General features: G+C 40.8%; 111 protein-coding genes, 6 tRNA genes and 1 pseudogene (1 of these 118 cut by a window edge). 56 read left to right on the top strand and 62 right to left on the bottom strand.

Translation table 11 applies throughout. The features are described from left to right. Both C9J47_RS15640 and C9J47_RS15635 read left to right on the top strand, forming a co-directional pair. On the top strand, window positions 1-948 hold the final stretch of the coding sequence (locus C9J47_RS15640) for a protein-disulfide reductase DsbD family protein (protein ID WP_107254341.1). 1,188 nt of this gene lie to the left of the window's left edge; only the last 948 of its 2,136 coding nucleotides appear in the window; the start codon falls outside the window, past its left edge; the stop codon is at window positions 946-948. 10 nt (window positions 949-958) lie between these two features. Beyond that, window positions 959-1,528, top strand: coding sequence for a protein disulfide oxidoreductase (locus C9J47_RS15635; protein WP_211321762.1), 570 nt, complete (start codon window positions 959-961; stop codon window positions 1,526-1,528). 130 nt (window positions 1,529-1,658) lie between these two features. Here the strand turns inward: C9J47_RS15635 and C9J47_RS15630 are convergent, their stop codons facing one another. Together C9J47_RS15630 and C9J47_RS15625 are read right to left on the bottom strand one after the other, a co-directional pair. Next, the gene (locus C9J47_RS15630) at window positions 1,659-2,177 is read right to left on the bottom strand and encodes an aminoacyl-tRNA deacylase (RefSeq protein ID WP_107254340.1); all 519 of its coding nucleotides are present in this window, start codon (window positions 2,175-2,177) and stop codon (window positions 1,659-1,661) included. 174 nt (window positions 2,178-2,351) lie between these two features. Beyond that, complete coding sequence (locus C9J47_RS15625) at window positions 2,352-2,825, bottom strand: NlpC/P60 family protein (RefSeq protein WP_107254339.1); 474 nt, start codon at window positions 2,823-2,825, stop codon at window positions 2,352-2,354. Window positions 2,826-2,996: 171 nt separating this feature from the next. On the opposite strand from C9J47_RS15625, the gene C9J47_RS15620 reads away from it, so the two are divergent. Together C9J47_RS15620 and C9J47_RS15615 are read left to right on the top strand one after the other, a co-directional pair. Beyond that, window positions 2,997-3,476, top strand: coding sequence for a GNAT family N-acetyltransferase (locus C9J47_RS15620; RefSeq protein ID WP_107254338.1), 480 nt, complete (start codon window positions 2,997-2,999; stop codon window positions 3,474-3,476). Between the two features lie 473 nt (window positions 3,477-3,949). Beyond that, entirely contained in the window at window positions 3,950-4,699 is a 750-nt protein-coding gene (locus C9J47_RS15615) for a 1-acylglycerol-3-phosphate O-acyltransferase (RefSeq protein WP_107254337.1), read from the top strand. Between the two features lie 83 nt (window positions 4,700-4,782). On the opposite strand, the gene C9J47_RS15610 is transcribed toward C9J47_RS15615, so the two are convergent. From C9J47_RS15610 to C9J47_RS15590, 5 genes are all read right to left on the bottom strand, one after another. After that, window positions 4,783-5,637 carry an alpha/beta hydrolase gene (locus tag C9J47_RS15610; RefSeq protein ID WP_107254336.1) on the bottom strand — a complete coding sequence of 285 codons (855 nt, stop codon included), beginning with the start codon at window positions 5,635-5,637 and terminating at the stop codon, window positions 4,783-4,785. Window positions 5,638-5,710: 73 nt separating this feature from the next. After that, the gene (locus tag C9J47_RS15605; protein WP_107254335.1) at window positions 5,711-6,304 is read right to left on the bottom strand and encodes a TetR/AcrR family transcriptional regulator; all 594 of its coding nucleotides are present in this window, start codon (window positions 6,302-6,304) and stop codon (window positions 5,711-5,713) included. 216 nt (window positions 6,305-6,520) lie between these two features. Beyond that, entirely contained in the window at window positions 6,521-6,871 is a 351-nt protein-coding gene (locus C9J47_RS15600) for a hypothetical protein (protein ID WP_107254334.1), read from the bottom strand. 149 nt (window positions 6,872-7,020) lie between these two features. After that, the gene (locus tag C9J47_RS15595) at window positions 7,021-7,269 is read right to left on the bottom strand and encodes a hypothetical protein (RefSeq protein WP_107254333.1); all 249 of its coding nucleotides are present in this window, start codon (window positions 7,267-7,269) and stop codon (window positions 7,021-7,023) included. A gap of 229 nt (window positions 7,270-7,498) precedes the next feature. After that, window positions 7,499-7,852, bottom strand: a complete 354-nt coding sequence (locus C9J47_RS15590) for a DUF2750 domain-containing protein (RefSeq protein ID WP_107254332.1) — start codon at window positions 7,850-7,852, stop codon at window positions 7,499-7,501. A gap of 364 nt (window positions 7,853-8,216) precedes the next feature. Between C9J47_RS15590 and C9J47_RS15585 the strand changes: the two genes are divergently transcribed. The 4 genes from C9J47_RS15585 (at window position 8,217) to C9J47_RS15570 (ending at window position 10,878) form a co-directional block, all read left to right on the top strand. Beyond that, window positions 8,217-8,819 (top strand): methyltransferase domain-containing protein, encoded by a 603-nt coding sequence (locus tag C9J47_RS15585; protein ID WP_107254331.1) that lies wholly within the window; start codon window positions 8,217-8,219, stop codon window positions 8,817-8,819. A 152-nt stretch (window positions 8,820-8,971) separates the two neighbouring features. Beyond that, on the top strand, window positions 8,972-9,874 hold the full coding sequence (gene rarD, locus C9J47_RS15580) for an EamA family transporter RarD (RefSeq protein WP_107254330.1): 903 nt from the start codon (window positions 8,972-8,974) through the stop codon (window positions 9,872-9,874). A 24-nt stretch (window positions 9,875-9,898) separates the two neighbouring features. Further along, entirely contained in the window at window positions 9,899-10,249 is a 351-nt protein-coding gene (locus tag C9J47_RS15575; protein ID WP_107254329.1) for a nucleotide pyrophosphohydrolase, read from the top strand. Window positions 10,250-10,578: 329 nt separating this feature from the next. Next, window positions 10,579-10,878: a hypothetical protein gene (locus tag C9J47_RS15570; protein WP_107254328.1), complete on the top strand. Its 300-nt coding sequence runs from the start codon at window positions 10,579-10,581 to the stop codon at window positions 10,876-10,878. Between the two features lie 58 nt (window positions 10,879-10,936). Here the strand turns inward: C9J47_RS15570 and C9J47_RS15565 are convergent, their stop codons facing one another. Together C9J47_RS15565 and C9J47_RS15560 are read right to left on the bottom strand one after the other, a co-directional pair. After that, the gene (locus tag C9J47_RS15565; protein ID WP_107254327.1) at window positions 10,937-11,266 is read right to left on the bottom strand and encodes a hypothetical protein; all 330 of its coding nucleotides are present in this window, start codon (window positions 11,264-11,266) and stop codon (window positions 10,937-10,939) included. Between the two features lie 16 nt (window positions 11,267-11,282). Next, a complete protein-coding gene (locus C9J47_RS15560; protein WP_107254326.1) occupies window positions 11,283-11,603 on the bottom strand; it encodes a hypothetical protein in 321 nt (106 codons plus the stop codon). A 322-nt stretch (window positions 11,604-11,925) separates the two neighbouring features. Here C9J47_RS15560 and C9J47_RS15555 point away from each other — a divergent pair, with 322 nt between their 5' ends. The 15 genes from C9J47_RS15555 (at window position 11,926) to C9J47_RS15485 (ending at window position 23,895) form a co-directional block, all read left to right on the top strand. Continuing rightward, on the top strand, window positions 11,926-13,014 hold the full coding sequence (locus C9J47_RS15555) for a permease (RefSeq protein ID WP_107254325.1): 1,089 nt from the start codon (window positions 11,926-11,928) through the stop codon (window positions 13,012-13,014). Between the two features lie 284 nt (window positions 13,015-13,298). Next, the gene (locus C9J47_RS15550) at window positions 13,299-14,087 is read left to right on the top strand and encodes a RecX family transcriptional regulator (RefSeq protein WP_107254324.1); all 789 of its coding nucleotides are present in this window, start codon (window positions 13,299-13,301) and stop codon (window positions 14,085-14,087) included. Between the two features lie 157 nt (window positions 14,088-14,244). Next, window positions 14,245-14,335: transfer RNA gene (locus C9J47_RS15545), tRNA-Ser, on the top strand. Window positions 14,336-14,380: 45 nt separating this feature from the next. After that, window positions 14,381-14,456: transfer RNA gene (locus C9J47_RS15540), tRNA-Thr, on the top strand. A gap of 8 nt (window positions 14,457-14,464) precedes the next feature. After that, window positions 14,465-14,539 (top strand) — tRNA-Gly (locus C9J47_RS15535). A 295-nt stretch (window positions 14,540-14,834) separates the two neighbouring features. Then, complete coding sequence (locus C9J47_RS15530) at window positions 14,835-16,427, top strand: cytochrome ubiquinol oxidase subunit I (RefSeq protein WP_107254323.1); 1,593 nt, start codon at window positions 14,835-14,837, stop codon at window positions 16,425-16,427. Further along, the gene (gene cydB, locus C9J47_RS15525; RefSeq protein ID WP_107254322.1) at window positions 16,427-17,563 is read left to right on the top strand and encodes a cytochrome d ubiquinol oxidase subunit II; all 1,137 of its coding nucleotides are present in this window, start codon (window positions 16,427-16,429) and stop codon (window positions 17,561-17,563) included. The genes C9J47_RS15530 and cydB overlap by 1 nt, the downstream gene beginning before the upstream one ends. Before the next feature lie 13 nt (window positions 17,564-17,576). After that, window positions 17,577-17,687 (top strand): cytochrome bd-I oxidase subunit CydX, encoded by a 111-nt coding sequence (gene cydX, locus C9J47_RS15520; protein WP_107254321.1) that lies wholly within the window; start codon window positions 17,577-17,579, stop codon window positions 17,685-17,687. Beyond that, window positions 17,635-17,973: a cyd operon YbgE family protein gene (locus C9J47_RS15515; RefSeq protein ID WP_107254320.1), complete on the top strand. Its 339-nt coding sequence runs from the start codon at window positions 17,635-17,637 to the stop codon at window positions 17,971-17,973. Before cydX ends, C9J47_RS15515 begins: the two co-directional genes overlap by 53 nt. A 285-nt stretch (window positions 17,974-18,258) precedes the next feature. Beyond that, window positions 18,259-19,215 carry an MBL fold metallo-hydrolase gene (locus tag C9J47_RS15510; protein ID WP_107254319.1) on the top strand — a complete coding sequence of 319 codons (957 nt, stop codon included), beginning with the start codon at window positions 18,259-18,261 and terminating at the stop codon, window positions 19,213-19,215. After that, a complete protein-coding gene (locus C9J47_RS15505; RefSeq protein WP_107254318.1) occupies window positions 19,205-19,513 on the top strand; it encodes a hypothetical protein in 309 nt (102 codons plus the stop codon). Before C9J47_RS15510 ends, C9J47_RS15505 begins: the two co-directional genes overlap by 11 nt. Further along, complete coding sequence (locus tag C9J47_RS15500) at window positions 19,501-20,343, top strand: MbnB/TglH/ChrH family RiPP precursor modification enzyme (RefSeq protein ID WP_107254317.1); 843 nt, start codon at window positions 19,501-19,503, stop codon at window positions 20,341-20,343. The genes C9J47_RS15505 and C9J47_RS15500 overlap by 13 nt, the downstream gene beginning before the upstream one ends. A 6-nt stretch (window positions 20,344-20,349) precedes the next feature. Then, window positions 20,350-21,135 carry an HvfC/BufC family peptide modification chaperone gene (locus C9J47_RS15495; protein WP_107254316.1) on the top strand — a complete coding sequence of 262 codons (786 nt, stop codon included), beginning with the start codon at window positions 20,350-20,352 and terminating at the stop codon, window positions 21,133-21,135. Next, window positions 21,132-21,716, top strand: coding sequence for an HvfX family Cu-binding RiPP maturation protein (locus C9J47_RS15490; protein ID WP_107254315.1), 585 nt, complete (start codon window positions 21,132-21,134; stop codon window positions 21,714-21,716). Before C9J47_RS15495 ends, C9J47_RS15490 begins: the two co-directional genes overlap by 4 nt. Window positions 21,717-21,984: 268 nt before the next feature. Beyond that, the gene (locus C9J47_RS15485) at window positions 21,985-23,895 is read left to right on the top strand and encodes a PhoX family protein (protein ID WP_107254424.1); all 1,911 of its coding nucleotides are present in this window, start codon (window positions 21,985-21,987) and stop codon (window positions 23,893-23,895) included. A 410-nt stretch (window positions 23,896-24,305) separates the two neighbouring features. Here the strand turns inward: C9J47_RS15485 and C9J47_RS15480 are convergent, their stop codons facing one another. Together C9J47_RS15480 and C9J47_RS15475 are read right to left on the bottom strand one after the other, a co-directional pair. After that, window positions 24,306-24,680: a hypothetical protein gene (locus C9J47_RS15480; protein WP_107254314.1), complete on the bottom strand. Its 375-nt coding sequence runs from the start codon at window positions 24,678-24,680 to the stop codon at window positions 24,306-24,308. A 200-nt stretch (window positions 24,681-24,880) separates the two neighbouring features. Continuing rightward, window positions 24,881-26,212: a ferredoxin reductase family protein gene (locus tag C9J47_RS15475; RefSeq protein WP_107254313.1), complete on the bottom strand. Its 1,332-nt coding sequence runs from the start codon at window positions 26,210-26,212 to the stop codon at window positions 24,881-24,883. 590 nt (window positions 26,213-26,802) lie between these two features. Between C9J47_RS15475 and C9J47_RS15470 the strand changes: the two genes are divergently transcribed. Further along, window positions 26,803-27,573, top strand: a complete 771-nt coding sequence (locus tag C9J47_RS15470) for an isochorismatase family protein (protein ID WP_107254423.1) — start codon at window positions 26,803-26,805, stop codon at window positions 27,571-27,573. Window positions 27,574-27,933: 360 nt separating this feature from the next. On the opposite strand, the gene C9J47_RS15465 is transcribed toward C9J47_RS15470, so the two are convergent. Next, window positions 27,934-28,299, bottom strand: coding sequence for a TraR/DksA family transcriptional regulator (locus C9J47_RS15465; protein ID WP_107254312.1), 366 nt, complete (start codon window positions 28,297-28,299; stop codon window positions 27,934-27,936). A 781-nt stretch (window positions 28,300-29,080) separates the two neighbouring features. Here C9J47_RS15465 and C9J47_RS27135 point away from each other — a divergent pair. From C9J47_RS27135 to C9J47_RS15455, 3 genes are all read left to right on the top strand, one after another. After that, window positions 29,081-29,251: a hypothetical protein gene (locus tag C9J47_RS27135; RefSeq protein ID WP_170107520.1), complete on the top strand. Its 171-nt coding sequence runs from the start codon at window positions 29,081-29,083 to the stop codon at window positions 29,249-29,251. Next, window positions 29,248-29,487: a hypothetical protein gene (locus tag C9J47_RS15460; RefSeq protein WP_107254311.1), complete on the top strand. Its 240-nt coding sequence runs from the start codon at window positions 29,248-29,250 to the stop codon at window positions 29,485-29,487. The genes C9J47_RS27135 and C9J47_RS15460 overlap by 4 nt, the downstream gene beginning before the upstream one ends. A 302-nt stretch (window positions 29,488-29,789) precedes the next feature. Further along, a complete protein-coding gene (locus C9J47_RS15455) occupies window positions 29,790-31,781 on the top strand; it encodes an alkyl/aryl-sulfatase (protein WP_107254310.1) in 1,992 nt (663 codons plus the stop codon). 106 nt (window positions 31,782-31,887) lie between these two features. Here the strand turns inward: C9J47_RS15455 and C9J47_RS15450 are convergent, their stop codons facing one another. After that, complete coding sequence (locus tag C9J47_RS15450) at window positions 31,888-32,532, bottom strand: TetR/AcrR family transcriptional regulator (protein WP_107254309.1); 645 nt, start codon at window positions 32,530-32,532, stop codon at window positions 31,888-31,890. A gap of 474 nt (window positions 32,533-33,006) precedes the next feature. Between C9J47_RS15450 and C9J47_RS15445 the strand changes: the two genes are divergently transcribed. The 4 genes from C9J47_RS15445 to C9J47_RS15430 all read left to right on the top strand — a co-directional run bounded on the left by C9J47_RS15445 (window position 33,007) and on the right by C9J47_RS15430 (window position 38,564). After that, complete coding sequence (locus tag C9J47_RS15445; RefSeq protein ID WP_107254308.1) at window positions 33,007-34,395, top strand: NCS2 family permease; 1,389 nt, start codon at window positions 33,007-33,009, stop codon at window positions 34,393-34,395. A 14-nt stretch (window positions 34,396-34,409) separates the two neighbouring features. Then, window positions 34,410-36,185, top strand: coding sequence for an adenine deaminase (gene adeD, locus C9J47_RS15440; RefSeq protein ID WP_107254307.1), 1,776 nt, complete (start codon window positions 34,410-34,412; stop codon window positions 36,183-36,185). 284 nt (window positions 36,186-36,469) lie between these two features. Then, window positions 36,470-37,567: a protein kinase family protein gene (locus C9J47_RS15435; protein WP_107254306.1), complete on the top strand. Its 1,098-nt coding sequence runs from the start codon at window positions 36,470-36,472 to the stop codon at window positions 37,565-37,567. Window positions 37,568-37,676: 109 nt separating this feature from the next. Next, on the top strand, window positions 37,677-38,564 hold the full coding sequence (locus tag C9J47_RS15430) for a homocysteine S-methyltransferase family protein (protein ID WP_107254305.1): 888 nt from the start codon (window positions 37,677-37,679) through the stop codon (window positions 38,562-38,564). Window positions 38,565-38,755: 191 nt separating this feature from the next. Here the strand turns inward: C9J47_RS15430 and C9J47_RS15425 are convergent, their stop codons facing one another. The 11 genes from C9J47_RS15425 to C9J47_RS15375 all read right to left on the bottom strand — a co-directional run bounded on the left by C9J47_RS15425 (window position 38,756) and on the right by C9J47_RS15375 (window position 49,443). After that, window positions 38,756-39,319 (bottom strand): NifB/NifX family molybdenum-iron cluster-binding protein, encoded by a 564-nt coding sequence (locus C9J47_RS15425; RefSeq protein WP_170107519.1) that lies wholly within the window; start codon window positions 39,317-39,319, stop codon window positions 38,756-38,758. A gap of 443 nt (window positions 39,320-39,762) precedes the next feature. Further along, window positions 39,763-40,656, bottom strand: a complete 894-nt coding sequence (locus tag C9J47_RS15420) for a hypothetical protein (RefSeq protein ID WP_107254303.1) — start codon at window positions 40,654-40,656, stop codon at window positions 39,763-39,765. Continuing rightward, window positions 40,653-41,795 (bottom strand): beta-ketoacyl synthase N-terminal-like domain-containing protein, encoded by a 1,143-nt coding sequence (locus C9J47_RS15415; RefSeq protein WP_107254302.1) that lies wholly within the window; start codon window positions 41,793-41,795, stop codon window positions 40,653-40,655. The genes C9J47_RS15420 and C9J47_RS15415 overlap by 4 nt, the downstream gene beginning before the upstream one ends. 5 nt (window positions 41,796-41,800) lie before the next feature. Then, window positions 41,801-42,070: an acyl carrier protein gene (locus C9J47_RS15410; protein WP_107254301.1), complete on the bottom strand. Its 270-nt coding sequence runs from the start codon at window positions 42,068-42,070 to the stop codon at window positions 41,801-41,803. Continuing rightward, the gene (locus C9J47_RS15405; protein ID WP_107254300.1) at window positions 42,067-43,254 is read right to left on the bottom strand and encodes an ABC transporter permease; all 1,188 of its coding nucleotides are present in this window, start codon (window positions 43,252-43,254) and stop codon (window positions 42,067-42,069) included. Before C9J47_RS15405 ends, C9J47_RS15410 begins: the two co-directional genes overlap by 4 nt. Further along, window positions 43,247-44,170 carry an ABC transporter ATP-binding protein gene (locus tag C9J47_RS15400; RefSeq protein WP_107254299.1) on the bottom strand — a complete coding sequence of 308 codons (924 nt, stop codon included), beginning with the start codon at window positions 44,168-44,170 and terminating at the stop codon, window positions 43,247-43,249. The genes C9J47_RS15405 and C9J47_RS15400 overlap by 8 nt, the downstream gene beginning before the upstream one ends. Next, entirely contained in the window at window positions 44,170-45,171 is a 1,002-nt protein-coding gene (gene darH / locus C9J47_RS15395; RefSeq protein ID WP_107254298.1) for a BtrH-related acyltransferase DarH, read from the bottom strand. The genes C9J47_RS15400 and darH overlap by 1 nt, the downstream gene beginning before the upstream one ends. 9 nt (window positions 45,172-45,180) lie before the next feature. Continuing rightward, a complete protein-coding gene (locus C9J47_RS15390; RefSeq protein WP_107254297.1) occupies window positions 45,181-45,597 on the bottom strand; it encodes a DarG family dialkylresorcinol biosynthesis protein in 417 nt (138 codons plus the stop codon). Next, window positions 45,597-46,745, bottom strand: a complete 1,149-nt coding sequence (locus tag C9J47_RS15385; RefSeq protein ID WP_107254296.1) for a beta-ketoacyl-ACP synthase III — start codon at window positions 46,743-46,745, stop codon at window positions 45,597-45,599. The genes C9J47_RS15390 and C9J47_RS15385 overlap by 1 nt, the downstream gene beginning before the upstream one ends. A gap of 1 nt (window position 46,746) precedes the next feature. Beyond that, complete coding sequence (locus C9J47_RS15380; RefSeq protein WP_107254295.1) at window positions 46,747-47,661, bottom strand: hypothetical protein; 915 nt, start codon at window positions 47,659-47,661, stop codon at window positions 46,747-46,749. A gap of 573 nt (window positions 47,662-48,234) precedes the next feature. Next, a complete protein-coding gene (locus C9J47_RS15375; RefSeq protein ID WP_107254294.1) occupies window positions 48,235-49,443 on the bottom strand; it encodes a C45 family autoproteolytic acyltransferase/hydrolase in 1,209 nt (402 codons plus the stop codon). A 134-nt stretch (window positions 49,444-49,577) separates the two neighbouring features. Between C9J47_RS15375 and C9J47_RS15370 the strand changes: the two genes are divergently transcribed. Beyond that, the gene (locus tag C9J47_RS15370; RefSeq protein ID WP_107254293.1) at window positions 49,578-49,988 is read left to right on the top strand and encodes a transcriptional regulator; all 411 of its coding nucleotides are present in this window, start codon (window positions 49,578-49,580) and stop codon (window positions 49,986-49,988) included. Here the strand turns inward: C9J47_RS15370 and C9J47_RS15365 are convergent. Together C9J47_RS15365 and C9J47_RS15360 are read right to left on the bottom strand one after the other, a co-directional pair. Next, window positions 49,985-50,842 carry an SDR family oxidoreductase gene (locus C9J47_RS15365; protein WP_107254422.1) on the bottom strand — a complete coding sequence of 286 codons (858 nt, stop codon included), beginning with the start codon at window positions 50,840-50,842 and terminating at the stop codon, window positions 49,985-49,987. The two genes, C9J47_RS15370 and C9J47_RS15365, sit on opposite strands and share 4 nt — an antisense overlap. 21 nt (window positions 50,843-50,863) lie before the next feature. Next, window positions 50,864-51,457, bottom strand: a complete 594-nt coding sequence (locus tag C9J47_RS15360; RefSeq protein ID WP_107254292.1) for a hypothetical protein — start codon at window positions 51,455-51,457, stop codon at window positions 50,864-50,866. A 146-nt stretch (window positions 51,458-51,603) separates the two neighbouring features. Here C9J47_RS15360 and C9J47_RS15355 point away from each other — a divergent pair, with 146 nt between their 5' ends. Further along, window positions 51,604-52,161 (top strand): TetR/AcrR family transcriptional regulator, encoded by a 558-nt coding sequence (locus C9J47_RS15355; protein WP_107254291.1) that lies wholly within the window; start codon window positions 51,604-51,606, stop codon window positions 52,159-52,161. Window positions 52,162-52,242: 81 nt separating this feature from the next. On the opposite strand, the gene selB is transcribed toward C9J47_RS15355, so the two are convergent. The 3 genes from selB to C9J47_RS15340 form a co-directional block, all read right to left on the bottom strand. Further along, entirely contained in the window at window positions 52,243-54,063 is a 1,821-nt protein-coding gene (gene selB, locus C9J47_RS15350) for a selenocysteine-specific translation elongation factor (RefSeq protein WP_107254290.1), read from the bottom strand. Then, on the bottom strand, window positions 54,060-55,487 hold the full coding sequence (gene selA / locus C9J47_RS15345; RefSeq protein ID WP_107254289.1) for an L-seryl-tRNA(Sec) selenium transferase: 1,428 nt from the start codon (window positions 55,485-55,487) through the stop codon (window positions 54,060-54,062). The genes selB and selA overlap by 4 nt, the downstream gene beginning before the upstream one ends. Before the next feature lie 333 nt (window positions 55,488-55,820). Then, window positions 55,821-55,912, bottom strand: a tRNA-Sec gene (locus C9J47_RS15340). Window positions 55,913-56,258: 346 nt separating this feature from the next. On the opposite strand from C9J47_RS15340, the gene C9J47_RS15335 reads away from it, so the two are divergent. After that, on the top strand, window positions 56,259-56,681 hold the full coding sequence (locus tag C9J47_RS15335; protein ID WP_107254288.1) for a GrdX family protein: 423 nt from the start codon (window positions 56,259-56,261) through the stop codon (window positions 56,679-56,681). A 130-nt stretch (window positions 56,682-56,811) separates the two neighbouring features. Here the strand turns inward: C9J47_RS15335 and grdB are convergent, their stop codons facing one another. The 9 genes from grdB to trxB all read right to left on the bottom strand — a co-directional run bounded on the left by grdB (window position 56,812) and on the right by trxB (window position 66,134). Next, window positions 56,812-58,110 (bottom strand): glycine reductase complex selenoprotein B, encoded by a 1,299-nt coding sequence (gene grdB, locus C9J47_RS15330; protein ID WP_107254287.1) that lies wholly within the window; start codon window positions 58,108-58,110, stop codon window positions 56,812-56,814. Between the two features lie 13 nt (window positions 58,111-58,123). Beyond that, window positions 58,124-59,416: a glycine/sarcosine/betaine reductase component B subunit gene (locus C9J47_RS15325; RefSeq protein WP_036802590.1), complete on the bottom strand. Its 1,293-nt coding sequence runs from the start codon at window positions 59,414-59,416 to the stop codon at window positions 58,124-58,126. 71 nt (window positions 59,417-59,487) lie between these two features. Continuing rightward, the gene (gene selD / locus C9J47_RS15320) at window positions 59,488-60,534 is read right to left on the bottom strand and encodes a selenide, water dikinase SelD (RefSeq protein ID WP_081450072.1); all 1,047 of its coding nucleotides are present in this window, start codon (window positions 60,532-60,534) and stop codon (window positions 59,488-59,490) included. A 136-nt stretch (window positions 60,535-60,670) separates the two neighbouring features. After that, entirely contained in the window at window positions 60,671-61,867 is a 1,197-nt protein-coding gene (grdD, locus tag C9J47_RS15315) for a glycine/sarcosine/betaine reductase complex component C subunit alpha (protein WP_107254286.1), read from the bottom strand. Between the two features lie 12 nt (window positions 61,868-61,879). Next, window positions 61,880-63,415: a glycine/sarcosine/betaine reductase complex component C subunit beta gene (gene grdC, locus C9J47_RS15310; RefSeq protein ID WP_107254285.1), complete on the bottom strand. Its 1,536-nt coding sequence runs from the start codon at window positions 63,413-63,415 to the stop codon at window positions 61,880-61,882. A 105-nt stretch (window positions 63,416-63,520) separates the two neighbouring features. Next, the gene (gene grdA, locus C9J47_RS15305; RefSeq protein ID WP_107254421.1) at window positions 63,521-63,985 is read right to left on the bottom strand and encodes a glycine/sarcosine/betaine reductase complex selenoprotein A; all 465 of its coding nucleotides are present in this window, start codon (window positions 63,983-63,985) and stop codon (window positions 63,521-63,523) included. Window positions 63,986-63,999: 14 nt separating this feature from the next. Further along, on the bottom strand, window positions 64,000-64,485 hold the full coding sequence (gene grdA / locus C9J47_RS15300) for a glycine/sarcosine/betaine reductase complex selenoprotein A (protein ID WP_107254284.1): 486 nt from the start codon (window positions 64,483-64,485) through the stop codon (window positions 64,000-64,002). A gap of 101 nt (window positions 64,486-64,586) precedes the next feature. Beyond that, complete coding sequence (gene trxA / locus C9J47_RS15295; RefSeq protein ID WP_107243330.1) at window positions 64,587-64,913, bottom strand: thioredoxin TrxA; 327 nt, start codon at window positions 64,911-64,913, stop codon at window positions 64,587-64,589. Window positions 64,914-64,922: 9 nt separating this feature from the next. Continuing rightward, window positions 64,923-66,134: a thioredoxin-disulfide reductase gene (gene trxB, locus C9J47_RS15290; protein WP_107254283.1), complete on the bottom strand. Its 1,212-nt coding sequence runs from the start codon at window positions 66,132-66,134 to the stop codon at window positions 64,923-64,925. A 982-nt stretch (window positions 66,135-67,116) separates the two neighbouring features. Here trxB and C9J47_RS15285 point away from each other — a divergent pair. Together C9J47_RS15285 and C9J47_RS15280 are read left to right on the top strand one after the other, a co-directional pair. Continuing rightward, entirely contained in the window at window positions 67,117-68,514 is a 1,398-nt protein-coding gene (locus C9J47_RS15285) for an aminopeptidase (protein WP_006229100.1), read from the top strand. 24 nt (window positions 68,515-68,538) lie between these two features. Further along, window positions 68,539-70,011: an oligopeptide:H+ symporter gene (locus C9J47_RS15280; RefSeq protein ID WP_006229099.1), complete on the top strand. Its 1,473-nt coding sequence runs from the start codon at window positions 68,539-68,541 to the stop codon at window positions 70,009-70,011. A gap of 154 nt (window positions 70,012-70,165) precedes the next feature. On the opposite strand, the gene C9J47_RS15275 is transcribed toward C9J47_RS15280, so the two are convergent. Next, the gene (locus tag C9J47_RS15275) at window positions 70,166-70,522 is read right to left on the bottom strand and encodes a DsrE/DsrF/TusD sulfur relay family protein (protein WP_107254282.1); all 357 of its coding nucleotides are present in this window, start codon (window positions 70,520-70,522) and stop codon (window positions 70,166-70,168) included. A gap of 135 nt (window positions 70,523-70,657) precedes the next feature. On the opposite strand from C9J47_RS15275, the gene C9J47_RS15270 reads away from it, so the two are divergent. Beyond that, window positions 70,658-71,449: a TOBE domain-containing protein gene (locus C9J47_RS15270; RefSeq protein WP_107254281.1), complete on the top strand. Its 792-nt coding sequence runs from the start codon at window positions 70,658-70,660 to the stop codon at window positions 71,447-71,449. Window positions 71,450-71,568: 119 nt separating this feature from the next. Here C9J47_RS15270 and C9J47_RS15265 read toward each other — a convergent pair whose 3' ends face one another. Beyond that, window positions 71,569-71,868 carry a hypothetical protein gene (locus tag C9J47_RS15265; RefSeq protein ID WP_245903489.1) on the bottom strand — a complete coding sequence of 100 codons (300 nt, stop codon included), beginning with the start codon at window positions 71,866-71,868 and terminating at the stop codon, window positions 71,569-71,571. A gap of 349 nt (window positions 71,869-72,217) precedes the next feature. Between C9J47_RS15265 and rbsD the strand changes: the two genes are divergently transcribed. The 6 genes from rbsD (at window position 72,218) to C9J47_RS15235 (ending at window position 78,373) form a co-directional block, all read left to right on the top strand. After that, window positions 72,218-72,637, top strand: coding sequence for a D-ribose pyranase (rbsD, locus tag C9J47_RS15260; protein ID WP_107254280.1), 420 nt, complete (start codon window positions 72,218-72,220; stop codon window positions 72,635-72,637). An 83-nt stretch (window positions 72,638-72,720) separates the two neighbouring features. Further along, a complete protein-coding gene (gene rbsA, locus C9J47_RS15255) occupies window positions 72,721-74,235 on the top strand; it encodes a ribose ABC transporter ATP-binding protein RbsA (protein WP_006229093.1) in 1,515 nt (504 codons plus the stop codon). Next, window positions 74,232-75,221 (top strand): ribose ABC transporter permease, encoded by a 990-nt coding sequence (gene rbsC / locus C9J47_RS15250; protein ID WP_006229092.1) that lies wholly within the window; start codon window positions 74,232-74,234, stop codon window positions 75,219-75,221. The genes rbsA and rbsC overlap by 4 nt, the downstream gene beginning before the upstream one ends. 99 nt (window positions 75,222-75,320) lie before the next feature. After that, the gene (gene rbsB, locus C9J47_RS15245) at window positions 75,321-76,199 is read left to right on the top strand and encodes a ribose ABC transporter substrate-binding protein RbsB (RefSeq protein ID WP_107254279.1); all 879 of its coding nucleotides are present in this window, start codon (window positions 75,321-75,323) and stop codon (window positions 76,197-76,199) included. A 157-nt stretch (window positions 76,200-76,356) separates the two neighbouring features. Further along, a complete protein-coding gene (rbsK, locus tag C9J47_RS15240; protein WP_107254278.1) occupies window positions 76,357-77,277 on the top strand; it encodes a ribokinase in 921 nt (306 codons plus the stop codon). Between the two features lie 94 nt (window positions 77,278-77,371). Continuing rightward, window positions 77,372-78,373 carry a substrate-binding domain-containing protein gene (locus C9J47_RS15235; RefSeq protein ID WP_107254277.1) on the top strand — a complete coding sequence of 334 codons (1,002 nt, stop codon included), beginning with the start codon at window positions 77,372-77,374 and terminating at the stop codon, window positions 78,371-78,373. A gap of 118 nt (window positions 78,374-78,491) precedes the next feature. Here the strand turns inward: C9J47_RS15235 and fabG are convergent, their stop codons facing one another. Beyond that, window positions 78,492-79,226 carry a 3-oxoacyl-ACP reductase FabG gene (fabG, locus tag C9J47_RS15230; RefSeq protein ID WP_006229088.1) on the bottom strand — a complete coding sequence of 245 codons (735 nt, stop codon included), beginning with the start codon at window positions 79,224-79,226 and terminating at the stop codon, window positions 78,492-78,494. Window positions 79,227-79,515: 289 nt separating this feature from the next. Between fabG and C9J47_RS15225 the strand changes: the two genes are divergently transcribed. Next, complete coding sequence (locus C9J47_RS15225) at window positions 79,516-80,451, top strand: LysR family transcriptional regulator (protein WP_107254276.1); 936 nt, start codon at window positions 79,516-79,518, stop codon at window positions 80,449-80,451. A gap of 71 nt (window positions 80,452-80,522) precedes the next feature. Here C9J47_RS15225 and C9J47_RS15220 read toward each other — a convergent pair whose 3' ends face one another. Together C9J47_RS15220 and fghA are read right to left on the bottom strand one after the other, a co-directional pair. Continuing rightward, window positions 80,523-81,755 (bottom strand): NAD(P)/FAD-dependent oxidoreductase, encoded by a 1,233-nt coding sequence (locus tag C9J47_RS15220; RefSeq protein WP_107254419.1) that lies wholly within the window; start codon window positions 81,753-81,755, stop codon window positions 80,523-80,525. Window positions 81,756-82,035: 280 nt separating this feature from the next. Then, the gene (gene fghA / locus C9J47_RS15215; protein ID WP_107254275.1) at window positions 82,036-82,872 is read right to left on the bottom strand and encodes an S-formylglutathione hydrolase; all 837 of its coding nucleotides are present in this window, start codon (window positions 82,870-82,872) and stop codon (window positions 82,036-82,038) included. Between the two features lie 331 nt (window positions 82,873-83,203). Here fghA and C9J47_RS15210 point away from each other — a divergent pair, with 331 nt between their 5' ends. Continuing rightward, window positions 83,204-84,073 carry a LysR family transcriptional regulator gene (locus C9J47_RS15210; RefSeq protein ID WP_006229083.1) on the top strand — a complete coding sequence of 290 codons (870 nt, stop codon included), beginning with the start codon at window positions 83,204-83,206 and terminating at the stop codon, window positions 84,071-84,073. Window positions 84,074-84,174: 101 nt separating this feature from the next. On the opposite strand, the gene gfa is transcribed toward C9J47_RS15210, so the two are convergent. The 3 genes from gfa to C9J47_RS15195 all read right to left on the bottom strand — a co-directional run bounded on the left by gfa (window position 84,175) and on the right by C9J47_RS15195 (window position 85,640). Continuing rightward, a complete protein-coding gene (gfa, locus tag C9J47_RS15205; RefSeq protein ID WP_107254274.1) occupies window positions 84,175-84,780 on the bottom strand; it encodes an S-(hydroxymethyl)glutathione synthase in 606 nt (201 codons plus the stop codon). A gap of 16 nt (window positions 84,781-84,796) precedes the next feature. Beyond that, window positions 84,797-85,189: a cupin domain-containing protein gene (locus C9J47_RS15200; RefSeq protein ID WP_107254273.1), complete on the bottom strand. Its 393-nt coding sequence runs from the start codon at window positions 85,187-85,189 to the stop codon at window positions 84,797-84,799. A 139-nt stretch (window positions 85,190-85,328) separates the two neighbouring features. Continuing rightward, entirely contained in the window at window positions 85,329-85,640 is a 312-nt protein-coding gene (locus tag C9J47_RS15195) for a hypothetical protein (protein WP_107254272.1), read from the bottom strand. Between the two features lie 720 nt (window positions 85,641-86,360). Here C9J47_RS15195 and cfa point away from each other — a divergent pair. The 3 genes from cfa to C9J47_RS15180 all read left to right on the top strand — a co-directional run bounded on the left by cfa (window position 86,361) and on the right by C9J47_RS15180 (window position 88,753). Beyond that, window positions 86,361-87,503 carry a cyclopropane fatty acyl phospholipid synthase gene (gene cfa, locus C9J47_RS15190; protein WP_107254271.1) on the top strand — a complete coding sequence of 381 codons (1,143 nt, stop codon included), beginning with the start codon at window positions 86,361-86,363 and terminating at the stop codon, window positions 87,501-87,503. A gap of 114 nt (window positions 87,504-87,617) precedes the next feature. After that, window positions 87,618-88,121 carry a hypothetical protein gene (locus C9J47_RS15185; RefSeq protein WP_107254270.1) on the top strand — a complete coding sequence of 168 codons (504 nt, stop codon included), beginning with the start codon at window positions 87,618-87,620 and terminating at the stop codon, window positions 88,119-88,121. A 185-nt stretch (window positions 88,122-88,306) separates the two neighbouring features. Beyond that, window positions 88,307-88,753: a hypothetical protein gene (locus C9J47_RS15180; protein ID WP_107254418.1), complete on the top strand. Its 447-nt coding sequence runs from the start codon at window positions 88,307-88,309 to the stop codon at window positions 88,751-88,753. A 92-nt stretch (window positions 88,754-88,845) separates the two neighbouring features. Here the strand turns inward: C9J47_RS15180 and C9J47_RS15175 are convergent, their stop codons facing one another. Then, window positions 88,846-89,286 carry a carboxymuconolactone decarboxylase family protein gene (locus C9J47_RS15175; RefSeq protein WP_107254269.1) on the bottom strand — a complete coding sequence of 147 codons (441 nt, stop codon included), beginning with the start codon at window positions 89,284-89,286 and terminating at the stop codon, window positions 88,846-88,848. A gap of 179 nt (window positions 89,287-89,465) precedes the next feature. Between C9J47_RS15175 and C9J47_RS15170 the strand changes: the two genes are divergently transcribed. Then, complete coding sequence (locus tag C9J47_RS15170; protein ID WP_107254268.1) at window positions 89,466-90,359, top strand: LysR family transcriptional regulator; 894 nt, start codon at window positions 89,466-89,468, stop codon at window positions 90,357-90,359. A gap of 3 nt (window positions 90,360-90,362) precedes the next feature. On the opposite strand, the gene C9J47_RS15165 is transcribed toward C9J47_RS15170, so the two are convergent. The 6 genes from C9J47_RS15165 to C9J47_RS15140 form a co-directional block, all read right to left on the bottom strand. Continuing rightward, window positions 90,363-90,830 carry a TetR/AcrR family transcriptional regulator gene (locus C9J47_RS15165; RefSeq protein ID WP_170107518.1) on the bottom strand — a complete coding sequence of 156 codons (468 nt, stop codon included), beginning with the start codon at window positions 90,828-90,830 and terminating at the stop codon, window positions 90,363-90,365. A gap of 373 nt (window positions 90,831-91,203) precedes the next feature. Continuing rightward, complete coding sequence (locus C9J47_RS15160) at window positions 91,204-91,503, bottom strand: hypothetical protein (RefSeq protein ID WP_107254266.1); 300 nt, start codon at window positions 91,501-91,503, stop codon at window positions 91,204-91,206. Beyond that, window positions 91,500-91,859 (bottom strand): hypothetical protein, encoded by a 360-nt coding sequence (locus tag C9J47_RS15155; protein WP_146150851.1) that lies wholly within the window; start codon window positions 91,857-91,859, stop codon window positions 91,500-91,502. The genes C9J47_RS15160 and C9J47_RS15155 overlap by 4 nt, the downstream gene beginning before the upstream one ends. A 454-nt stretch (window positions 91,860-92,313) precedes the next feature. Next, the gene (locus tag C9J47_RS15150; protein WP_342749869.1) at window positions 92,314-92,835 is read right to left on the bottom strand and encodes a DUF2846 domain-containing protein; all 522 of its coding nucleotides are present in this window, start codon (window positions 92,833-92,835) and stop codon (window positions 92,314-92,316) included. A 385-nt stretch (window positions 92,836-93,220) separates the two neighbouring features. Next, window positions 93,221-93,297 (bottom strand) — tRNA-Asp (locus tag C9J47_RS15145). A gap of 41 nt (window positions 93,298-93,338) precedes the next feature. Continuing rightward, window positions 93,339-93,429, bottom strand: a tRNA-Ser gene (locus tag C9J47_RS15140). 431 nt (window positions 93,430-93,860) lie between these two features. Here C9J47_RS15140 and C9J47_RS15135 point away from each other — a divergent pair. Further along, window positions 93,861-94,583, top strand: coding sequence for a YebC/PmpR family DNA-binding transcriptional regulator (locus tag C9J47_RS15135; RefSeq protein ID WP_107254264.1), 723 nt, complete (start codon window positions 93,861-93,863; stop codon window positions 94,581-94,583). A gap of 89 nt (window positions 94,584-94,672) precedes the next feature. Here the strand turns inward: C9J47_RS15135 and C9J47_RS15130 are convergent, their stop codons facing one another. The 3 genes and pseudogenes from C9J47_RS15130 to C9J47_RS15120 form a co-directional block, all read right to left on the bottom strand. Continuing rightward, complete coding sequence (locus tag C9J47_RS15130) at window positions 94,673-95,332, bottom strand: PAS and helix-turn-helix domain-containing protein (RefSeq protein ID WP_006229051.1); 660 nt, start codon at window positions 95,330-95,332, stop codon at window positions 94,673-94,675. A 167-nt stretch (window positions 95,333-95,499) separates the two neighbouring features. After that, window positions 95,500-95,770 (bottom strand): annotated as a pseudogene (locus tag C9J47_RS15125) (hypothetical protein); the annotation flags it as partial. A 187-nt stretch (window positions 95,771-95,957) separates the two neighbouring features. Further along, window positions 95,958-97,523 (bottom strand): S8 family serine peptidase, encoded by a 1,566-nt coding sequence (locus C9J47_RS15120; RefSeq protein ID WP_107254263.1) that lies wholly within the window; start codon window positions 97,521-97,523, stop codon window positions 95,958-95,960. 595 nt (window positions 97,524-98,118) lie between these two features. Between C9J47_RS15120 and C9J47_RS15115 the strand changes: the two genes are divergently transcribed. Then, a complete protein-coding gene (locus tag C9J47_RS15115) occupies window positions 98,119-98,337 on the top strand; it encodes a hypothetical protein (protein ID WP_107254262.1) in 219 nt (72 codons plus the stop codon). An 89-nt stretch (window positions 98,338-98,426) separates the two neighbouring features. On the opposite strand, the gene C9J47_RS15110 is transcribed toward C9J47_RS15115, so the two are convergent. Then, complete coding sequence (locus C9J47_RS15110) at window positions 98,427-99,332, bottom strand: DUF808 domain-containing protein (RefSeq protein ID WP_107254261.1); 906 nt, start codon at window positions 99,330-99,332, stop codon at window positions 98,427-98,429. Window positions 99,333-99,741: 409 nt separating this feature from the next. Here C9J47_RS15110 and C9J47_RS15105 point away from each other — a divergent pair, with 409 nt between their 5' ends. After that, window positions 99,742-100,863, top strand: a complete 1,122-nt coding sequence (locus tag C9J47_RS15105; RefSeq protein ID WP_107254260.1) for a helix-turn-helix transcriptional regulator — start codon at window positions 99,742-99,744, stop codon at window positions 100,861-100,863. Between the two features lie 314 nt (window positions 100,864-101,177). Here the strand turns inward: C9J47_RS15105 and C9J47_RS15100 are convergent, their stop codons facing one another. Together C9J47_RS15100 and C9J47_RS15095 are read right to left on the bottom strand one after the other, a co-directional pair. Continuing rightward, window positions 101,178-102,596: an aminotransferase-like domain-containing protein gene (locus C9J47_RS15100; RefSeq protein WP_107254259.1), complete on the bottom strand. Its 1,419-nt coding sequence runs from the start codon at window positions 102,594-102,596 to the stop codon at window positions 101,178-101,180. 266 nt (window positions 102,597-102,862) lie between these two features. Further along, complete coding sequence (locus C9J47_RS15095) at window positions 102,863-104,119, bottom strand: D-amino acid dehydrogenase (protein WP_107254258.1); 1,257 nt, start codon at window positions 104,117-104,119, stop codon at window positions 102,863-102,865. Window positions 104,120-104,236: 117 nt separating this feature from the next. Between C9J47_RS15095 and C9J47_RS15090 the strand changes: the two genes are divergently transcribed. The 4 genes from C9J47_RS15090 to C9J47_RS15075 all read left to right on the top strand — a co-directional run bounded on the left by C9J47_RS15090 (window position 104,237) and on the right by C9J47_RS15075 (window position 109,981). Next, a complete protein-coding gene (locus C9J47_RS15090) occupies window positions 104,237-105,181 on the top strand; it encodes a LysR substrate-binding domain-containing protein (protein ID WP_107254257.1) in 945 nt (314 codons plus the stop codon). A gap of 427 nt (window positions 105,182-105,608) precedes the next feature. Next, a complete protein-coding gene (speA, locus tag C9J47_RS15085; RefSeq protein WP_107254256.1) occupies window positions 105,609-107,531 on the top strand; it encodes a biosynthetic arginine decarboxylase in 1,923 nt (640 codons plus the stop codon). A 261-nt stretch (window positions 107,532-107,792) separates the two neighbouring features. After that, a complete protein-coding gene (speB, locus tag C9J47_RS15080) occupies window positions 107,793-108,716 on the top strand; it encodes an agmatinase (RefSeq protein ID WP_107254255.1) in 924 nt (307 codons plus the stop codon). 92 nt (window positions 108,717-108,808) lie between these two features. Then, complete coding sequence (locus tag C9J47_RS15075; protein WP_107254254.1) at window positions 108,809-109,981, top strand: cation:proton antiporter; 1,173 nt, start codon at window positions 108,809-108,811, stop codon at window positions 109,979-109,981. 73 nt (window positions 109,982-110,054) lie between these two features. On the opposite strand, the gene C9J47_RS15070 is transcribed toward C9J47_RS15075, so the two are convergent. The 3 genes from C9J47_RS15070 to C9J47_RS15060 are packed head-to-tail and all read right to left on the bottom strand — an operon-like array spanning window position 110,055 to window position 115,278. Beyond that, a complete protein-coding gene (locus C9J47_RS15070; protein WP_107254253.1) occupies window positions 110,055-113,126 on the bottom strand; it encodes an efflux RND transporter permease subunit in 3,072 nt (1,023 codons plus the stop codon). Beyond that, window positions 113,123-114,208, bottom strand: coding sequence for an efflux RND transporter periplasmic adaptor subunit (locus tag C9J47_RS15065; RefSeq protein WP_107254252.1), 1,086 nt, complete (start codon window positions 114,206-114,208; stop codon window positions 113,123-113,125). The genes C9J47_RS15070 and C9J47_RS15065 overlap by 4 nt, the downstream gene beginning before the upstream one ends. Window positions 114,209-114,210: 2 nt before the next feature. Beyond that, window positions 114,211-115,278, bottom strand: a complete 1,068-nt coding sequence (locus tag C9J47_RS15060; RefSeq protein ID WP_107254251.1) for an efflux RND transporter periplasmic adaptor subunit — start codon at window positions 115,276-115,278, stop codon at window positions 114,211-114,213. Between the last annotated feature and the right edge of the window lie 65 nt (window positions 115,279-115,343).

The following is a 115,343-nucleotide window of genomic DNA, read 5'->3' as shown; positions in this document are numbered from 1 at the left end:
GCTGCAAACATGTTGGGGCTATTTGAAATTCGCTTATCAAGTAATGCGAATACATGGTTAGCAACTCGCGGTGATAACTCACATACCGGACATTTCGTTCAAGGTATGTTTGCAACCTTGCTCGCCACCCCATGTAGTGCGCCTTTCTTGGGCACTGCCGTTGCGTTTGCACTAGGGGCTAATTATATCACCCTATTTGCTATCTTTACCGCTCTGGCAGTTGGCATGGCAGCCCCTTGGTTGCTGATTGCCTTGTTCCCACGGTTGGCTCAAATAATGCCGAAGCCTGGTAAATGGATGGACAAAGTAAAAACCTTGTTTGGTTTAATGATGCTTGCCACCAGCATTTGGTTACTCTCGTTAATGACCAGTTTCTTAAGTACAGGTTTAGTTTGGTTAATCGGTCTTAGTTTAATAGCACTGTTGTTATGGCGCTTAGGTAACGTCAAAGGACGCAAGCCTGTTATCTTCACGCTCGCATTCTTAATCTTTGGTTCTGCTGGCGGTATGATTCTAGGTAGCGTAACCGCAGATCATTGGGCAACGCCACTGCCTGCAGATCATGCTTGGGTACCGTTGCAAACAGATGAAATAGCACGTGCTGTTAGCCAAGGTAAAACAGTTTTTGTCGATGTAACTGCCGACTGGTGTATTACCTGCAAAGCCAACAAGATTGGTGTATTACTTCAAGAGCCAGTTTATTCAACACTTGGCGAAGAGAACATGCTATTAATGCGTGGTGATTGGACGAAGCCATCAGATTATGTAACAGGCTTCTTGCAGTCTTACGGTCGCTTTGGTGTGCCATTTAATATTGTTTATGGCCCAGGCGCACCACTAGGGATCCAATTACCTGTGATTTTAAATTCAGATGATGTATTAAATGCCATTCGTGTCGCGAATGGTTCATCTAATGCTGTGATTTCAGCTCAGGCGAATAATAGCTAAAGGTGAATACATGTCAGAATTGAACGGAAACGCATCACCTAAAATACCTCAGAAAAAAACTGAGAATAAAGACAAGAAAAACAAAGCGAAAGGGATACGCCACTGGCTAAAAGAAGCTGTTATGTTTATTGCGATATTGACTATTTTCAGTACAGGGCTAGACATTTGGCGTAGTGGAGACATGCCATCAAATGAAGTACCAGAACTGATAACTCAAACCATTAACGATGAAACTATCGATTTAAAAGCGATGAGTTACGAGAAGCCAGTATTGCTGTATTTCTGGGCTACGTGGTGCCCGGCATGTAAATTTGTTTCCCCCACCGTAAACTGGATGAGTGATCATTTTAATGTAGTATCCGTCGCCATAACATCGGGTGATAATCGGCGAATAAATGCCTTTATGGATAACAGTGGCTATACCTTTCCTGTTATCAACGATGATAAAGGAAACATAAGCCGATCTTGGGGAGTATCAGCAACGCCAAGTATCGTTATCATTAAAGACGGTGAAATATCATTCATCACAACAGGGGTGTCGACACCACCAGGATTGTGGTTACGGATGTTGTTCGCTTAGGTTTTATTGACGAAGAGCGGTAGATCTTAATATGGAAACACCCGGTAAACGTACAGTTGATCGGGTGTTTTTTATAGCGAATCAGATAACTAGTCATGAATAAGTATTAGGTAACTATATCATCGACTATTCACTCCCAATCCCAGTGACGACCTTCATGCTCTTGAGACGGAATCATCCGATAACCGCTAATATTTTGGTGCTGAACATTTTGCATCGCTTTATGAAACTGCTTACGATCTAAATGAATCAAGTTCTCATGATCTCCCGATTCTAAATAAATCTCATCTTGCTCTAACAACATATCATCAACCAACATACCCACTTGGTATGCTTGACCTAATGTGGGTACAGCACCCGGTTCGCAATCTTGGAAAACATTCGATAGCTCATGTTCACTAACAAGTAAATATTGCTTACCAGTCATACGGTTAATCTTATCGATCATTACTCGACGATTTGATGGAACAACTGCCATCAAATATTCGTTATTCTGATCAATTAGCATAACTGCCTTTGCGACTTGTGTTGTAGGCACGTGCGCTGAAACAGCTGAGCTAAAAGACGTATCAGTATGACGATGATGTGTAAGGCTAAAGTCAATATTACGACTATTGAGATATTGCCCGATAGAGATTGCCATGGCCATGATTACCTCCTCAGAATATATACTGGCGCTATTTACCCTGCTTAATTGATGCCAAGATAATTAGTAATGCTCAGTATTCTGGTCACAGGAAAAGTATGGAGGCTGAGCCGCTTTTTCGCGAATTAATTATCCAATATTTAGACTGGGCATTATCAATGCTACGTTCAGTACAACTTAATTAATACGCCGTATTTGCCAGAACTTGCGGCTCCAGTACGGATTGTCTAATCGAGAGATCATAACCCCTCGCGATGTAGACGCATGTAAGAATTCAGCCCCACCCAAATAGATACCTACATGGCGTGTTGTATATCCAGTCTTAAAAAAGATTAAGTCACCTTCTTTTGCATTCGCGACAGCAACATAGCGACCCAGTTTTACCTGCTCTGAGGTTGTACGAGGTAGCACCTTTTCATACACAGAAGAATAACCGACCTGTACAAACGCAGAACAATCAATTCCACGTTTAGTATTGCCACCTAGCCTATATGGCGTACCTTTCCAAACATCATAAACATTCGTAAAATCAATGTCATTGGCATCAACTTTAGCAGTGTGTTTTGCCATAACAGAATCGAGTTCAGATGTTGATAGATCAGCTTTTGTTGTTTCAGACGAAGAACACCCCACGATCGTGGTCAGCATCATGCCTATAAATATTGTGTAATAGCGACTCTTCACGATTTATCCCAAACCTTTAAATTAAAATTTTATCGTGCATAATTATTATTTTAAGCATCTATTTTTGGATGATATTATGGAATAGATTAGCTATTAGTGCTATCGATAACGCTCTATTCATCAAGATAGTAGGTATGCATGACGACAGTCACTTTACGCCCATATAACCCCTCTGATACAAAAAGACTAGCCCATATATACACACAAGCAGCACTGATTTTAGGTAAAACACAGTACACCGAACAACAAGTACAGATGTGGGCAGATTACCCTGTTCAATATTTTGATGAATTTAAAACCATGCTTTTCAATGGAGATACGTATGTAGCAATATCAGATTGCGGTGAGATCCTCGGGTTCGGTCAGCTTTACCCAACAGACTACGTCACTTTACTGTATGTGTTACCGGAATATTCACGTGCAGGAGTTGGAACAACGATCTATAAACAACTAGAAAATATCGCACAAGATAATCAACAAAAATGTTTAAGCGTCACTGCGAGTAAAGTATCTAAAGGGTTATTCGAGAAGCTGGGGTTTGAAGTCATAGATACTGAAATATCACTGAGAAATGGCATTGAATTTGAGCGCTACAACATGGTTAAAATATTCATATAGGTTCTACTGAAATTCAGCACGAAAAAACCTATCAGCTTTACTTTTGCAGACAGCCTCGGCGATACTCTAGCCATCGCTAAAGTTGCGATGATTAATTAAGCCATTCATCTGGTCATTAAAGTCATTTTTAGGGTGAGTTAACCTTTACCCTAGAGTAGAAACACTAACTCGCTCATATACCACTCAAAAAAAACTGATTTATTATGCGAGCTACCTCATCACTAGCTATCTAATCGAATAGCATTCATAATGTCGTATGTTTTTGAAACGATAGTTTGCTATTGATCAATATCTGAAATAAATAATTAATAGCTGCCGTTTTTCTACACCAATTTTGAATTTAGTTTTGATTTGTTGTATTTTTGTGAAATTGAGTCAATCGCTTTTTAGACCTATTCTGTAAAGTAGAACGTTTGAGTGACATTTATCATTCACGACATATCGAAGCAACTGTTTGATACAAAGGAGTTTTTGTGCTTTCTTTCATCCGCCTATTTACTGCGGCAATCTTTATTATTTTCATGACACTTGTTGCTTTGGTTTATTGCATATTTAGCCCACGCAATCCAAAGCATGTGTATTTCTTTTGCCGTTGGTTTAATCTATTACAGAAAATTGTTGGAGTACGTGTTGAAACACGTGGCTTAAAAAACGCTGAGAATGTAGGCAACAGTGTTTACATTTCTAACCATCAAAGTATATTCGATTTTGTGACTGATCCTGGCATGTTAAGACCACGAACAGTATCAATTGGGAAAAAAAGCCTTTTGTGGGTTCCTTTCTTTGGTCAGCTATATTGGATCACAGGTAATATTCTGCTCGATCGTGAAAACAAATCGAAAGCACGAAATACTATACAACAAGTCGCTGAAGCTATTCGTAACCGCAACCTATCGGTGTGGATGTACCCTGAAGGTACACGTAGCAAAGGTAGAGGCTTACTGCCTTTTAAAACTGGGGCATTTCGCATGGCGATTGAAGCTGGCGTACCAATTGTGCCAATGTGTACCAGTACAACACATAACAAAATAGACTTAAATCGTCGTGACAACGGCATTGCAATTACAGAAATGTTAGCGCCTATTGATGTCACACAGTTTAAAAATGCACGAGAGTTAGCAGATCACTGTCACACACTTATGGCTGAGAAAATTGCAGAATTAGATGTTGAAGTCGAACGATATGCAATGAGTAAAGTAGAAGTACCTGCAAAAACAAATTAATTTAACGCTTCATACAACGTATATAAAAAAGAGCACCTTCGAGGTGCTCTTTTTGTTTCTAGCACTGTCCCGCCCTGAGAAAACTAAGCACTTTGAGTTATTTTATCAAACGCCGCGAGCAAAGGAGGGCTTTTCAAAATACGACCATGCCCTAGCCCTTCTGTCGCAAACAACTCTACATGCTGCATTTCACTGGCTTGTTGTGACTGTTCAAAAGAAGCAAACTTATCCGCTTTGTCATGCACAATAATTGCTGATGATTGGCGGCTTTCCAAACGAACAAAAGGGTTAATAGAATCAAATGGGCATTGATATTCAACAGCAATATCATCAATCAGCTCATTGAATAACTTACTTGAATACCCAGAACGCTCAACCATGGTGACTAAATTTTCCGCGTAATTCAGCACTGGTGCTACAAGTAAAACAGGTTTACCTTCTAAGGCGCTATGTCGGCTTTCTAAAATCATCGCGCCCCCCATACTGTGTGCAACCACACCCGCAATAGGTTCTTCTAACGCATCCAGTACGCCATCAAATGCTTTTATAAAGCCCGGTAAGTGCCCATAGATACCTTCACTTTGACCATGAGCAGGATTATCGAAAGCAATGGCCGTATAGCCAGATGCTGCAATGTGTTCCATTAAAGGAAAGAACTGACTCGCCGAACCAGACCAGCCATGTCCAAGCACCCATATAGGGCCAGAACCTAGCTGATAAGTCATCATTTTACCTTCAGATGTTTCTACCAGTTTCTTAAGTAGGCTCTCAGGTAAAGAGCTTGGTTGACGGCTACGAACTGGCGTCAGCAAAATCTTTCTAGCTGTTTTTTTAGCATGTTTTGGGGCAAGCACATGATGCAAACGCGTTGTCATGTTTACCATATTTTTACGTACATTAAAGCGCTTACTTTGACTAAAATAAATTTTGCTGCTCATTGTCTTCTCCATAATAGAACGAACGTGCTTTTTTATTGTAAATAATGAAACAGAAGATACAAAAATACCAAGCTTACTTAGCTCGCCATTCTGCTAATAAGTCTTCAATTCCTAACCAAAATCTGTCTCGCTCAGGGGTTTCTAACGCTAACGATAGAAACAGATGGCTGCTTAAGTAAATACCGTATAGACGGTATACCGATTGCCACGCATCCAGATCAGCTTTTAACTCACCGCTTTGCTTCCCTTTTTCTATTTGATGGCAAAGATAATCTAACCAACGTCGCGTAATCTTATCTAAGGTTGTTTGAATAATCTCATTGCCTTGCCTACCCTCTTTACGCGCATCGAGGAACATGCAACTACCTTGAAACGATTGATTCCAACTTAGCCAATTTGTTAGCAGTAATCGTAGTTTCTTTTCAATATTCTCTGGTTCAGCCAACCTTGCAGGTTGAATAACATGCAACGAGAAATAATCACCCGCATATTCCAGCACGGCAACCTGCAAATTTTCTTTTGAATTGAAATGTGCGAATAACCCACTTTTTGACATACCAGACGCTTTCGCCAATAGCCCTATCGTCAAACTGTCTAAGCCATCCTTACTTGCTAATTCAAAAGCTGTACTCAGTATATGCTCGCGTGTTACTCGACCTTTACTCATCAATGCTCAATTTTATCGTCACATGTTAACCTTCTGTGAATTTAGCACGAACGTTCTTTTTTGCAACCCTTAATTTATGAGCATGAGTCATTGGCAACCGCTTTTTGATATAAAACAAATGATAACAGCAGAGTTCATTACTATTTTTTTAAGGTCTACATAAAAAAATGCCAGTCATAAACTGGCATTTTTATATGTTCTAATTCGCAGTAACGATTAGCCACGCTTTTGTTGTAGGTAAGTACGACCTACAACTTGGTATGTATCTTTATGCTTAATTTCAAACATAATGTAGAAGAACCATGCAACAAATTTTAGCATTTCATCGCCATCATTCATTACCCATTCAACATACTCTTCTTCTTCACCATCATCATTTTCTTGGGTAAAAACGTGATAAATACGCTTTTCATTATCAATTTCAGCTAACTGGAATTGACCCGTCAATGATACAGCGGCATCAACGACTTCCTGCTCTTCACTGGCTTTAAGCGTTTCAAGTACTTCAGGTAGCGTTTCTTTTTGGCATAGATCTTTTACTAGTGTTTCAAATTCTTCTTGTTGCATGATTCTTCAACTCAATAGTCTAATGCCAATATTGTATCAGTAAGTCTTCTAAAATTTCACCCTGATTATAGGGTGTTTCACCCACAGTTTACCTTCTCCGAAAAGAATAAGGTAAATGCATGCTTATTAAGCTATATGATTCATTATGGCTAACGATCAGTAAAACGAAATAAGCTATCGATTGATATTGGGCAATTCGCTATTTGATGAACCTTATCTTCAGCTTGTTCTAATGAATCGTAACTACATGAAATGCCATAGATATCGGTAAGAGGGTTATCATTACCTAATTTATCTACAAAATTTATGCTCCATCCTGCGCTCAAAAAATCATGTATAACATGTGCTTCAACTAAGGTTTTATCGGCAAACAAACGCTTACATTCTGAAAGAACCATAATCCATTCCTCACTTGCTGATTCACTATAAATATAGCCAATATTCATCAATTAATAAAATCATCAACAGCGTTGTGAAAAATGCATCAGGGTAACTTTGCGTGAACAATATGAGTAAACAGGATATAGCGATGAATGAGGGTATTAGAAAGAAGGGTAGAAAAAGTAGAGTAACGCATTAGAAAATAAGCTCAAAGTCGCACCAATCGGCACGACTTTGAAGTATCAATTAAAGATACAGTTTTGCAACGTTTGTTGCTTCTGTCTCTGTGCCTTCTAGGCTAGAGTTCCAGTTCAGGCCAACAAGCACTTCATCTTCAGATAAAGTGATCATCCAATCTTCAAGGAAAACATCAAGTGGAAGCTCTGTTGGAGTGAATTCAGCCCACTCTTCTTCACACTGTACTTTCGCATCAGCTTCACTAGACCAGAATGGCATAACTTCTGAATCTTCAAACTCTGAAGACTCAACAGATAACCAATCACCATCTTCGTTACAAAGACCCCAAACAATGCGGGTTTCTTGCGTTTCAGCAACAAATAGTTCTTTGTTCGCTTGAATATCTGCAGTTAACTTTGTCATTCTTTTCTCTCTTTAAAAGTGCCTTTTCGGCTTGATGTGACTGTAAGTCATTATTGCAGTCACATAGTGTGATTATTTTATCAAAAAAATCACCATTCGCACGACTAAATCTTCATGAATAAGGTAGATATAAGTTAAACCAGCACCTTTCTAATCATTTTCTGCCGTTTACCTAAGCACGATAAGTCTTATCGAATATTTATCACTCAAATTCCAAGCTTTGAACAAAAGTATCAAACAGTTTTTTTTATACTTATACCCAAGCGACTTCAAGATGCAGGATTCAAAGTGACTTCAGCGAGAATCTTGAGGTTACTTGGATATATCCGTTCTCGTTCACTATTAATAATAAGGACATCTTGGAATGGCCATTTCAGATTGGCGACGCTATATCAGTACACAAGTACTGCTACCACCTCGGCCACACGTCGTCGATGCGCACCTATTTCTAGGTGATAACGGGCGTAACAAGGTTGCTGTTGATATTGCTTGTGGTACAGGACGAGACACACTATACCTGCTTGAAAAGGGGTATCAAGTGTATGCTTTTGATAAAGATATCGGCAGTTTAGAGCATCTTTCTACTCACCCTTTGGCTTGCTCTAACCCCAGTTTAGATTTGCAGTTAAGCCTGTTTGAGGAATACCCTTTCCCAAAAGCCAATATGATCAATGCCAGTGCTTGTCTCTTTTTCTGCAAACCAAATGAGTTTTCAATACTCTGGCATAACATTGATGCTGCATTAGACGTTAATGGTATTTTTTGTGGCCACTTCCTTGGAACAAATAACGCTGATGTTGAGACTCACACTGACCAGCCAATATTAACTCACAGCCATGAAGATATCGAAACACTACTTAAGAAATATTACATTATCTCTTGGAAAGTAAAAAAAGAGTATTCAGCACAACTCACCAACAAAAAACAACGCTGGTTGGTTAATACCTTAATCGCAATGAAGAAATAACACCTTGATTTTTAATTAAAATACCACTCCCCCACGAATACGCATACAAACTCACATAAAAAGCTTTTCGCCTACATCATAAAGTGACAGAATAGCGGAAATTTCAGGATATCCCCTATCCCTTACTACTTCTTTTATCGTTAGGTTTCGTTATGCAATCACATCGCGCAGGAAATGTCTTAGCCGCTTTTTCATTTGTGCTCTGGGGTATTTTGCCTCTTTATTATCATTTCTTACCACAAGCTAACACCAATGAACTTTTAGCATTAAGAATCATATTTTCGGTACCGGTTATGCTTCTTATCATCATGATTTTACGACAACCATTGCCGTCGTATAGTGCAATTATCAACGATAAACGCTCTTTGGTGTTCACCGTTATAGCCAGTGTAATTATGTGTATATCATGGTACGCCTTTACGTGGGCGTTAACTCATGGGCAGGTGCTTGCCGCAAGTCTTGGTTTTTTTATTAATCCGTTATTTGCTATCGCATTTGGTGTGTTCTTTTTAAAAGAGCGTTTATCTAATGCACAAATTGCAGCCGTTGTTTTGGGTATTGCAGGCATCAGCTATCAAGTATGGAGCTACGGTGAACTGCCTTGGATTGCGCTGATCATGGGTAGCTTTTTTGCCTTATATGGATTAAGTAAAAAATTCATTAAATATAACGCACTAACCTCTGTCACAATTGAATCAGTAATTCTTGCCCCTTTTGCTATCGCCTTTATGTTATGGCAATACTTACAAGGTAACAGTGTTGCATTATCATCAGATATACAAACACTACTGCTTTATATTGGCTCTGCACCTGTGACATTAGCGCCACTGATTTTCTTTGCACTTGCTATCAACCGTACCAGTTTAACCATGGTCGGTTTAATGCAATATATTGAACCTAGCCTGCAATTTTTACTCGCAGTCTTCTTGTTCGGTGAAATATTTGATGAAGTGAAACTAATAAGTTTTGGCTTTATCTGGCTCGGGCTATTGTTATGTACAATTGAAGCGCTAACCCGTGGATTTAAAAATAAACATCGATTACGTGCGCAGTAATTATGTCAATTGGAAGGATAAATAATGTCGAATGAAATAAAGCAATTACAGCGCACCCTGACAGAATTTGCACAAGAGCGTGATTGGGAGCAATTTCATACACCCAAAAACCTTGTGATGGCACTCAATGGTGAGATTGGCGAGTTAACTGAAATATTCCAATGGTTAACACCAGAACAAAGTCTGTCATTACCAGAAAACAAACAAGAACACTTAGAAGAAGAGTTAGCCGATGTAATGATGTACTTATTAAGGCTGGCCGATAAATGTGAGGTAGACATTATTGATGCTTGTCATAAAAAGCTAATCAAAAACAAGGCCAAATACCCTGCAGATAAATGCTTTGGTTCTGCTAAAAAGTACAATGAGCTCTAACTGAGAATTAAGCACCATCTGTATTAGTGCAGTTAAAAATAACCTCGTCCCTGTTATTTTAACTGCACCATTACCACTTGTTGAGCTACCAGTTATCTTTCTCGAGTGTGGTGCTCATACCTGCTCTCAGCTACAGAGACACTGCGATCTCTGAGTATTCACTGACTATTACTATATAGCAACAGTGTTTTACTTTTTAGCTATATTGTTCACTTATTGGTAATTGTTAAACTCTCCCATCGTAAATAACCAAAACAAATAACAACGGTATTGGTTAAATAAATAGTCTTTTAAAGACACCCTAAATTTTACACGGTGGTATTGTAAGAATGAAAAAATCAGCAACAATAGTAAGTGCTTTAATACTCACATCTGCAGCTATATTAACCTTTTGGCCACAAACTAATACGGTAGCCAAAAGTTTAAACAATGAAAAAGTGTCTAGCTATACCGATTTTCAGCAACAAATGGCTAATGACGGGTGTAAGGTGCTAATCGAACATAACATGAATGCACAGGGCTACCCTATGTTTGCAGAATATCGATGCGGAGATACTATGTTCAAGAGTTGGAGCTCGACAAGGGAATCAGGAGAACACTCATACTCAATTGATGTATCTCTTGATTGAGTTGTATCTTAAATCGATGGTAATCAGTGACAAGATAAACCTAACTTACCTATAAAAACTAAAATAAACTATATTGAGGTCGTAATTTTGGAGAAATATCATTAATTAATTCAACATTATCATAGTGATTAACCCAAGCCATATTACTCCGAGGGAATTCGACTTTTAGTGCCTTTTTAATCACTTTTTTAACATCAGCAATATCACCTATAGTAACTTGTTCTATATAGCCAAACTGCATTATTTCAAATGTATTATCCGTACTTTTAGCTACCCGAAAGCCACGATCTTTTTTAAACGTCAACACTTCAAATACATCACCCAATTGCATTGTTTTCATAAAACGTTCACATGAAGAGTTAACTTGACCAATATGTAACTTTGACATGTCTACCTCATTACTTTTAATCAAGAAGAGCCGTTTTAGCTAATAACTTACAAAACTGTGCTTTGACTAATACTTCACTGATGAAGATCACCGTAATGGTCTGTTTAGCAACAGTAAAAGCCACTCGGCATGCCATACTTCCATCAACCACCACTTTATATTCCAATACTCGTTGCTGTTGATATTTCGCATGGTTTACAGGTTTAATCTTACCGTTGTATTGATTTAATAAATTGGGTAAACGTTCACGAACGTCGCAAAGAATCTCAGTTTGAGAGCTAGCGTACTGATAAAAAAACTTACGTAAGTGACGATTATCATCAATACAAACATTCATTTATCACCTAATTCAAAAATACCTTAACACTATATTCATCACATACTACGCCCACTGAAATTAATATGAGATACAAACAGACTTAACTAGTGATTCACTTTTACTTAATTAGATCCCCAAGTCACCTCAAGATGCTCGTTTCAACGGGGGGTGTTCACATCAATGCACTTACTATTATTTGCCATCAACACAAATAAAATCAAACAAATCATAATGATATGATTCATTTCTATTTTTATCGAAATATATAATTGACAACGAATCACCCAAGACTTATTATTTCGATACTTCCAGAAACAATGAATCAATTTAAGGCAATATTATGAGTCCTGAAATTATCGGTATGGCAAAAGAAGCCGCTAACATGTTTGCGTTTCTTGCCACGGAATTAGTTATTTTATTCTTGGTTGTTAGTTATCTTGTTGGTATTTTGCAAGAGTTTCTAACGCCTGCAAAAATTCAATCCATTTTAAGCTCTCGTAACGGTAAAGGTTACTTCATTGCTGCATTACTCGGCGCAATTACACCGTTCTGTTCATGCTCCACCATTCCTTTTTTAAAAGGTTTATTACGAGCACGTGCAGGTTTTGGCCCGATGATGGTGTTCTTATTTTCGAGCCCACTTTTAAATCCTATTATTATTGGCTTATTCGTGGTCACGTTTGGGGTTAAAGTTGCAATATTTTACTTCCTAACAGCGATGATCGTGTCGGTAACATCGGGAATTGTGCTTGAAAAACTGGGTTTCGAGCGATATGTAAAGCCTGAAGCATACGAAGCGGCTGATTCAGCCTCTTCATGTGGCACAACGTGCGGTGATTCAAAGCCAAAAGTTGAAAAGGCATCTTGCTGCGGCACTCAAAAAGAAACAGTTACGGAAACACCGGTAATGGCGGCATGTGGTGTGGGTGAACCCGCACTGGCGACAGCAACCTGTGGATCAACCACTGAATCTGCAACGTCATCATCATGTGGTTCAGCAAAAGAGACTAAAGTAGAAAACCGTTGGATCCGAATCTGGAATGCAACATGGAAAGACTTTAAGCAAGTATTACCGTACTTATTACTTGGTATCTTGTTAGGTTCATTCATTTACGGTTTTATTCCAACAGACTTAATCGCGCACTATGCGGGTGAAGGCAATTGGTATGCTATTCCTATTGCTGCTGTTATTGGTATCCCACTGTATATTCGAGCAGAAGCGGTTATTCCACTTAGTTCTGCTTTAGTGGCAAAAGGGATGGCGATGGGATCAGTAATGGCATTGATAATTGGTAGTGCTGGTGCGAGTTTAACTGAAGTTATTTTACTTAAATCTATCTTCAAAAATCAAATGATTGCAGCGTTTTTAACCGTAATCATAACGATGGCAATTGGCGCAGGTTACCTATATACCTACATTTTTGCTTAATCGCGATTTATAACAGAGAACCAAATTAATTATGTCACTACAGTGCACTTAACCGCTGCTTGCACTGTTTAATATTAGAATAAAAATCGGGTCACTCTTTAGTGACCCTTTTTTTGTTATATGCTGCCACCGCTATGTTTCCCATGAAAGCGATTAACATTCACTCTTGCAAAATCACAACCAACCAGACATTGTGACACCCAGTAAAAGTGTTGATGAAACAACACGAACTCAACGTTATCAACGCAGCCGCAAAAAATAACGACTAACGGTTTGGGATAAATATGTCTTCAGAATATAAATCTACGAAAAAAGCAGGACCAAAGCCTGCTCAAAAAGTTGAACAAGTATATGAATATGCGGTTTGGTGGTTAAACCAGCGTGGTTATTCGGTATCAAAACTAAAAGAAAAGCTCACCCGAAAGACAGATAACCCTGAATGGATCGCTAGTGTTATAGAAAAATTATTAGACCAAGGTTATTTATCAGACCAAAGATTTGCAGAGACATTTGTACAGTCGCGCTGTCGAAGTTATGGCCCTAAAGTCTTAACTCAAAAACTGAAATTACAGGGTGTGAGTACAACTGACATAGAGCACGCACTCTGTACTATTGATGACTCAGATACTGACGAATTAATTTCTCGGGTGATGACTAAGTACACGGGTAAAAAAAGTATTCGCGATATTACTATGCGACTCAAAAGCGAAGGAATCGACGATACCCGCATTCAATCTGTATTGAATGCCAACATCGACACAGAGCATGAATCTCAGCTAGCAACACGTATCATTAATAAACACGCAAAAAAAATGGGCCGCAGCGGATTATTGCAAAAACTTCGAAGTGAAGGGATAAGCCAAGACACCATTGACGAACTCTTCAGCGAAGAATCAGAAGATGATGTTGTAGAAGATGACCAACACAAGGCATTAGAGCAGTTAAATAAGAAATACAAAACGCGTTTGACTGATTTTGCAGAGAAAAAGAAGGCTACGGCTTTTCTTGTCCGTAAAGGTTTTAGCTTTTCTGAAGCAAACTATGCCATTGAACACCACCTAGAAGACATTTAAACACGAAGACAAAACATAATTAATGTACGCTTTTCATCCGCATCGCTATAAAAATACCGATTAATATCTATATTAGATTCAATCGCTTATATATTAGCCAGTTAGAAAGATAGCGCTTTACATCGTGTTCGGTATTCATTATTATTCTTCGCACTCAGGAGAGATGGCTGAGTGGTCGAAAGCACCGGTCTTGAAAACCGGCAAGGGTTTATAGCCCTTCTAGGGTTCAAATCCCTATCTCTCCGCCATATTGGTATTTAGGCGCAAGCGTGAATACAAACAGAATAAATTGTGCCGACTTAGCTCAGTAGGTAGAGCAACTGACTTGTAATCAGTAGGTCACCAGTTCGACTCCGGTAGTCGGCACCACTTATTTTGCGTGCATCGTATAATGGCTATTACCTCAGCCTTCCAAGCTGATGATGCGGGTTCGATTCCCGCTGCACGCTCCAAACAACAACGAAGCCGCTCATTGAGCGGCTTTTTTGCGTCTATAAAAAAGCAATTTGTGCTATTTCCCCCCAATAAATGAAATCCGATTCAGCAGGCGGATACTAAACGCTCATCTTAAGCAGCATACCTCACACCGATGTTAAGTATTATTTAAATGGTAATTTCATTTGTTTGAATATTCTTAACGTTCACGCAACGTTAACATCCTCCCGCTCAATTTAACTCTCAGCTCATAGAGTTAAACCCACAATAATAATGCAATATTCCGTCAATCAGCCTGACGGGGAGGAAATCATGCTTACTGAAGTAGCTGAACTATCACGATTACAGTTTGCGACAACCGCACTGTTTCACTTTTTATTCGTACCTTTAACCATAGGGTTAGTATGCCTGCTGGCAGTAATGGAATCACTGTATGTAATAACCAATCAACAAATCTATAAAGACATGACCAAGTTTTGGGGAAAGTTGTTTGGTATTAACTTTGCCATCGGTGTTGCAACCGGTTTAACAATGGAGTTTCAATTTGGCACTAACTGGGCTTATTATTCCCACTACGTAGGTGATATTTTTGGCGCCCCACTCGCCATTGAAGCACTCATGGCTTTCTTTTTAGAATCAACCTTAGTGGGTCTATTCTTCTTTGGCTGGGATCGCTTATCTAAACGCCAACATTTAGCGGTTACTTGGTTAACAGCTTTAGGTTCAAACTTCTCAGGGCTGTGGATTTTAATGGCCAACGGCTGGATGCAAAACCCTGTCGGTGCTGAATTCAACTTTGAAACCATGCGTATGGAAATGGTGGATTTCGCAGAAGTTGTTTTCAACCCTGTCACTCAAGTGAAGTTCTTACATACTATTTCTGCCGGGTATACCACTGGTGCCATCTTTGTTATGGGGATCAGTGCTTACTACCTTCTAAAAGGACGAGATGTTGTTTTCGCTCGTCGATCATTCGCTGTAGCTTCAGCATTTGGATTAACCGCAATTCTTGCCACCCTAATGCTAGGTGATGAATCTGGTTATGAGCTAGGGGATGTACAGCAAACTAAGCTAGCTGCAATTGAAGCAGAGTGGCATACCGAAGAAGCGCCGGCATCATTCACTTTATTTGGTTTTCCGAATCAAGAAACTATGGAAACAGATTTCGCCATTAAAATCCCTTATGTGATGGGGATTATCGCAACCCGCTCGTTAGACGAAGAGGTTAGCGGAATTAATGATCTGATGAAGCAGAGTGAAGTGCGAATTCGTAACGGAATGGTAGCCTATGGGCTGCTTAAGAAATTACGAGATGGTGAAAAAACGCCTGAAAACTTGGCGGCATTTGACGCAGTGAAAAAAGATTTAGGCTACGGGCTACTATTGAAAACGTACACCGACAATGTCGTCGATGCCACAGAAGCACAAATCCAGCAAGCCACCAAAGACACCATTCCCGAAGTAGCACCTATCTTTTGGAGCTTCCGTATCATGGTTGCCTGTGGTGTGATTATGATGTTCCTCTTTATCATGGCGCTTTGGTATAGCTGCCGTCGCACACTCACCCAGAAACGATGGTTGTTACGTTTATCACTTTATTCAATGCCCCTACCATGGATTGCCTGTGAGGCAGGTTGGGTTGTTGCTGAATTTGGTCGTCAGCCTTGGGCTGTTGGTGAAATTCTACCCGTTAACATGGCTGCATCACAGCTTGAACCAAGTCAGATTATATTCTCAATGGGTATGGTTTACGCCTTATATACCCTCTTCTTCATTCTTGAGTCATTCCTAATGTTACGCTTCGCGCGTAAAGGGCCAAGTGCAATAAAAACAGGTCGTTATCATTTTGAAAAAATAGCTAACGCACCACAACAGAAGTACTCAACCAATAAGGAACAGCCATAATGATCGACTATGAAACACTTCGATTGATAGCATGGGCTGTAATCGGGCTTCTGCTGATTGGGTTTGCCATTACAGATGGCCTTGATATGGGGGTTACAGCTCTTTTACCTATCATAGGAAAAACAGAGAATGACCGCCGTATAATGATTAATTCAGTGGCTCCCCACTGGGACGGTAACCAGGTTTGGTTGGTCACTGCGGGTGGCGCACTATTTGCGGTTTGGCCATTAGCATACGCCGTGTCTTTTTCAGGCTTTTACGCAGCAATGCTTTTAGCCCTAGCCGCATTGTGGTTGCGCCCATTAGGGTTTGACTACCGCTCAAAAATAGATAAACCACAATGGCGTAATACGTGTGATATCGCCTTGTGTTTAGGCGGTATATTACCCACTGTAATTTTTGGTGTTGCTTTCGGGAACTTGTTACAAGGGATTCCTTTCGAACTGGATGAATTTCTTATCACATCATACAAGGGTAGTTTCTTTGAGCTACTCAATCCATTTGCACTGTTATGCGGCTTGATTAGCCTCAGTATGATACTGACCCAAGGTACAACATGGTTGCAAATGAAAACGACCGAAACTCTACACCAGCGTGTATGTACCTTCAGTCAAGTTTTAGCACTGGTAACAAGTATCTTATTTATGCTGGCTGGGATATGGGCATACAACTTAAATGGTTATGTCATCAACAGTACTATCGTAACCGATGCTGCTTCTAACCCTCTTAATAAGAGCGTCAGTGTTGTCGCGCATGGTCTGTTCAGAAACTTCCAACAATACCACGTGCTATGGGCTATTCCTGCGATTGCTGCTATAGCTCCGGTATTAACGGCATTATCAGCAAGATCCAAACGAGATGGTACTGCTTTCTTGATGTCTAGCCTTACGGTTACCTGCATTATTCTAACGGCAGGGATCACGCTATTTCCGTTCATCATTCCATCAAGCCTAGAACCATCGCATAGCCTGACGGTTTGGGATTCGACCTCTAGCGAGAAAACACTTGGTATTGTCATCGCCATCTCACTGGTTATGGTGCCTATTATTCTCGGGTATACCTTGTGGTGTTACCGCAAAATGTTCGGTCGATTGGATACTCAATACATCGAAAACAACAAAACAAGTTTGTACTAAGGAGATATTAACGATGTGGTATTTAGTTTGGATACTGGGTGTTTGCGTTGCTTGTTCATTTGGCATCATCAATGCCATTCGATTGGCTCATAAAGAGCAATCTTGGCTCGATACTAATGAGTGAATGGTCGCAATTTAATCGCGTCCTTCAACAACGATGGTGTCGCATGTTATCACTTTGCCTAGCATCCATCTGCATTGGCAATGTTATGTGGAATCCAACTTACTTAGTTTCACATATTGATGGCTTCAGCAACCTAACAGCCATAACACTGCTGTGGGCAAGTTGTGGCGGCGTTGTTCATGGTGTCGGATATCGCCCACGTTCAGTACTAGGACAAGTATTTGTTTTTGTTCCCGTAATATGGTTCTTTTTTGCCAATATGCTCATTCGTTTTAACTGGGGTTAATACGCAATAAGTTAATGTGAACATTAATAATACGTTAATAAAACTCGCCTCTACAGGGCGAGTTTTTTATTTTTAACACCTTATTCACACCAACAAAGCCATGTCCTATCATGCCTCACAGCCAGCATTAAACAAATCTTAACAGTGTATTAATAACAATCAAATATATTTAACTATCGTTATCTTTTAATGTAGCCGCACGTTTTGACCCAAATCAATAAAACTGCATTTATTGTTTCGTGATTCAGTCAAAACCTCACTCTTGTTATAGAAAGGTAATGCGCTATGAAATACCGACTGAAAACATTATTACTTGCGACTGGTCTGTCAGTCGCTTCAAGTATGTCTTACGCCATTCCATTAAAACCTCTTGATACTGATTTCACATTACAGTTACTCGGTTCGGGCGGTCCTATTTCCGATGATGCACGTGCATCGTCTGGCGAAGTTATTTGGTGGAAAGGAAAATCAAAAATATTAATCGATGCAGGTGCTGGCGTATTTCTACGTTTTGGTCAGTCAGGCTCTCGTATGGAGCAACTCGATTTTCTAGGCGTAACCCATTTTCATACCGACCATGTCACTGACCTGCCCGCTTTACTAAAAGGTGGCTACTTCTTTAACCGTACATCAACGTTGGCAATTGCAGGACCAACGGGGCACCAACCCTTCCCAAGTTTAACCGCTTACATGGATGCTTTGTTCAACCATGATAAAGGGGCATATGCCTACCTTAATGGTATTTACGATGGTAGCGACGGACTGTTCCCTGTCTCGCTACAAGATGTTGATTATCAAAAAGTCGCGTCTACCAAAGTATACGAAGATGACGGCCTAACCATTTATGCCAAAGGCATTCCACACGGTAATGTACCAACTGTCGCCTACCGCGTTGAGTCTGACAAAGGGGTTATGGTGATTTCTGCAGATCAAAACGGTCGTGATAAAAGCTTCATCGATTTTGCCAAAGGGGCCGATATTTTAGTGATGCCAATGGCTATCGATGAAGATGCCGATGAAATCTCTAGCTTCATGCACGCCACCCCGTCAGCGGTAGGGAAAATCGCTCAAGCAGTAAATCCAAAAATGTTGGTGTTGAGCCACTGGATGGGTAAAGGGCTTGTCCTAAAAGATGAATCAATCGATATCATCAAAAAATACTACAACGGCCCAGTCTACGCAGGTCGCGATCTTTCAAGCTATCCAATGAGTGCCATTAAGGAGCAAAACAATGAACAATAAAATAGTACTTTCAATCGCAATGACATCAGTATTGGCACTAGGCAGTGGCGTCGTACAGGCGGCGACACAAGATACGCCGCCAGTGGCAAAAGAGGCCAGTAGTAACAATGGCGGAAAATGTGCTAGTGGCAAGTGCGGCACTGAAAAAATCTTTGCCAAAATTGAGCTAAATACCGATCCGCAAGACAAGCTTATACGTGCGCGAGACGGTAAATGTGGTCAATCAGGCCAAGGCATAAACGCACCAGCAACAGTCGCGCAACCAGGAAAATGTGCAGGTGGGCTATGCGGACAATAAGCCCAGCAAGCAAAGGGATTGGCTTACGCAGTGAGCACATTGATGTGCTCTGTCAGCAGCCAGCACTCGAGGATATTAATTTCCTCGAGTTAGCACCAGAAAACTGGATGAACATGGGGGGAACCAAACGGGAAGCATTAGAATGTGTTGCTGATAAATACCCTTTAGTGGCACACGGGCTGAGTTTATCCATTGGTGATGTACAGCCGCTAAATATTGAATTCGTAAAGCAAGTTGGTAAGTTTTTAGACCGCTACAACATCGATATCTATAGCGAGCACCTAAGCTTTTCTCGTGACCAGCAAGGCTATCTTTACGAATTATTACCGATACCAAGGCACAAAGAGAATATTGCGTTTTTATCAGATCGGATCAATGCCGTACAAGATATATTGCAACGCCCATTGGTACTTGAAAATATTTCGTATTATCACGAGTACCAAGGTGATATTCCTGAATCTGAGTTCTTTTCACTCTTGGTAGAAAACACACAATGTGAGTTATTACTCGATATCAATAACGCTTATGTCAACGCCACCAATCATGGCTATGACGCTTTAGCAATGATTAAGAGTTTACCGTCCGATGCTATCCGCTATTTCCATATTGCGGGGCATTTAAAAGAAGATGATAACTTTTTACTCGATACCCATGGTAAAGATGTTTCTCACGATGTGATTCAATATGCCAAAGACGTATTTGATTATCACGGTGCACGACCTTTGTTATTAGAGCGCGATCACTTCGTGCCTTCTCTCGAATGTATGACCGAAGAATTACATCATATTCATGACTGTGTGATGGCATCAACCCCCATCGTACATAGGTAGGCTTATATGCAGCGTCCACCCAAAAATATGCAGGATCTAACTCAAGCCTTTGCTAATGGTGTGCGTCATACCAGCATAGAGCAAGCGCGCAGTATCACGCGATACCATGAATTTGTAAGAGACAATGTACGCAGTGTGATTACACATACGTTTCCGATGTTCAGTCAACAACTGCCAAAGCAAACCATTGAACATTGGGTTAATACATTTCTATTACAAAGCCAGGCTATAGAGCCCGAGTTCCATCATATCGCCACCGAGTTTGTTCGATTTTTACAAACACACAGCAACGCATTGCCAGCAAAGGTTGTCAGTGTTTTGGAATATGAATGGGTACTTTTCAACGCAGAAATCAATCCAGAGATCGTCACATTACCGGTAAAACACCAGCCGGAGACTGTCACTTTTGAATCGTTATCTCGTTGTACTTTGCAGTTAAATCCAACGCTGCAACTGATCGAAGTACCTTTTCATGTTGAAAACAATGCAATCCAGTTTATTGATGAAAACGAACCGTCACAAGCTTATGCCGTTTACCGTAACACTAGGCATCAAGTGTTATCACAACCGCTGGGTATGCGCGACCGGATAGTGCTTGATCCTTTGTGCCAGCGCGGTGCTATCACCTTTGAAGCCTTAGCTGACGCCGTTAGTACATATATGCCAGCTCGCGACGTAAGCGCTTGGGTTCAGCATTTTAATCATACAAACCTTATATGGATCGACAAAGTCTCAAACGTAGATTCAGACTTTGCAACTTCCAACCAATGTTTATCAGGAGATCTCTCATGATCCACACAATTGTCTCTTTTTTCGACAACATCTTCGAAAAATGTAAACGCCTCGACTTTCTAGCTCTACTGGCAGTTCGCCTATTCTTGCTACCCGTTATCTATGAAGGTGCTCACTCAAAAGTGATGGGATTCAGTGGCACAGTAGCATTCTTTGCTTCGCCACAAGCAGAGGGGGGGTTAAACCTACCCTTTCCTGAACTATTTGCATTCCTTGCGACTGCAACAGAAGTGCTAGGGCTTATCTGTATTGCACTGGGGCTGTTTACTCGTTTAATTTCGATCCCAATGATGGTGGTGATGAGTGTCGCGAGTGCCATGGTGCACTGGAGCCACGGCTGGTTATCCATAGCGTCAAATGACATGGAATCTGCAATACGTTTTAAGGGCTTCATTACATGGTTAGCTGAAAACTTTCCAGGACGATATAACTACATCACAGAACTAGGTGACCCTGTAATACTGAATAATGGGATGGAATTCTCTATCACTTACTTTGTAATGCTACTGGTCTTATTCTTCTTCGGTGGTGGTCGATATGTGAGTGCTGACTATTGGTTACGAAAAATCATCAAGAAATAACAAAGGTTAACCGTCTAACTTACCTTAAATAAGTTAACGATTTTACAAAGCCAGCTAATTTTTATCTCTTTCTCATGAAAAGAATATAAATCTAGCTGGCTTTTTAATTACATATAAACATCATAAATTAATATTAAAAATAAAGAGATACACAAAATTACACTTCACAATATCGTAACAAAACAGTAAAGCAGCCGTCATAAAACAAGTGTCAAATGTGCGCATAACAATACTTATACGACACAGGATGAAGTCAATGACAACCCGAATGAGCCCATTTGAACGCCGTGAAAACGATATTGAACCACGAAATGAAGCATCACAATTAACGACAATGATTGATGCCAGCATGTCACGTCGTCGTTTTATGGGTGCAGCATCTGTTATGACTGCGGGTGCATTTATGGCGGGAATGCCAGTTTCTACATTAGCAAGTAATGTGCAAGCAAACAGTAAACTAATGGGCTTTAATGCTGTACCAGTAAGCACTGATGATACCGTTGTTGTGCCTGATGGCTACAATGCTAAAGTACTTATTCGCTGGGGAGACGGGTTGTTCCCTACTGCACCTCAATTCGACCCAACAGGTAATGCACCGTCATCGCACCAAGAAGTGCAATTTGGTGATAACACCGATGGTATGACTTTCTTCCCTCTTTCAGATGATCATGGTGTATTTGCGGTAAACAATGAGTACTGCAACAACGAGTACTTATTCTCGCACCAGGGCAACAAAATGACTGCAGATGATGTGAAAAAATCACAAGCAGCTCATGGCATCTCGATTTTCGAAGTAAAACGCACTGACGATAACAACTGGGAACTGGTTATAGATTCAAAATATAACCGCCGTATTACCGCCAATACTGAAATGGAAATCACCGGCCTTGTTGCAGGGCATCCAGACGTCAAAACTGCAGCAGACAAAGCGGGTAAAAAAGCATTAGGCACGTTCGGCAACTGTGCAAATGGCTTTACCCCTTGGGGTACTTACCTAACGTGTGAAGAAAACTTTAATGGTTACTTTGGCTCAAAGAATGCGGTTAAGGTAAACAAAGAACAAAAACGTTACGGTGTAAATGAAGAAGACTCAGGCTATCACTGGTTCCAGCATGATGATCGTTTTGATATAGCGAAAAATCCGAATGAAGCGAACCGTCATGGCTGGGTTGTAGAAATCGACCCGATGGATCCTACGTCAACGCCAATGAAGCGCACAGCGATGGGTCGTTTTAAGCACGAAAATGTCGCCATTGTTGTCAACAAAGACGGTCATATCGTTGCTTATATGGGTGATGATGAGCGTGGTGAACATTTATACCGCTTTGTTTCTAAAAACAAATATATTGAAGGTAACGATGTAGAAAATCGTAAACTGCTTGAAGAAGGCACTATTTACGTCGCAAAATTCAGTACAGAGGAAGGTAAAATTGGAGGTACAGGCCAATGGATCGCTCTTACACACGGTAAGAATGGTTTAACGAAAGAGAATGGCTTTCCAAACCAAGAATACATCCACTTATATACGCGTCTAGCAGCAACGCAGGTTGGCGCAACAACAATGGACCGCCCTGAATGGATCGCCGTTCATCCCAATCAAGAATACGTATTCTGTACTCTTACCAATAACAAAAATCGCGGTGTTAAAGAAGGACAGCCTGTTGGTGGCCCTAACCCTCGCGCAGCTAATAGCTACGGTCAAATCTTACGCTGGCGTCAAGTAAACGATGATCATGCCCACCCTTCATTTGCATGGGATCTGTATGTAATAGCAGGAAACCCTGAAGTACATCAAGGCACCTTGTATGCGGGCAGCGTGAACATTAATAACGAGAATATGTTCAACAGCCCAGACGGTTTAGGCTTTGATGCGACTGGCCGTTTATGGATTCAAACTGACGGTAAATATTCAAACAAGGGTGATTATGCAGGTATGGGTAATAACTCCATGTTTTGTGGTGACCCTAAAACCGGTGAAATTCGCCGCTTTATGACAGGCCCCATCGCATGTGAAGTAACGGGTCTTACGTTCAGCCCTGATTACAAAACAATGTTTATCGGTATTCAGCACCCAGGTGAAGAACTAGAACCTTCACATTGGCCAGATGGCGGTAACAGCACACCCCGTTCATCTATTGTGATGATCACTAAGAAAGACGGAAGCGTAATTGGCAGCTAATCGTTAGCTGCCATTCATTGTAATGCAGTCTAAAACGTCCAGTGACTCAATGCTATTGGATGTCTGTTCAAGTCATATATAAAAAGGCCGAAGCGGTTGGTAATCACTTCAGCCTTTTGCATTTCTGAATCCTGTGTAGCATATATGTAGCAAACTATAGTCCTACTTTGAAGTCTTATTAAGCCCAAACAATATGATAGGTTCAAGCCAATACACTTTACCGTCGTTTTATGATAGCTTGAGTTGATTACCCCACCACCAAAAAGCAATACCTGCCCCCTTGAATTGTGCTTAACTAAAAACAGCAGAAACGGAAAATGCGTTAGCAAACTCTACTCTGCTAACGCCTTAAATAGAATGTTATATATGATGAACATGTTTAAGTTTAATGATTACGTTTGTTTTGACTCTTAATCAATGTCGCAATCAGTACAACTTTGTAGTGCGATTTCGTGTTCGAAGACTGCTGCATCGTTACCTTCTGCCAGTAGCTCTGCTATTTCATCTGCTACTTCTTGCTCATCTTCCGCTTCAACTTGATTCGCTAGTTCTTCTTCTGAGTAACCGTAGAAATTCAGCAATAAGTAATCACGCGCTTCATCTTTAGTACAAGTTACGTTCACCGAAAGATCTGGCTCAACGTTGCCTTGCGCGATAATCGCAGCCACTTGCGCTAGAACATCATCCTTCATCGCAGCCGTTAACCAACCAAGATCAGTGCTTACTGTGGTTTTTTTACAGTTAAAACAAGGAAGTTGATGAAAGTAATATTGAAAATCAGTCATAGATAATTTCTTCTTTGATTGTTGTATAGCAAGATTATGCGCGTTTTCTAGCAAAATACTATCTCGATAGACATTGAAGAGTGGATTACTGGGGATGGAATGAACTCAGGTATAGCAAAGTTGCTTAACTCGATGTTCAGTTTTGATAGAGCAGATCATATTTAAAAAGAGGAGCTAATTTTACAGCTCCTCCATTTCTTTTAGCGCATCACAAATAACTCTTCATGATAACTCTGTTCAATATTAAACTGGTATACACCTAGCTCTTTTTTCAGCGTTTTTGAGAACACGCTTGGCCCGCAAAAGTAGAACTCATAATCATTTAAATCACCGCATTGGCTCGCGATTCGCTCTGTATTTAATCGAGGTGAATGCATGGTATCTATCACGCTCAATCTCACTCCTGCTTGATGTGCAAGAGACCACAACTCATCAACCAAATTGTCATCAACACCACGACTACAATAAAACAAATCCACTCGAGGATGGCTCGCTTCTCCTTTGAGCGCTTCTAATGCAGCAAAAAACGAAGCGATACCAACACCACCAGCAATCCAAATTTGTGGTTTGCTAAGGTCGAATTCAAGGCGACCATATGGCCCTTCCACTGTTACCGCATCACCAATTTTCACTCGCTCGTATAACCCAGCGGTAAAATCACCCAACTCTTTGATCAAGAAACGTAATTCTGAGTCTTCACTGCCCGAGACAATGGTAAATGGATGCGGTTCTTCATCACCAAAACGTAAGTACGCAAACTGCCCTGCTTTATGCCCTCGCCAAGAAGCATTCGGCTTTAACACCAATTCCATTGTCTCAGCTTGTGGGAAGTAACGAGTTAACGCAACAACAGCAGAATGGCGGTTACGACGTCCCACTAAACCGAACAAACTGTAGAGCGCAGCAATGGATCCGACAAAAGCAAATGCCAAAGTCAGGTAGTAAATGGGTTCCCCCCAATAAGCACGTTTGAGAAGTAATACAGAGTGAACAACAATAAGTAAATACGCGATCGACATAAGGCGGTGTGACAATTTGAACGGTTTATATTTCACCGCTGCCCACAGCGACACCACGAGCAATACGAATAGCAAATAGAAACCCCATTCCCCGATACTCTGAGCAAACTCGCGTAACCCATTGACCCACATCTCCCAACCAGACAAGTTTCCTGCTGGCCCAGAACCGTCATGGTGGGCAGGTCTCGCCAATACGCCTGACATAACCAACCATTTGGGGATTTGGTACCACAACCAGTGTGCGACACCTAGCGCGACCCCACCGATACCAAGCCATTTGTGCACGCGATAAGCTTTATCCATACCGTTGAGCCAGTGCTCAACCACGGGTAGACGCATCGCTAATATCATGGTGATGGACATTAACATCAGAGACAAAATACCTGAGTATTGAATCATGGCGGAGCGCCATTCAAATATGTTGTTTGAAGTGAAGAATTGCGGTTCCATCGCAAACCAAAAGGCTGACATTGTGGCAATCATTGCCCAAATAATATTGCGGGCTGTTTTCATTATTTCATGCTCATATTAGACGACAACCTTACTTTAACTCTCCTGATGTAAAGCGACGTCAATATGCGTATATCTATGCAAAGATTCACAGTTGCCACTTTTATACGGGCTAACACGAAAAGGAGCAAAAATAAGTTAGCTGATAATGGCAACCCTGTTTTTCCCTCATATATATAGAGGGAATCTAGATTTTGTTGTCGCCAACCTTCCAACGTCGAAAACACTTCGTTATTAAGGGGGACGATTCGCTCTTCTTTCGATTTAGCATTTCTAGCACGAACCGTTAAGTATCGACCTGAAAAGAAATGTCAGCCCAAGCAAAGTTCAACAGCTCACCTCGCGTAACTCAGTATTCATCGCAATCAACACCAACGGTTCAAGGTAATCAGAAAACGCCACATCATCTAAACTTAGTGAAGCTTCATTATGCCGTTTAATAAAATATCCAGCCTTACTGGAACAGGGTTAGTGTCTTGACAAAATACCCTTTATACCTATCTTTATTTTACTTGTGTTTAAACGTAAACGATAACATTGCAAGTATATAGTTACCCAAGTGTCACTTAAAGTTGGAGTTGAATGTTATGAATATGAAAAATCTCATTATTTTAATATCTTCATGTACCGCACTATTTTTTTCCGGAGTAGCAGCCCACGCTGCTGACGGGGCGAAGAAAGGCGGAGACGGGCTTCCTGACCCTGGTGTGGTTTTTGTCAAAGGCCAAACAGCTATCGTCATTACAGATCCACAAATTGACTTTCTATCTCCCGATGGTGTGGCGTGGGCGTTAGTAGGGAAAAGCGTTACTAAGAATGGCACAGTTGAAAACATTGAGAAACTAATGAAAATTGCGGGCGAGAAAGACATACTTCTTGTGATCTCTCCTCACTTTTACGCTCCGCAAGATTTGACCTTTAAGCATGGTGGTGCACTAGAGCATGCGATGCACGGAATAAAGATGTTTGAAAGTGATGAGCGCCTTGATCAAGCAGGCTTTAAACCCAGCACGGGTCCAGACTTTATGCCGCAATACAAAAAATACATCAATAACGGAAAAACTGCAGTGGCGAACCCTCATAAAGTGTATGGCCCAGACACGAACGACACTGTCCTTCAGCTACGTAAACGCAACGTGAGTAAAATAATTCTGGCTGGGATGTCTGCAAATCTCTGTACAGAATCCCATTTAAGAGAATTTATGGAGCAAGGCTTTGAGGTATTAGTTGTGAAAGATGCAACAGCGGCTGCACAGTTGCCTGGTATGGATGGTTATGCAGCGGCAATGACCAATGTTCGTATGATCGCGAACGGTGTTAGAACCACAGAAGAAGTATTGGTACAGATAAACAAAGAGCTGTAACGCAACGCTATTATCATAATGCCACTTGTTTAAGAGCCAGTGGCATTATGCGTTCAGAGGGGCATATATACCCAAGTTACCTCAAGATGCTCGTTTCAGCGAGAATTGGTTGGGCTCTAGGCAAGGCACTTATTTATAGACCTAGTCATTCTACGTTGAAAATAAGTAACACCGCATAGAGCCCAACAAAACTCGCCCTTCGGGAGTGATTCAGCGTATCTACTTCTGTGTCAAATGTGTTTTAAAGGGAATGCCATTCCTGCACACATTTTCCTTGAATTAAATACGCTGAGATCACTCTGAATCCTGCATCTTGAGGTCGCTTGGGTATAATTAATGTGACTGATAGTCAGCGGTATATCACGTACTAATATCCTCAATACAAGTGCTTGTCCACGGTACTATCAGAAGTCTCTCAATGGGAATGGACTCTCCCGTTACCGTACTGACTCCGTAACGTCCATTTTTCAACATCACAAATGCTCTAGCTATCTGCTGTAGGAGTTCTTGGTTCTTATCGAATAGGATTGCTGCGCGTAGACTCTCATCTTTCAACCTCGCCGCATCCGCAAAATCTAAGATTGAGCAGTCCTGCTTTTGGGTAATAAGGCGCTGCAATTCTTCATTCTGTTGGGTGAGGCTATTTTGTTTTTGTGTGAGGGTGTTTACTAGTTGAGAAAGCTGTTCATCAGACAACTCTGAATCTGGATGTGCGTGATACTCCATATTCCACTCCATCGTAAAATCAAGAAAAACGCTAACCCATGTAGTTGGCCTGAAGGTACTGGATAATATCACGTGATTCTGGCATCCAGATATCTTCAGTAGCGGGTGGAATACTCTACGTCTGCATCCATTCAGCTTCTCCTATAGTCATTCTAATTTCCTTGCAATAGAGTATTCCAATAAATCATAGTCCTATATCACTGATTTCACAGCCTTGTCTTAGTACAGCGTTTCAACATAAAAACACCAATGATCTAGACACTTATTCACAGAACTCCAAGTTAAGGAGCGCATGGCACCTGAAACACTATGCACCGTTCATGTAAGCGGGTGATAATCGCTTTGCCCGCTATCGCGACACCTTTTAGTGCCCTCATAAACTAGTTCTCACAATACTGGCTTGTTTTCACTGCACCCGTATCAGAATCAAACAATAGCTCATAATGAGGCTGGAAAGCCTGTTCTTCACGCTTACAAAGCATTCCACCCATTAATGACTTCAAACAACACAACTCAGTAACGGAGCAACCGCCATTTATCATCATAAAGGCGATGTTGTAGTGATGTGCAATATAAGCTGCGCTACCAACAAGTGGTCAAGCATATCCAACAAATTCTGAGCTGATTACACTAAATACATAAATATAATTAATGTATTTATCTATACAGGGCTATATTTAACAATTAGCCCAAACCCGTAAAATAAACAGCACAAACGTAACATTAGCCACTACCAATAGGCATTGCGATGTTAACTTATCTAGTTTTCAAGGAGATGATTATGTGGCGAGCAAACAATATTTTATGTCTTTACCAACCTGAATCCGATAACCGTAGCATGCTATTTCAAACAGCAATGTTAGCGATGAATAACCAAGCTAAACTCACCGTCGTATTTACCTGTGACGAATACCCTTTATCGCCCAATATGCTTGCTAAGGAGGCTACATGAAACACTTTGATAATAACTCCCTACTGGTCATTGTTATTACCTTTATATTATTTACATTAGCCCTGTTTACCACTGGTTTCACTCATGCTCTATTTTTAGAAGCTGGAGTATTTTTAGTCTCAGTAAAACTGATCATGATGGCCTACCATAGCAGTGTGAGAGCAGAGCATATGGAGAAGGAACTTAAAGAGATTAAAACCTTACTGGAGAAAGCCCAAAAAGACAATGTTAACTAATTGCGCTCACTTCCCTGCGACTATCAAGGTCAAAATTATGAGCCTCGTTTTAACGGAGCTTTTATCCACACATGTATCCAGATGCGAAACAGTGTGGGCATCATAGCCAACCTAAGCGCCCGTTGAATATATAACTTCAATACAGATTAATATCGACATGTATAATTTACAATTTGATAACATGATAATCCTGAGTCATCATTAAAATATATATTCAGTTTTGATGAATGAAACGTGAAAACATGATCTGCTAAATGACTAGCATTGGCGGCTTATCTTATACCTATTAAGGGTGATGATTCATGAAGAAAACTATTAATTTATTACCTATTGTGACTGGCATTACCTTGGCCGTAATCAATCCAAACATTGCTTTTGCAGAAGAAATTTTTACTTTTAAACCTGCAAGTGAGCATACCATTAAGGCGAATAAAGAAGCCGCTAAGCATCTGCCTTATAGTGATAGAAAAGCTTTTGAGGAACAAGAGCGTGGTTTAATTGCCGCTTTTGGTGATAATAAGGCTGGTCAAATCAGAGAGCCTTTCCATGATTTTTTAAAAGGTGTTGATGAGAAAGATCATCCCGATTCTGTAAACCCATCTATTTTTCGTCAAGCGAAAATGAACTATCAGGCACAAGGGCTTTATAAAGTTGTTGATGGGGTTTATCAGTTACGTGGTCATGAAATTTCTAATGTTACTTTTTTCCGTACAAAAACCGGATATGTGGTTAATGATCAAGGATTGCTTGATGAAACGATGCGTCTAGGCTGGGAATTTGCTAAGAAACATTTACCGAAACCACACACTATACATGCAGTTGTGTATTCACATGCCCACGGTGATCATTTCGGAGGGGTTAAGGGATTAAGTGAAGATTTCGCAAAAGACATTAAAATCATTGCTCCTGAAGGGTTTGTGGAAGCAGTTTCGGATGAGAATATGATTGCAGGCAATGCGATGTCTCGTCGTTCTGATTATCAATATGGTTCAAATCTTCCTAAAAATATCTACGGTCAAGTTGATAACGCCATAGGATTAACCCATGGCCATGAAGGTGGCATCACCTTAATCACACCAAATCTTGAGATTGTTGATAAAGTTGAAAGGCATACCATTGATGGCGTGGTTTTTGAGTTTACTAATGTACCTGAAGCAGAAGCCCCTGTAGAAATTATTACCTGGGTAGAGCAATACAAAACGTTATTTACAGGTGAATTAACCTTCCATGGTATGCATAACATTTATACTTTCCGTGGTGCCAAGACCCGCGATGCATTGCAATGGACTAAGTACTTAACAGAAATGAAATTAGCGTATGGCGATCGTATTGAAGCATTAACGTCGTCTCACTCTGCGCCGGTATGGGAAACTGATGAGATTAATGAGTACCTAACTTTTCAACGTGATAATTATGGTTTTATACATAATCAATCAATGCGTTTAGCGAACAACGGTACAACGATTAATGATATCGGCCGTAAAATTGAAGCTATGGTGCCAGATGCATTATTCAACAAGTGGTATACAAATGGTTATCACGGCTCGTATTCACATAATGCGCGCGCGGTTGTGAACTTATATTTAGGTTATTTCGATGCCAACCCTGTTAATGTTAATCCGCTGCTCACACAGGATAAATCATGTGTTTATGTTGAAATATCTGGTGCACAAGCGGTTTATAAAGCGGGCATGAAATTTTTTGAAAAAGGATTATATCAAGAATCATCACAGTTATTTAATGACTTAGTGCAATGTGAGCCGACTAACATCCAATACCGAGGTGCCTTAGCTGATAGTTTTGAGCAACAAGGTTATCAAGCAGAAACAATGGCGTGGCGTAATAGCTACCTGCAAGGTGCTAATGAACTGCGTACAAGTAAAACTAAGCCACCAATTGCTTTCAACTCCGCTGATGTTATTGCTGCAGCTCCAACTGAAGGTGTTTTAGATATGATGGCAGTTCGCTTTAATGCGCCGAAGGCGATTGAGGCAGGACTTAACTTATCATTTAATACCGTACATAAAGATGTGAAGGAATATTATTACACGGAAATTTCTAACGGTAATATGACAACGGTACAGACTAAAGAAGCGGTAAAAACGGCTGGTTCGACGTTATATATTACTAAAAAAGACCTTTCTAGTGTGTTAGTAGGTGAAATATCTCCAGATGAATTATTCAAATCTGGGAGAGCGAGTATCAAAGGGAATCAGAATTTATTGCAGGAAATCATTTCTAATTTAGACCATTTTGATTCGTCTTTTGAAATTTTGCCGTTACTAAAAAAATAACCTTATAAAAAAAGTAAGCGGACATTCCTTTTTAGGTGTTAATTGTAACCTAAAGGACTGTCCGTTTTTTATTATCAGCAGAACGATGCTTATAAATACCAGATACTTAATTTATGGCGCACCCGTGCAGGAACAACCGGATATTTTGCCTGTACAGTTTCTCACAATACTGAATGGTTTCTTCCTCTGAGCTGCCTTCCTTTTTTAACGGGTAGAAGAAAAAAGGCATCATCACTAAAGCATTAAAACTGTCTTTTAGCAAAATGACATCCAGCTCTGGTTCTATAAAGCCTTTTTGTTGCAAGGCAGAGAAAATCTTAATATGGAAATCATCGGTATATGACAAAATTGATTTATCAATATAACTTCTTCTCGGACCATCATTAAGTACCAGCGTTTTATAAATAATGCCTAACAGCTCAGGATATTCGACATCCAAATTAAAAATTGTCATGAAAAGATCTTCAATCGTATTTCTGTTTGATGAGGCTTTCTCAAGTTGATTCAGCTTTTGAAAAAAAGGTTTATAAATATCATCAAACACCGCTTTATAAAGCTGGCCTTTATTTCCAAAATAATAGCCAATTAACGCGACATCAACACCTGCCTCCTGTGCGATCTTCCGCGTTGTTACCTTACTGTATGAATGCTTCATAAACAGACTTCGGGCAACGTCAAGAATAGCTTGGTGGCTGCAAAACTGCTCTGCTTCTTGTTTAGGTCGCCCACGAGGTTTTACTGAATCTATCATAAACGTCTAATAATCTTCCGTAATCAAGACACTACTTTGATTAAACATTAACCAACAACCATAAACCTCTGCCTAGTTCAACTTTCTCATATTCTGTTATCTCTTCCTAAACAGCTTTTGATTTAAATCAATTTGGTCATTGATGAATTCATCAAATAAGCCTTTATGCGGAATAATAAAGTCCACAAAGTGAGAGCAGCGTCATGCCTATTTCATCGATAAATTCCCTAGAATGTATTCGAGTATTTAACGCCCCATAGAAATTATAAATCGTCAGCACCTGAAAATAGTTATGAATAGCGCGATTATTTGTCATAAATAAATCTTCGCGAAAAAATTAACTCAGTTTATTTCACGATTGATTGGATTGTCTTCAATTAAGACAAAGCATCGGTCAATGATGTAACACATTCAGAAATAAACTGCTTAATCAGTGTGCCCACCTGTTAGATGAAAGACGACAAGGAATTGTTTATGACCATGCCAAGCAGTGACAATAGTACTCCCGTCAATGAGGGCTCTACAGATTCATTGACCAACTCTCAACCAGATCCCAGACAGGGTTTTATTGAACGCCATTTTAAGCTATCAGCTCATAACACCACCCTATCCACCGAAATAATTGCAGGTATCACCACCTTCATGACGATGGTGTACATTGTGTTTGTTAACCCGCAAATACTTTCTGCCGCCGGGATGGACCCGAGTGGCGTTTTTGTTGTCACTTGTTTAATCAGTGCCATGGGCTGTATTGGCATGGGGCTTATTGCCAACCTTCCTATTGCGTTAGCACCAGCGATGGGACTGAATGCCTTTTTTGCCTTCTCTGTTGTGGTCGGCATGGGGATAAGCTGGCAGGTCGGTATGGGAACAATTTTCTGGGGAGCAATATGCTTTGCCCTGATGTCCGCTTTCGGTATTCGGTCATGGATATTAACCAATATTCCAAGCTGCTTACGTATCAGTATTCCAAGTGGTATCGGCCTGCTTATTGCGCTAGTCGGCTTGAGCAACGCCGGGATTGTCGTCGCAAGTCCGGCAACAATGATCACCATTGGTGATTTGAGCTCGCTACAGTGTGTTTTAGGTGCACTTGGCTTCTTTATTATCGTTATTTTGGCTTCCCGTGGTATTCATGCCGCAGTGCTTATCTCTATTGTTGTCGTCACTTCAATTGCGGCCCTCATGGGCGATGTAGAATACACAGGCATTATGGCAATGCCGCCAAGTATTGAGAGTACCTTTGGCCAGGCCGATCTTGCCGGTTCGTTAGATTTTGCCCTTGCTGGCGTTATTTTCTCCTTTGCTTTAGTAAGTTTGTTTGACAGCTCTGGCACCATGATCGGTGTCACCGAGAAATGCGGAATCACGGATAATAGAGGCCGTTTTCCCCGAATGAAACAAGCCTTGATGGCAGATTCACTGACCTCTGTTGCTGGTGCTTACATGGGAACATCAACAGTAACAGCCTATATTGAAAGTTCCGCTGGTGTTGCCGTTGGTGGCCGAACTGGTTTAACTGCCATTGTCGCAGGCCTGTTATTTATCATCGTTATTTTCTTTTCTCCATTGGCTGCTATGGTGCCAGGCTACGCGGTTGCTGGTGCCCTGATTTACGTCGGTATATTGATGTCTTCCGGGTTAGCACAAATTGACTGGAACGATATGACAGAAGCCGCTCCCGCCTTTATTACTACCGTCATGATGCCGTTTAGTTTTTCAATCACTGAAGGTATTGCAACAGGCTTTATTACTTACTGCGTAATGAAAGCAGGTACAAACCGCTGGCGTGAAATTCACCCCGGCGTCGCGATTGTTGCTCTGTTGTTTATTATCAAATTTATTTTTATTGATGGTCATTAATCAGGAGCTCGTTTATGTCAAATATAATGCATAAGCATACCCAGCAACTGAGTCGGGAACAGCTCACGCGTATACTGGCTATCCTTCGCAAAGAACAAACTGCTTCACTAAAATTAACCAACCTGTCGATACTGGATTTGATTAATGGCGAGATCAACTCGGGGCCCATTGTGATTGATGAGGGCTACATCGTTGCTCTCGGTTCAGAAGCCGAGCACTTACAGGCCGAACGCATAGTCGATTGCAAGGGACAAATCGCCGTACCGGGATTTATCGACGGGCATATGCATGTTGAAACATCAACCATGACCCCTTTCGAATTCGAGCGCACAACTTTGCCTCTCGGTACCACCAGCATCGTTTGTGATCCGCATGAATTAGTCAATGTAGTAGGAAAAGAAGGATTTGAATGGTTCTTACGCTGCAGTGAAATGACACACCAGAACATGTTTGTGCAGGTGAGCTCTTGTGTTCCTGCGGTACCAGGACTTGATATCAATGGCAGTGATTTTACCCTGGATGAAATGAAAGCCTACCTCGACCATCCGCACGTGCTGGGTTTAGCCGAGGTAATGGATTATCCCTCAGTGCTTAATGGCCACCCAGCCATGTTAGACAAGCTGGCAGCATTCAGTGAACTCAATCTAGATGGGCACTGCCCGTTATTGAGTGGTCTTGAGCTGTCTGGTTATGTCGCCAGCGGTATTCAAAATTGCCATGAAACGGTGAGTTACCGTGAAGGCAAAGAAAAGCTCACCAAAGGAATGGCGGTGATCATACGTGAGGGATCTGTCGCCAAAAACCTGGATGCCCTAGCCCCTTTAATCACCGAATATAGCTCACCGTTATGTTTGCTATGTACCGATGATCGCAACCCTCATGAAATTGCGAAAGAGGGGCATCTCAATTATTTAGTCAAAAGACTGATTCAACATCATAAAATCAAACCGCACCTTGCCTACCGTGTAGCTTCCTGGTCAGCGGCGAAGCACTTTGGTTTGCGCCGGTTAGGACTCATTGCTCCTGGATATAAAGCCGATCTTAACCTGATGACTGATTTACATCAGGTCGATATTCAGCAGGTATTAATTGGCGGTAAATTTGTTGATCAGTTAAATCTGGCAGCGTCGGTTTCAGATAAACTAGCCATCTCTGCCCCTCCCTTGCAGCCAAGTATGCGGCATAAGGCAGTAACAGCGGACGAACTTAAAATCGACCTTAAAACAGGCGATTATAATGTGATTAGCATAGTGAAAGATGAGCTGATCACCGATCACCTGATTTGTCGCTTCGATGGATGTCAGTTTACCGAAACAAACATTAACAAGCTCGCCATCGTTGAACGCTATGGCCACCAGCTTCCACCTGCGATGGGATTAGTAAAGGGGTTTGAACTCAACCATGGTGCCATTGCATCCAGCGTTGGTCACGACTCTCATAATATTGTTGCCATAGGCGTTGATGAAGAAAGTATGGCCCAGGCCATCAACCATCTGTTAAGGATAGGCGGTGGATATTGTGTTGTGCAAAACGGCAAGATAACCGCAGAGCTCATGTTACCGCTGGGCGGGATCATGAGTTTGGAAAGCTCAGAAATGATCGCCAGACAAATCGAGATATTAAAGGATGCAGCCAAACGAATTGGGATAACCGTTGCAGAACCATTTGTACAAATGAGTTTCTTAGCGCTTCCGGTTATTCCATCATTGAAAATGACGGTAAAAGGTCTTTTCGATGTAGACCAGTTTAAACTTATCGATCTTCGGCTTGAACCGTCACTAACCATTTAAATCAACCTTAAAAAAATCATAATCTTGTATAAGGTCATTGATGATTGACCTTATACATAAACTTTACTTATATTCAGAAAAAGTGCTATATCGAGAAATAAGATGGTTAACAGTTCGGTTGGGCATTTTATTTTATGCCTCCAACACTTAGAGAAGCTTGGATATTAACGCATAAAATGTGAGATTTAATACATTTATCACAGTATGTAAGGCATCCCCCCTTATATATTCACCAACCGTATATATTCACCAGCCGTATTATTTCAATGGAAAGGAAGCCAGAAATGAATCTGGAACAGCAACGCCAACAGGCACAGCAAGCTTTTGTCGACAGTGGGGAGAATATTGTTGTCGGTACGTTAGAGGGTATATCGATAACGTTAGATCAACTAAAAAATACAACGGCTGACTCAAGTTATGTTGTCGAAACTTTCAATTCTGGTCTTACAGCTGTTGTTTTCCACCTGCACATTGATGGAAAAAGCTGGACGTTGAAACAAAAAAGAGCAGTGAGCTTAGTCAATAATATTGACGGTCAAACATCGTTTCTAAATGAAGTGCAGCGCAGGCGTGATCTTACAAAGCTGAAGCAACGCGAATCAGAAAGCTTTACGCACATAGTCGATACCCAATTTGCGTCATTCAACGACGGTATTATTTTGTCTCCATGGATTGAAGGTGAGCCCCTTTTCACTTTGAATCATGACGTATTCCAACAAATTTTTACCGCCATCGTAAACCTCGAGCTACAAGGTTTATTCGAATGGGATTTCTGCCCAGGCAATATCTTATTAAATAGCCAAGGCGAGATAACACTGTTCGACTTTGGTTATATGTATCAATTTAATTCTAATATTCACTTTAATAACAATGGGCTCGATACACCGCTATTTCATGGTGTCGAACGTTTTGAAACTCGTTTCTTTTTTGATTTTTTACTAAAAAATACAAATAATTTGAGTACAGAAGTACTGTTCAATTTATACAAACTTGAAAAGCAGTGCGCCCTAGAAGCCTACCAGTATAAGTTACACCAGCTTACTGTACGAAATGCTGACACAAACGTAATCGCATGGCAGCAAGCAATTAATCACCGTTGGCAAAATGCACTAACAAATGACGAAGAGTTACAAACCTTATATCTGGTTGAACGTTACCGTTCGAATGTACTCGATCTACTTGATGATTTACACGGTCAATCTTGCTCTCCTTACACTTTAAAAAAAGCCGATTTAGCATTGAGCTTAATTGACCAACACTATGAGATTATTCAATCACAGAACGGCTTTTTCTTTGGTGATGAAACGTTAAGCAAAAGCGATCTGATTTCAAAATACAAGGAATTACGAGTAGATGCCCAACGCTTTCAGCTGAATAAATAAATGGCGATAAACGACGTAATAGTGAACGGGATGAGGCTAAATAGTCTTAGAGGTGCCTGTCTGATACTCTAGTACCAACCTGAAGAATAAGTTATCTAGAAACGGAAATATGAAAAAACTAACCATACTCGATGGTGGAATGGGCCGCGAACTCCAAGATATTGGTGCGCCATTCTCACAACCACTTTGGAGTGCACAGGCGCTGATTGAATCGCCCGAATATGTCCGTAAAGCCCACCAGAACTTTATTGACGCGGGATCAGAAATTATCATCGTCAACAGTTATGCCTGTGTACCGTTTCATCTTGGCGAAGAACGTTATAAAACCTATGGTGCCAAATTAGCTCGTCAGGCTGCAATTATTGCTGAATCTGTAGCCTTAAATAATAATTCGGTACTTGTCGCAGGGGCTATTCCCCCACCATTTGGTAGCTATCGACCCGATCTATTTCATGCCGATGAAGCTAAGAAGATCATTACAACCCTTATTAAGGCTCAAGAACCGCATGTTGACCTCTGGATAGCAGAAACCATTTCCAGCTTGCAGGAACTTGACGTTATTCATTCTGTGTTGAAAAACTCCGCTAAAGACAGCTATTACTCATTTAGTTTAAACGACAATGACAAAAATGAAGCAAAACTAAGATCCGGACAACCTGTTAAAATGGCAACGGCAATCGTCTGCCTTGCTGGTGCTAAAGGTATATTCTTCAACTGTTCTGTTCCTGAAGTGATGGAACAAGCGATCAAAGATGCTAAAGAGGTTATTGAACAGTACGATGCTAATATTGAAATTGGGGTTTATGCCAATAACTTTATGCCGATAAAAACAGATCATGAAGCTAATGATACATTGCAATCGATGCGAGAGCTCTCTCCCGAAGATTATTTAGCATACGCCAAGCGTTGGTATGAACTTGGAGCGTCTACAATTGGCGGTTGTTGTGGTATTGGCCCTTCCCATATTAAGGCTCTGGCCGAATGGAAAAAGCACTGAAGGACGGATAAGAAAACGGGGGCAATGCTTATTGTTGATTGAATGATAAGTGCCATACATTGAGTTTTTAACATGACTAATCATGATGTTGACCTAAAAACTGGTTCCGTGATCAGAACTTTCGTTCAAAAAGGGTTAATCACTAAGGAACCAGAATATTGTGACTTCGAGCTTAGGAATACTGTAGTAAATTAAACCGGAGTATTGCGGCAACAATGGTGGCCTCTCGATTCACCATGTCCACATCGGCCACGACCTCTACTATGAGCATTGTAACCATCTTTATGATGATGCCTTTCTTGTACCTCAGGACTATCAGCTCGTTGCTGACAACAGTGCCCTTGCTTTGAAATAGCTCCTTTATTGTTATGTCGACAACCGCTTTCTTTTTTCTTTTCCTTATGATTGGAAGAGGGACGCCCCTGCTCGGCATCAGTTAAAGAATTCAGTCCAGCAGCCTCTGGGTTGGCGAGATCCAATATGTCGTGGCGACCACAGTTGGTTTGAAAAACAGTAAATCGGTGAGCAAGTAGCTTGCCCAACATTTGCTTACCTATATTTCGCACGACAATACGATCTGCATGTTGGCGGCCAAACAGTTCTAACAAATCGTTTTTACCAGCACAATGAGCGTTGTATATCGGATTGGTATGGCGGCTAACTTCTTCTCCTTGTTCATTAATAAACAAAAAATTGTCAGCCTTGGAAAAATGATTGGCGATACGATCTTCATTCATCGGAATTGCAATAATCATTGGTTGTTGCTCCTTTTTCTTCTTCGTAGTACATGATAAGAGCCTTGTCCTGAGGCTCCTTGTTATTGGCATATGCTATTTATACGCCTAGTTTGTAGCGTATGCCAGAAACTTTTGTACAATAAGTGCATCACATCATGTTTTGACAAGCGGTTTTAATTACAAAATTCATAGCAACGTTATAAGTCGTTTTAATCAGTAAGAGTGCGTTAATTTGTCTTTTAAATTAGTAGGAAAGGATTATGAAAAAGTCTTATTGGGAAAGAGAGCAGTCACTGTAGGAAAAATGCGATTACAATTGGGACCAATTTTATTGGCCTATACGGTGATTTAAAAGATGGTATTCTCGACCATGCGCCACGAAGGCGCAATTGTCTTTTCACTGGTCGAGCATGATGTTCCAATAAAGGGGGTTATTTGATGACTAAACCTAATATACCAATCTAGATTGACGTATCCAGAATAGTGGTATTAGTTACCAATACCACCCTATAAACATTATTAAAATAATCAATATAAGCCAAACAACCCTGTTCTTTTTCAATATAACGATTCAATACAAATAATATATTTGTTTCATAGAAATCATAATGATCAAAACAATCAAACAGTGGAATATTGATTTGTGATCTCAATTGCTCAAACATATTTTTAGGCATTCTCTGACCAAATGCTACGTGAGTAATTCCTGATTTATTTTTTATATATTCAACGATTGTTGTACTATCAAATTGCTGAGAAGACACCTCAATACTTGCAAGTGCATCTTGCTGCTTTGCACTAAGTAAGATCCAATTCGAACCTTCACCAATCGCTTGGTTAATAGGAAGGTTTAAATAAGAATGGGGAAGAGTCTTATCCTCTGGTTTCTCATCTATACCACCTAACAATACGTGTGTTTCTTGCCCTGCTCTCAAGCTTGCATCGGCTAATAACAACGCATTTTCAACCACAAATCCTTGTTGAGCTAAATTCAGGTTTTTACTTTCTAAACCTAAATATTTAGCAATATAAAAGCCGGCGGTATTACTCAGTGAATTGATGAAATCAACAGGTTTAGGCGGTACTTCTTCAACATAACGTTGATGACATAAACGACTAAATACAGCGAGATTACCCTGCCCTGAAACCATAAATACAGCGGTGTTTTTATCAATATCACCGAGGCTAATACCACTACTTACTTTTAAAAGGCCAGATACACCCAATAAACCAAGTTGAATAAAACGATCGGTGCGGCGAATATAGGCAGACGCAACCTTCTTACATTCCGCTTTTATATCAAGCGTTTCATTTTGTTTTATATTAAGCGTAGATACTCGATGAATATACATCATGCTGATACCTTCTCTATCACCAACGCATTGTTATTACCGCCAAAACCAAAACAGTTTAATAAGAAGAATCCTTCCCCACACTCGTGAGTGACATTCAACGGTTGCCACTCTAATTCACTATCTTGAGCTGCAAAATTAGGAGTGGCTGGAATAAAACCATGATCAATAGTGTTCATCATCAATACCAACTCACTGACACCACAGCTTCCTAACGTATGACCAATATAAGGCTTTAATGAGAAAAATATGGGCATTTGATTAAACACTTGCTTCATTCCGTTAACTTCAGCTAAATCACTTAAATGACTAGCAGTACCATGAGCTTTAACCGCTGTAATATCGGAGGCGCTAACTTGGCTGTTTAACAACGCTTGAGATAGAACACGTTTGATCCCAGAACCATCAGGATTAACGCCTGTTACGCTGTGTGTTTCACACTCGCTCGCTCCACCTAGAAAATGCCAATCCGAATCACAAATATCATCACGACTCATTAAAACAGCACTCAATGCTTCACCAAGTAATAAGCCATCTCGATTAACATCAAATGGTTTAGTCTGTTCTTGCGCCAATAACTGCATCGAAACGAAACCTTCAAATGAATGTGGTGCAAACGTTTCTATACCAATCACAAGTGCATAATCAATTACACCACTTTCTAGCATGGTCGCTGCATCGAGCACCGCATTAGAGCTGGATGTACAGGCAGTGTTGTAAGTTAAACTAAAAGAATTCAAACCAAAATGTGCTGAAATTACGTCAGCATAATGCCCATTACCAATACTCTGTTGCTCAAGCTGAGGAAGAGAGCCATCTTTAATGCTTTGCCCTAATGGCACCATTAAAGAAATATCATTTGCTGCACAACCTAAAAAAACACCACAACGACTTCGTTGTTCAATACTAAGTTGATGTTGTTCAAAAATAGGGTCAATTAAGGTAATTAAGTGAGGAATAGGATCAAAAAGAACACTAAAATCCCCTTTATTTTGAATCGCGTAATACGGTAAGGTTTTGGTTTGCTCAAACACTTGCACGGATTTATTTACCGTTTGATAAGCCCCTGATCTCAGAGATTGTAGTCTCTGCTTTATTTCACCGAGAGCACTAAAAGTATCACCACCTAAAAGAGTTATCATCGTCACTATTCTGGTTGCAGGTGGTCAGCAAGGTTATTAATCGTCGTTACGATACGACGAAATTCTTTTGGATCAACCAAGCGTAAATTAAAATGGCGCTGTAGCAGCATTGAGATTTGCAGCCCGTCAACAGAATCGAATTCTAATTCACTTTGATCAGAAAATAGTTCAACATCGTCTGCCAATTCACTGGCCGAAATTTCTTCTCTATCGCACTCTTCTAAGATCATATATTTTAGTTTTAATTTGAATTCAGTATCTAAAGAGCCTTTCATGAAGTTTTCCTTTGTTTATAGGTAAATATGACACTTGCAATCAGTAGTGACACCACACCAAATAAGGTCAAAGCAATGGATTCATTGAGCACATCCATTACCGTTCCTCGGCGTAAAAATATATCTAAAAAGCCTTCTAACCCCCACGACATTGGGGAGACATTAGCAAAACTTTGCATCGCTTCTGGCATCACAAATTTAGGTACCATGACACCGCCAATCGCCCCTAATAAAATATTAATGATGCCACCAATAGTGGTTGCTTGTTCAATACTGTCCACTGCTGTGGCAACTAAAATGGACAATCCAATAGCAGAAAGGCTTAAAGATAACGAAACTAAAATCAACCCTAATACTGAACCACCAATAGTTAATGGTGCTGCGCCAAATAGAGGGACGATATACATGCCAACCCCAATCATTAGCCAGACTTGAACTTGATTTATCAGCATATAAGGAAGGATTTTTCCACCAAACAACACTGGCAAACTGAGGTTCATGGTACTTAACCGCATTAAGGTATTTTGTTTACGTTCACTAATGAAAATAGTCGACATTGGAATGATGACAAAAAACAGACCAAAGACGATCCAAGACGGCACACTCTGCTGAGTTGAGGTCGGTTTTTCGTCTTCTGCTAATTTGGCGTATTGCACCTTCATCAAGGTATCTTCGTCAAAACTGGTAGGTGTCTTTAAGCTCTGTTCACCTAAATTCTGTTCGTCTAAGAAGGCAAGCCTATCTTGATTCGATGAATTAATTTCGTCGAGCTTATTTCCCATCCAACTGAGTGCTATCTGGTTTTTAAAAATAGTGAGTAATGACGGTGAAGTATCTGCAGCGACACTAATATTGAGTGGTAACTTATCTTGATAAAAACCTTCAGGGATATCGATAATAAACTGCACCCCTTCCTCTTCAGGAGAGCGGAAATCATTAGAATTTAACTCATGTTTTGTTAATACCGATAAATTAGATAGCTTGTTGATTAATGCTTCACTGCCCGTACTTTGATCATGATCGACTAGAGCATACGTCATTAATGATTTATCTTCGTTCATCACATCTTTAAGCGCTAATGACATGATCAAAATAAACACTGCAGGCATAATGAATAAGGCTGCTAACGCGTGTTTATCTCTACCAACTAATAAGAACTCTTTCATCAACATCGCTTTAAACATCAGATCGACCTTTAGACGTTAAGTTAATAAACAATGACTCTAACGTCGTCGTACCATAGCGGATCTGCTTCACTTTACGATTAGAACTTTCAAGCAACGCCAATACTTGAGCAACAAGTGAGCTGTTTGATGTCTCTAACAATAAAGAGGTTCCATCAATAAGCTTAACACCTTGAAGCTGAGCCATATCTGAGTGCCATTGTGTAGAAGAATGAGGGTATAACTCAACAATCACTTGTTGGCTTTCTTCATTATTCACCATTGATGAAATAGAGCCTTGTTTCACAACCTGACCTGCATTCATGATGGCAACTTCGTCACAAATTTTCTCAATCTCAGGCATGTAGTGCGACGTATAAATAACGGTTTTATTATCCGATTTATAGGCTTTAATCGTGTCTAATATCTCATTACGAGATTCAGGATCAATTCCGACGGTAGGCTCATCAAAAAACAACACATCGGGATTATTCAATAAACCAATCGCAATATTTAATCGACGTTTTTGGCCACCAGACAAGGTAGCTGACTTTTGATTCATCATTGCAGAAAGTCGATTTGTTTCAACTGCATACGACAAATTTTGTTGCAGTACTTTCCCTTTGATCTTTTGAACACCCGCGAAGAAATGTAAATTTTCTTTTACGGTCAGATGCTCATAAAACGCTAAGCTCTGCGGAATTAAAGAACAACGCTCACGTATGGTTTTAAGGTTCTTTTTCAACGGTAAATCAAAAAAGGAAACCTCGCCTGAATCAAATGATATCAAACCATTCAAAATGGAGATCAACGTTGTCTTTCCTGCACCATTAGGGCCTAACAAGCCATAAATAGAATTTTCAGGGATCGACAATGATAATCCATTCAGGGCTTTTTTATCACCGTAGCATTTATCTAACGTGCTAATTTTTATCATTAAAACGCTCGCATTAACGACAAATACAATTGCTTTTCTTGCTCTGCGACAGACTCAAGTTTTGCGGCAATAACATCAAATTCAATCGCCTTTTTATTTCTTGGACGAATGGCTTTTGCTATCAATAAGGCAAATTCACGCCACTCATCACCAATAGCTGTCATCTCAACAGAGGCTTTTTTCAGTTTCTCATTATTAATAAGCTCTGACGCTTCTTGTAAAAATGAGGCATAAATATAACGGAACCCTGCGCCACCCGTACCAATTTCTTCTTGCATACGAATAATATGACCTAAAAATAATTTGGCATAATGCTCATCTTTATTTTCTAATTGACGAATATGCTTAGCAAGAAAGTGCATCCCTTTTAAGCCAGCAATCGGAACTGGGGTCTTCAACATGGTTTTCGCGGTTTTCTTAATGCTTTTCTCTATCACTGTAGAGTAATCAATGCTCTCTGGAATGTACGTTGGATAATACAGCGACCCTTTTGGTGCCATAACGCCTTTAACGAAACGGGCTTTTTGCAGCGCTTTCTCTTCTGCTTCAACAATGTGCTCAAACACGGGATCACTGATCTTATACGTCCCATGCTTTTTACCCACCACAATCAAATTATGGGCATTAAAATGAAAGCGCATCTCTTCAGGGAAATAAGGCAACCAAAATACCGACGTTTGAGCGCCAACAATTTTACCTTGTTCAAGTAACTCATCTAACCGCTTTGTGCCTTGTTCTGGTTTAGAAAATTTTTCTAATTTTATTTTCAAACCAATATTTTTTTGTAACCCTTTCATTATCGATTTAGGCATCGAGCGGTAAGCAATTAATGGCATACCACTTATTTTTACAAAAGGGAGATAAGCAAACACTAACGCGCTCGATAAACCAAACACCATCGGCTCTGATAATGGCAGCCCATAATGAGTTAACATAGAAGACATTACACCACTTTCACAATGGGCGTAATGCTGGTGTTTAAACTGGGTATTATTGGTCATGAGCACGCTTTATTTATTTTTATTGGGAAGATTAGGAAGCAAGGTTAACTGCTTTACTGAAACACCTAAGGCATCGCTGTAGATTGCTAATTTTGCAAACGAAAGCTTAGCAAACACTTGTGGAGAAAAATGACGTTTAACACGCCACTGAAACCAACCCACAGATTGAGCTAGCACCATTAAATCCATTCGTTGAGCAAACATATGATAATACAACGGCGACTTTTCGCCCTTTTGTACCAGTTCATACGCTTCAAGGGCTTGGCGTTCAAACTCATTCAGTGCTTGCTTTGTCACTTCCTCTTCAACTTCCCATCCAGTAGACGCAATAACAGAATATTCACCGTTTTCATCCGTTGCATACACTGCTTTCGAATTATTCGCATACGTAGAGATGTTATCTTGTGGGACTTTTTTCGCTTCCATTACACCACCTTCAATTGCATAAAGGCGGTAGAGAATCGCCCACTTTCAGGTACATAACAAAGCAATTTATCGCCTCTTTTTAATACTCCTGAATGGAATAACTCTTCCAACATAATATAGATGGACGCGGAGCCTGTATTGCCTTTAGTAGACAAATTAGTGAACCAACGATCTTGAGGGATATCACAACCAGCCTCAACCATGCCTTGATGTAAGCGTTCACGGAAATAACCCGAAGAATAATGCGGTACAAAATATGTAATGTCTTCTGGGTTTACCTTGCCATTCTCGATCAACTCTTTAAGTGGTTTGGTAACAGTGTACTCGACAATATTTTCATTAAGTTGCTTAACATCTTGTTTAACCGCGAAAATAGAATGATCAAGCCACGCTTGAGATTCATACTCACGCCACCCTTTTAAGCTTCCATCTTCTTGCTTATCTGCCCCTGCATACATACATGCATCAAGTTCATTAGCGTAGGATTTCTGCATCATCCACTCTATTTCTAAAGAGATTGAGTCAGCGTTTGGTTGAGATGTCAGTAAGGCTGCACCAGCACCATCACTCAGCATCCAACGTAAAAAATCTTTTTCAAAAGCAATTTCTGGCTGACGTTCTAATGCACTTACAACCGTATCAACTTCAGCTTGGAACTTATTAGCGCGCATCATGGCTGACGCATTTTCAGAGCCAGTAACCACCGCATTATTACTCTGGCCGCTCAATATCGACATGTAACCATATTTCAATGACATGGTGCCAGAAAGACAAATACCCGACGTTGCAATCACTTCACAAGCAGGGATCTTTAACTCGCCATGCACCATTAAAGCATGGTTAGGTAAAATCTGATCGGCAATCGTCGTACCACAGGCTAATAACTCTGTATGATTAATATCAAATGACTCTGAATTTAGTTTTCTGACCGCTTCTGCCGTTAGCTCTGTATTGGAGTGTGTGGTTTCACCCGTTTCTGGGTTAATTGCATAATAACGTTGTTTGATTTTATTGGATCGCAGGATAAGGTTTTTTGCACGAGAAGGACGCGAACCCACTTGCCCAAGGACGTGTTCTATTTCTTTATTATTAACGGCTTCATTTGGCAGAAAAGCCTGAATATCGTTAATATATACTTTGTTGTTCATTCTAACGTCCTGATGGTTTTTCGTAATAAGTGATACTTTCTTCAACCGCTTTCTTTCTAAAAGGAGAGATTAACTTCTTCACCAATAAGTTTATCGGTACTAACGTCAGAACCATTAAGGCAAGAAATATCGCGTAAATAGTAATCACAATTTTTCGAGGGAATGAACCTGGTTTACCTGACTTTTGAATTAACTTACCCCACACCATGAACGAACGCGTGGCTATTTTCTCAGAGCCAACCAATTTACCATTTACAGTAACGGCATTGAGATTCTTCAGTAACGGTTGTTTTTTCTTTTCTAAATCATTTTCTAGCGCAGACACTAAACGATGACCAAAGCGCTCGCTTTCTTGAAGATCTTTTTCTGACACACCAGCTGCTGGAAATACCCAAAACGGGTCTTTTTTTCCCGTTAGCAGCCAGCGAGGTGTCGTAATGAAGGCGTATATAGACCCACCTTGATCGGTTAATACCGCATTATCTATCAAGGTACCACCTAGTTCTGCAATAACCGCTTTCATTTTCTCTTGCGCCATTACCCACATATCACGACAAGCAATAAAAGTAACAACCGGTTTACCTTTGATAAGTGCTTTTGCTTGTGGTGTTTTTAAAAAACCAGTAATGGGAATTGAAGGAGATAAAAACCAAACCGTATAACCTAAAATAATTAAGTCATACTCATCTTCTAAATGCTCTGCGGGTTTTACTTCACAGCCATTCATATAGATAGCTTCAGGGAAGGCATCAAAGAAAGGATAAAACGACCAAGGGTATGGGTATTTATTGATGGGTTCAACACAGTGATAATCCACTTGTACTGAATCAGTTTGGCGTAAAGGCGCAGTTGCTAAATCAACAAATTTTGCTAATTGTCCACTTTGAGAGTGAGAAATTACGAGAACTTTTTTCATTAAATAGACCTAAAACAATTCTTGATTACCATCCAACCTCAGCTAACTTAATAAAGCATGAGGTATTGGTGCAGTTTGAGTACTTGAGTCGATTAGCTGTAACGAAGCTTGATGATGGCAGTTAGGACAGCGGTAACCTTCTAGCCAGTGCATATCAAAAACATAACTGGCACTGCTTCTCCATCCCATATTCATTTATAAAACGATGAATATAAATACCTTTTTGAAACTGAACTTGATTCTAGCCATTATCTCACACTCACATAACGATCGTTAAAGTGGCAGAGCATTAGGGGGAATCCAAACACAATTTAAGGACCAATTATGAGGTATTCTATAAGAATTATCTTTTAAATACATAGATAATCAATATATTAATAACATATATGATAGCTTTTTCGCCAAGTTATAAAGAAGTTCAAACATCGGCTTTGTCGAAGGGCTCAAATAATCCTCAATTTGCGTAGAAAAAATCGGTAATGGTAAGATAGAAATTGAAGTAACTAGTGGTTCTAATTATAAAATTTCTTACGCAGTCATTATCGATTTTAACCAGCAAGAATGAACAGGTACTTATTTAGTTGGTATAAAGCATACTTTCTTGAAATCGTTCCACTCACCCACACCTGGTGCCACTTCCATACAGCCTGCTTTTGTATCTATTACCGCAGTTAACGTCGTAATAAAATCCGAACCGTACGCCGCATGCTGAGCAATTGGCTTAGTATTCAGTACATATTTAGCAGCATCAATATTACCTTCAGGGGTATTATCAATAAATTGTTGAGCAAAATCTGCACGCCACTCTGTATAGGCAGTCGCAATAGTGCGTTCTTTATTTCTCTTTGGCATACCTATAGATTCTGCAAAAGCCTGCATAACGCCCGGACGCTCAGAGTGATTAGCATGACCGATTCCAGCATCACGCTTAATTACGTAATTAGTTCCACTTAGCATTTCTACACCGACTGTATTGCCTTGGCGATCAGCAAAATTAAAGTGTGATGCCACCACCGTACGGTGTTTATCTAGAATTTTTATGGCTTCATCAACAGATTTGGCATGTCGCACAATGTAATTTTGCAGCGCACCTAACTCAATAGCCATTGATGAATCAAGACCAACCCCTTTAGAATCAGTGCCTTGAAAGTTGATCACCACACCTAGGTCTTTACCCATTGTTTGACCTGAGCCATAAAAGCCTGATGCCATAACTTGAATAAAATCATCGGCTTGCAGCACCCAATAATTTCCCCCAGATAAAGATGGGGTATCGTTCACCTGCCCAACCACACCGGTACCGTCAAAACTAACAGTAGTACAACCTCTTAGTGAAGTGTCCGCAGCAGAAGCTAGTGCCGCATCCAACTGACTAAGGGTGAACATCTCTTCAACCGTGATACCGCCAACTTTTGCCAATGCTTCAACAATATCAAAGTACTCTGGATTTAATTTTCGAGAGTTCTCTAATACCTTTGTTGATCGTTTTTCAAACGAAGTTAACTCAATACCTGCTAGCTGATAAACATATTCAGCCTCCTTAATACCACGGCGAACTTGTTCACCAATTTGTGCTTCAAATATCTTTGCGTAATCAGCTGGCTGTACACCCTGAATATTAACTACTGGCATGTCTGTTTGCTGAACAAAATTCTCAGGCGCATAGTATGGTTGCTGTACATTCAAACCTTCCACTGGTTCTAATGAAATTGCACTCGCATTGCCAGATAACGTTGACAGTGCTGCCATCGCAGCAATAATCGTACGCTTAAAAGTAATCATAATTTAGTCCTCATCGATTGATAAATAGCTTTAGCTATCCCGCTTTGTATTGAGGACATAATAGCGATATACTTTTCCATTATTCGGACACAATACACCCGTTGATTCCAGAATATCGGAAAGCACAGAAAATTATGGCAGAGATAAAAACAGAAGGCTTTGAGTTCTTCGGCGTGGAAGAACGAGAATTTCGTATGATGGTAATTGAGCGTATTGAAACCATGATGGTTCATTCAAAGCAGTCTAAAAATACACTTGCGCAAAAAGCGAATCTGGGCCGCTCATCATTCTATGAGAAAATGGATCGTGAAGGACGAAGTCATTTTACCCTACTCGATATGTTTCGTATTGCCAAAGCTCTTGATATCAGCATTCTGCAACTATTTCCAATGACAGAACTTGAGCGACAACATGGCGGGCAATTACCTCTCTCGGCAAGTACGTTAAATTTTCTCGATCAAATGCTCGCGGCACCAAAAGAAGACATCGAGTTTCTGAGCAATTTCTATAAAGAGTTGCAAAAACGTGAACGGAGCGGTAATTAGCTAACCGCCTTTGTAAAGTAATCCCCAAGCCTATTTGTGCCATGCCTTGGAGCAATAGCATCCTTCCCCATTACCGTTAAAAAAAACTCCGCAGGCCCCCCCCATTTTTCAGGAAGTCTTTTTACAACACTAAGTATCAAACCTCGCAGCCAATCAGGTAAACAGGTGATTTGCTCTGGTTTGTTTTGCGCAAGAAAGGCGAGCTTAGCAATGTCTTTTCCTGATAGAACCTCCGGCCCACCGACATCAAGTTCCCTTTCATCCCTATCTATCGCCTCAAGGCAGAAATTGGCAAGATCTTCCCCATGAATCGGGTTCATTTTGACGTCGCCAGCACCAAACAAATAGACTCGTCCAGCCTTTGCCATCTGATAAACCTCTTCTAAATCTGAGAAAAACCCATTTGGTCTTATCACACAAGGTGTGAGATTTTCTGAACCCAACAAGCGCAGAGCGAAACGCTCTTTCGCTTTTAACAACCTAACAGAAGGGTACTTCTCAGCATTAAACGCAGAGACATAAATAAATTTACTAACACCTGCTCGTTCTGCCTCTTGCAGTAAATTAAGGTTGGCTTGGTAATCAACGTCCATGTAACCCAATCCGTCACGCTGTCTGGTGATACCCAAACATGAGATAACAACATCAACCTCATCGCAGATGGCGTGTAACTCCTCAGGCTCTGTCACCTGCGCTTCGATAACCTGATCGTCACGAGCGCCAAGAGAAAGCAACTTAGGTTTGTTTCTTGCTATAGCCTTAAATTCAACATTCTCAGTTATCAACTGCTTAACAATGTGCGAGCCAAGATAGCCCGTTGAACCAGCAATTAAGATACGAGGGCGTGTTTTCATTTGATGTACCTCTCTCATGATCTATTCGTACTCTGGTCGATATGGTTCTTCACGTAAGACATGACTAATCAATAGCTTTAGATAGAATAACGGCAAAAACCAATCCAATCCTTGTGGAGCTTCAAAAGAATAAATGGCAAGAACAATGCTCAATGCATAGAACGTTATGGCAACTGGGCGCTGTAAATAGAGTGGCGTTTGAAGGATAGTTACACAAGCAACCACCATGTAGCCGCCAACTAATGCAATCCACATCATGTCGAAATCAAAAAACGCCCAGCTAAACAGCGATAACTGAACAAAGTGCGTGCCAATAAAGCCCATGTGTTGCTTAAATCCTTGCCCTTCACGGTGGAACCACCTTTTGGCACTGGACGTCGAGTTAGTGATAATGCCACCAACGATATCCACCGTTAGCAATCCCGCAATAAGGTATTGCGCCCATCCCCAGCCAAGCTGCCAATAGTACGCATAAGCAACCATGATAAAGCCAGCAATAAACGGTATATAGAGCTGTAAGTTTTTCTCAGCTTTGGTTGCCCCCGGACCAATTAGCTTATCAATCCCATAAAAGAATCCCTTTCTTACAGGTGGTATATTCCAATCAATTTTCATAGCTAAAACTTCTTTTTAGACCAGTTGGTCTTTTAAGGTAGCGCGCTTTTATTTAGAGGTAAAGACTTTTTTAGTCCACATGGTCTATATAGGGAGGGGTGTGATATAATTCAGTCCACGCCATTGGGTACAGCAGAGAAAGTGACATGCCAAAGATCGTTGATCATGATAAAAAACGTGAAGAGATTGCCCTGAAGGCAACAGAGGTTTTTCTTGAATATGGCTATAAGAATGTCGGTATGAGGCAGCTCTGTGAGCAACTCGGAATGAGCAAAAGTGCGGTTTATTATTACTACAAAAGTAAAGATGAACTATTTCGTGCAGCGACTGAGGCTATTGTTAACTTCGATGCAGGCGCTCTTGCACACCAGCCGTTAGCTGCTGATGCTTCATTCGAGCAACGAGTCGAGAACTTTGTTTTAATTCTTCAACAAGTGGCACCACGATATTTTCAAGAAATGCAGCTAGTCTTAGACTATATCCAAGTCATTGGTTCAGAGAATGTCGCCGATGATCCTTGTATGGTTCTCGCCAATCAAAAATATACGGTGATGCTAGCTAGCTATGTCTCTGCCAACCATAGCCGTGAACTATATACACTAATGCTTGGGTTACTAAGCCATCAGCTTATGATGGGAAAAGAACTAGACAAGGAATATGTATCAGCACAGGTTAAGAGATATTTGGGTGAACCACATCAGTAATACCGGCTAAGAGAAAGGGCTCACTATGCCTAGTAAGCCCTGTTTATGCTATTTTAGATTGGTATTGTTACTGCAGCAGAACTATTGCAACCGAAGTACTTGGCGCACGTTGTTGTCACGTTTAATCCAGCCATCAGATTCCATGCGATTCAAGACTGGAATCATGTACTTTCTAGATAAACCCGCACACTCTCTTGCTTCTGCAATATCGAAGCGATCATCAATTTTACGACCTTGAATGATGCCCGTTACTAAGCTGTCATACAGGGTTTTCTCGTAATAAATTTTACCTTCTAGTGGCACAGCAAAACCTAATCGAACCAGGTTGCGCAGTTCTTTTTGAGCCCCTGGTAATTTCTCTTTTTCTGCTTCAAAGCCTTGCTTTTGGGCTTCAACCATCTTATTTAAGATCTGTTTAGCAATAGAAGAAAGTTCTGCTTCATTACGCCCGTTGCCTAGTGAGTACAGATCGTCATTTTGTCTTAACTTACCATCAGCAACTAATTGCTTTAACAAATCACTAAGAACAGGCACTGACATCTGCACTTTACCACTGAGTTCATTAACCGATAAATCGATTTTCTCGTGCTCAAGAGTCGCAACAATATGCTCGAAGCTGCTCTGATAGCACTCAGGGGTGAATAGCCATTCGCCACATATTTGATATTGCTCTTTATCTGCTAGACCGCCCTTTTTCGCATACCCGTAAAGTGCCATATTGAGTGTGACATAATCACGCCATTCTGGGTTTTCAGGTAAGTTCATCAGCAAGTCATAGAGCTTATTACGTAGTGGTTTAGGGACTGCTCCTGTCCATAAAATTCCACCACTATTTACAATATTGCTGCCACCATGCTGGATCAGCAATAAACGTTGATTCCAAAAGCAGCAAGCGGGGTCTTTTAGGCGTAACCGCGCAAGGTTTGTTCCCTTAAACATAAAGATGGTGGCTAACGTATTAAACGTACCAAATGCGACTTCTACTTCGCTGTTGTTTCGACATTTCCCGCGTTCAGGTAGTGCGTCTAACCGAACAATGAGTTCATCGGCAACAAAGGCACCTTCTTTCGATTCCAATAAACAGAAACCGCGTTGTACATCCTTTTTCTTGATCCCTTTCAAACCAATCGCGACACGTGAAACAGGGAATGCCGTTTGGATATTCTGATGGTATGACTGCAAACTCTTCACTTGTACTTCAGTGCCAGACGGTTGCATAACCAGTTTTTGACCCACATGAAATTCACCACCACACAAGCTACCCGTTACCGTTGTACCGACACCATTCACGGTAAATACACGGTCAATGTAGAGGCGCCCTTCTTGTTGCTGGCTTACTTTCTGCTTGCTATCTTGAAGCGCCGTGGCTGATGAATCTAAAATAGGGCGAGAAAGTGTGTCTAATTTTTGGCAAATATGTTGCTTAAGCGCTTCGATACCCAAAGATTGATGAGCCGACACACTGAGTGAATCGGGAATAAAACCACCAATTTCTAAAAATTGCTCTAACGCTTCTTCTTCCACCAGTGCGAGCATATCTTTATCAACTAAATCAGACTTGGTTATCACAAGGGTGACATTGTCTATCCCCATTGCAGTAATGACTTTAAGGTGATCAGTCGACATTGGCATCCAACCTTCATCGGCAGCTACAACAAACAGCACCATGTCTAGGCTCCACACCCCTGCTACCATGTTGCGGATAAAACGTTCATGACCCGGAACATCAATAACCCCAACTGCTTCACCATTGTTATGCTTAAAAAAAGCAAAGCCGAGATCGATAGTCATACCGCGTTTCTTTTCTTGCGGTAAATGGGCCGTTTCAATACCAGTAAGGGCTTTGATCAGTGCTGATTTACCATGATCGACATGGCCAGCAGTACCTACGACATAACTCATATTGCAGCCTCCACTTTCTTCGCATCTGCTACGTTAGAACAAGATCCTGTGAGATCCATCTCTAGCTGAAGATCAAACAGTGCCGCCAATTGCTGACGAAGGTATGTGATTTCATCATCACTGATTGTGGCAAGATTTAGTTGTACCCTATCGTGCTTAATAACCCCGATGACAGGCAGTGGCCAATTACGCATAACCTCTAACACTTTATCAGCAGATAAGCTGATGGCATTCACTTCTACCGACGACGATGGGCTTTGTTGATCAGGTAACGATCCCCCGCCAACCGTCATTTCAGATCGCACTATACGTAATCGTTCACCAAAACCTTCTGCCAACTGTTGGGCTCTATTTTCGAGTGTAACTTCAGCTTGAGTGATAGAGCGTTCAGCAATACCTTGACCCATTTTAAGCTGATTTAATTTACGTACAGCCAGTTCTTCTAACAAGGAATAGACGATACGGCTTGGTCTGAAGGCACGCATCATCGGGTTTTTCTCTAGACGTTGAATTAATGACTGCTTGCCCGTCACCATGCCAGCTTGTGGACCACCAATGATTTTATCACCTGAAAAACAAACCAAGTCAGCACCCGCTTTTATGTAGCTCATTACGCTGGGTTCATCGGGTAAATTTTCTGTTGTTGTACCCGAGCCCTGATCAACGGCCAATACCACGTGATCAGGTAGCAGATCGGCAAGATCTTTAATATCTGGCGATTGTGTAAAGCCGCGGATCTTAAAATTGGAAGTATGAACAATGAGCACCATTGCAGTATTGTCTGTCACTGCATCAAGGTAATCATCAACAGTAGTGATATTGGTTGTACCCACTTCCACCAGCTTGGCACCCGATAGCGCTAAAATATCGGGAATACGAAAACCACCGCCAATTTGAATTTGCTCACCACGCGACACAATAACTTCTTTGCCTTTCGCGATTTCGTGCAACATTAAATAGATGGAAGATGCATTGTTATTAACGACTAACGTATCTTCACCTTTGACTAAATAGCGCATTAATTGCTGCAAGAGCCCTTTGCGCTTGCCGCGCTTACCCGTGGTTAAATCTATTTCTAAATTACTATAATGCGTATTCACTTCGGTTACCGCTTGCCATACATCAGCATCTAACGGCGATCGCCCTAAATTTGTGTGAACAATCACGCCCGTGCCATTAATAACACGCTGTAAACGTTGTTGATTGACTTGCCAGCATGCACATTCAATTCGGCTATATAGTGTTTCAAGAGAAAAAGGGACGTGCTCAGGATTACGTAAATGATCTTTTTTATAGCCATTCACTTGCTCTCTGACAAGGTCAGCCACAACAGGTTGACTCAAGCGCTCGATATATGGCGATAGAAAGGGTTGCTCTAACATTTTACCAATTTGAGGTATCGCAGATAAAGCGTTTACAGTCATAATTAAAACCTGTTTTCATCAATCACATTAAATAACTATTCATAGTTATTTAATAAGACTCACTGAATAAACATTAACCTAACCATTAAATATTTATGGACGATTTAGTATGAGCTTATTTATAATTGGTGCGAAGACAGAAGCGAAGAAAACAGTATTTTTAATAGACAATGAAATACTGAATCGAAGACTGTGAACGGTGTCATTTAAGACCACACCATGCCACCTCTCCTCTTTAAGAAGAATAAAATATGCATAATTTTTCACTCTATGCGTATTTTAATAACTGATTGGTTTTTTATTTTAATAGTACATTTAAATACTATTAAAATTTGGCGGAAGGAGCAGGAATCGAACCTGCCAAAGCCTATTCAGCTCACGTCGGTTTTGAAGACCGGGAGGGCCACCAGACCCCATCCACTTCCGTATTTCGATGGGGTAAATATACATAGTAAGATGATGATTTAGAAGTGATAAAACACAAAACCGTGACGTCATAGCCAAAGATAGTAAATGCCTGATTTTATTTCTAATTTAGCTTACTGAGTAACATTTTTAATGTGCAACTTAATGTACTCACCATTGCATATAAACATCGATTTAAACTGTCAAAAACAAGCCATTAACACATAGCAATCATTATAGTTACCGCATTAAAAAAACAGCGTATAAATCCGTCGATTTTATATAAAACAAGACATGGCAACACAACATATCTCATCGTATATTTTATAATTACAGGCAAGTTATTTATATATTAGGAATATAATCTTGCGATTAGATAAGTTTGAAATCATTACGAACAATCCTTTAGTTTGTAAAACGATTAGTCGTATCAATCATACACAGGAAAACACCTTGTATGATGTATTAACTGTTGCTAGAGATCGTATTCATCTTGGTGCAAAAATAATTTCTCATCCTCTCGCGGGCAGTGTTAAACCGCATGAGACACCTTATAGAAGTATTATATTAAGCCATTCCAATGACGAGCTTGATTTCCAGTCACTGAATACGCTAGAACAAGCGATTGAGCGCTATCAAGTGCTATGTAAAAACAACCCCGATCATTTAACACAGACATCAGCAAACATTGTTGAACGTTACGAGGAAAAGAAACGCAATGATTTCCAGCTTATTGATTGCCAGCTGATCAAATCAAGCTTGAGTTCATTTGGCTTACATCTGGACTAATACCAATCAAAATAAGAATCTGATCATCCTTGCTGCTTTACAAGTAGTGCGTATTTCTTTCTTAATCTACACCTACAAAAAGACCTGCATCTGCAGGCCTTTTTTTATCTACTGTATGATTTACATTTGCTTAGAATACAGTTTGCTCTGAAATCTCAGTTTGAAGTGCCGCTAATGATTTCTCAACAATTTGACGGCGATTATACAACTCTTCTTCAGGTTGCATCGCTGGGTTACCCAATGGATATGGGATCGCAATTGCTGGAACAATACGGTTAGCACCTACTGTTTTAGAGATAGGAACTACTGTTGCTATGTGAACTACAGGCATTACTTTTTCGATTTCTTTAACCATCGTTGCGCCGCAACGTGTGCAAGTGCCTCAAGTGGAGGTAAATATAGCGGCAGTCACCCCTGCTTGTTGTAGTTTCATCGCAATTTCTGCACCATATTCTTTTGACTTAGCAACCGCAGTACCGTTACCGACTGTGCTGTAGAACATGTTGTGCAGGCTACCAATGACACCTTCGCGTTCCATATCCCGTAATACGTCAACAGGTAAAACACGGTTCGGGTTGTCGTTACATGCAACAGGGTCGTAACCACCATGGGCTGTTTCATGTGTTGCACACGTTATTGTGTCTAACCCTTCAATGCTGTACTCACCGTACTTTGATGCACTTGATGATTCGATATGGTCAGGGTTACCTTTTGGTACCACGCCACCCGATGTAACCAAGGCAATTTTAGCTTGGCTTAATAGCCCAATCGCTGGTTGAGGGTCTACACGGTCAAATACCGGCATTGGGTATTCAGTCGTAAATTCAGGACCCGCAAGTTTAGCAATCAACAAATCAACCGCACGCGTTGCACCACGCTTTTCAGCAAAGTAGTTCACACGAATACCGCGAGGCATGTAGCCTTCTTCCGCAGGGTCGCCTAGCTCACCGTCGGTTTCAATAAAGCGATTGATCAACTTCACCATTGCAGGAATAGCTTGGCGCATACTTGCCGCGCTGTTGCCAGTTTCTGCCATGTAAGCGTATTGACCAAATAGCTCGTAGCCTGGGTTTTCGACGTACATGCCTGAAATAGTTTTAATACCCATTTCATGAGCAACTTTCGCTACCGTACCACAAGCCATACCATAACGACCGGCGTTAAAGGCAGGGCCAGCAACAACAAGATCTGGCTTTAGTTGAGCCAAGATTTCTTGCAAGCTATGGCAGCAAAGGCTTTCATTTTCGTTTAGGTATGAATCACCACAGATAATGGTATGCGTTACTTCTGCCTTGTCTTTCAACATAGTATTGATTTGAGAACCAACACCCACAGAACCTTCAACCACTTCCATTGGAATGTGGGCCATTTCTTCGCCACCCTTTTGGGCAAAAAACTGGTTCAAATAATAAACAACTCTAAGTGTCATCTGACTATCCTCTTTAACAGGCTTTGGTTGTTAGGAAATGGAAACCTAACTCGCTTGTCGCGCCGATAATGGCTTGAAGTTCAACCGTAATCGAACCATCTTCATGTAAGCTTCCGTTAAAGCCACCCGCAACGATATCTGCATAGCGATCATGACCGATAACACGGTTCATCGCTGGCAACGTAATTAGCTGGTTAGCATTACCGTTTGTTACAACAGCATCTGCACTCTTATGTGAATCAGCAAGTGATTGGCTTTCACCGTTTTGTCCTGCGTATTCATCGGTTAACAGTACAGTTTGGATACCTGCTGCTTCGAGTTTTGAACAGTTCATCATTAGATCAGCATCTGGGTTACCAAAGCCTTCTTCACTGACGATTGCTGCATCCCAACCCATTTGTTTAGCAAGCTTAACCACAAAGTTAGAGGAGCGTTCTTTGTCACGTAATGTGACATTTTCGTTAGTCACAATCACACCCATGAAGTTGTAATCAACACCATGGTGGCGATATAAATCATAAATCACAGGGCTGTTCTGGTGTACATAGCTGGTGTTTTTATCACAAGCCGATACACAGTTACCGCTAATGATTGCCCCATCCATAACTTCAGTTGGGTACATCAATGTTGGTAAAATACCTTTCACATCTACGCCGTAGTAGTAGGTATCATGTAGTAAGCCTTGGCTTTGTAGCATGTACACATAACCGACTTTAGGCAGTGTAGGATGTTGTGCCGCTTGCTCTAGCAATGGCTTGGTTTCGTATGTTTCGATTTCGTCAGGTGTAATATGCTCACCTAACTTACCAATCCAACGTCCTGCTTCTAATCCAACAAGGCGCACAACGGCTTCATGATCATACTGATTACAGCTTTCTTCCACTTCACATTGAATAACTAGGTTCAATGTTCTTGAGAATGGGGTGAACTCTGCCCCCGGACCGCTCATGTCGATGATGCCTTCTTGGAAACCAACGATCTCACCCGTTGTTACCACTGCCATACCCTTTAAGACATGGGTACGACCTTCACCAACCATGGTTTCTTCACCCAGATGACGACCTGGGAAAATATCACCACCGCCAGACACTTTTACGCGAGGTTCAATGGCATCTTTCACTGGCATAATACGAGTACTATCACCAGGTTTTGCAATGCTTAGCTCTATAGAACGAATACGGTGGTCTAATTCACACAAGTAACCTTTCAGTGCGTGCTCATCAATTACTACCGTGTTTTCTTTAATTTCACTGGTTGACCCAAAAGCCAAATCGCGAATATTAATATTGCCTAATTCGAGTTTCATTTGTTTCTCCAAACAAGCGTCCATTGAGGGAAGTCTGTCGCCTTCACAAATTGTGTATCAAGAATGGTGCATCAAGAAACTTTGATGCCACGTCCTGATTCGGCGTAGCCAACCACCCAACATGATTCTCCAGTATTGCTAAATTCAAGTAATAAGGATTCGAGACAATCTTTGGGTACTGTTGCTAGCAAACCGCCAGAGGTTTCTGGGCAGCATAATTTTTGTTGCCAGCTTTCATCTAATTCAGGTGCAAACTCAATATCATCTTTATAGGCTTCAAGGTTACGATTCGCGCCACCAGGGAAAATACCTTGTGCTGCGTAATCTTCTGCCCCCAACAAAAATGGCACTTGGTCAGCAATGAAATGCATGCATACATCGCTTTTTTCTGCCATTTCTAGGGCGTGGCCTAGCAATGAATAACCAGTTACATCAGTACATGCTTTAATTGGGTACTTAACAAAAATCTGAGCCGCGTTGCGATTGAGTTTTTTCATACTGTCGGTTGACGTTTGAATCGACTCTTGGCTCGCTTTGCCTCGCTTGGCTGCGGTAGAAATTACGCCAGTACCTAAAGGTTTCGTTAGTACTAATACATCCCCGCTTTCAACAGCGGCTTTGGTTTGCACTTTTGATGGATGAATCATACCCATAACCGATAAACCAAATTTTGGTTCATCGTCTTCCACTGTGTGGCCACCAACCAGTACTGCTCCAGCTTCACGGACTTTATCCGCACCGCCTTTCAGTATCTGGCCAACAACCTCTTGTGGAAGATCAACTGGGACGCAAAAAATATTCATCGCTAATGTTACTTGTCCGCCCATGGCGTACACATCGCTTAGTGCATTTGCAGCTGCAATCGCACCAAAGTCGTAAGGGTCATCAACAATTGGGGTAAAGAAATCCAATGTTTGAATAACCGCAACATCATCGTTGATTTTATAAACGGCAGCATCGTCACTTACCGCCAGCCCAACCATTAAGTTAGGGTAATCTTGTTCGGGAAACAGGGGTGAAATGGTCTGCAGAACCTGCGCCATGGCCTTAGGGCCTATTTTGGCCGCTCACCCTGCTTTTTTGGTCATCTGCGTTAGACGCATTGCTTTATCTGTCATCTCTAATTTCCTTAGAAGTGGACGGTAAGAGCGCATACAGTTCATTAAATCTATTTTTTGCGCTCAGCGTATGTTTTGATTCTTATCGCGTTTATATCTAATGCTTTATCTAGTGTGTTTATCGCTAAATAAAACCTTATAAATATTTCGCTTCTACCAATTTGGCTTTAGCGGCTTCTTTATCTTCTTTGGCGACCAGAATAATGGGGCCTGTACATCCCATACCCGTGCGGGCAAAAATGTTCATTTTCCATAACACCTGACAAGCATCTTCAATCTCTAAAATATCAATGCCGCCAATATCGGTATCTGTCACTTTTTCAGGTGGGGCAACAACATCAGCCTTAACATCTGATTTAGCGTCAATAGCAACAGGTTGTTTGTATTTATTAACTAAATTGTTAATGCCAGCTAATGATGCAGCTTCCCATTCTTCATTCACTCGCTTCATTACCTCTCCCTTTGCTGCATCTGCGCATAAGCGGATTGCGCCAGCAACAACAGGAGCACCAGAAGCGCGTGAAATAATGCTAACTAATTGCCCATCAGCACAGCCATCCTTGCTTAACCCTGGTCCATAACCAAAGCCAGATGCTTCAAAGCTGCCGCCAGTGGTAAAAGATGAGAACATCTTCATCAGTAAGTTGCCAGTTAAGCTGTCTGTTACCATGACATCCGGTGTGCCGCGTAATAAATCATTACCACGCATTGCAATACCACCATCAGCCCTAGACGAGTCAGCAAAATGAATATCATAACCAGCCTGTTGCAGCTCTTTTAAGCCACGTTCACACTGGGCTGCACCATCGATATTCAAGACACCAACACTTGGTTTTTCAATACCACTCGCTTTCGCTAGTGCAATACCGTAGATAGTATTTTTCAACAACGCAGCTTGGCGATTCGTATCTGATGTACCAGTGGTTGAGGCAATAAACATTTCACGACCAGTTCCTGGCGTAACAACTTTCCCCATCGTGCTCACCCCTAACGGGAAGGCATAATGCAGTGTCACACAACCATCGATTTGTTTATCAGCAAATAGCTGCTCCATCACTTGGTGACATTCAGTTAGATTGCTTGCAGGATGATGTTCAAATCCTGCAGCTTGATCACCACCAATTAAAACAAGTTCGATATCACTATATTGGCGTGACACAAGTTGCGCGCCATGAAGCAATTCAGCTTCACCTAACTCGCTACCAATAAGCGTTAAACCAATACGGGTTTTACGATCACATTGCCCAGACAATAAGCCATCGGCCATCGCATTGAAGGTATCAGAAAGTTGTTGATTGATGTGTTGATTGCCTTGTTGATTGGCATTTTGCATAACAACCTCCAATCACTTATTAGCGTTAAGTAAGTTTTCTGCAACGTCACGCATTGCTTGCGCCACAATTTGCTTCACTTGTGCTTCATCGAATTGCGCAGCTTGTTTGCCAGTGTTTTTCTGAACTACAAAGCTCAAGCCATCGAACAAGTTAGTCATTCGACCTAAGAACAAGCTACCTTTGCCAACCATCATGAAATTATTGATTTCACCATTCATGATCATGTCACGACCGAAGCCTAAGAAAGGCACGCCCGATGGAATATGACCTTGTGTAGGTGCGAAACCTGTCATGCCATGGTCTTTTACAAAATCGAGTAACTGCGTACGCTCTAGCTGTCCTTCTTTCACGGCTAAGGCGGCAATCATTTTGTAGTTGGACTCAGGAACATTACCTGCGCCTGCGGGTTTGGTAATTTCTGGGTTTTGCATTTCAACAGAATATTTATCGATATCTGTCATTGCCATGCCCGCATCTTTTAGCGGCTTAGCAATCAATGCTGTCATCACAGCTTGTGGTGATGAGCCTGTACCAATCTGATGGCGACCGACAATGTCGGTATTGATCATTGGGCTAACACCGTCATTTTCACTGACGACACATGCAAAACCAGCAAGGCAATCTTCTAGCACTGGCATGTTATTTTTCACATGGTCACGCCCGTTCATGCCCAATTTGGCAACAGCACCACCTGCAACAACCATAACGTTTTTGAAAATGCCCGCTTTCACGAGTGCAGCGGCCAATGTCATTGCATGAGCAGGTGCTGCGCAGAAACCACGCACATCTGAACCCGTTGCCGTCACACAACCCACGCTTTCACCAATCGCTTTAGCAAAGTTACCGCCACCGCGTTGATTAATATCGCCACATGCTTCTTCTGAACATTCGATAATGTAGTCAATCTCAGCCACATCAATGCCTTGGCGTTTCAGGTTCATTGCAGACATGACACCTGATGCTTTAGTACATAGATTTTCAAGCATGATATGGGCAGAAAGGTTTTCATCTTCATCGTGTGCAGCTTTCACACAACCGATAATTTCACCATTAAGCATTAATACTTCTGCTTGATGAGATTCATGTAAAGCAAGTACTTCATCACACGTAATCAGCTGATGACCCGCTAATAAATCAGTGTCGCCGTACAAAGCATGATGACAAATTTGGCTGTGGTACTTTTCAACAAATTCAGCGGTAAAGCACACCAAATTAAACACATCAACGTGGTTTAACATGGCGTAGAAATGTTCTTGCGAGTTAATCTCGCCGTATTTACCTTCTGCCGATGTAGATTCTTTAATATTGAACCAAGGCTGAGGTAAATCAGATAATTGTTGGGGAGTAATATTGCCGATATAACATTGGTTTGCGGGGTAACTCACTACGTCAGAAAATGGACGAAGATGTGTACCTAGATTGGTTAAATAATTATCTTGAGGATCATTTTTAGCACGAGCAGCAACTTGTGCCGACCCATTGTGAATCAAGATATCAGGCGTATGAGCCAATACATAGCTCACCCCTTTAATAACTGCGTATCCCATTGTCACTCCTGCATCCGAGCCGGATATGAGATTCGAGCCTGTCATCAGACTCGAATCGGTATTGATGAGAAGATATCAAGCTGACTTATCAGCTTGATGTGGCACTTATGCCTCTACGGGTTCTTCGCGGTATTGTTGCATTTCCGCTTTAATCGCATCGACATCTAGAACCATTTCCATCATCCCAATCTGTTCTTCATAAACAGCTGGGTCGACAGCTTCTTTTATTACGTCTTCAACCACGTGGTAACAAGAAAGTCCTAACTGGACTCCCGCCAATGGTCCTGCAAAAGTCGGATCACCTGTGGTGACAGTTTCACACGCGAGTCCAGAAGCTTCTGCTTCTGCACCACCAAGAATAACAATTACATTCTCGGCGCCGAACTCGTCGGCGAGTGCTTTAATCCGTTTTTGATTTTCAAGATCCATTGCGCCTGCGCTAGTTCAGACGAAACATTCTGTTGTAGAGAAAGCAACGTGAGCACCGGTGGTCTTTATACAAGCTTCAATTGCTTGACCAGGTATGCCGTCACGGTCTCCAAGAATGATCGCTGTTTTGGTAGCAAACACTTCTTTATTCACAATTACACCTCAGCTTCCGCTAAAACATACTTCCCAAATTGCTCACGATACCCTTTTATTTCTGCAATGATTGCATCAACATCAAGTACCATTTCCATCATGCCTATCTGCTCGTCATAGACGTCAGCATCAACATTATTTTTTATTTCCGGCTCAACCACATGATAACAAGAGAGTCCTAACTGGACTCCGGCTAACGGACCGGCAAAAGTAGGATCACCGTTGGTTACGGTTTCACAAGCAAGGCCTGAAGCTTCCGCTTCTGCGCCGCCAAGTACGATGAGAATATTTTCTGCACCAAACTCTTCAGCAAAACCTTTGATCCTCTTCTGGTTTTCCAGATCCATAGCACCTGCGCTGGTTCAGACGAAACACTCGGTAGTAGAGAACAAAATATGGGCACCAGCAGACTTAATACAAGCTTCGATTGCCTGTCCTGGTATTCCATCTCTGTCTCCTAAGATAATAACTTTCTTATCTTTGAGCATCGTTAACTCCGAAGGATTACAGATTACTAAACTTACGTTGCAGTCAATTACTTGATACAACCCCATTATTATAACTTGCTGATTTTATAAATGTTTACTGATTATGCTTGTTCACAAACAAAGCTTTCAATTGCATTCACAATATCTTCAACTTCTAATTCTTCACCAGAAAGGTGCGTTTGTTTCTCACCGTTTTTGTAAAACACGAACGAAGGTAAACCCATCACTTTCTGTGCCATAGCCAAACGACGATTACCTTGAATGTTCAATTTACAGAACTTCATTTGCTCGCTGTATTTCGCTTCCATTTCAACCACATCGGGCATTAGCTCTTTACAACGTACGCAGCTTTCGCTCCAGAAGTCGACCATCACAATGCCATCAACATTGACTTCAGAATCGAAATTCTCTTTGGTAAGTTCGATCATTGCTTTTCCTTAATACAAAGTTTCTAACTCATTTAGATCCTTAACATTTACACGCTTGGCTTCCTGCCCAGCGTCGAATCGAATAACAACCGGTATTTCAGAGACATTAAACTGCTTGGCAATCTTCTGATTCTTGAAGATATCGATTGTGACAACATTCTTACCAGCTTGACCCTTATTGTGCGTTTCTAGCTGATTAATAACATCGATACTGTCTTGGTTTTGTGGCGCCCAGAATGCAACCAATGCGGTGCCATCAAAATCGACAACTGATTTACGCCAGTTATCTTCTTCCTCGATATAACGGTCTGCAGCTACAGCGGCTACCGCACCATCACCTGCGGCAGTAACGACCTGTCGCAAGAATTTATCTGTCACATCACCGACAGCATAAATACCGGGAATATTAGTCTCTTGTTTGTCATTAGTTACAATGTAACCATGAGAATTCAAGTCAATCAGCCCTTTGATGAAATCTGTTTTAGGCACTGTGCCTACAAACATGAATACACCATCAGATTCGATATGGCTGATCTCACCAGTTTTAATGTTCTTCACATTGACGCCATTCACCAGCTCGTCGCCAGTAATTTCGTCTAAGACTGAATTCCATACAAAATTGATTTTATCGTTAGCAAAAGCTTGTTCTTGGGCAGTACGATCTGCCGCTAAAATACCGTGATCACGACGTACAATCATGGTGATTTTATTGACAAACTTAGTGAGGAAGAGGGATTCTTCAACGGCGGTATTACCCGAGCCAACAACCACAATATCCAGCTCTTCGAAGAAGTCAGCATCACAGGTTGCGCAATACGATACGCCTTTACCACGGAATTCATTTTCACCCGGAACACCAAGAATCAGTGGCGAAGCACCAGTGCCAATAATGATACTTTTGGCCTGAAATACTTCACCCTTAGTGGTTGTTAAGGTTTTTATGTAGCCGTCATCGGCAACGCTAATGTTATTCACAATACCTTTGGTGAATTCAACGCCAAATTTGTCACAATGAGCACGGAACGCATCCATTAACTCAGGGCCAGTAGCAGACAGAACACCCGGATAGTTTTCCATCTCATCGGTTGTTGCTGCTTGACCACCCGCTTTACGTTTTTCTTCAATAATAAGCGTTTTCATTTTGCCACGAGCGGCATAAACACCGGCTGACATTCCGCCAGCACCACCGCCAATAATAATTACATCATAGAGCTCAGACATACCTTCACCGGTTTAAATTTAAAGCCTAATTTAATAGAAGCACCAAGTTTCACTTAATAACTTCACCGAATTCGATCATCAAAAAAATAAGCATTGGCAGTAGCATTCGACATGACATTAAGCTAACCATTAAATACAATCCGAAATTAAAACTGGTGAATAATATTTCACACAATATTCAAAACGAAGAATAACATTCAACTTATATAAGAAACCGCTACAAACATCTAACGATACCCTTCTAGCTTTAATATTAATTTCGTATCGATTTTATTGACTACACACCAACCTCTTACCAAGAATTGTGATTATAAATAGTAATCTCTGTTTTTTTGTGACCAAAATCCGACTACAGAATAAAACCCTATAAAAAGACAAAAAATATGACATCCAGCGCATAATGATAGACATGCCACCACGCCATATGTTTCATAACCCCTTAATTTATAGTTATTTGTGTATAAGTTTTGTTAAAAACCCTATGCATAAATGCAATAGAATATGATTCTAAATTTAGAAATGACTTACATTGTTTTTTTTAGATTTAAAAAGTGTGGCATCTAAACTTAAAAACACACCATTTCGGATTAGATTTACTAATATCAAAAATTAAAAAATATACCCTAATGGAAAAAGAAAGAATTAGGACTATAAGAAACACAAAATAAAACATTAAAATATCATCATAATTCGCAACATTTACCCGATTTGATATATACATTTGTACTGTTAGTATCACCATGAGAACCATATCCACAGCTACATTAATAAATACTAACATTTGCAAACATCTGTTTGGATGTAAACACACAGCTTAAGGCTTAATTAAACAAGCTATAAAAAAACAATATATTTTATTGATAAATAAGTCATTTTTACAGCTATGACTTTTTATTAAATAAAACGATAATGCTCACAACTTAAATTTATTCCTTAATGCTAATCTCCACCGCGAAAACCACTAAACTTTCGGAGTGAAGCAATGGAAACGCTGCAATATACCAATGGTTGGCTTAACCTCAATGAAGAACGTATTAATGAAATCAATCACTTTTGTGAAGACTATAAGCATTTCCTCAATAAAGGGAAAACTGAGCGTCAATGCGTAGCACTCTGTGTTAAACAAGCCGAAGAAAAGGGATTTCGTCCCATCTCTGAATTTAAACAATTAAACCCTGGCGATAAAGTCTACTTCGTAAACCGTAAAAAGAACGTCGCATTAGTGGTTGTGGGTAAACAACCGATTAGTGACGGTATTCGTTATGTGGTTTCTCATATTGATTCTCCTCGTTTAGATTTGAAACCTAACCCGGTATATGAAAAGAGTGAACTCGCATTAATGCGTACCCATTATTATGGCGGGATCAAGAAATACCAATGGGCATCTCGCCCTCTTGCATTGCATGGCATTGTTGCAACCAAGTCGGGAAGAAATGTCGACATCGTCATCGGTGAAGATCCACAAGATCCTGTCTTTACTATTCCAGACTTATTGCCCCACCTCGATAAAAAAGTACAGCGTGAGCGTACGGCGGCAGAAGTCCTAAAAGGCGAAGAGCTTCAGATTATTGTTGGTTCGATACCAATGGAAGTAAATGACGACAAGATTAAAGACAAAGTGAAGCATCATATTTTAACTAAATTATTTGAAAAATATGAAATTTCAGAACCAGATTTTATCTCCGCTGAATTAATGCTTGTACCCGCAGGCGAAGCCCGCGATGTAGGTATAGATGGTGGCTTACTCGGTGCGTATGGCCAAGATGATCGCATTTGTGCTTTCACCTCGTTAGAAGCGATTTTCGATATTGCTATGCCAGAACAAACTGCTGTTTGCTTCTTGGTAGATAAAGAGGAAATTGGCTCGTCAGGTTCAACAGGGCTTGAATCTCGCTATCTTGAATACTTTACTGGCGAGCTGCTTATCCGCCAACTTGGCAATCAATATAATGATCAAATGATGCGTCGTTGTTTATGGCAATCTTATGCCCTTTCTTCTGATGTAAATGCTGGCTTAAATCCATTATTTGAATCAGTTCACGATGTTCAAAATGCCTCAAAAATGGGTTATGGCTTGGTCTTAACCAAATACACTGGTCATGGTGGCAAAGCGGGTTCAAACGATGCTGATGCCGAGTATGTCGCTGCATTACGCCGCATGTTTGATGATAAAGAAATCAAGTGGCAATCAGGCTTGTTAGGCAAAGTAGATGAAGGTGGTGGCGGTACCGTGGCTAAATACCTAGCGCATTATGGCATTAATACCATAGATGCAGGGGCGGCACTGCTTTCAATGCATTCACCGTTTGAACTTGCCTCAAAGTTTGACATTCACGAGCTGTACAAAGCGTATAAAGTTTTCTTTATTGATGCACTTTAGCCTGCTGAGTATCGGAGATAAGCAATGAAAAAACGTCATCCACTGACCTTTTATATTCTCTGTTCATGCCAGTTTTGGTGGGCATTATCTTTCTACAGCTTATGGGCAATTTTACCGGTTTTTTTAGGTGATGAACTCGGTATTGATCAAAAAACCTCATTCGCAACATTTGGGGCATATGCTGCCCTTGGTGCTGCACTGTTATTTGTCGGCGGCTGGTTAGCCGACAAAGTACTTGGTGCAAAACGTACCTTAGTATGGGGTTTTTTCTTTCAAGGCTTAGGTTATTTCATCATTGCGTACTCGGCCCTAACGGCACAACCAACTTATGTGTTTATAGGTTTGGGTACCATTATTGTTGGTCGTGGTATTGGTAGTGTTGCTCCTCCCACTATTATCGCTGCGTCTTACGAGAAGGATGACCCAAGGCTCGATGGCGCATATACCTTGTTTTACATGGTGAATAATATTGGTGCTTTCATTGCCCAATTAGGTGCTCCGATCGTTGCTTATAACATAGGGTGGACAGCTGCGTTTATTCTTTCAGCCGTAGGTATGACAGTGAACGTTATCACCTACTGGATTATGCATAAGAAGATTAACCCAGCATCAGAGGCCGACAAACTTAAGATACCATTTAAAACCAACAGTTTGTTTCTATCTGGCGCATTAGTGACCGTCGCAATGGCAAGTTACTTACTGACCAACCTACCATTGGCACAGTTTGTATTGGCCGCAGCAGCAGTCACGATCTTATTCTTAATCATGCGTGAAATGAAGAAAGAACAACCTGAAAGCCGTATGCGGATGATTGTAGGCTTAGCCTTGATGGGGCAAGCACTGGCATTCTTTGTGTTGTATAACCAAATGCCAACATCGTTAAACTTCTTTGCGATTAATAATATTGAACCTGAAATATTTGGTATCGCGATTAATCCGGTGTCTTACCAATCATTCAACCCGATGTGGGTTATTTTTCTTAGCCCTATTTTGGCGCATATTTACACCACGTTAGGTGCAAAAGGAAAAGATTTATCCATGCCCGGTAAGTTTGCATTGGGAATGCTAATTTGTTCAGCAGCCTTTGCTTGTGCAGGTTTCTCACAATACTTTGGTGATGAAAACGGCATGCTTAATCCATTCTGGATTGCGGCTCCTCACTTCTTATTTGCGATTGGTGAGTTGTTAATTTCTGCACTGGGTCTGTCTGCCATCGCGAAACTATTCCCGAGTCGTATTAGAGGTTTCATTTACGGTGCTTGGAATATGACATTGGCAATTGCATCGGTCGCGGGGGCTTGGGTGGCTGGCTTGTCGTCAAACACAGGTGTGGAAATGACCCCAGTAGAAAGTTTGGTGTCATACGGCAACTACTTCTATGCCTTAGCCATTGCCGCAGCTGTTGTGGGCGTAATTTGTGTGATTATGGCACCTCGCCTAAATCGCTTACTTGAAACACCACCAACAGATACACCTGAAACATTGAAAACGGCATAGCTTATTAAGCCAAGATGCCTACTAATCAATTGAACAGCTAAGAATTGATAAGGTAAGTAAAGTCGCTCAAAAAAGTAAACAAAAATATAATTAGAAACAAGAAGCTAAAAAGATAGCCTCACTGCATTGTAAAAAATGCAGTGAGGCTTTTCTTTTAAAAGCTAACGACTTTATCAGCTTTCAATGTCCATAAAGACAAATCATCCAGCGTGCCAATTTCTGCCCCTTCGAGCAAAGGTAAATCAGTCATACCACGCGCATCGGTACATGTTTTACACAGTTTTACTTGTGCACCTTGCGCCAATAAAATATCTAGCATTTGCTGAATATTGTAACCTTCACTTGGCTTCTGCTTCACTAACGCGCAGCTTACAGAATCTGACATAAGAAAAATCTGCAATTGCGTTGCTTCATGTTCTTGTTCGTTTAAATTAATTGCTAGCCGTAATGCATTGAAAGAACGCTCTGAACCATACGGTGCTTCATTCAGAATAAAGAGAATATTTTGCATTGTTGTTACTCGCTAAAAAGTCGCTTGGACATAAAACAATAATTGCTTTATACATTGTGCGGTATACTTTACGACAAGTTGAACCTTAGCGTTCTGATTTAGCTCTAGTTTTCAATCAAAGGTACACACTTAGCAATGATGGATTTTGACGCGCTACTGACCCTTTCTACCAACGGTAAAACCTTTGCTAATCCCCGACGTGTGGCTTTGCTCAAGGCTGTGCACACTACAGGTTCAATTAGCCAAGGGGCTAAACAAGCAGGTATCAGTTATAAAGCCGCTTTCGATGCGATTAAAGACATGAATAGTCGCTCGCAAGAGCCACTGGTCACCAGTGAGAAAGGGGGAAAAGGCGGTGGTGGAGCTTCCTTAACGCATTTTGGAGAACGATTAGTACAAATGTATGAGTTGCTCGATAAGATTCAAGATATGGGCTTAAAAGCACTCAACGATGAAAATGCTCCACTCCATAGTTTACTGGGTATTATGTCGAAGTTTTCTTTGCAAACGAGCGCTCGAAATCAATTGTTTGGCACAATCTGTGACATTCAACGCTATGAATTACATGACTTAGTCATTATTCAACTCGCTGGCAAGCATCGTATTTCAGCCACGATCACGCATGGCAGTACAGTGAGACTACAGTTAGCGATTGGTAAAGATGTGGTTGCGTTGATCAAAGGCCCATCAATCACTGTTTTTAACGAACCTGCGTCAAAGCTTGATTACGATAATCAGCTTAAAGGCACTATAAAAGCGATTAATCGGGATAATACATCGGCAGAAATTACAGTGGGGTTAAGTGAATATGATGAAATATGTGCATTAGTCGATAATGATAACCTCATTAAGACAAACACAAATATCAATGCATCAATTTATGCATGTTTCCACTCAACTCAAGTGATTATTGCCACCATGTGTTAATGCTTAGTGGAGCATTAACACATGGTTGGTATCAGCTAGGAAACTCTAACACACACATTTGCAACGGTGGACTGTAGCTTTTTCCTTCCAACAAGCAGTCGGTAAAATGCTTGTAGTCTTCATATTGCAAAATACCTAACAACACTACAGAAAGAAGCATACCGACCATAGAAATGCACATTAACCATTTCTTTTTTGCCTTCAACGAGAATAAAAATGCGATGACAGATACAGGAGCAAGCGATAATAGAAAAAACCATGTATTCATCGACAAAGCGATCATGACAAACTACATTCCATTCAAGAACTGTTAAGGGGGGTGATGGTAAGCCTTTTCCATCTATGAATTCAAAGGTATTCGTGTTTTTTTGCAAAGCTTTACAAAACACTGACAAAGATGAATCTACATTCATCGCCATCTTGTTACCTAATAGTGACAACAACCGCTATTCATTTACCCATACCTCATTTGATATAAAACCGATTTAATAATCCGTTATAGCCCTTTCTTATGCCCTTATCTCCCCTTACGGAATCAACGCGTGTGATCCATAACTCCATTTATTCAGTTCAAGCATATTTGTTCTGATCTGAATCACATTTTGTAACAAACAAAAGTGCAAAACATCCAATTTAACTCTACATTTCACTCATCGAAACGTTTGCGTAATCGTTTCGATAAACAAAAAACACGATTAAACAGGATTGACCGCCAAGGCTGGCAACATACTTTAAGCATCACCATTACGAATAATTAAGGCGTAACTCATGAAAAAAAACGCACTCATCAACGCTGAATTGTCTTACGTTGTTGCCACTCTCGGCCATACTGATGAGATCACAATTTGTGATGCTGGCTTACCGGTTCCTGATGAAGCACAGCGTATCGATTTAGCTTTAATACCTGGTGTGCCAACATTCATCGATACTGTTAAGGCGGTATTGGGCGAGATGCAAATCGAAGGCGTTGTTATGGCCGAAGAATTTGCCCAAGTAAGCCCAGACCTACACCAAGCCTTGGTTACACTGATTCGTAATGAAGAATTGTTATGCGGTAAAAAAATCACCTTGTCTTACGTGAGCCACGAAGCATTTAAAGTGCATACACAAGGTAGTAAAGCTGTAATTCGCACAGGTGAATGTACACCTTATGCGAACGTAATTTTCCAATCAGGTGTTGTCTTTTAAGCATCATCTTTAAACGCTGTTGCTTAAACGAACAGACAAAATTGAAGACACACTGATTATCGGAATAATCGCAAGGAACTGACATGAACCAGCCAATTTTAGAACTTAAAGGCATTGAAAAAGCATTCCCTGGTGTAAAAGCGCTAGATAATGCTTGTTTGAATGTTTACCCAGGCAAGGTAATGGCTTTAATGGGTGAAAATGGTGCCGGTAAGTCGACGCTTATGAAATCCTTAACTGGAATCTATGCGATGGATGCAGGTGAAATTCGCTATCAAGGGAAAGTCGTTAACTTCGATGGTCCTCGCCACTCTCAAGAAGCAGGCATCAGCATAATTCACCAAGAGCTGAACCTGATCCCTGAATTAACCATTGCTGAGAATATCTTTCTTGGTCGTGAAAAAACCAATGCATTCGGTGGCATCAAATGGACAGAAATGTACCGTGAAGCCGATGCACTACTTAAGCGCTTAAACGTGAAACACCACTCCCGTCAGTTATTAGGAGAGTTAAGCCTTGGTGAGCAACAAATGGTTGAGATTGCGAAAGCCTTATCTTTCAAATCTCAGGTCATCATTATGGATGAGCCAACCGATGCACTAACAGATACCGAAACTGAATCGCTGTTTAAAGTGATTAATGAGTTGCGTGACGAAGGTTGTGGCATTGTCTATATCTCGCACCGCTTAAAAGAAATCTTCGAAATCTGCGACGACATTACAGTATTACGAGACGGAAAATTTATCGGTGAGCGCGCTGTAGCCGATACCGATGAAGACGGCTTGATCGAAATGATGGTAGGCCGTCGCTTAGATGAGCAATACCCTCGCATTGATGTGCGCCACGGTGAAACCTGCCTTGAAGTAACAAACCTGACTGGTGCTGGTGTCAACAATGTCAGCTTCAAACTGGATCGCGGTGAAATCTTAGGCGTCTCAGGCTTAATGGGTGCGGGTCGTACCGAATTAATGAAAGTGATTTACGGTGCCCTAAAGCGTGAATCAGGCGATGTAAAACTTAATGGTAAAACCATTAACCCAGTAACCCCACAAGATGGCTTAGCGAACGGAATTGCGTATATATCGGAAGACCGGAAAGGTGATGGGCTGGTACTTGGGTTATCAGTAAAAGAGAACATGTCGTTATGTTCACTCGAACAACTTTCTAAAGGTGTTCAGCTGAAACATTACGAAGAAGTGACCGCGGTGGAAGATTTCATCCGCTTATTCAACATCAAAACCCCAACGCGAGATCAAATCATTGGCAACCTCTCTGGTGGTAACCAACAGAAAGTCGCCATCGCCAAAGGATTAATGACCCGTCCGAAAGTCTTAATTTTGGATGAGCCAACCCGTGGTGTTGATGTAGGGGCAAAGAAAGAGATTTATCAACTCATCAACCAATTTAAAGCTGAAGGCATGAGCATCATCTTAGTTTCTTCTGAAATGCCAGAAGTACTGGGAATGAGTGACCGCATCATGGTGATGCATGAAGGCCGTATCAGCGGTGAATTTATGGCAACCGATGCCGATCAAGAAAAATTACTGGCCTGCGCGGTAGGTAAAACCATCGAGCAGAACAACGAGGTAGCAGCATGAGCAGCAACGCGATGACCAAAACAGACGATTCAAAAAACAAAGCAGGTAAGCTGTTCACTAAAGAATGGTTAATTGAGCAAAAATCACTGATCGCATTGATCTTACTGATTGTTGTTGTGTCTTTTCTTAACCCCAACTTCTTTACTGTCGACAACATTTTAAACATTCTTCGCCAAACCTCTGTCAATGCAATTATTGCAGTAGGTATGACGCTGGTTATTTTGACTGCTGGTATCGACCTAAGTGTGGGTTCTGTATTAGCCTTGTGTGGAGCATTTGCCGCCACCATGATTGGTCTTGAAATTCCAGCCATCATTGCCGTACCTACAGCCCTACTAGCAGGTGCAGCTTTAGGCGCTATCAGCGGTGTCATTATTGCCAAAGGTAAAGTGCAAGCATTTATTGCCACCTTAGTAACCATGACATTACTGCGTGGTGTCACCATGGTTTACACCGATGGTCGCCCTATTTCTACTGGCTTTACAGATGTAGCAGATAGCTTTGCATGGTTCGGTACAGGTTACGCAATGGGTATTCCTGTTCCTATCTGGCTAATGGTTATTGTATTCGCTTCAATCTGGTATTTATTGAATCACACTCGCTTCGGTCGTTACATCTACGCACTGGGCGGTAATGAATCAGCAACTCGCTTATCAGGTATAAACGTAGATCGCGTCAAGATTGGCGTCTACGCTATCTGTGGCCTGTTAGCAGCCCTTGCTGGCATCATCGTAACCTCTCGTCTTTCATCTGCTCAGCCTACCGCTGGTATGGGATACGAACTGGATGCGATTGCTGCTGTAGTATTGGGTGGTACCAGCCTTGCTGGTGGTAAAGGTCGCATTATGGGCACACTAGTAGGTGCGCTTATTATCGGCTTCTTAAACAATGCACTAAACCTGTTAGACGTGTCTTCATACTACCAAATGATTGCAAAAGCAGTGGTAATCTTGCTTGCGGTACTGGTAGATAATAAAAATAAGTAATTCGAAAACATAAACCTCTGAGTATTGGCACAATAAACACCCCCAACCCTTTGTTTATTGTGCCTAACAAACTGACCCGAAATATATAAGGAATATAGAATGAAAAAGTTAGCAACCCTAATCTCTGCTGCTGTTCTTTCGGCTTCTTTCAGTACGACTGCATCTGCGCAAGACACTATGGCAATGGTTGTTTCTACGCTGAATAACCCATTTTTCGTCACCATGAAAGAAGGCGCTGAAGCGAAAGCAAAAGAGCTGGGCTACAACCTGATTGTTCTTGATTCTCAGAATGACCCAAGCAAAGAACTGTCTAACGTTGAAGATCTGACTGTTCGTGGCGTGAAAGCCATTTTGATTAATCCAACCGATTCAGATGCGGTATCAAACGCGATTCGTATGGCGAACCGTTCAAAGATCCCTGTACTAACACTTGACCGTGGTGCAAGCCGTGGTGAAGTAGTAAGCCACATTGCATCAGATAACGTTGCTGGTGGTGAAATGGCGGGTAAATACATCATGGAAAAAGTGGGCGAAAAAGCACGCGTTATCCAACTTGAAGGCATTGCAGGTACCTCTGCTGCACGTGAGCGTGGTCAAGGCTTCATGCAAGCTGTAGATACCTACAAAATGGATCTGCTAAGTAGCCAGCCAGCTGATTTTGACCGTACTAAAGGTCTTAACGTTATGGAAAACTTGCTAGCAGCAAACCCTGATGTTCAAGCGGTATTTGCACAAAATGATGAAATGGCACTTGGTGCACTGCGTGCTGTTCAAGCGTCTGGTAAAGATATCCTGATTGTTGGTTTTGATGGCACTGATGACGGCCTTGCTGCGGTTAAACGCGGCATGCTTGGCGCAACAATTGCCCAACAGCCTGATCTAATTGGTGCACTTGGTGTTGAAACAGCCGTCAAGGTACTAAAAGGGGAATCTGTTGAGAAAAGCATTCCTGTACCTCTAAAAGTTGTTACTGAGTAATCAATACCATGATGAGTATCTAGGAATACATTTCTAGATACTCTTCTTATTATTTACTTCTCCCCTCATCAACACAAAATACATCGTTTAATACCTGCCTCACATTGCAGTATTAACCCATATGTTTTGGTAAAGAACACAATAAGAAAGGTTTTGTATGAATAAGTTAGTTGTTCTAGGTAGTGTTAACGCTGATCATGTTCTTCAGGTTGCTTCTTTTCCTCGCCCAGGCGAAACGTTACACGGTCACAGCTATTGTGTTATTCCTGGTGGCAAAGGGGCAAATCAAGCCGTTGCTGCTGCTCGCTTAGGCGCAGACATTGCCTTTATTGCAAGTGTGGGTGACGACAGTTTTGGCCACCAGATGTTAGAAACATTTGCCAATGAAGGTATGAATACTGAAGCAGTAATGGTTGAAGAAAACATGCCGACAGGCATTGCGATGATTCAAGTTGCAGCAACAGGTGAAAACAGCATTTGTATTTCAGCTGAAGCAAATGCGTGCTTAACCGCTGAACGTATTAAGCCTCATCACGCATTAATTGCCAATGCTAATACGTTACTCATGCAATTAGAAACACCAATAGAAACCATTGAAGCTGCAGCCACAATTGCGAAACAATCTGGTACCAAAGTTGTGTTAAACCCTGCACCAGCGCAACCATTAACAGATGACTTATTGCAACTTGTTGATATGATTACGCCCAATGAAACTGAAGCTGAACTGCTAACCGGCATAAAAGTTGAAGATATGGCGTCTGCACAACAAGCTGCTAATGCACTTCATGCCAAAGGGATCAAATGTGTAATGATCACCTTGGGTAGTAAAGGTGTCTGGATTAGCCAAGACGGTAAAGGCCAACAAGTTGAAGGTTTCCGTGTTGATGCGACAGATACAACAGGTGCTGGTGATACATTCAACGGTGCTTTTTTAACCGGTTTACAAGCAGGTCGTAAAATGGATGATGCAATCCGTTTTGCACATGCTGCCGCTGCAATTTCAGTAACACGTATGGGTGCTCAAACATCGATTCCACACCTAAGTGAAGTAGAACGATTTCTTACTGAGCACAGCTAAATAGCAATTAAATCTGAATCGCAGTGCGCATTTTAGTTAAGTTTATGTTTTTAAGTAGTAAGCTGCGATCAGACATTGAGTCAGGGAGAGTTTAATGGCGACAATTAAAGATGTTGCAAAACATGTGGGGGTTTCTACTTCAACAGTCAGCCACGTACTCAACAAAACACGCTTCGTCAGTGAAGATATATCGACTCGCGTATTAGCCGCAGTAGACGAGCTGAACTATGCACCTTCTGCACTGGCTCGTAGCTTAAAAGTAAAAAACACACGCACGTTTGGTATGCTCGTGACTACATCAACGAATCCATTTTTTGGTGAAGTAGTCAAAGGTGTTGAGCGTCGGTGCTATGAACACGGCTATAACCTAATTCTCTGTAATACCGAAGGTGATATCGCTCGTATGCACTCCAACCTTGATACCCTGCTACAAAAACGGGTAGATGGTTTGCTTTTAATGTGCAGCGAAGTCGACAATGAAGAATTCAATTTATTCGCTCGTCACCAGCCAGTACCAACCGTTGTCATGGACTGGGGCCCTATTGATTTCCCTAGTGATAAAATTCAAGACAACTCACATCACGGTGGCTATTTAGCAACCCGTCATCTTATTGCTCAAGGCCACACTGAAATTGGCTGTTTAACCGGCCCATTAGACAAATTACCAGCTCAGCAACGCTTATCTGGTTTTGTTCAAGCAATGGAAGAAGCAGGGCTAATAATCAACAAAAATTGGATTGCATCGGGTAATTTCGAATGTGAAGGCGGTGAAAAAGCATTTGAAGATCTCTATGCGAGAGGCAATTTGCCTACCGCACTTTTTGTCTGTAACGATATGATGGCAATGGGCGTAATTAACACCGCCAATAAGAAAGGTATTTCAGTGCCTAACGATATCTCCATTGTGGGTTACGATGATATCAAGCTGGCTAAATACATAACGCCATCGTTAACAACTATTCATCAGCCCAAGCACCGGTTGGGTCAACAAGCCGTCGATACGTTATTAGATAAAATCCAAAGCCAACGTGAAACAAACCAAGTTATCCAACTTGAGCCCACATTAGTAGAACGAGACAGCGTTAAAAAGATGTAGCCCATTTAGCTTATTATTAGTAATAAATAGTATATTCTTAATTTTTAGATATAAAAAAAGCAGGTTTATGGTGATAAGCCTGCTTAAAGTTTTTAGCACATCGTTACTTTTATTATTATTAAATCACTAGACCACCATCGATCTTCAAAGTTTGCCCAGTGATAAATGATGAACGTTCACTCGCAAGGAACAATGCCCCTTCCGCTATATCTGTTGGTTTACCCATTCGTTTAAGTGGCGTTTTATTTGTCATGTAATCCAAGACTTTTTCTGGTAAATCTTTGGTCATTGGCGTCTCAATAAAACCAGGTGCTATGCAGTTAGCGCGAACCTGAGCCCCTTTACGAGAAAATTCTTTCGACCAACCTTTCGTCATGGCGATAACACCACCTTTGGTTGCCGCATAGTTACTCTGACCAATATTACCATCAGTACCCACAACTGAAGACATAGTAATAATAGAACCAATACCATTTTCAATCATAATGGGCGCAATAGCTTGCGTCATATTGAAAACCCCTTTCAGGTTCACATCAGCCACCATATCCCATTCTTCTTCGGTCATTTTATCAATAAGGTTATCACGCGTTATACCCGCATTATTTACCAGCACATCAATATGACCAAATTCGGCCTTGATACTTGCTATTGCCACACCGATAGATTTTCTATCACATACATTGAGCTCTAAAGCACGCACATTGTTGTATGCCGATTCAAGATCTGCCATTACTGACGCATTCATATCGCATGCAAAAACCATTTTTGCATCATTTTGTGCGAAGGTTTCTACAATACTACGTCCAATTCCTTGAGCACCACCAGTCACTATACAAACTTTATTAGTTAACATGATTTTATTCCCTTTTAATATCAATCAAAAAGCATTGTTGATGCACACTTTGGTATACACAACGAAATCTAACAACACAGTAAGTGCCTATGCACTAAAGATCCTTTTGGTTCATTTTAAATGATTAAATCCAAATGATTACCACCAAAGGTGCAAAACTGCTTTGCAATATCGAAACTGAATAGCGCAACACATCTGCAATAGCGTGCATAGAATAAATTTGATATAAGTATATACATAGTACATACAAATAAATTGATCTCAGTACCATTACTAAACAGGATGTTAAATGCTCAACAAGGTTGTCTTTTTTTTGCATGTCGTCAGAAGTGGGTCACTAAGTGAAGCGGCAAAGCAGTATGGTATTTCAGCATCAGCAGGAAGCCGATGGTTAAATGAACTCGAAGAAAAAATGGGCGTAGGCTTAGTAAAACGTACTACACGAAAAATAAGCCCAACTCAGGCAGGTCTGCACTTGTTTGAGCAATTTAGCACCATAAACAACCAAATTAATGATGTTTTCAATGAAGTTCAAAATTTAAGTAATGAAGATAAAGGGACAATTAAAATTGCAAGTACTCCCTTATTCGCAAAACATTTTTTAAGCCAGATTATTGGTGAATATGTTCATGAGAACCCTTTTATTAACTTTGTTGTAATTGAAACGGCTTTCGATGTCGATCATGTACATGATGTCGATTTCGCAATTCGTGCAAACGCAACTTATCGGGGGTTTCAAGATAAAGATAGCCTACTGGTTAAACGTACATTGCTGCATGAGCCTCTTACCGTTTGCTGCTCTCCAAGTTATATTAAAAAATACGGTAAACCTATTTACCCACATGATTTAACACAACATTTATGCTTATACGCCACCACGCTTGTAGGGGGTAACAAATGGATTTTTGAACAAGATGGTGAATACAACACGGTTGAAATATCGCAAACAGTGGAAGCTGACGACAGCGAAATACTTAAAAATATTGCACTAGCAGGCGGAGGAATTGCGTATTTACCTTACAGCCTAATTCAGCGTTCTGTTGCACAGGGAAAGTTAGTCCCCATTTTGAATAACTATATCAGCAGCGAATTTGAATTAAGTTTATATTTTAAACCCAGAAAGCATATGCCCGCCCGTTGTGCTAACTTTAAAGATTTTTTGATTCAACGCGTTGAAGATCTCTCTCTCGAAAAAAAAGAAAGGAAAGAAAAGGTGGGGTGTTAAAACCAGAGTGGCGTACTCTGGCTTTAACACGAAGCAATTCAAATATAGCGTAACCGATATTAAAAGTAGCCTTAGGAAATATTCCCTTTGTAATACGGGTTTAGTGCGCACTTGATACGTTTTAGTAAAACTAAAGCCGTTACACGCCCCCAGCCAAATAAGATCTGCTGATGCAGACGGAAAATCGTATCGTAAAGATTGCGAACAAATCGGCCACGTAAGATCAGTTTATTGTTCATCAAGCTGCCCACGGCGTAGTCGTGCCCTACCGCAATCACCATACCACCATCATTAAAAATAAAAGGTTTTAGCGCCTTCCCTTTTAATAAACGCTTAAACTGGCGTGCCAGATGTCCTGCAGCTTGATTCGCAGCCTGTGCTCGTGGTGGTACAAACGAGCCATCCGCTTGTGGACATTCCGCACTATCACCCAACACGAAGATTGCATCATCCAGTGTCGATTGCAGGTTAGCATCCACTTTAAGCTGATTTAGGCGGTTGGTTTCCAGTCCATCTAACTGAGTTAACCACTCAGCACACTTGATCCCAGCAGCCCATACTTGTAGATCCGCAGTTATAATTTCTCCTTCTGCAGTCACTAATTTACCAGCTTCTGCACGTTGAACTCGGGTATTCGTTCGTACTGTGATCCCTTGCTTTTCGAGAGCTTTTTGTACTTTTTCTGACATACATTCAGGACCAGCAGGCAATACGCGATCAGATGCTTCTATTAAGGTAATTGCTAGCTCTGAGCCATGGCGATAGCGTTGCAACTTAGCACTGACTTTAGCCAACTCTGCCGCTAGCTCCACCCCTGTAGCACCCGCACCAACAATCGATAAATGGTGCTTACCTTCCGCCCTGAGTAACGGATTAATTTGCTCCCAAGCAAGTTGAGCTTGCAACGAGGAATCAAGAAACAGACAGTGGTCACTTACACCTGGTGTTTTGAAGTCGTTGCTCACAGCCCCAACAGCAATCACTAGATAATCATAATCAAGCGAAGATTCTGCACCATTTTCATTGCGTAATTGGAGCGTCTTCGTTGCTCGGTCTAAACTTGACATCGCAGCTTGAACATACTGGTAATCATTACAACGGGCATGCTGTAAATAACTTACTGCATCCAGTTCAGCATCAAAAGTACCCGCAGCGATTTCATGTAGACGAGGCTTCCAATAGTGGTGAGTGGAAGGTTCAACCAGAATAATTTCATGAGTATCGCGACGACCAAAGCTTCTACCTAGACGAGTTACCAGCTCTAGACCTGCGGCACCGCCTCCCACAACAACAATTTTTGACATAGTATGCTCTACCATTTTCACGCCAGTCTGTTGGCGTTTAGAAATCTGATAACCCGTCATAACGACGAGCGATTATGTGATGTGGGTATTATATTGATACCAAATGAAATGATAATCCGCCATTTCATCAAATGACTATTACCAACATGAAACGATGCCAAGGGGAAAGTATAAAAAGCGAGCAATAAAAAATAGCAATAAAAAATCCCGCCGAGCATACACTCAACGGGATAAAAGTTAGTACATAGCTATTTAGTACATGGCTATATGGAATATTTTACTAATTAAGGTGGCTCGCGTGAAAACGTAAATGCTGCTCAATAAAGCTACTGATCAAGTAGTAACTATGGTCATAGTCTACATGTTGATTTAACTCTAGTGGGTATCCACTCACTTTAGCGGCATCAGACAATTTCTTAGCCGTGAGCTGATCGTCAAGGGAACCATCGCTCTCACCTTGATCAACCCGTGCTGGCACAAAGTGTTTGGCTTTACGCATCAAAGCACAAGTATCATAGCTCGCCCAGCTTTCACGATCTTGACCAAGATAAGCCGTAAATGCTTTTTGTCCCCAAGGCACATCCATCGGGTTACTGATCGGACTAAATGCCGATACTGATTGATAGCGTTCTGGGTTGCGCATTGCTATTACCAGTGCTCCATGCCCACCCATTGAGTGACCGGAAATCGCACTTTTTTCATTTATCGGAAAATGTGTTTCAATCAATTTTGGCAACTCATCAACCACATAATCATACATCTGATAATGCCGGTTCCATGGTGCCTGTGTTGCGTTAACATAAAAGCCAGCCCCCTGACCTAGGCCATGCTCTACATCATCGATAATATCATCACCTCTTGGGCTCGTATCCGGTGCCACAATGGCGACCCCAAGTTCGGCAGCAAGACGCTGTACACCCGCTTTTTGCATAAAATTTTCATCAGTGCAGGAAACATCAGAAAGCCAGTAAATCACTGGTACCTTCTTTCCACATACAACCTGTGGTGGCAAAAAAATGGCAAACTGCATAGTGCAATTTAAGATATTGGAGTAATGGCTGTATTGTTTATGCCAACCACCAAAAGACTTATTTACACTAATATTTTCAATTGTCATTTTTCTATCTCTTTGCACTGCGTTGTCCCTCTAACTTCATAGAGTAAAGGGAACTGAAAAACCAAAAACGGTTACTTTACCGATGTGAATTCAAAGGAAATTATATGTCCTGTTTCAATAAACTCATTATATTACTTTCACTAAAGATGATAATCAGCTAAAAAAACAAATTACTTTTACTAACAGGTAATAATTATGACTAATTTTATCTTGCCAGTTTTACAAGAAGAGCGAATATCTTCAGTAAATTTTCAGCGTGAAATTGCTTGCTTTTATTTCAATGAGGTCGATAATTCAATTAATATTGAATTATTTTTACGTGGTAGTAATAATGTTTAACTGGGAAGGAGTCAGTGAGTTTGTCGCTGTTACTGAGACTGAAAGCTTTACCGCAGCATCAAAACGACTGGGAATTTCAACAGCCCAAGTTAGTCGTCAAATCAGTGCGTTAGAAAAAAGATTATCCGCTAAACTGTTTTACCGTACTACTCGAAAAGTATCTGTAACCGATGTTGGTCGCGTTTATTACCAGCACTGTCGACAAGTTCTAGACGGGTTAGATGAAGCTGAAAGAGCAATCAGTAATTTGCAAAGCTCGCCTCAAGGAAAATTAAAAATTACGGCTCCCATTACCTATGGTGAAGGTACTCTTGCACCGTTAATAAACGATTTCACTCTTCAATATCCCGAGCTTGAAGTTAACCTACAACTATCAAATCAAAAAGTTGACTTGATCGACGAAGGGTATGATTTAGCTATTCGTCTTGGCCAACTGGAAGATTCTTCGATGATGGCCAAAAGGCTGGGATCTCGTACCCAATATGTTTGCGCTTCAGAAAAATATCTTTCGACCCATGGTGTGCCTTATTCATTATCTGAACTCAATCATCATAATTGCCTTCAGGGAACACTCGACTATTGGCGTTTTCAAGAAAATGGCAAACACCGTAATATTCGGATAAAAGGTAATCTTCGTTGTAACAGTGGCCATGCACTAACTGATGCTGCCCTAAAAGGACTTGGTATTGTTCAACTGCCTGACTATTACGTACAAGAATATATCGACAATCAACAGCTCATACCGTTGTTGACCCAATTTACTGAGAGTGATGATGGGATCTGGGCACTCTACCCACATAACCGTCATCTATCACCTAAAGTACGTATGCTGGTTGATTTCCTAAGCGAGCAACTAAACTAACAGCGTAAATTGGACTAAATACGCTGAGATCACTCTAAATCTTGTAGCTTAGGTATATACATTAAAACAGATCAAAAAAAGGCTCCAAAGAGCCTTTTTAATTATTTGCTATTCGCAATATGTGTTGCGATTGCATCCATTAATACAGGAGAAAGACAATCATAAGGTTCTAAACCTTGCGATTGTAATTGCTTACGTATTGCCCCCATATCTTCAGGGCTTGTTCCTGTTTCTATAATTGATGAGACAAACGCTGCGAACTCAGGTGCTGACCAACCTTTTTCTGCTGATAACTCAGTATGAATAAAGTCTAAGCCAAAGAACGGGTGATCGGTATTGTCAATTCGCCCATACATGTGCACACCACAATCCTTACAAGCAAATCGCTTAATGGCTGCACTCTCGTCAACAACCTGAAGTTTCGCCTCATTATTAGTCACTTCCAGGTTATCTCTTGGTATTACTGCAACCTGTGAGAACAAACTATCGTTAGGCTTCCAACACTTAGAGCAACCACAAACATGGTTATGAGCACTTTGCCCTTTTATCTCTACAGTAACTATGTTTGAACGACAATGGCACTTTAAAACACCGCCCTCAAAGCTATCTGATGTTGGTTGGATGCCGTTATCAACATTAGGATGAATATGTACACCATTCGAAGAGCAGAATGCCGCTTTATATTTATTAACTATTTTATTTATCATGGTAATACCTTAAATATTATACTTGTGATGCAAATTCAGGCGCTGCTTTTCTGTGAGCTGTATAAATTGCTTCGCCATCACTTTCTGCGTCAAAAATAACAGATACATTGGGAGAAAATAAAATAACATCACCAACTTCAGCAATATATTTATTACCTTGTTGATCACGCATTACAATTTTTCCTTTTGTGACCACTTTATATTCTACAGAATCATAAAGGTATTCAAATTCAACGCCTGGTTCCATAGTGAAATGACCAATCGTTAATGCATTTGAGTTATTTGTCACTGCAACTTCAGCCATTTCGCTTTTTAATCCATCAACTTCAAGAAGTTTACTTAAATCATTTAATTTAAATGAACCTGATTTTAATAGAGTGATACCTGGCTTATCAGATAGAGTCGTCATTTTTGTTCCTTTATTTATGCTTTTATACCAACCATAGAGAAAAATGATAATATTATGTAGTTGGCTTTCATGAAGTCCCTAAACGGAACACTATTCAAATATTTAAAAATACTTTTAGCTTGTTATAAATACGTAATCTTTAGCGCTGACTCACACCGTGGAACGCACTGCGTGAAAATTCAGCACCATCAACAGTTACAGCTTTATATTGAATAGAACGTGAGCTATTTAATGGCAATGGAATAAATACACGCCCATTCTCATCAGTACTAAATGATTGATTTAGCTGAGACAACTTAGGAGTCGTAACTAATGCATTCTCTTCTGCTACACCATTTTCAGATACCGTTACCCACGAGCCATTTTTTGTATCTACAATATTAATATCAGCAAATGATGCCGCTGAAAATAAAACCAACAACGTAGAAATAGAAACACTTAACTTTTTCATTACTTACCTTAATTATAATATGGCATCTAGCGGTTAATGCATTACGAACTACTTTCGACATCAAATCCATATATCATAGAATTTATCGATATTGTTCAACATTACAGCAGACAGAATTAACATGCATATTGCATTATTATTAAATAAACATTAGAACATTTATTTATGCTCTTCGTCTTGATGGGGTGATTATGCTTCATTCCACAATTTGTGATAATCCACTTTTTAGATAAATGACTTTTACCGTAGTGTAACAATGTCGATAAACATGGTGATAAACACAGACTTAGCCTATATAGTAGAACATTAAAATAGTACAAAATCACTCGCCAGCATCATTGTTTATAGCTACACGTAATAAAAAGTCCAACTTTCAAAAAGCATATACTTCATAACGCTATTAATTTTCATTCGCCATACATCTAAATTAATGTATTTCCATGAGTATATTTAAATCGGTATTTCATTTAACTATAGGCAGCACAATGTAGTAAAGAGAGCAACAAACGACGATAAATAATAACATCGTCAATCCGCTGTATAAATTTCGTTCAATGCAATCACTAATACTAAGAAGTACTTCCTATACACAAAACATCAAACTTTTCACGTTAATTATTCTAAGCATGGTGTTTAGTAAAAATGAACATAATGTCATTTCATAAAGTGCTATTTTTTTGTGGTCTCAAAATGTTTCTTGTTTTATATAGCAGGTAAGTTATGTCCAATTTAAAACTTTTCAATGAACTATTACGCCCAGCCGATATTCAAATCAACGGTAAACGTGATTGGGATATCAGGCTTCATGACGAGGCTGCACTAGATAGGATTCTGGTGGATGGTTCATTAGGGTTAGGTGAAACTTACATGGATGGTTTATGGGATTGCGACAGAATTGATGAATTAGTAAGTCGCATCACCAAGCACAATTTAGAGAGTAAACTCGGTCTTAAAGCTAAGCTATTGCTAGGCGCTCATATTGGACGAAATAAGGTTGTAAGCCTATTCAATAAGCAAAGTGTCACGCGATGCAGTAAAGATGTTCCCTTCCATTATGACCTCGGTAATGATTTATTCCAAACAATGTTAGATGACCGAATGACGTACACGTGCGGTTACTGGAAACATGCGGAAGATCTCAACGAAGCCCAAGAATCTAAACTTGACCTAGTTTGCCGTAAAATGGGGCTAGAACCAGGTATGCATGTATTAGACATTGGTTGTGGATGGGGCAGTTTCATGAACTACGCCGCAGAGCATTATGGTGTTATTTGTCATGGTTTAACCCTCTCTAAAGAACAAATGGCACTAGGTATGAAAAAAGCACGCGACAAGCGATTGCCCGTTAATTTTATTCTTCAAGATTACCGACACTACTCGCCAGACATTGCATACGACCGTGTTGTGTCGATTGGCATGATTGAGCATGTGGGTCCTGAAAATTACGAAGAATTTTTCACCTGTGCAAACCGATTCCTTAAAGACGACGGAGCATTCTTGCTCCATACCATCGGTAATCCAAAATCTCAAAACGAAACTGACCCTTGGATTGATAAATACATTTTCCCCAATGGGGTGATTCCATCAATCACTCAATTAGGTGCAGCAATGGAGAACAAGTTTAACTTTGAAGACTTGCATAACATTGGTCCTGATTATGATAAGACGTTAGTCGCTTGGTGCCATAATTTTGAAGAAAGGTGGGGAGAAATTTCACATAAATACGATGAAACATTCTATCGAATGTGGCGTTACTACTTACTATCGTGTGCGGGGGCGTTTCGAAGCCGTAGCTTGAGTGTATGGCAAATGGTCTTAACGAAAGAAGGGGCTGGGTTACCGCAATACGCGAGAGCCGTGTAAGAGTAAAGGGGCGAAAGCCCCTAACAGCAAACCTTGATCTTGCTATTGAGTAGGTAGATTCGATGTATTGTCAGCTCACAGAAGCCTGCATAGATATATTTGAGGAAAAATGCCATGGAATCAACCGTCGTACTGTTAATCGAGCTAGGTAACTCAGCGATTTATTCAACGAATGTAAATGCCAGAACCCACAAGCTAAACACTCATTTAAAACAGTCACGCTATAGCGCTATCGATGAATTACTAACATTAAGCAACATTGCCGCGAAAGGCTCTGTGGTTATTAAGGATATCCAAGTCTGTGAGCAATCAGGCGATCATACTGAATTGACTATCTATGTGAGTTATCTTCCGGCATTCATTGACGTGGCTGTAGAAGCCGAACGTAACAACAATGGATTCTCTTACTATGTTGAAGTCGCAGGTGTCGGTTATGTGTACTCAGCCAGCCATGCAATAAAAGCTCGAGATATTGCCTTGATGTCGCTTAGAACACATAAACCAGACATTAAAGACTTCGAAATAACACTTATAGATAAAGAGACAGAGAAGATGCCATCAGAAATAGAATTAGATGAGTTCTCTAGTGTGTATATGACAGCGAGAGTCATCGTATGAGTTTCCATTCGTTCATGGAAGTACTCCATTACTTCTTCGTGGCTGCATTTTTCATCATCATTGCTGCCAGTGTGGCGATCAAGATTGAAAATAAAAGAAGTAGAGATTAGTTCATGAGCTGACATTCATTATCCAAACGGAGCATCGCCCCCCTTTGGGAGGATGCCACAATGAGGACGCGAACAATGAGCCCTTTAACAATAATTTTAGAAACGCAGCAAGACATAGATCCGAATACCGACGAGTTGATGAGCGTCTTGTCTCATGCAGCCATCGGAGTCAACCTGAATAAACCGCTTAACCGAGGCCGTTGGTTAGAGGCTTATTTCATCAAAATATTGCCATCTTTAAACCCTAACGGGTTAGCATTTAAGGTGGTACAAGGCTGTCGCAAGGAATCAACCAACAATAAACTCGCAAGGTGTTTTGAAACCTTCTACGAATTTTATTGGGGCACACGGCCATACCGTGCCGCGCGACCATTACCCGGCAAGATTAATAGAGCTCATAATCGAGTCCGGGAGTATTCACGAATTAAAAAAGCAGTTATTGGTGAATCGACACAATCTCGCCCTCTTGGCTGCGTTAGTCACTTAGTCGGACACGTCGAAAAAGCCTCAAACCATTACTGATTCAAGGCTTTCTCATGGCTTACTAATAAAGATTGGTGAGCCATTTATCATGGTGGGAAATATTGTAAATTCTTCATCAAGGTGAAAGAAACTTAGCTGGCATGCTCCATCTTGGTCGATATCGCTATTCGGTTCCAAGCATTGATAGTGACAATTTGCATCATACACTGTGCGGTCGCAGTCTCGCCCAGTAATTCAATACAGCGCTTATAAGTCGCTTCAGGCAAACCCTGATCGGCAATTAACGTCATTTCATCAGTCATCGCCAATACAGCGCATTCTACATCGCTAAACAGCGGCGATTCTTGCCATGCGGCTAATGCCATTAAACGCTGTACGTCGATACCAGTTTTTTGAGCAACAGGCGTGTGCATTTGAATACAATAGGCGCAGTTATTGATCATCGATGCACGCAGTTTAATCAGCTCTTTCAAGGTAGTAGGCAGTTCAGAGCCTGACACATAGTTTTCTAACCCCATCATCGCTTCAATTGCTTTTGTTTGTAATCCACTAATATCAATACGCTTTTGCATTCTTATTCCCTCAATTGGTTACACTCTTTTAGATATGTAAACGGTCAAATATTTTCGCAGACAGGCCACTTGTTGAGCTCCCCTGCTGATTCAATAAGGACATTGTGCAGAATTCGACTGAGAGATAGAATGCCGCTATTATCTGCAATAGTTTTGCGTAAAATGCAAAGGTGAGCTGAATGTTAGATCTTGTACGAGTGTTTACCCAAGTCGTTGAATCCGGCAGTTTCTCTAAGGCGGGGCATGCTCTGCACATGGCACCCTCTTCTGTGGCCAGAAATATCGATAATCTTGAAAAACAGCTTCGAGTAACCCTATTTAAGCGCAGTACACGCCAATTGTTACTCACCGAAGAGGGTCAGTATTTCCTTGTTGGTGCCAGTAAGCTAATGGAAGATGCCGATCAACTCATTCGTTCTATGGATAAAACAAACGATGTACCGAGTGGCACCTTGCGGATCTCTGTTTTCGAAAGCTTCGGAAACCTGTGTATCAACCCTATCTTGCCTGACTTTCTCAAACGCTACCCTAACGTTACCGTTGATATTGAACTAGACGATAGAATGGTCGATATGAATGCTGAGAATATCGACTTAGGTATCCGAATTGGCCGCCCTGCCGATAGCAGCCTAAATGCTAGAATGCTGATGCCGAACCATACAATTCTGTGTGCTTCTCCAAGCTACCTTGAGCGTTGCGGTACACCGACTACTCCAGAAGAAGTAAGCCAACACAACTGCTTGCTACTAAGCCGTGACAGAAAACGTAACTACTGGCATTTTTCCAATAAGAAACAGCATAAGAAAGTTGCAGTTAAAGGGAATTTATATTCAAGAGGCGGGTCTCCATTAATGTCTGCAGCACTGGGCGGAACAGGCCTATTGCTACTTTCAAGCTGGATGGTATCTGACTCTATAAAAGATGGGAAACTACAAAAAGTATTGCCAGATTGGACTGCTTCACCGCATGAACATGCAGGTATTGAGATTTACGCCGTTTATCGTGGTGGCAAATACCCCAAACCACAGCTCAGGGCTTTTTTAGATTATCTCGTAGATCATATTGCTGCTTAATAGCTATACGGGAACCTTAACGTCTTTTTTTAAAGTTTGCTCGATATTAACCACCGCATATCCTATCGCCTGATAAATATACATTTTTGTGATTTCAATATTGCTTGAGGAAATTGTTTTGATAAGCGACTCAAAACCATCTTGCTCTTTGATAAAAGCTCCAGATGCAATAATAAGCCTGCAAAATTCTACGTCCGTATCGACCGCTTTTGTCCATGACATATAGAAGTCTTCCGGTGATGAGTAGTTCAATCGCATTTGAATTCTACTTGCAATCTGAGGTCGTATCTCTGACATCAAATCACTTTTCAATTTAAAGTGAGAGTTAATACCAGAGCGACTAATATCTGCTTTTTTTGCCAATATAGAAAAGGTTAGATTTTCTGACCCTTGATTTACGACAATATCAAGCGCGGCCTCAATAATTCTTTTCCGTGTCTGTAGTGCAACCTTCTGGCTTACTCTAGGCATTTTCTTTCCGCATACTGCTTGTAAAATATAGGCATATACTGACACTTGCATAGAATGCTAGTCAAATGTTCTTTTTAGAGGTTTCCGACCCTTATTTATCTTTACATACGCCTTTAAGTGATTGCACGTGACGCTTATAAAACTCGCCAGCAGCCTTATTTTTAAAGGAATGATGTCGATTTCAAATAAAAACATAATTGAGTAATAGTATAGATGGTAGTTGAAGATTATCGTTTTTTTGTCTGCTATTTACCCCGTTCAATTTAGTTCACTAGTTTAACTCGTCACGATTAAGTGCACTTTCCAACTTATCAACCTTTAGACCTTTAGACCTTTAGGCCACTAAGAATTGAGGGTGCCACTTTTTATTGATTTAGAGACAAAGAAATAGTTCTATAGCAGGTTGAAGATTATTGCGGTAATCAGCTCTTTCGCAGTATTGGTAAGAACTGATAAAACGATCATCTATTAATGTCGCCTTATGATGTTCAGGGGATAAATCTGTAGGCATAAATACTCTAACTTTCATTTCATATCGGCGTTGGTTAATAGAATCAATGTATCTCTGATCCATAGGGTTGATACCACATTTACGCTTTCTTGCTTCAACAGGTTCATCCATCATGAAATCATATTCTTCAGGAAATAGCTCAAGGTGCAAATACGGAATCATTGGTCGCTTTCTCGTGCTTCATCTTTATTGACACTGTTTTGAACTAAGTCGCAAAAGAACTCTTTTACAAAGTCCTCGCAATGAGGATTGATATAGGACTTACCCGATAGATTCCTGAAAGCGGCAATAAAATCACGTAGGCCTACATCAAGTTGCTGCCATGCCTCTTCAAAGCTACTGTACTGATCAATCATTCCGGTGTGGTTTAAAGAAAAATCAATAACAATATTCTCAGTGTTAGAATCTAACCCACATAATAATGCCTTTAGGTGCACTCGCGCTCGCTCGTCGTTTACGTCAAGCTGGGGTTTACTGTCCAAATCATCACCAACAAAAAAATTAACGTATTGTTCCATAACTCTTGCCTCGTAACTTATGAGCTTTATCACCCACGATCCCATAACCAGCTCCTAGCGAGATAGCTAAAACTAATGCTACTTTCATTTGTCTTGGCTTATTGATTTCTCTCTTAACGGGTACGTGAATAATGCTTGTGCGCTTAAATTGACCAATATTACGCGGCTAATACTAACAATGAATCAATCACAAATAAAGTATAGTGACCTTTATTTGCAATTAATCCATTGCAACTTCGAAGTTCCTGACTTGCTGGAACATTCGACGTGTCGCCTCTTATACCAATTCCATTAATAATTTGACCGTTCCAGTGGTGTTCCCTTTAGGCGAGTTTAAAATACTTTATACTGCGTTAATTAATTTCAATTTAGAGCAAAGGGATTCTCAATTCATCTCCTTGCCTAAAAACATTTTAACTCTCACTGAACTGAGCAAGTGATTATGAATTTGATATTAGTATATGCTGTACATACCTTTACGCGTGCCCGTTTTGTTAGTTTCAATAACATTAGGAGTGGTAATGTTATTCTTAAGGGAATTCATCTTGAGCGGGACTATTCGCTGCTGAGCTTCTTTTTCGCTAACTTGCTCCAGGCCTGCACCGCCTACAAACACACCGATTTTAATATATTGGTTTATATAATAATTCTTACCTGACTCCATTTGTAGGTAAATATGATTTTCACTGAATTCGCTTTCAGTTGATACGGTGTGATTACCCGCAGAGACAGCTTTATAGAAAAACGTCGAGGGAGCTGTTTCACCTAGTGCTTCACCATCAAACCACACTGTCTTCTTCAATGCCTGGCCAACAAATGAATCACGGAAAATGTACAGTCCGGCTTTATCAGTTAAAACTTCGAATGTTTTCGCCTTATCACTTTCTTCTTGTGAAGCCGTAGGAACCGTTGCGCAGCCAGACATTGTTAATGTGGTAACTATAGCGATGGCAACCACTGCTTTTTTCATATTCATGGTAATTCTCTGTGTAGTATTATTTGTTTCAATAGAGCTATTATGCAGTGATACAGCCACAATATAAAGGGCACCGTCCGCAATGTGATTTCATTAAAACCACCTTCGAGAGCAATTTACACGTATAAAATCATGTTATTTCTAGCGGTATCAAAGTACTTAAGTCTTACTTTAAGTAATTCGATTAACACGTCGTAATTGGTCGATATTTTAGCGCGGTAGAAAGCTGGAAGCATGTAGGCAATGCTAATTGGTTACGCAGGAGCATTCTAAATAATTTTAATTTGGCTAATAAAAGGATTTAGAGATTAATCGATAAGTGGGTACTTTCACCAAACAGCAGATGCAAAAAAGCCCCAGCATTTCTGCTGAGGCTTCGTTGTGTTGGCGGAGCGGACGGGACTCGAACCCGCGACCCCCGGCGTGACAGGCCGGTATTCTAACCAACTGAACTACCGCTCCAATTCTGTATGATATTCGAAGTAAATCAAACATCTAGAATATGGCGGAGAGATAGGGATTTGAACCCTAGAAGGGCTATAAACCCTTGCCGGTTTTCAAGACCGGTGCTTTCGACCACTCAGCCATCTCTCCAGTGCGGTGAATAATACGCATCGGAGATTCGACTGTAAACCCTAAATTGCATCGAGTGCTTATTTTTTGACCTAAATCGTCATGTTTTTTTATTTCTAATGAAATCAGTAGCAAACAGATGATATTTATTAACCGACATGCTCATTATTCATCATAATCGCAGTCAGATTTACGTGTTAAAGAATCGCTTTCCATGATGATTTCATAGAGCTGCCATTAATGGATACAATCAGATTATTTATACAAAAGGTAAGATAGCGGTTAATAGAGTGGCTCAGAATGTCGTTATCGATGTTAAAAAAAGAAAATAAACCCATAAATGTCGAGTATTCAGACAAAAGACAACAAGATGACACTAGCCTACATACCCTGCTAACTGGTAAAATTCGGACCATCAAAGCCCCAAACACTGATTAAGAGAGTGATTCCTCATGGGAAGAAAATTCGAAGTACGCAAATTGTCGATGGCAAAAACGGCTGGCGCAAAGATCAAGGTTTACTCAAAATACGGTAAAGAGATCTACGTCTGTGCTAAGAACGGTAGTCTAGACCCAGACAGCAACCTTTCACTCAAGCGCTTGATCGAAAAAGCAAAAAAAGATCAGGTGCCAAGCCATGTCATCGAGAAAGCGATCGATAAGGCCAAAGGTGGTGCCGGTGAAGATTTTGCTACTGCGCGCTACGAAGGTTTTGGACCAGGTAACTGCATGGTTATCGTTGACTGTCTAACAGACAACAACAACCGTACTTTCATGGATGTTCGCCAAGCGTTTGTTAAGAACCATGCGAAAATCGGTGGACCAGGTACTGTTGGTCACATGTTCGAACACCAAGCTGTATTCCAGTTCGCTGGTGACGACGAAGATATGGTTCTTGAAAACCTAATGATGGAAGATGTTGATGTAAGTGACATCGAATGCGAAGACGGCATTATTACCGTTTATGCTCCTCATACAGAATTCTTCAAAGTGAAAAATGCACTTGCAGCAACAATGCCAGATGTAGCTGTCGACGTTGAAGAAATTTCTTTTGTTCCTCAAACAATGACTGAAATCAGCGGTGACGACGTAGCTGCATTCGAAAAATTCTTAGACGTGTTAAATGACTGTGATGACGTACAGAACATTTACCACAATGCGGAAATTGCTGAATAATCCATTTTATTCATTGCATTTAAAAGCCCTGAATCATTGCTGATTCAGGGCTTTTTGTTTTCTGGGCCCAATACTTTTTTTGCTCGTCGTTATTCATTAATCATAATCGAGACTGGTTGCTTCAATAGTTGAGCAGGAATAACTGATAACCATCCATTGCTACGGGCATAATCAATCAGTGACGCACGATTAGTGACACCAAATATGGCAAACCGGACGATTAGATTAGCAATTTGCTTTTCTACCGCTTTGGGTGTGCGGTGGATCATCAACGCAATTTGCTTTGTCTGGCGACCACGTAACAACCAAAACAATACAATTTCCTGAGAAGGTGTAAGTTGCATTTCCCCCAGCCGTACAGAACTAAATGATTTATGGGATTTGTCAAACGTCATGATTTCAGCAAAAGCTTCGACACAAATCAGTTCTTTAAGATTAACTGCATTAAATTGCACTCCCCACGTTTCACCGTTAATGACAACTGGTCTCTTATTGAATGAAAATGCATCGTAACCATGCGCATAGTTATGAATGTCTATGGTGCTAACTGTCTTATTACTTAGCATTACATGTCTATCTTGTTGGGCAAAGATGGATGCAAATTGGGCTGTGTCACATGGTAGGTCACAATCAAATAGCCCCTCTATCTCCTTCGGAGCATTCACCAACTGTCGATAGGCTTCATTCGCAAAAACAAATTGCCCACCTTTAGATTTAAGGCCTGCTGGAGTCGGGGTTGTGTCTAGCATGTGAATTAGGACGGATAAGTATGTAGTTTGATCTAAATTCACGCTAGCTATTTTAGCAAATAGTCATGCTAAAAAAGTAGTAGAAATTACCCTTTTAGACGTTATTTAAATAAAGCCAACTCCACTATAAAGTTGGCATACTTATCTGCATAGGGGGGGAGATAAGGTTAAATCGTCGCTAACACACCATTAATTTCTGTTTCAATATTATCGGATTGAGTACCAAAAATAGCTTGTAGGTTATCGCCAATCACCAACACATCATGGGCACCTAGCTGTTTAAGCTTTACAATGTCTACCTCATTGATATCTTTTACTGTCACTCTTAATCGTGTAATACACGGATTTAATATCCAGAAAAGCAGTAATCGCAAAGGCAATCCCGATTAAAAACACATGAATCTCATACAGTACTGGAGCAACAAATAAGAAAGTAAATTATGACCTATTAACACAACTTGTATTAGATATACCGGTTGCCTATGGCTGTGTCGCAAACCGGAGTGCTAGTGAACCTCATCACTCAGCTGCGACACAATCCTAACGATAACTTTCAGATATCAAGCCTACACCTTCAAGTTAATGATGAGCATTAAACCCAACATAAGTTCATCATGTTTGAGGGTTATTTACTTTCCTGCCAAGGCCCCCATTGGTCCTTTCCAGGTTCTTCATTCGTATTCCACCATTTTGCTAAGAATCGAAGATTGTTATACGAGACTTCATCACCTTTTAAATATACTTTACTTGCATTCCATTGCTCTAATATAGGTTTAGGTACCTCTCCTATTTGAAGCAACTTAATTGCAGCGTCGGCATCAGCCAACCCAGAGCCACAACCTATACATTGGTTTGGATTCGGAAATTGGCGTGAAGACTGCTTAATAATTTTTTCTACTTTCTCTGGGGTGATCAGAGGATCCGCTTGGTATAATAGAGCGGCAAGCCCTGCGACATGAGGAGCTGCCATGCTTGTTCCTTGATAATACGCATACCCCTCTGTTGTCGGCTGTTTTTGACCATTGTTAATGGTAGACAGAATCGCCGCTGTTTTCCCAAGTTGAGTGTATTCACCTCCGGGAGCTGCTATATCAACCACATCACCAAAATTTGAATAATAAGAACGGCTACCGACATTATTGACCGCTGCGACAGTAATAACATTAGCACAACTGGCAGGAGTGTAATTATAGGCATTACGATTACTATTTCCTGCCGCTACTACAATCGTAGAACCATTTGATCGAGCAAGGTCAATTGCATTTTGAGTCGTACGAGAGCAGCTACCTTGACCACCTAAAGACATATTAATCACCTGTGCAGGATTACGATTAATATTCGCCCCAGGTACATCGCCACCTGATGCCCAGATGATTCCATCAGCGATATCAGAAGTATATCCACCACAGCGCCCTAGCACTCTAACTGGAACAACTTTTGCGTCATATGCGACCCCAGCAATCCCTTTACTATTATTGGCAACAGCAGCAATTGTTCCAGCAACATGAGTACCATGCCACGATGAATTACGTGCTGGTGAATTCTGTTTACACTGATTTTTTAGTACCCAATCACCAGGATCAGACGCATCATTATCACGACCATCGCCATCATTTCCCATCATTGGATCTGTAATAAAATCCCAACCTGGTAGCATATTTGATTCTAGATCAGAATGAAGCGCGTAACCCGTATCAACCACCGCGACTGTCGTACTTTTACCACTGTATTTTGGCCAAACTGCCGCAACATTTATTCCAGCATAATGTTTACCAACTCCCCATAGTTCAGAAATACGAGTGTCATTTGGCATTTCTAATGGGTGTAGTATCAAATCTGGCTCAGCATACTCTACCTGAGGATCGCCTTCTAAACTGTTTAGAATCAAGTCCAACTCTTCACTATTTTTCCACTCATCAAGTTCGTAAACTTCTTCTCCGGTTGAAAGAGTACGAATATATTTACTCTTACTTCCTGTCGCTGAACTTAATACTGCTGCGGTATCTAGTTGCCTAAATTCTTGCATGTCAATATTTAACACATCACGTTTAACGGGTTTATACTTGATAATCACTCGGTTGGTTTCAATGAAATTATTATTTTCTTCATCAACTTGATTTGCCAAAGCACAGTTAAAGCTCAATGCTGTAACTATCCCTAAACACATGAATGAACGTTGAATATGCTTCATTTATTATTCCTTCTTTATTATTGACGCTTATGGGTTACGGCACTTAATAACATGAAGTATGACGAGCAAACTCATTTCACTGAGATGCCAATAAGAACCTTGTATCATATAAAATTCTTATGCGCACAACCTTATCTCATTCGTACGATCAATAGTTCTTTGGAAGGAAATAATTAATACTTATTGCATTAATTATCTGACCATTCAGGGTGCCACTGGGAGTCGAGGTCAAGAATAGTGCTTGATAGAAGAGTGGTTCTCTTTTGAAATCGCTAGACACAAAAGCTGGCTTCCAGTGGTGTTTCCTTTGGGAGAGTTTAAAATACTTTTATACTGCGTTAATAAATTTCAATTTAGATCAACTAGATCCTCAATTTATCTCCTTGCCTAAAAGCATTTTAACTCTCACTGAACTGAGCAGATAATTAATGGATTTGGTATAAGCTTTGGCCGATTGGAATAAAACACTGTTTACTTCCATACTAATCCCTGTATTATCCCCGCCATAAATTGACGAAAGCGGAAAATTGCTATTATTTCATCGGTATTTGTTGGTTATAGCGGTGCTTTATTAAGTGTGATTTTCGGAGGTACTATGAAAGACGATATGATCACCCTAACACCAGAGACCGCAGATCAGTTAAGGAAAGATTTTAAGGTGACCAAGCAGTATCTAGGTAAGCCGCAAGTTACTATCAATATAAGCGCTGAAAATTTAACTCTTTTAACCACTGGCATCTTCAGCTTCTTATCGTTCTTAATCATGTTTTTTCTGATTGCTGAAACAATAAAGTCTTTTAACGGTAAAGCTTAAAGCTTAGTAGCCCTCGTCATAGAACAAGGGCAAGATGTCACAATAGAATAATGTAAGATGGGGTATAGCAAGAAAGTTACCTTATTTCGCTATTTACCTCGTATTTTCTGCACAGTAGTAACCACAGCCAGCACAATTACACCTGCCACTACCCCGACTATGCCGTTAAACAAAGTGGGGGCTATCACATCTGCAGTAGGAATAGTCGCAACCGATTCAGTAATAGCATGCACAAGATCGTGAGAGTTCGGTACGCTATGAACAACAATACCTCCCCCGACTAAGAACATCGCTATCGTGCCAACCACTGCTAAAAATTTCATTAAATAAGGGGCTGCATTCACCAAAAAAGTGCCAAATGCACGCTTGGTGGTTTTTTCTTCACTGTGTTCCACTAAATACAAACCTGCATCGTCCAATTTCACAATGCCCGCCACCAGCCCATAAACTCCCGCCGTCATTACCACTGCAATCAAACTGACCACCAGTAATTGGGTGGGAAATGGGTGGGTTTGTACTGTACCTAAAGCAATAACAATAATTTCAGCAGACAAAATAAAATCTGTGCGTATTGCCCCTTTTATTTTTTCTTGCTCAAACGCAACTAAATCAATATTTTCATCTTCCCGTTGCTCTGGTGTTTCTGATTCCTCTTTACCGTGTAAGAACTTATGAGTGATCTTCTCTACACCTTCAAAACACAAAAATAATCCACCGAGTAAAAGCATTGGGGTAATTAGCCAAGGAGCAACAGCACTGATTAATAATGCCGCGGGGACTAAAATTAGCTTATTTTTAAATGACCCTTTTGCAACAGCCCACACCACAGGGATTTCACGTTCAGCCCGTACACCTGAGACCTGCTGTGCATTCAAAGCTAGATCATCACCAAGTACTCCTGCCGTTTTGCGTGCAGCAACTTTTGTCATCAAAGCAACGTCATCTAAAACGGTTGCAATATCGTCAAGTAGGGTCAATAAACTCGCACCAGCCACTGGGTTTCTCCTTTTAAAAATTACGCTGGAATAAATCATATTCTCTTTCCAGCATAGACCTTGATTCAGGGTATTCTCGCTGAAAAAAGCAACTTTGGCATATACGCTTCTGACAAGAAACTCATACAAACAACAACCCAAAGAATACTTGTTATCACTTTATCAATATATTCCTGACAGAACTTTCACCTAAAATATAGTTATCTCTCGCATCGTATTAGAGTGTTTGGTTGCTATATTTGAATAACAAACGAAAAGATGCATATTATCTGTATCAATATAGCTGCGATATATAGTAAATTCGACTGTAGCAATACTATTACATTGGTACGTATGTCCAACTTAGCAGACAAAGTTTAATCGAGCATCGTTTTTAACGATACTTATTATAAAAGAATAACGGACAAGCATGACCAAAATTAATTTTGACGATTTAATAAAATCCCTTTATGGCTCTTTGATTGATCCTGATGGATTTAAGCCTTTTTTATCAAAACTCATAGAACAATGTAATTTCCGCTCTGGTGCTTTAATCATGGCGAATATGGAGACAAGAGATGTAAATGTCATCTGGATGGAAGGTCTCGAACTAGAAAACCTTCAATTATTCATGGAGCGTTTAGATCGTAAAGATCCACTAATAGAAGAGCTAGTGAAAGCAGCACCAGGATCGCTAATCATCGCAGGAGATGCAACACGAGAAGTCGCTAGAATTAATGAACCCGAGTTCTATCGAGATTGGATTTGCAACCTCGATATTCATTATGCAGCAGGTGCTGTATTAACCATTGAAGGCAGTTGGGTTAGCCAAATGGTGTTTCAACGGCGTCAGGATCAAGGTATGTTCTTACCTGATGAAATGGATATGCTGAAACAGCTTATTCCCCATATGCAACATGCTATGCACCTGCATCATCTAAAGGTAGATCAAGATAAACAACGTTTACTTTCACAGCTTTTATTTGATCAAATACAGCAGCCTGTCATTCTGTTAGATAACGCCAATAATGTTTGCCACTGTAACCAAAAAGCAAATGCTTTTTTATCTAAAAGCATGCCACTAAAAATTATAAATAGAAAACTTCACAGTATTAAAGCGAATGAAAATACCGAGATGGATCTGGCTATTAATGCGTGTAGAACAAGTAAAAGCACACAAACAGTCCATATTAAAACGATAGATAACCACGTATTGGCACTTACTTTTGCTCCTTTGGTTAAAGAGAATAACAGCATTGAAAATGGTGTCGCTATTTTCATTTACAATAGTGAACAAGCACCTAACCTTGATTTACAAATATTGCGTGATTTATTTAATTTATCGGACAAAGAAGGAAAAGTCTGTTGTGAATTAGTCAATGGACGATCTCCCGCTGAAATTGCTGATTTACACTACCTCTCATACGAGACAGTTAGAACCTATATTAAGCGCATAATGAAAAAAACGCAGACTAGCCGACAAAACGAACTGGTTGCCAAATTAATGTCCAGCCCTGCTTTTTACCCTATCACTTCACCTTCAAAGGTATAAATAAAGTGTAAGCTAGTCTACAAAAGCACCTTAGTGTCCCCAAATGGGGACATTTATTTACTGCTAATTCAATTAATCTACAGCATATAAATTGAGTGGCTTAAATTAGTCTCTATTTGACGTCTCATTAATATTCAAACAACGTAACCTGGCTAGGTGGTTGATTTATTTGATATTGATTTATGACGATACATAAACTTAATGAATACGAAGAAAAGAAGCTAATACCATCTCAACATTTTTTAGTGACACCCGATAATTTCGCACGAGCCATGATTGGTGCGGATTTTATGGCCACGTAAAGTGGCCTTTTTTTATACTTTAATACAATTGGCTACCGTTTGTAATGCCTGCTGAGTCCGTTCATTCCACGGATATGAGCAATTAATTCGCATACAGTTTTTATACCTATCATCGCTCGCAAATAATGACCCAGGTGCAATACTGATGTTATGCACATCTAATAATCGTTGAAGTAAATCAGACGTATTAATATGCTTTGGCAACACTACCCATAAAAAATATCCCCCTTCTGGTCGGGTAACCTGTGTTTCACATGGGAAATATTGTTCAATCGCATCTAACATTTGTTGTTGTCGTGCTTTCAACTGGCGTCTTAATCGTCGTAAATGAATATCATAACCACCATGTAAGACATATTGTGCGAGTGCTAACTGATTAGGTACCGCAGTAGATAAGGTCGACATTAACTGAAGCTGTTCAATCTGCTTGGCATATTGCCCCGCCACTACCCAGCCCACTCGAAAACCTGGGGCTAAGCATTTAGAAAATGACCCACAATGCAAAACCATTCTTCTATTGTCGTAGGCTTTAATCGGTGTTGGTTTCGACTCTGAAAAATATAGCTCGTTATACACATCATCTTCAATGAGCGGAATCGTGTGTTTCATCAGCAAGTTATTAATCGCGATCTTATTTTCATCTGGCATCGAAGCCCCTAGCGGGTTTTGATATTTACTCATCAACCAGCAGGCTTTAATGTCGTGTGCTTTGATTGCAGCTTCTAATGCATTAACTGAGATGCCCGTTCGAGGGTGTGTCGCTATTTCTACAGCTTTTAAACGTAACCGTTCTACTGCTTGTAGAGCACCATAAAAAGCAGGCGATTCAATCGCCACAGTATCACCAGGTTGCGTTACTGCCATCAAACTCAATCCTAATGACTCCATGGCACCAGAGGTGATCACAATGTCATTGATTGATACATCAATACAATCTCGAATGTAACGTTTGGCAATCGCACGACGTAACGCGATATTACCCGGCGGCAAATCTGTCACTGTACTCTGTGCTGGCATTGTTTTCATGGTTTGTGCCAATGCACGACCAAGTTGTTTAAGAGGAAATAAATCAGGGTCCGGAAAAGCCGATCCAAATGGCATCACGTCAGGACGCTTACAAGCCGTTAGTACATCAAAGATATGCGCGTTTATTTTAATTGAGCGATTCACAACTTGAGGCATCATTTGCTGTGGTTCAGCTAAACGATTTAAATGGGCAGTAACAAAGTAACCTGATTTAGGTTTGGCATAAATCCACCCTTCTGTTTCTAACAACTCATAGGCTTTAAGCACCGTCATAGGGCTAATACTGTGTTTCTTACTCATGACTCGAATGGAAGGGATACGATCGCCAGGCAACCAAATTCGCTGTTCTATTTGCTGTTGTATTTCTGTTGCTACAGCATGGTAGCGAGTCTGTTGGGGTGCCATTATCCATCAACCTTAACGAATAGAAATATTATCTTGTCTGCAGTGAGTATACCCAAGCTACCTATTCAAGTTAATGTCATGTTGTTTAAATCGCGACTTACTAAGGCTTATTTGAACACAGCTAAAACACTTGCAGGGTAATACAACCAGCAGATTTACAGGCTGTAACAGTTGTAGCAATATGAAAATTAGGTAGGAATTGTACTATTACTGTCTATGATTTCAGCAAATAGCCTCTCACCTTCCAGCAGAGGCTACAAAAATCTTTAAACATGGTAACGAGCAATACTTAATCCATCAGGATCAATATCCGGTGTTACACCACTGATAACATCAGCGAGCAATCGTGCAGAGCCACAAGCCATTGTCCAGCCTAACGTGCCATGTCCAGTGTTGGTGAATAAATTAGAAAAGGGGGTTTTGCCAATAATCGGCGTACCATCGGGAGTCATTGGACGCAGCCCTGTCCAGTATTCCGCCTTGCTCATATCACCACCATTTGGAAATAAATCTTGCACCACCATAGCGATAGTCGCTTTGCGTTGCTCACTTAAATCTAAATCATAACCAGCAAGCTCTGCGGTTCCTGCTACACGAATACGTTGCTCAAAGCGTGTCATCGCCACTTTATAGGTCTCATCCATTACTGTTGAAACGGGCGCTTGTGTCTCGTCGGTTACCGGTATCGTTAATGAATAGCCTTTTACTGGATAAACAGGAGTAGCTAACCCCAATGGTGAGAGCAACGAAGAAGAATACGAGCCCATTGCCATTACGTACGCATCGGCCTTCAATTCCCCCATGCTGGTTGATACAGAGTTAATCTTATCTTGCGTCTGGTTTAGCTTCTGTACGTCAACATTGAAATGAAACTTCACGCCAGCCTTTATCGCGAGTTCAGTAAGTTGCTGGCAAAACTGATAACAATCACCCGTTTCATCATCGGGTAGTCTCAACCCGCCGACAATTTTATCTTTTACATTTTCTAAACCCGGTTCGGCTGCAATACAACCTGCCACGTTTAGTTCCTCATACCGTGTTCCACTTTCTGCTAATACTTGAATATCTTTTGCAACGGCTTCTATTTGTGCTGCATTTCTAAATACTTGTAATGTACCTTGCTGACGCCCTTCATAATTGATCGGCTGATGCTTTCTCAGATCAATTAAACAGTCACGGCTATAATTCGCCACGCGTAACATGCGCGCTTTATTAATTTGGTAACGTTCTTGATTGCAGTTCGCCAGCATTTTCGATGCCCATACATACAAATCGGGCGACAAACTTGGTTTAATTTTTAAAGGTGCGTGCTTTTGCGCTAGCCATTTTAATGCCTTAACCGGAATACCAGGTGCTGCCCATGGTGATGAATACCCGTACGATATTTGCCCTGCATTCGCAAAGCTCGTTTCTTCTGCACTTTTTGACTGGCGATCAATAACGGTAACATCATGACCCGCCTCAGCAAGATACCAAGCGGACGTTAACCCAATCACACCACAACCTAATACGATCACTTCCATACATACTGACTTTATTGATAAAAAATAATACGTAAAGAATGTGCGATTTACATTTGCTTAACAATCGATAAATATTAATATCAGTGTTTAGTATTTCTAAAGGCTGGTCAAATAAGCATGATTCGATTAAAAGGTAATGTGTTAGCAGGGTTAGCAACATTTGAAACAGTCGCGCGTTTTGGTAGCTTTACACAAGCCGCCGAGCACCTACATATTACGACAGGTGCGATCAGCCAACAAATCAGTCATTTAGAACAAGAGCTAAGCTTTGTGCTGTTTGAAAGACACTCTCGAGGCGTTCGTTTAACCACTGAAGGTAACCAGTTGTACTACGTGGTAAACCAAAGTTTGACCGATATTAGAGATGTGATTAATCAAATCCAAAAAGCGCATCATGCTGAAGGTGAAATACACCTTAAACTGACCCCCTCATTTGCTTTTAAGTGGTTAGTACCTCGCCTTCACGATTTCTATACTCAATACCCCGAGATTAAAATACATACCTTCGCTGAAGGGGCACTTGTCGATCACAGCGATACCAATTTTGATTTAGCGATTGATTATGGGCAAACCCCCTATCTACCGACACGTAATAAAAGCCAGGTATCGTTATTAATGGCAGAAAAACTCCTCCCCGTGATGAGCCCTGATTACATGAAAAAGTTTGACTGGAATAACCCACAAGATACAAGTCAAAACATCTGGGAGAAGGTCAGATTACTTCACGATGCAATGCCATGGCAACATGCCACTAAAGATGATGAATGGCGTTTTTGGTTTAAAGAAAATGGATTAACACCACTCAACGTAGATATCGGTCTTCAGCATGGGCATTATTTTAATCGTACCGACATGGCGATGGCTGCCGCAGCAGCAGGGTTAGGGGTTGCTTTAGCTCGCTGTGCACTTGTAGAAGAAGACTTTTCGAAAGGCAGCCTAGTTTCACCTTTCGAGCCTTTGGATGCCAAAGCGGGTTATTACTTAATACAGCACCATTACTCACCTGCCATTGAATGCTTTAAAGCATGGTTAAGACAGCAAATTAATTCCTCTAATGCATAAAAAGAAACGTAACAGGCACAAGTAGCATATGAAAGTGATTAAAATACTAACTATCACTTTCACCATTATCTTTCCAACAAGAAATACTTCACTTAACGATAAAACTTTTTTATTTGCAAAGGTGATTCATCAATTGTTTAATCCACCCAACACTTACTAAGTACGTTATCAGACATAAAACCTTTACGTGCTTATATTTCGATAAATAACACTAGGAATACCGTCGCTAATACTGCCCAGCGAGCTACACATCTACGATCTTTCTTTTAAATCCGTGTATTACCAAGGTTGTCAGCTAATCATTTATGCTGCACAAAACGGTGTCTGCTCTAAACAGATTGACGAAGTTGAATGTATTTTCAACGCCTTGGCCTATTTGCTGTGACCCCACAGTAATCGTCGTTATCATCAAAAGAGTGATGTGAGAATGAGTAATTGGTCAATTCATGATGCGCGTGAAATGTATAACACGCCTTACTGGAGCCAAGGTTACTTCGATATTAATGCGCAAGGTTCTGTTGTAGCTTGCCCTGATAAAAATGACCCAACGAATGCTATTGATCTATCTAAATTAGCAGATGAATTAATTGCAGCAGGTGCTTCATTACCTGTACTGGTTCGATTCCCTGATATTCTGCAAAATCGCGTAGACAGCCTTTGCAGCGCATTCAACCAGTCGATCGAATCTTATGATTATCAAAATAGTTATCTTGCTGTTTATCCGATTAAAGTAAATCAGCAGCAAGCCGTTGTTAGTGAAATACTAAAAAGCCAATACGCCAAACAGCAACGCCAACTGGGCTTGGAAGCAGGCAGTAAGCCAGAACTAATGGCCGTATTAGCCATGGCACAAGAAGCCAGTTCTGTGATTGTTTGTAATGGCTATAAAGACCGCGAATATATTCGTCTTGCGCTTATTGGTGAAAAGCTTGGGCACGAAGTGTATATCGTGCTTGAAAAAATGTCTGAACTAAACATTATTCTAGAAGAAGCGAAACAATTGGGTGTTACTCCTCGTTTAGGCTTGCGTGCGCGTTTAGCATCACAAGGTAAAGGAAAGTGGCAATCAAGTGGCGGTGAAAAGTCTAAATTCGGCTTATGTGCTTCACAAGTCTTAACCGTAATCGACTTATTACGTGAACGCGATATGTTAGGGTGCCTGCAATTATTGCACTTCCACCTTGGCTCTCAGCTTGCCAACATTCGTGACGTAAGAAATGGCGTTGGTGAAGCAGGTCGTATCTATGCCGAGCTCAAAAAAATGGGTGTGGGTATTACAACGGTCGATGTAGGCGGTGGTTTAGCAATTGACTACGAGGGTACACGTAGCCAAAGCAGCTGCTCGATGAATTACAGCCTGAGTGAATATGCTAATAATGTGGTTTACACCTTAGGCGATGTTTGTATCGAATACGATATTGCGATGCCGCGAATTATTTCAGAATCGGGACGAAACTTAACAGCCCATCATGCGGTACTAATTACCGATGTGATTGGTGTTGAAGGGTATAAAGCGGAAGATATCTCTGCACCTGCCGACGACGCACCACAGATTTTGCATAACATGTGGCGCTCTTGGAAAGAGCTGTCAGAATCGACAAGTCACCGCTCGTTAGTGGAAATTTTCCACGATAGCCAAAGTGATTTATCTGAAGTGCATGCATCTTTCAGCATGGGGTTAATTAACTTCATCGATCGCGCTTGGGCAGAGCGAGTAAGCTTACGCCTGTGCTATCAATTAGAAAAACTATTATCAGCCAAGAACCGTGCACATCGTCCTTTATTAGATGAATTACATGAACGCTTAGCCGATAAATTATTTGTGAATTTTTCGCTTTTTCAATCATTACCTGATGCTTGGGGAATCGATCAGGTTTTCCCTGTATTACCTTTATCGCAATTGGATAAAGCACCTGAAAGTCGCGCAGTTATTTTAGATATCACCTGTGATTCTGATGGTGCTATCGATCAATATGTTGAAGGCCAAGGCATTGAAAGTACGTTAGCCGTACCAAAATGGGATGATGAAAATCCCTATCGTGTCGGGTTCTTTTTAGTCGGTGCATATCAAGAAATTCTAGGCGATATGCATAATTTATTTGGTGACACTGATACAGCAGTTGTACGATGTGATGGCGCTGGTCACTACGAAATCGAACACATTGAACGCGGTGATTCAGTCGGTGATGTATTACGCTATGTACATTTAGATGCTCGTGAATTCTTACGTCAGTATGAACTAATGGCAAAGGCGAACCTGCCTGAATCTGAGCACGCAGATATCCTTGGTGAATTGGCTGAAGGGCTAAACGGATATACCTACTTAGAAGATATGCGTAACAACAAATAGTCGTTACTCAATATCGTATTTTAATATCATGCTTTAACACTGAGATAGTCAGTCGTTATACCAATCTGGATAAGTAAATGGTCATAAATTTGCGTAGGGAAAATCGGTAAGAACAAGGCAGAAATTGAAATAACTAGTCGTTCTAATTATAAAATTTCTAACGTAGTTATTATCGATTTTAACCAGCAATAATGATCAGATACTTATTTAGGTTGGTATTATAATATCGGCTGGCTATCTCGGCATTGCCTGGAGACAACGATGGCAACAATTGCTAATTATGCCGACTACTCATTATATTCCAATGCTTTTGGGTTCTTACGGCAGCCACTAAATTTTACACCACAGCAATCTGATGCTGATGTGATCATTACAGGAGTGCCTTTCGACCTTGCTACAACAGGACGCTCAGGTAGCCGAATGGGCCCAGGGGCGATTCGTCAAGCCTCTGTCAATCTGGCATGGGAAGGAAAGCGCTGGCCGTGGACATTCAATTTAAACAAAGCCATTAAAATTGAAGATTGTGGTGATTTAGTTTTTGATTGTGGTGACCCAGCTCAAATGAGTGAACGGCTTGAAGCACATGCCGATAGCTTAATCCAGCAAGGGAAAAGCTTACTGAGTTTTGGTGGCGATCACTTCGTTACTTTGCCTTTATTACGCGCACATGCAAAAAAATACGGTGAAATGGCATTAATCCATTTTGATGCCCATACCGATACTTACGATATGGGCAGCAAGTATGATCACGGTACAATGTTTTACCATGCACCGAATGAAGGGTTAATCGATCCTACACACTCTGTTCAAATCGGTATTCGAACTGAACACAGCCATACACTGGGTTTTAATGTTATTGATGCTGCCAGTGCTAATGACCGCACGGTAGAATCCATTATTCAGCAAATCAAAGAAACAGTCGGTACACGCCCTGTTTACCTTACCTTTGATATTGACTGTTTAGATCCCGCTTACGCTCCGGGTACTGGTACACCAGTATGTGGCGGATTAAGTACTGATAAAGTACTGAAGATACTAAGAGGTCTTGTCGGTATTAATTTAATCGGAATGGATGTGGTGGAAGTAGCGCCAGCCTATGATCACGCAGAAATAACCGCGCTTGCTGCGGCAACCATTGCTACTGATTTATTGCACCTTTGGGCAAGTAATCAAACCAAGAACTAACAATCACTTCTGCGGGGAAGTCACCACTTCCCTGCTAATTAGCTCGATCAGTATTATCCTTTAAGGAGTCCGATTTCACGGATATGAGGGATATGCAGATCAATCTCGATACAATCATCTTTGAATTATGTGCCATAGTAATAAGTACTGCGATATTAGGCACTGCATTTCTCTACGCCCGACAGCCGATTATTCTAGCTTATATTGCCGCGGGTATGCTAATTGGACCTCATGGGCTTGAGTGGATTCACAATGCTGAAAATGTGAGTCAAATCGGACACCTTGGCGTCATTTTGCTGCTTTTCTTACTCGGACTTAATCTTCAACCCAGAAAGTTAATTCGCCTATTTAAAGAAAGTGCCATGGTGACATTAGGCACGTGTAGTTTTTTCTTTTTATGTACTTTGGGTTTTGGTTTAGCTATTCAGCTCGCTCTTCATGATGCACTCGTTGCTGCAGCTGCCCTCATGTTTTCCAGCACGGTTATTGGATTAAAATTAATTCCGACCACAACGCTGCATCACAAACGAATGGGGGAGATCATGACCAGTATCTTGCTAGTACAAGATATTCTCGCCATCACGGTTATTTTATTCCTCAATGTTGATAGCAACAACGGCATGATGCTCGCATTTAGCATGCTCTTACTAAAATTTAGTCTGATGTGTATTTGCGCTTATTTAGGAGTGAGATATGTTGTTCTACCCTTATTTAGCCGATTTGATTTTATCCAAGAATACAGTTTTGTAACTACACTCGCGTGGTGTTTACTGTGGGCTGAAACGGGGCATCAAGTTGGGTTATCTTATGAAAGCGGGGCATTCATTGCAGGGTTATCTATTGCTGTAAGCCGGGTGTCTCAAGCTATTTCTATTCACTTAAAACCTCTTCGTGAGTTTTTTCTGATTCTATTTTTCTTTTCCATTGGTGCGCGTATGAACTTAACCACGGCTAATATCTACACGTTATGGGGATGTTTATTTGGCGGAATGTTAATAGTAATTAAAGCATGGGGATTTCGATTCGCCCTGCTCGTCGCAAAAGAAAAACCTAGCATGAATAAAGAACTAAGCGCTCGATTGAGCCAAGCCAGCGAATTTTCATTATTATTGGCTTATTCCGCCATGACTGCTGAACTCGTTTCACAAGAAGGAATAATGTTTATACAAGCCGCAACACTGAGTACGTTTGTAATTTCAACCTATTGGGTTGTTAAATATTACCCTACCCCAATTTCGATGATCAAAAATCTACGGCAAGATTAACTTTGAGGCAAAATATAAAAATCCCCGAAGCATCAGATGCGTTCAGGGATTTGTATCTAGCAACAAGTCAGAATTAGAACTCTTTGTAACTACGGTACTTAATACTAAAGAAGATCGTATAGAGCACGGGCACGATGAGCAGGGTCAGAATAGTTGCAACACCTAAACCAAACATGATTACCGCAGCCATCGACTCGAAGAAAGCATCTGTAACCAGTGGCAACATACCTAAAATCGTCGTTATCGCCGCCATACAGACAGGACGTACACGGCTTACCGTTGATTCAAATACGGCCTTAAACGGTTCCTTTCCTTCTGAAATATCAAGATTAATCTGATCAAGTAAGACGATACCATTTTTGAGCAACATACCAGACAGACTTAGCATCGCAAGCAATGCCATAAAACCAAATGGCGTTCCCATTACCAGCAGACCCATAGTGATACCTATCATGGCTAGAGGTACACAGCACCAAATAACCAAAGGCTTTCGTATCGAGTTAAACAAGAATACGGTAATAAGGAACATCACCATAAACCCCATTGGCAATGAAGCAAACAGCGCGGCACTTGCATCACCAGACGATTCATATTCACCTCCCCATTCTAGCTCATAACCTGGTGGTAGTTTTATAGCTTCTATCTGAGGGCGAACCTTGTTAAATAACTCGGCTGGTAAAATGTCATACTCAAAATCAGCATCGGCAAATATGGTTAAAGTACGTTTTCGATCGCGACGTTGAATAATTTGATCTTCAAATTTAACATCAAAACCATTTATTACCTGCTGCATGGGAACATAGACCGATAATGTCGGGCTCCAGATCAGCAGGCTATTGATAGACTCGATATTGACCCGCTCTTCATCTGGCAAACGCGCAACGATAGGTAAAAGATTAGTACCTTCACGATATAACCCTGTCTGTAGCCCCGCAAAGGCATAATTCAGGGTATGATCGACATCTTCCTTATTGATGCCTAAGCGGCGAGCCTGAGTTTCATTAAACTTTGGTTCAATAAATTTAGTCCTTTCCCGCCAATCGTGACGTACGTTCACTGTACCTGGGGTGGCATTAAATATTGCCATCACTTCAGTCGCAATATCACGCAGTACATCAGGATCGGAACCTTGAATCCTTGCCTCAATTTTAGCGTCTGTTGATGGACCTATCTCTAATCGCTTAAACTTTAACTGGGCTTGCGGGAACTCAGCCTCGATTTGTTTACGATATGTCGACATTACAGAATCAAGCATATCAAAGTCTGATGTTCGTATTGCTATTTGAGCAAAGGCCGCATAACTTTTTTGTGGTTCATAGGTCAGCATAAACCGTTGAAAACCTTTACCGATGGTGGATGATATAAATTCAACATTATCCAGTTTACTTGCTATTTGCTCCATACCTGCAATGGCTTCACGAGTTTCACGAATATCTGTCCCCTCTGGCAACCAGACATCTACCAAAAAGATAGGTGTAGTTGAAGGTGGGAAAAAAGACTGTTTCACGTAACCGAAACCCATGATTGAGATGGCAAAAGTGACCACAACAGCTATTACCGATACCCAACGGAATCGCATACACACATCAAGCAAGGCTTTATAGCCGACAAAGAATGCACCTTTATATGGGTCGCTTTCTTCTTCACCGCTCTGCGCCACCGCTTCTTTACCAAAAAAGAGTTGAGCAAAAAATGGGGTTAAGGTAATTGCTGTAACCCAAGATAAGGTCAATGAAAATAGCAGAACCCAGAACAAAGAGCCGGCAAATTCACCTGTAGAGTCAGGCGAAAGACCGATAGGCGCAAAAGCGGTAATAGCAATAATTGTTGCGCCCAACAGCGGCCACATCACCTGACCAACAATGGACTTAGCCGCCTCAAGTGTGGATTGACCACGTTGACGCCCCATCAGGATCCCTTCAACAACCACGATGGCATTATCAACTAGCATACCCAAGGCAATAATGAGAGCACCCAGAGATATTCGCTGTAGCTCTATCTCCGCCATTAGCATCAAAATAAATGTGCCTAAACAAGTCAAAAAGAGAATTAATCCAATCAGGATTCCGCTCTTTACTCCCATGAATATCAGCAGCACAATAATAACAATCACAACAGCTGCTACTAGGTTCAAAATAAAGTCACGAACCGAGTTATCAACTTCCACAGGCTGGTTATACATAAACTCCGAAGTCATACCTGCGGGGCGGGCAAAATCAATATCTGTTAATTTATCATTAACTGCTTTACCTATCTCGACGACATTAACCCCCTGACTGAAGGAGATACCTATATTGATCGCTTGGCTCTGGTCAAAAGTAACAAAGTGATCGGGTATTTCCTGAAATCCTCGGTGGATCGTCGCGACATCTTTTAGATAAATGAGCTTATCTTTTGATGTACCAGGAATAATTAGATCACCTAACTCTTCGACAGATTGAAAAGCACCTGTTGGACGCAAACTTAAGTTTTCACCGGCAATACGAATATTGCCTGAGTCGACGACCATATTCTGGGAGTTAAGCAAATTGGTAATAAGGGTTAGATCGATTTGGAACGAAGCCAGTTTACTTAACGATACTTCAATAAATACTTGCTCTTGCTGCTGTCCTTCCAGAGTGACTTTGCTGACACCCGGAACCAACTCCAATTCACGTTTCACATAATCAACATAATCTAACAGATCTTGGTAGCTATAATCATCGCCACGAACCATCATCATGACGCCATACACATCACCAAAGTCATCATTAACCAATGGCGTATAAACCCCAGGCGGCAATTGACTTGTCATGTCTCCCACTTTACGTCGCAGCTCATCCCAGATTTGAGGTAGCTCATCTGGACCATAAGTATTTTTTATAGTCACTGTAATTTGGGACATGCCGGGGGTGCTAATGGAGACAATATCATCCACATAAGACAGAGCCTGAATTGCCTTCTCTATAGGATAAGTGACCTCTTCCTCTACCTCTGTAGCGGTGGCTCCTGGGTAAACTGTTACGACAACGGCATCTTTAATAGTAAAAGGGGGGTCTTCCAGTTGGCCTAAACCGAAGAATGACATTACACCGCCAATCAACAGGATCAGAGTAAACATCCAACTTATGATGCTGTTTTTAACAAAATAACTTGCAATATTCATCGTTCACCCTTCATCTGTTCAACTTTTTGGCCTTCGGTCAAACGTGAAGCTCCGTCAGATATGATCTCTTCTCCATCCTTCAAACCCGCGGTGATTTCTATCATATCGCCTGAAAGAATACCTAAACGGACCTCTCGGAGCGCTACTGTCTGACTATCACTCTGATATACCCAGACATTAGAAATTTGCTTATCCAACAGCAATCCATCTTGCATCATCACAGCATTCACTGGCACCAGGTACCCACGACTATAGGTGTAAGTCATATTCTCTAAATCAACCTTTACTTTAGCTTGCATACCTTCAAGCACCTTATGCTCAGGATCGAAATCAACCGCCAAAGTGGCGATATAGCTGTGAGTTACAGGATCCTTGATCATGCTCACTTCCAAAGGTCTACCCTCAAACGTGATATCGGGATAAGCTTCAAAGGTTACATCAAAAAGATCATCATCTGTTCTATCCTCTTCCCGTATCGCAACAGAAATGATCATATCGGGTATTTGTACATCCACTTCGATCAGATCCATTTTGTGCATACTCAGAACAGAGACACCCGACTGGATATTTTCAAAAGCATCGAGGAATACATCACCGACTATGCCGTCAAACGGCGCCCTTAACTCGGTATACTTCAGCGTAAGTTCTGCCATACGGAACTCTGCCTTGGCCACCAAATACTCAGCACGCATCTTGTCGAATTCAGCCTGCGACATCAGCTTTTTCTTTAACATTGACTTGCCGCGTCGATACTGGTTATTAGTCTGGTCTTTTTTAGCTCGACGATCATTGAGCGCAATTTCATAGTCACTCTTATCTAAAACCGCTAACAAGTCGCCTTTTTTAACCTGTGTCCCTTTCGAGACAGGGATCTCTGCAATTTTTCCATCTACACGAAAAGAGAGCTCCGCCAGATCATGCGCTTTAGCAATACCATTAAAGACTCGTCCTACTTCGTTCTTAGATTCTGGTAACTGGAATACCTCAACACGAGCAATTTTTTCTTCATATTCAATTTCATCAACGCACCCCAGCAGAGCTGTACTACAAAATAAAGTTACCGCTAAAATTTTCATTTTCATGATTACAGCCCCCTCTCTTTAACCCAAGGCACTGCGGCTTGGCCATCTTGTAATTCAGTTGCACCGGTCATCACTAGCCAATCACCATCTTGTAAACCGCTCACCAATCGACCGTCATCAAGCTTTATTGCTACTTTTTCCAATTTATCGCTTTCAGGTAACCAACGAAAAACAAAATTATTTCCATTATCTTGGATTAAAGCACCCGCAGGGATTTCAAGTAATTTATCATTGGCAGAACCAGGAATAGTGAGCTTCACCTTTGCATTCATGCCTGAAAGAACGTTCACCTGTTCGGGAGTCGGTAAAGTGAAAACAACGGTATAACTTGCTGTTGATGGATCTGCGACTGTGCTCAGCTCTTTAAGGCTAGCTTCAAACCACTGTTCTTTTCCCTCAAAATTAATTTCGACTTTGAGTGCGCTTTCTTCTTGCTTTTGTACTCGTTGCAATGAGCCTATATATTGCTCAGCCAGCTGGAAGCTGACATCGATGAATGATTCCGTTTGAATTCCCAATACCTGCTGTTTTTCTCTAACAAACTCAAACTCTTCCGAATAACGAGCTGAGATAGCCCCTTCATAAGGCGCCAGCAACTTAGTATAATCACGATCGTTATTCGCCTTATCTAAAGCTGATTTGGCGGTAGCTAGTTGGCTCTTAGACTTATCAAAATCATTTTTAGATATAAAGCCTTTACCCACCAATTGCTTAGATCTTTTATAAAGAACTCGTGCTAATTCATATTGTGATTTTGCAACCTGATATGCCTGCTCGTACATAGCAGGATCTATAGTTGCCAATAGATCACCAGCCTTAACTTGAACCCCAGGTCTAACCAATATTTTGTTAATTTCACCAGCAACGCGAAAAGAAAGTATTGCTTGGTCTGAGGCCTGTACCTCCCCCGGTAATATTCGTTCTTTTTGACCATCACCAATCTGGACCTGTATCAACTTAACTGGTCTAGGGTAATCAGGCTCACTCTCAACCTTTCTTTCATTACCGCAGGCAGTAAGAAAAGCTAGGCTAGTAATTAGCAAACAAGCCCTGAAGTAATGCAATTTCATACTTAAAAGATACCTTTTGGTGATATTTATAATAATTAGAAAAGTATAGTGTAAATATTAATCAC

The organism is Photobacterium indicum (assembly GCF_003026215.1).
Taxonomy (GTDB): domain Bacteria; phylum Pseudomonadota; class Gammaproteobacteria; order Enterobacterales; family Vibrionaceae; genus Photobacterium; species Photobacterium indicum.
This window is presented reverse-complemented; position numbering and strand designations above follow the sequence as displayed.

Bases quoted from the DNA above. Each gene is read 5' to 3' on its own strand.
- C9J47_RS15635 (WP_211321762.1), top strand. From the start codon at position 959: ATGTCAGAATTGAACGGAAACGCATCACCTAAAATACCTCAGAAAAAA.
- C9J47_RS15630 (WP_107254340.1), bottom strand. From the start codon at position 2,177: ATGGCCATGGCAATCTCTATCGGGCAATATCTCAATAGTCGTAATATT.
- C9J47_RS15625 (WP_107254339.1), bottom strand. From the start codon at position 2,825: ATGATGCTGACCACGATCGTGGGGTGTTCTTCGTCTGAAACAACAAAA.
- C9J47_RS15620 (WP_107254338.1), top strand. From the start codon at position 2,997: ATGACGACAGTCACTTTACGCCCATATAACCCCTCTGATACAAAAAGA.
- C9J47_RS15610 (WP_107254336.1), bottom strand. From the start codon at position 5,637: ATGAGCAGCAAAATTTATTTTAGTCAAAGTAAGCGCTTTAATGTACGT.
- C9J47_RS15605 (WP_107254335.1), bottom strand. From the start codon at position 6,304: ATGAGTAAAGGTCGAGTAACACGCGAGCATATACTGAGTACAGCTTTT.
- C9J47_RS15600 (WP_107254334.1), bottom strand. From the start codon at position 6,871: ATGCAACAAGAAGAATTTGAAACACTAGTAAAAGATCTATGCCAAAAA.
- C9J47_RS15595 (WP_107254333.1), bottom strand. From the start codon at position 7,269: ATGGTTCTTTCAGAATGTAAGCGTTTGTTTGCCGATAAAACCTTAGTT.
- C9J47_RS15590 (WP_107254332.1), bottom strand. From the start codon at position 7,852: ATGACAAAGTTAACTGCAGATATTCAAGCGAACAAAGAACTATTTGTT.
- C9J47_RS15585 (WP_107254331.1), top strand. From the start codon at position 8,217: ATGGCCATTTCAGATTGGCGACGCTATATCAGTACACAAGTACTGCTA.
- rarD (WP_107254330.1), top strand. From the start codon at position 8,972: ATGCAATCACATCGCGCAGGAAATGTCTTAGCCGCTTTTTCATTTGTG.
- C9J47_RS15575 (WP_107254329.1), top strand. From the start codon at position 9,899: ATGTCGAATGAAATAAAGCAATTACAGCGCACCCTGACAGAATTTGCA.
- C9J47_RS15570 (WP_107254328.1), top strand. From the start codon at position 10,579: ATGAAAAAATCAGCAACAATAGTAAGTGCTTTAATACTCACATCTGCA.
- C9J47_RS15565 (WP_107254327.1), bottom strand. From the start codon at position 11,266: ATGTCAAAGTTACATATTGGTCAAGTTAACTCTTCATGTGAACGTTTT.
- C9J47_RS15560 (WP_107254326.1), bottom strand. From the start codon at position 11,603: ATGAATGTTTGTATTGATGATAATCGTCACTTACGTAAGTTTTTTTAT.
- C9J47_RS15555 (WP_107254325.1), top strand. From the start codon at position 11,926: ATGAGTCCTGAAATTATCGGTATGGCAAAAGAAGCCGCTAACATGTTT.
- C9J47_RS15550 (WP_107254324.1), top strand. From the start codon at position 13,299: ATGTCTTCAGAATATAAATCTACGAAAAAAGCAGGACCAAAGCCTGCT.
- C9J47_RS15530 (WP_107254323.1), top strand. From the start codon at position 14,835: ATGCTTACTGAAGTAGCTGAACTATCACGATTACAGTTTGCGACAACC.
- cydB (WP_107254322.1), top strand. From the start codon at position 16,427: ATGATCGACTATGAAACACTTCGATTGATAGCATGGGCTGTAATCGGG.
- cydX (WP_107254321.1), top strand. From the start codon at position 17,577: ATGTGGTATTTAGTTTGGATACTGGGTGTTTGCGTTGCTTGTTCATTT.
- C9J47_RS15515 (WP_107254320.1), top strand. From the start codon at position 17,635: ATGCCATTCGATTGGCTCATAAAGAGCAATCTTGGCTCGATACTAATG.
- C9J47_RS15510 (WP_107254319.1), top strand. From the start codon at position 18,259: ATGAAATACCGACTGAAAACATTATTACTTGCGACTGGTCTGTCAGTC.
- C9J47_RS15505 (WP_107254318.1), top strand. From the start codon at position 19,205: ATGAACAATAAAATAGTACTTTCAATCGCAATGACATCAGTATTGGCA.
- C9J47_RS15500 (WP_107254317.1), top strand. From the start codon at position 19,501: ATGCGGACAATAAGCCCAGCAAGCAAAGGGATTGGCTTACGCAGTGAG.
- C9J47_RS15495 (WP_107254316.1), top strand. From the start codon at position 20,350: ATGCAGCGTCCACCCAAAAATATGCAGGATCTAACTCAAGCCTTTGCT.
- C9J47_RS15490 (WP_107254315.1), top strand. From the start codon at position 21,132: ATGATCCACACAATTGTCTCTTTTTTCGACAACATCTTCGAAAAATGT.
- C9J47_RS15485 (WP_107254424.1), top strand. From the start codon at position 21,985: ATGAGCCCATTTGAACGCCGTGAAAACGATATTGAACCACGAAATGAA.
- C9J47_RS15480 (WP_107254314.1), bottom strand. From the start codon at position 24,680: ATGACTGATTTTCAATATTACTTTCATCAACTTCCTTGTTTTAACTGT.
- C9J47_RS15475 (WP_107254313.1), bottom strand. From the start codon at position 26,212: ATGAAAACAGCCCGCAATATTATTTGGGCAATGATTGCCACAATGTCA.
- C9J47_RS15470 (WP_107254423.1), top strand. From the start codon at position 26,803: ATGAAAAATCTCATTATTTTAATATCTTCATGTACCGCACTATTTTTT.
- C9J47_RS15465 (WP_107254312.1), bottom strand. From the start codon at position 28,299: ATGGAGTATCACGCACATCCAGATTCAGAGTTGTCTGATGAACAGCTT.
- C9J47_RS27135 (WP_170107520.1), top strand. From the start codon at position 29,081: ATGTGGCGAGCAAACAATATTTTATGTCTTTACCAACCTGAATCCGAT.
- C9J47_RS15460 (WP_107254311.1), top strand. From the start codon at position 29,248: ATGAAACACTTTGATAATAACTCCCTACTGGTCATTGTTATTACCTTT.
- C9J47_RS15455 (WP_107254310.1), top strand. From the start codon at position 29,790: ATGAAGAAAACTATTAATTTATTACCTATTGTGACTGGCATTACCTTG.
- C9J47_RS15450 (WP_107254309.1), bottom strand. From the start codon at position 32,532: ATGATAGATTCAGTAAAACCTCGTGGGCGACCTAAACAAGAAGCAGAG.
- C9J47_RS15445 (WP_107254308.1), top strand. From the start codon at position 33,007: ATGACCATGCCAAGCAGTGACAATAGTACTCCCGTCAATGAGGGCTCT.
- adeD (WP_107254307.1), top strand. From the start codon at position 34,410: ATGTCAAATATAATGCATAAGCATACCCAGCAACTGAGTCGGGAACAG.
- C9J47_RS15435 (WP_107254306.1), top strand. From the start codon at position 36,470: ATGAATCTGGAACAGCAACGCCAACAGGCACAGCAAGCTTTTGTCGAC.
- C9J47_RS15430 (WP_107254305.1), top strand. From the start codon at position 37,677: ATGAAAAAACTAACCATACTCGATGGTGGAATGGGCCGCGAACTCCAA.
- C9J47_RS15425 (WP_170107519.1), bottom strand. From the start codon at position 39,319: ATGATTATTGCAATTCCGATGAATGAAGATCGTATCGCCAATCATTTT.
- C9J47_RS15420 (WP_107254303.1), bottom strand. From the start codon at position 40,656: ATGATGTATATTCATCGAGTATCTACGCTTAATATAAAACAAAATGAA.
- C9J47_RS15415 (WP_107254302.1), bottom strand. From the start codon at position 41,795: ATGATAACTCTTTTAGGTGGTGATACTTTTAGTGCTCTCGGTGAAATA.
- C9J47_RS15410 (WP_107254301.1), bottom strand. From the start codon at position 42,070: ATGAAAGGCTCTTTAGATACTGAATTCAAATTAAAACTAAAATATATG.
- C9J47_RS15405 (WP_107254300.1), bottom strand. From the start codon at position 43,254: ATGTTTAAAGCGATGTTGATGAAAGAGTTCTTATTAGTTGGTAGAGAT.
- C9J47_RS15400 (WP_107254299.1), bottom strand. From the start codon at position 44,170: ATGATAAAAATTAGCACGTTAGATAAATGCTACGGTGATAAAAAAGCC.
- darH (WP_107254298.1), bottom strand. From the start codon at position 45,171: ATGACCAATAATACCCAGTTTAAACACCAGCATTACGCCCATTGTGAA.
- C9J47_RS15390 (WP_107254297.1), bottom strand. From the start codon at position 45,597: ATGGAAGCGAAAAAAGTCCCACAAGATAACATCTCTACGTATGCGAAT.
- C9J47_RS15385 (WP_107254296.1), bottom strand. From the start codon at position 46,745: ATGAACAACAAAGTATATATTAACGATATTCAGGCTTTTCTGCCAAAT.
- C9J47_RS15380 (WP_107254295.1), bottom strand. From the start codon at position 47,661: ATGAAAAAAGTTCTCGTAATTTCTCACTCTCAAAGTGGACAATTAGCA.
- C9J47_RS15375 (WP_107254294.1), bottom strand. From the start codon at position 49,443: ATGATTACTTTTAAGCGTACGATTATTGCTGCGATGGCAGCACTGTCA.
- C9J47_RS15370 (WP_107254293.1), top strand. From the start codon at position 49,578: ATGGCAGAGATAAAAACAGAAGGCTTTGAGTTCTTCGGCGTGGAAGAA.
- C9J47_RS15365 (WP_107254422.1), bottom strand. From the start codon at position 50,842: ATGAAAACACGCCCTCGTATCTTAATTGCTGGTTCAACGGGCTATCTT.
- C9J47_RS15360 (WP_107254292.1), bottom strand. From the start codon at position 51,457: ATGAAAATTGATTGGAATATACCACCTGTAAGAAAGGGATTCTTTTAT.
- C9J47_RS15355 (WP_107254291.1), top strand. From the start codon at position 51,604: ATGCCAAAGATCGTTGATCATGATAAAAAACGTGAAGAGATTGCCCTG.
- selB (WP_107254290.1), bottom strand. From the start codon at position 54,063: ATGAGTTATGTCGTAGGTACTGCTGGCCATGTCGATCATGGTAAATCA.
- selA (WP_107254289.1), bottom strand. From the start codon at position 55,487: ATGACTGTAAACGCTTTATCTGCGATACCTCAAATTGGTAAAATGTTA.
- C9J47_RS15325 (WP_036802590.1), bottom strand. From the start codon at position 59,416: ATGAAACTCGAATTAGGCAATATTAATATTCGCGATTTGGCTTTTGGG.
- grdD (WP_107254286.1), bottom strand. From the start codon at position 61,867: ATGCAAAATGCCAATCAACAAGGCAATCAACACATCAATCAACAACTT.
- grdC (WP_107254285.1), bottom strand. From the start codon at position 63,415: ATGGGATACGCAGTTATTAAAGGGGTGAGCTATGTATTGGCTCATACG.
- trxA (WP_107243330.1), bottom strand. From the start codon at position 64,913: ATGATCGAACTTACCAAAGAGAATTTCGATTCTGAAGTCAATGTTGAT.
- trxB (WP_107254283.1), bottom strand. From the start codon at position 66,134: ATGTCTGAGCTCTATGATGTAATTATTATTGGCGGTGGTGCTGGCGGA.
- C9J47_RS15285 (WP_006229100.1), top strand. From the start codon at position 67,117: ATGGAAACGCTGCAATATACCAATGGTTGGCTTAACCTCAATGAAGAA.
- C9J47_RS15280 (WP_006229099.1), top strand. From the start codon at position 68,539: ATGAAAAAACGTCATCCACTGACCTTTTATATTCTCTGTTCATGCCAG.
- C9J47_RS15275 (WP_107254282.1), bottom strand. From the start codon at position 70,522: ATGCAAAATATTCTCTTTATTCTGAATGAAGCACCGTATGGTTCAGAG.
- C9J47_RS15270 (WP_107254281.1), top strand. From the start codon at position 70,658: ATGATGGATTTTGACGCGCTACTGACCCTTTCTACCAACGGTAAAACC.
- C9J47_RS15265 (WP_245903489.1), bottom strand. From the start codon at position 71,868: ATGGCGATGAATGTAGATTCATCTTTGTCAGTGTTTTGTAAAGCTTTG.
- rbsD (WP_107254280.1), top strand. From the start codon at position 72,218: ATGAAAAAAAACGCACTCATCAACGCTGAATTGTCTTACGTTGTTGCC.
- rbsA (WP_006229093.1), top strand. From the start codon at position 72,721: ATGAACCAGCCAATTTTAGAACTTAAAGGCATTGAAAAAGCATTCCCT.
- rbsC (WP_006229092.1), top strand. From the start codon at position 74,232: ATGAGCAGCAACGCGATGACCAAAACAGACGATTCAAAAAACAAAGCA.
- rbsB (WP_107254279.1), top strand. From the start codon at position 75,321: ATGAAAAAGTTAGCAACCCTAATCTCTGCTGCTGTTCTTTCGGCTTCT.
- rbsK (WP_107254278.1), top strand. From the start codon at position 76,357: ATGAATAAGTTAGTTGTTCTAGGTAGTGTTAACGCTGATCATGTTCTT.
- C9J47_RS15235 (WP_107254277.1), top strand. From the start codon at position 77,372: ATGGCGACAATTAAAGATGTTGCAAAACATGTGGGGGTTTCTACTTCA.
- fabG (WP_006229088.1), bottom strand. From the start codon at position 79,226: ATGTTAACTAATAAAGTTTGTATAGTGACTGGTGGTGCTCAAGGAATT.
- C9J47_RS15225 (WP_107254276.1), top strand. From the start codon at position 79,516: ATGCTCAACAAGGTTGTCTTTTTTTTGCATGTCGTCAGAAGTGGGTCA.
- C9J47_RS15220 (WP_107254419.1), bottom strand. From the start codon at position 81,755: ATGTCAAAAATTGTTGTTGTGGGAGGCGGTGCCGCAGGTCTAGAGCTG.
- fghA (WP_107254275.1), bottom strand. From the start codon at position 82,872: ATGACAATTGAAAATATTAGTGTAAATAAGTCTTTTGGTGGTTGGCAT.
- C9J47_RS15210 (WP_006229083.1), top strand. From the start codon at position 83,204: ATGTTTAACTGGGAAGGAGTCAGTGAGTTTGTCGCTGTTACTGAGACT.
- gfa (WP_107254274.1), bottom strand. From the start codon at position 84,780: ATGATAAATAAAATAGTTAATAAATATAAAGCGGCATTCTGCTCTTCG.
- C9J47_RS15200 (WP_107254273.1), bottom strand. From the start codon at position 85,189: ATGACGACTCTATCTGATAAGCCAGGTATCACTCTATTAAAATCAGGT.
- C9J47_RS15195 (WP_107254272.1), bottom strand. From the start codon at position 85,640: ATGAAAAAGTTAAGTGTTTCTATTTCTACGTTGTTGGTTTTATTTTCA.
- cfa (WP_107254271.1), top strand. From the start codon at position 86,361: ATGTCCAATTTAAAACTTTTCAATGAACTATTACGCCCAGCCGATATT.
- C9J47_RS15185 (WP_107254270.1), top strand. From the start codon at position 87,618: ATGGAATCAACCGTCGTACTGTTAATCGAGCTAGGTAACTCAGCGATT.
- C9J47_RS15180 (WP_107254418.1), top strand. From the start codon at position 88,307: ATGAGCCCTTTAACAATAATTTTAGAAACGCAGCAAGACATAGATCCG.
- C9J47_RS15175 (WP_107254269.1), bottom strand. From the start codon at position 89,286: ATGCAAAAGCGTATTGATATTAGTGGATTACAAACAAAAGCAATTGAA.
- C9J47_RS15170 (WP_107254268.1), top strand. From the start codon at position 89,466: ATGTTAGATCTTGTACGAGTGTTTACCCAAGTCGTTGAATCCGGCAGT.
- C9J47_RS15165 (WP_170107518.1), bottom strand. From the start codon at position 90,830: ATGCCTAGAGTAAGCCAGAAGGTTGCACTACAGACACGGAAAAGAATT.
- C9J47_RS15160 (WP_107254266.1), bottom strand. From the start codon at position 91,503: ATGATTCCGTATTTGCACCTTGAGCTATTTCCTGAAGAATATGATTTC.
- C9J47_RS15155 (WP_146150851.1), bottom strand. From the start codon at position 91,859: ATGGAACAATACGTTAATTTTTTTGTTGGTGATGATTTGGACAGTAAA.
- C9J47_RS15150 (WP_342749869.1), bottom strand. From the start codon at position 92,835: ATGAATATGAAAAAAGCAGTGGTTGCCATCGCTATAGTTACCACATTA.
- C9J47_RS15135 (WP_107254264.1), top strand. From the start codon at position 93,861: ATGGGAAGAAAATTCGAAGTACGCAAATTGTCGATGGCAAAAACGGCT.
- C9J47_RS15130 (WP_006229051.1), bottom strand. From the start codon at position 95,332: ATGCTAGACACAACCCCGACTCCAGCAGGCCTTAAATCTAAAGGTGGG.
- C9J47_RS15120 (WP_107254263.1), bottom strand. From the start codon at position 97,523: ATGAAGCATATTCAACGTTCATTCATGTGTTTAGGGATAGTTACAGCA.
- C9J47_RS15115 (WP_107254262.1), top strand. From the start codon at position 98,119: ATGAAAGACGATATGATCACCCTAACACCAGAGACCGCAGATCAGTTA.
- C9J47_RS15105 (WP_107254260.1), top strand. From the start codon at position 99,742: ATGACCAAAATTAATTTTGACGATTTAATAAAATCCCTTTATGGCTCT.
- C9J47_RS15100 (WP_107254259.1), bottom strand. From the start codon at position 102,596: ATGGCACCCCAACAGACTCGCTACCATGCTGTAGCAACAGAAATACAA.
- C9J47_RS15095 (WP_107254258.1), bottom strand. From the start codon at position 104,119: ATGGAAGTGATCGTATTAGGTTGTGGTGTGATTGGGTTAACGTCCGCT.
- C9J47_RS15090 (WP_107254257.1), top strand. From the start codon at position 104,237: ATGATTCGATTAAAAGGTAATGTGTTAGCAGGGTTAGCAACATTTGAA.
- speA (WP_107254256.1), top strand. From the start codon at position 105,609: ATGAGTAATTGGTCAATTCATGATGCGCGTGAAATGTATAACACGCCT.
- speB (WP_107254255.1), top strand. From the start codon at position 107,793: ATGGCAACAATTGCTAATTATGCCGACTACTCATTATATTCCAATGCT.
- C9J47_RS15075 (WP_107254254.1), top strand. From the start codon at position 108,809: ATGCAGATCAATCTCGATACAATCATCTTTGAATTATGTGCCATAGTA.
- C9J47_RS15070 (WP_107254253.1), bottom strand. From the start codon at position 113,126: ATGAATATTGCAAGTTATTTTGTTAAAAACAGCATCATAAGTTGGATG.
- C9J47_RS15065 (WP_107254252.1), bottom strand. From the start codon at position 114,208: ATGAAAATGAAAATTTTAGCGGTAACTTTATTTTGTAGTACAGCTCTG.
- C9J47_RS15060 (WP_107254251.1), bottom strand. From the start codon at position 115,278: ATGAAATTGCATTACTTCAGGGCTTGTTTGCTAATTACTAGCCTAGCT.